This is a genomic window from Brachybacterium alimentarium, assembly GCF_002332425.1.
GTDB lineage: Bacteria > Actinomycetota > Actinomycetes > Actinomycetales > Dermabacteraceae > Brachybacterium > Brachybacterium alimentarium.
The window spans coordinates 172371-280266 of the sequence record NZ_NRGS01000022.1; the positions used below are offsets into that span (position 1 = coordinate 172371).

General features: G+C 70.1%; 96 protein-coding genes, 2 tRNA genes, 1 other RNA gene, 3 pseudogenes and 1 riboswitch (1 of these 103 running past the window's edge). Of the genes and pseudogenes, 69 read left to right on the forward strand and 33 right to left on the reverse strand.

Features of this window, described 5'->3' with window-relative positions; all coding sequences use genetic code 11:
* On the reverse strand, positions 1 to 1511 hold the 5' portion of the coding sequence (aceE, locus tag CIK71_RS13175) for a pyruvate dehydrogenase (acetyl-transferring), homodimeric type (RefSeq protein WP_096166131.1). 1234 nt of this gene lie to the left of the window's left edge; only the first 1511 of its 2745 coding nucleotides appear in the window; its start codon is at positions 1509 to 1511; the stop codon falls past the left edge of the window.
* Between the two features lie 450 nt (positions 1512 to 1961).
* On the opposite strand from aceE, the gene CIK71_RS13180 reads away from it, so the two are divergent.
* Both CIK71_RS13180 and CIK71_RS13185 read left to right on the forward strand, forming a co-directional pair.
* Positions 1962 to 2381 carry a DUF3052 domain-containing protein gene (locus CIK71_RS13180; protein WP_096166132.1) on the forward strand — a complete coding sequence of 140 codons (420 nt, stop codon included), beginning with the start codon at positions 1962 to 1964 and terminating at the stop codon, positions 2379 to 2381.
* Between the two features lie 115 nt (positions 2382 to 2496).
* Positions 2497 to 2570: transfer RNA gene (locus CIK71_RS13185), tRNA-Val, on the forward strand.
* Between the two features lie 161 nt (positions 2571 to 2731).
* Here the strand turns inward: CIK71_RS13185 and CIK71_RS13190 are convergent.
* Positions 2732 to 3076, reverse strand: coding sequence for a hypothetical protein (locus CIK71_RS13190; protein WP_096166133.1), 345 nt, complete (start codon positions 3074 to 3076; stop codon positions 2732 to 2734).
* Positions 3077 to 3147: 71 nt separating this feature from the next.
* On the opposite strand from CIK71_RS13190, the gene CIK71_RS13195 reads away from it, so the two are divergent.
* From CIK71_RS13195 to CIK71_RS13205, 3 genes are read left to right on the forward strand one after another with little or no spacing between them, the layout of a single operon-like run.
* The gene (locus CIK71_RS13195) at positions 3148 to 4425 is read left to right on the forward strand and encodes an aminotransferase class V-fold PLP-dependent enzyme (RefSeq protein WP_096166134.1); all 1278 of its coding nucleotides are present in this window, start codon (positions 3148 to 3150) and stop codon (positions 4423 to 4425) included.
* Entirely contained in the window at positions 4422 to 4883 is a 462-nt protein-coding gene (gene sufU, locus CIK71_RS13200; RefSeq protein WP_096166135.1) for a Fe-S cluster assembly sulfur transfer protein SufU, read from the forward strand. The genes CIK71_RS13195 and sufU overlap by 4 nt, the downstream gene beginning before the upstream one ends.
* A complete protein-coding gene (locus CIK71_RS13205) occupies positions 4880 to 5749 on the forward strand; it encodes a Nif3-like dinuclear metal center hexameric protein (protein ID WP_096166136.1) in 870 nt (289 codons plus the stop codon). Before sufU ends, CIK71_RS13205 begins: the two co-directional genes overlap by 4 nt.
* A gap of 32 nt (positions 5750 to 5781) precedes the next feature.
* Here CIK71_RS13205 and CIK71_RS13210 read toward each other — a convergent pair whose 3' ends face one another.
* The gene (locus CIK71_RS13210; protein WP_096166137.1) at positions 5782 to 6561 is read right to left on the reverse strand and encodes a YaaA family protein; all 780 of its coding nucleotides are present in this window, start codon (positions 6559 to 6561) and stop codon (positions 5782 to 5784) included.
* Positions 6562 to 6701: 140 nt separating this feature from the next.
* Between CIK71_RS13210 and rnpB the strand changes: the two genes are divergently transcribed.
* Positions 6702 to 7065, forward strand: an RNA gene (gene rnpB, locus CIK71_RS13215) — RNase P RNA component class A.
* A gap of 135 nt (positions 7066 to 7200) precedes the next feature.
* Here the strand turns inward: rnpB and ppgK are convergent.
* Both ppgK and map read right to left on the reverse strand, forming a co-directional pair.
* Entirely contained in the window at positions 7201 to 8058 is an 858-nt protein-coding gene (gene ppgK, locus CIK71_RS13220; RefSeq protein WP_096166138.1) for a polyphosphate--glucose phosphotransferase, read from the reverse strand.
* 175 nt (positions 8059 to 8233) lie between these two features.
* Complete coding sequence (gene map, locus CIK71_RS13225; protein ID WP_096166139.1) at positions 8234 to 9121, reverse strand: type I methionyl aminopeptidase; 888 nt, start codon at positions 9119 to 9121, stop codon at positions 8234 to 8236.
* Positions 9122 to 9158: 37 nt separating this feature from the next.
* Between map and CIK71_RS13230 the strand changes: the two genes are divergently transcribed.
* The gene (locus CIK71_RS13230; protein ID WP_096166140.1) at positions 9159 to 9353 is read left to right on the forward strand and encodes a hypothetical protein; all 195 of its coding nucleotides are present in this window, start codon (positions 9159 to 9161) and stop codon (positions 9351 to 9353) included.
* Positions 9354 to 9434: 81 nt separating this feature from the next.
* On the opposite strand, the gene panB is transcribed toward CIK71_RS13230, so the two are convergent.
* On the reverse strand, positions 9435 to 10262 hold the full coding sequence (gene panB, locus CIK71_RS13235; RefSeq protein ID WP_096166141.1) for a 3-methyl-2-oxobutanoate hydroxymethyltransferase: 828 nt from the start codon (positions 10260 to 10262) through the stop codon (positions 9435 to 9437).
* A 268-nt stretch (positions 10263 to 10530) separates the two neighbouring features.
* On the opposite strand from panB, the gene CIK71_RS13240 reads away from it, so the two are divergent.
* The 4 genes from CIK71_RS13240 to CIK71_RS13255 all read left to right on the forward strand — a co-directional run bounded on the left by CIK71_RS13240 (position 10531) and on the right by CIK71_RS13255 (position 16883).
* Positions 10531 to 11139, forward strand: a complete 609-nt coding sequence (locus CIK71_RS13240) for a hypothetical protein (protein ID WP_114306270.1) — start codon at positions 10531 to 10533, stop codon at positions 11137 to 11139.
* Positions 11140 to 11276: 137 nt separating this feature from the next.
* Positions 11277 to 12614 (forward strand): glutamine synthetase family protein, encoded by a 1338-nt coding sequence (locus CIK71_RS13245; protein WP_096166143.1) that lies wholly within the window; start codon positions 11277 to 11279, stop codon positions 12612 to 12614.
* Between the two features lie 95 nt (positions 12615 to 12709).
* On the forward strand, positions 12710 to 15820 hold the full coding sequence (locus tag CIK71_RS13250; protein ID WP_096166144.1) for a bifunctional [glutamine synthetase] adenylyltransferase/[glutamine synthetase]-adenylyl-L-tyrosine phosphorylase: 3111 nt from the start codon (positions 12710 to 12712) through the stop codon (positions 15818 to 15820).
* Between the two features lie 145 nt (positions 15821 to 15965).
* Entirely contained in the window at positions 15966 to 16883 is a 918-nt protein-coding gene (locus CIK71_RS13255) for a PD-(D/E)XK nuclease family protein (RefSeq protein ID WP_096166145.1), read from the forward strand.
* A 16-nt stretch (positions 16884 to 16899) separates the two neighbouring features.
* Here the strand turns inward: CIK71_RS13255 and CIK71_RS13260 are convergent, their stop codons facing one another.
* Together CIK71_RS13260 and CIK71_RS13265 are read right to left on the reverse strand one after the other, a co-directional pair.
* On the reverse strand, positions 16900 to 17523 hold the full coding sequence (locus tag CIK71_RS13260; protein WP_096166146.1) for a response regulator: 624 nt from the start codon (positions 17521 to 17523) through the stop codon (positions 16900 to 16902).
* Complete coding sequence (locus tag CIK71_RS13265) at positions 17520 to 18764, reverse strand: sensor histidine kinase (RefSeq protein WP_158541865.1); 1245 nt, start codon at positions 18762 to 18764, stop codon at positions 17520 to 17522. Before CIK71_RS13265 ends, CIK71_RS13260 begins: the two co-directional genes overlap by 4 nt.
* A 147-nt stretch (positions 18765 to 18911) precedes the next feature.
* Here CIK71_RS13265 and CIK71_RS13270 point away from each other — a divergent pair, with 147 nt between their 5' ends.
* From CIK71_RS13270 to CIK71_RS13280, 3 genes are read left to right on the forward strand one after another with little or no spacing between them, the layout of a single operon-like run.
* Positions 18912 to 19544: a TetR/AcrR family transcriptional regulator gene (locus CIK71_RS13270; protein ID WP_096166148.1), complete on the forward strand. Its 633-nt coding sequence runs from the start codon at positions 18912 to 18914 to the stop codon at positions 19542 to 19544.
* A complete protein-coding gene (locus CIK71_RS13275) occupies positions 19541 to 20482 on the forward strand; it encodes an ABC transporter ATP-binding protein (RefSeq protein ID WP_096166149.1) in 942 nt (313 codons plus the stop codon). The genes CIK71_RS13270 and CIK71_RS13275 overlap by 4 nt, the downstream gene beginning before the upstream one ends.
* A complete protein-coding gene (locus tag CIK71_RS13280; protein WP_096166150.1) occupies positions 20479 to 22134 on the forward strand; it encodes an ABC transporter permease in 1656 nt (551 codons plus the stop codon). Before CIK71_RS13275 ends, CIK71_RS13280 begins: the two co-directional genes overlap by 4 nt.
* 159 nt (positions 22135 to 22293) lie before the next feature.
* On the opposite strand, the gene glnA is transcribed toward CIK71_RS13280, so the two are convergent.
* The gene (gene glnA / locus CIK71_RS13285) at positions 22294 to 23724 is read right to left on the reverse strand and encodes a type I glutamate--ammonia ligase (protein WP_096166151.1); all 1431 of its coding nucleotides are present in this window, start codon (positions 23722 to 23724) and stop codon (positions 22294 to 22296) included.
* 194 nt (positions 23725 to 23918) lie between these two features.
* On the opposite strand from glnA, the gene CIK71_RS13290 reads away from it, so the two are divergent.
* The gene (locus tag CIK71_RS13290) at positions 23919 to 24353 is read left to right on the forward strand and encodes an RDD family protein (protein WP_096166152.1); all 435 of its coding nucleotides are present in this window, start codon (positions 23919 to 23921) and stop codon (positions 24351 to 24353) included.
* A 293-nt stretch (positions 24354 to 24646) separates the two neighbouring features.
* Here the strand turns inward: CIK71_RS13290 and CIK71_RS13295 are convergent, their stop codons facing one another.
* From CIK71_RS13295 to lipB, 3 genes are read right to left on the reverse strand one after another with little or no spacing between them, the layout of a single operon-like run.
* Complete coding sequence (locus CIK71_RS13295) at positions 24647 to 25387, reverse strand: DUF4191 domain-containing protein (RefSeq protein WP_096166153.1); 741 nt, start codon at positions 25385 to 25387, stop codon at positions 24647 to 24649.
* Between the two features lie 32 nt (positions 25388 to 25419).
* Positions 25420 to 26448 (reverse strand): lipoyl synthase, encoded by a 1029-nt coding sequence (gene lipA / locus CIK71_RS13300; RefSeq protein WP_420807332.1) that lies wholly within the window; start codon positions 26446 to 26448, stop codon positions 25420 to 25422.
* A 56-nt stretch (positions 26449 to 26504) separates the two neighbouring features.
* A complete protein-coding gene (gene lipB, locus CIK71_RS13305; protein ID WP_096166155.1) occupies positions 26505 to 27203 on the reverse strand; it encodes a lipoyl(octanoyl) transferase LipB in 699 nt (232 codons plus the stop codon).
* A gap of 258 nt (positions 27204 to 27461) precedes the next feature.
* On the opposite strand from lipB, the gene CIK71_RS13310 reads away from it, so the two are divergent.
* Positions 27462 to 29030: a hypothetical protein gene (locus CIK71_RS13310; protein WP_141393727.1), complete on the forward strand. Its 1569-nt coding sequence runs from the start codon at positions 27462 to 27464 to the stop codon at positions 29028 to 29030.
* Between the two features lie 94 nt (positions 29031 to 29124).
* Here the strand turns inward: CIK71_RS13310 and sucB are convergent, their stop codons facing one another.
* From sucB to CIK71_RS13325, 3 genes are all read right to left on the reverse strand, one after another.
* A complete protein-coding gene (gene sucB / locus CIK71_RS13315) occupies positions 29125 to 30981 on the reverse strand; it encodes a 2-oxoglutarate dehydrogenase, E2 component, dihydrolipoamide succinyltransferase (protein WP_096166157.1) in 1857 nt (618 codons plus the stop codon).
* A 20-nt stretch (positions 30982 to 31001) separates the two neighbouring features.
* Positions 31002 to 32405 carry a dihydrolipoyl dehydrogenase gene (gene lpdA / locus CIK71_RS13320; protein WP_096166158.1) on the reverse strand — a complete coding sequence of 468 codons (1404 nt, stop codon included), beginning with the start codon at positions 32403 to 32405 and terminating at the stop codon, positions 31002 to 31004.
* Between the two features lie 146 nt (positions 32406 to 32551).
* Positions 32552 to 34024 (reverse strand): leucyl aminopeptidase, encoded by a 1473-nt coding sequence (locus CIK71_RS13325; RefSeq protein ID WP_096166159.1) that lies wholly within the window; start codon positions 34022 to 34024, stop codon positions 32552 to 32554.
* Positions 34025 to 34131: 107 nt separating this feature from the next.
* Between CIK71_RS13325 and CIK71_RS13330 the strand changes: the two genes are divergently transcribed.
* From CIK71_RS13330 to CIK71_RS13390, 13 genes are all read left to right on the forward strand, one after another.
* Positions 34132 to 34494, forward strand: coding sequence for a hypothetical protein (locus CIK71_RS13330; RefSeq protein WP_096166160.1), 363 nt, complete (start codon positions 34132 to 34134; stop codon positions 34492 to 34494).
* The gene (locus tag CIK71_RS13335) at positions 34491 to 35003 is read left to right on the forward strand and encodes a hypothetical protein (protein WP_338022881.1); all 513 of its coding nucleotides are present in this window, start codon (positions 34491 to 34493) and stop codon (positions 35001 to 35003) included. Before CIK71_RS13330 ends, CIK71_RS13335 begins: the two co-directional genes overlap by 4 nt.
* 17 nt (positions 35004 to 35020) lie before the next feature.
* A complete protein-coding gene (locus CIK71_RS13340; RefSeq protein ID WP_096166230.1) occupies positions 35021 to 36127 on the forward strand; it encodes a quinone-dependent dihydroorotate dehydrogenase in 1107 nt (368 codons plus the stop codon).
* A gap of 63 nt (positions 36128 to 36190) precedes the next feature.
* The gene (locus CIK71_RS13345) at positions 36191 to 37564 is read left to right on the forward strand and encodes a replication-associated recombination protein A (RefSeq protein ID WP_096166162.1); all 1374 of its coding nucleotides are present in this window, start codon (positions 36191 to 36193) and stop codon (positions 37562 to 37564) included.
* Positions 37565 to 37720: 156 nt separating this feature from the next.
* A complete protein-coding gene (rpsD, locus tag CIK71_RS13350; protein ID WP_096166163.1) occupies positions 37721 to 38347 on the forward strand; it encodes a 30S ribosomal protein S4 in 627 nt (208 codons plus the stop codon).
* A gap of 133 nt (positions 38348 to 38480) precedes the next feature.
* Complete coding sequence (gene alaS / locus CIK71_RS13355; RefSeq protein WP_096166164.1) at positions 38481 to 41189, forward strand: alanine--tRNA ligase; 2709 nt, start codon at positions 38481 to 38483, stop codon at positions 41187 to 41189.
* 5 nt (positions 41190 to 41194) lie between these two features.
* Positions 41195 to 41746 (forward strand): Holliday junction resolvase RuvX, encoded by a 552-nt coding sequence (gene ruvX, locus CIK71_RS13360; protein WP_096166231.1) that lies wholly within the window; start codon positions 41195 to 41197, stop codon positions 41744 to 41746.
* Positions 41743 to 42909 carry an endolytic transglycosylase MltG gene (mltG, locus tag CIK71_RS13365; protein WP_096166165.1) on the forward strand — a complete coding sequence of 389 codons (1167 nt, stop codon included), beginning with the start codon at positions 41743 to 41745 and terminating at the stop codon, positions 42907 to 42909. The genes ruvX and mltG overlap by 4 nt, the downstream gene beginning before the upstream one ends.
* Positions 42879 to 43784, forward strand: coding sequence for a shikimate dehydrogenase (locus CIK71_RS13370; protein WP_241963856.1), 906 nt, complete (start codon positions 42879 to 42881; stop codon positions 43782 to 43784). The genes mltG and CIK71_RS13370 overlap by 31 nt, the downstream gene beginning before the upstream one ends.
* Before the next feature lie 103 nt (positions 43785 to 43887).
* Positions 43888 to 44295 carry a hypothetical protein gene (locus tag CIK71_RS13375; protein WP_096166166.1) on the forward strand — a complete coding sequence of 136 codons (408 nt, stop codon included), beginning with the start codon at positions 43888 to 43890 and terminating at the stop codon, positions 44293 to 44295.
* A 92-nt stretch (positions 44296 to 44387) separates the two neighbouring features.
* Positions 44388 to 44473, forward strand: a tRNA-Leu gene (locus tag CIK71_RS13380).
* Between the two features lie 153 nt (positions 44474 to 44626).
* Entirely contained in the window at positions 44627 to 45094 is a 468-nt protein-coding gene (locus tag CIK71_RS13385; protein WP_096166167.1) for a tRNA (cytidine(34)-2'-O)-methyltransferase, read from the forward strand.
* On the forward strand, positions 45091 to 45951 hold the full coding sequence (locus CIK71_RS13390; protein WP_096166168.1) for a TrmH family RNA methyltransferase: 861 nt from the start codon (positions 45091 to 45093) through the stop codon (positions 45949 to 45951). The genes CIK71_RS13385 and CIK71_RS13390 overlap by 4 nt, the downstream gene beginning before the upstream one ends.
* A 21-nt stretch (positions 45952 to 45972) precedes the next feature.
* Here CIK71_RS13390 and CIK71_RS13395 read toward each other — a convergent pair whose 3' ends face one another.
* Both CIK71_RS13395 and CIK71_RS13400 read right to left on the reverse strand, forming a co-directional pair.
* Positions 45973 to 46482 (reverse strand): hypothetical protein, encoded by a 510-nt coding sequence (locus CIK71_RS13395; protein WP_158541866.1) that lies wholly within the window; start codon positions 46480 to 46482, stop codon positions 45973 to 45975.
* Between the two features lie 113 nt (positions 46483 to 46595).
* Positions 46596 to 46892, reverse strand: a complete 297-nt coding sequence (locus CIK71_RS13400; protein ID WP_096166169.1) for a DUF5703 family protein — start codon at positions 46890 to 46892, stop codon at positions 46596 to 46598.
* Positions 46893 to 46981: 89 nt separating this feature from the next.
* Here CIK71_RS13400 and CIK71_RS13405 point away from each other — a divergent pair, with 89 nt between their 5' ends.
* From CIK71_RS13405 to mshC, 3 genes are all read left to right on the forward strand, one after another.
* Positions 46982 to 47311 (forward strand): DNA primase, encoded by a 330-nt coding sequence (locus CIK71_RS13405; protein WP_096166170.1) that lies wholly within the window; start codon positions 46982 to 46984, stop codon positions 47309 to 47311.
* 139 nt (positions 47312 to 47450) lie between these two features.
* A complete protein-coding gene (locus CIK71_RS13410; protein ID WP_096166171.1) occupies positions 47451 to 48323 on the forward strand; it encodes an undecaprenyl-diphosphate phosphatase in 873 nt (290 codons plus the stop codon).
* 52 nt (positions 48324 to 48375) lie between these two features.
* Positions 48376 to 49653 carry a cysteine--1-D-myo-inosityl 2-amino-2-deoxy-alpha-D-glucopyranoside ligase gene (gene mshC / locus CIK71_RS13415; RefSeq protein ID WP_096166172.1) on the forward strand — a complete coding sequence of 426 codons (1278 nt, stop codon included), beginning with the start codon at positions 48376 to 48378 and terminating at the stop codon, positions 49651 to 49653.
* Between the two features lie 67 nt (positions 49654 to 49720).
* On the opposite strand, the gene CIK71_RS13420 is transcribed toward mshC, so the two are convergent.
* The gene (locus CIK71_RS13420) at positions 49721 to 50530 is read right to left on the reverse strand and encodes a PAC2 family protein (protein WP_096166173.1); all 810 of its coding nucleotides are present in this window, start codon (positions 50528 to 50530) and stop codon (positions 49721 to 49723) included.
* A gap of 104 nt (positions 50531 to 50634) precedes the next feature.
* Here CIK71_RS13420 and CIK71_RS13425 point away from each other — a divergent pair, with 104 nt between their 5' ends.
* From CIK71_RS13425 to CIK71_RS13470, 10 genes are all read left to right on the forward strand, one after another.
* Complete coding sequence (locus tag CIK71_RS13425) at positions 50635 to 51753, forward strand: site-2 protease family protein (RefSeq protein WP_096166174.1); 1119 nt, start codon at positions 50635 to 50637, stop codon at positions 51751 to 51753.
* A 52-nt stretch (positions 51754 to 51805) separates the two neighbouring features.
* Positions 51806 to 52876, forward strand: coding sequence for a tRNA (adenine-N1)-methyltransferase (locus tag CIK71_RS13430; protein WP_096166175.1), 1071 nt, complete (start codon positions 51806 to 51808; stop codon positions 52874 to 52876).
* Between the two features lie 45 nt (positions 52877 to 52921).
* Positions 52922 to 54502, forward strand: a complete 1581-nt coding sequence (gene arc / locus CIK71_RS13435) for a proteasome ATPase (RefSeq protein WP_096166234.1) — start codon at positions 52922 to 52924, stop codon at positions 54500 to 54502.
* A gap of 65 nt (positions 54503 to 54567) precedes the next feature.
* Complete coding sequence (dop, locus tag CIK71_RS13440) at positions 54568 to 56202, forward strand: depupylase/deamidase Dop (protein ID WP_096166235.1); 1635 nt, start codon at positions 54568 to 54570, stop codon at positions 56200 to 56202.
* Positions 56203 to 56211: 9 nt separating this feature from the next.
* Positions 56212 to 56400, forward strand: coding sequence for a ubiquitin-like protein Pup (locus CIK71_RS13445; RefSeq protein ID WP_096166176.1), 189 nt, complete (start codon positions 56212 to 56214; stop codon positions 56398 to 56400).
* A gap of 4 nt (positions 56401 to 56404) precedes the next feature.
* Complete coding sequence (gene pafA / locus CIK71_RS13450; protein WP_096166177.1) at positions 56405 to 57790, forward strand: Pup--protein ligase; 1386 nt, start codon at positions 56405 to 56407, stop codon at positions 57788 to 57790.
* Positions 57791 to 57916: 126 nt separating this feature from the next.
* The gene (locus CIK71_RS13455; RefSeq protein ID WP_096166178.1) at positions 57917 to 58870 is read left to right on the forward strand and encodes an FKBP-type peptidyl-prolyl cis-trans isomerase; all 954 of its coding nucleotides are present in this window, start codon (positions 57917 to 57919) and stop codon (positions 58868 to 58870) included.
* A gap of 34 nt (positions 58871 to 58904) precedes the next feature.
* Positions 58905 to 59285: an FKBP-type peptidyl-prolyl cis-trans isomerase gene (locus tag CIK71_RS13460; protein WP_096166179.1), complete on the forward strand. Its 381-nt coding sequence runs from the start codon at positions 58905 to 58907 to the stop codon at positions 59283 to 59285.
* Between the two features lie 131 nt (positions 59286 to 59416).
* Complete coding sequence (locus CIK71_RS13465; protein WP_176485652.1) at positions 59417 to 61522, forward strand: primosomal protein N' family DNA-binding protein; 2106 nt, start codon at positions 59417 to 59419, stop codon at positions 61520 to 61522.
* An 87-nt stretch (positions 61523 to 61609) separates the two neighbouring features.
* Entirely contained in the window at positions 61610 to 63226 is a 1617-nt protein-coding gene (locus CIK71_RS13470; protein WP_096166180.1) for an SLC13 family permease, read from the forward strand.
* On the opposite strand, the gene CIK71_RS13475 is transcribed toward CIK71_RS13470, so the two are convergent.
* Entirely contained in the window at positions 63220 to 64365 is a 1146-nt protein-coding gene (locus CIK71_RS13475; protein WP_245857565.1) for an MFS transporter, read from the reverse strand. The genes CIK71_RS13470 and CIK71_RS13475 overlap by 7 nt on opposite strands.
* Positions 64366 to 64494: 129 nt before the next feature.
* Between CIK71_RS13475 and fmt the strand changes: the two genes are divergently transcribed.
* The 7 genes from fmt to CIK71_RS13510 all read left to right on the forward strand — a co-directional run bounded on the left by fmt (position 64495) and on the right by CIK71_RS13510 (position 70430).
* Positions 64495 to 65466 carry a methionyl-tRNA formyltransferase gene (fmt, locus tag CIK71_RS13480; RefSeq protein WP_096166182.1) on the forward strand — a complete coding sequence of 324 codons (972 nt, stop codon included), beginning with the start codon at positions 64495 to 64497 and terminating at the stop codon, positions 65464 to 65466.
* On the forward strand, positions 65463 to 67052 hold the full coding sequence (locus CIK71_RS13485) for an RsmB/NOP family class I SAM-dependent RNA methyltransferase (protein ID WP_096166183.1): 1590 nt from the start codon (positions 65463 to 65465) through the stop codon (positions 67050 to 67052). The genes fmt and CIK71_RS13485 overlap by 4 nt, the downstream gene beginning before the upstream one ends.
* Positions 67049 to 67735: a ribulose-phosphate 3-epimerase gene (rpe, locus tag CIK71_RS13490; protein WP_096166184.1), complete on the forward strand. Its 687-nt coding sequence runs from the start codon at positions 67049 to 67051 to the stop codon at positions 67733 to 67735. The genes CIK71_RS13485 and rpe overlap by 4 nt, the downstream gene beginning before the upstream one ends.
* A gap of 45 nt (positions 67736 to 67780) precedes the next feature.
* A riboswitch (FMN riboswitch) is annotated at positions 67781 to 67898 on the forward strand.
* Positions 67899 to 67991: 93 nt separating this feature from the next.
* On the forward strand, positions 67992 to 68714 hold the full coding sequence (pnuC, locus tag CIK71_RS13495) for a nicotinamide riboside transporter PnuC (protein WP_096166185.1): 723 nt from the start codon (positions 67992 to 67994) through the stop codon (positions 68712 to 68714).
* Between the two features lie 61 nt (positions 68715 to 68775).
* Positions 68776 to 69039 (forward strand): phosphoribosyl-ATP diphosphatase, encoded by a 264-nt coding sequence (locus CIK71_RS13500; protein WP_096166186.1) that lies wholly within the window; start codon positions 68776 to 68778, stop codon positions 69037 to 69039.
* Positions 69040 to 69139: 100 nt separating this feature from the next.
* Complete coding sequence (gene hisG / locus CIK71_RS13505) at positions 69140 to 69997, forward strand: ATP phosphoribosyltransferase (protein ID WP_096166187.1); 858 nt, start codon at positions 69140 to 69142, stop codon at positions 69995 to 69997.
* A gap of 7 nt (positions 69998 to 70004) precedes the next feature.
* Positions 70005 to 70430, forward strand: a complete 426-nt coding sequence (locus CIK71_RS13510; protein ID WP_096166188.1) for a PH domain-containing protein — start codon at positions 70005 to 70007, stop codon at positions 70428 to 70430.
* Positions 70431 to 70433: 3 nt separating this feature from the next.
* Here CIK71_RS13510 and CIK71_RS13515 read toward each other — a convergent pair whose 3' ends face one another.
* Positions 70434 to 71543 (reverse strand): DUF3866 family protein, encoded by a 1110-nt coding sequence (locus CIK71_RS13515; protein WP_096166189.1) that lies wholly within the window; start codon positions 71541 to 71543, stop codon positions 70434 to 70436.
* A 57-nt stretch (positions 71544 to 71600) separates the two neighbouring features.
* Between CIK71_RS13515 and CIK71_RS13520 the strand changes: the two genes are divergently transcribed.
* The 9 genes from CIK71_RS13520 to CIK71_RS13560 all read left to right on the forward strand — a co-directional run bounded on the left by CIK71_RS13520 (position 71601) and on the right by CIK71_RS13560 (position 82660).
* Entirely contained in the window at positions 71601 to 73589 is a 1989-nt protein-coding gene (locus tag CIK71_RS13520) for a WYL domain-containing transcriptional regulator (protein ID WP_245857568.1), read from the forward strand.
* 129 nt (positions 73590 to 73718) lie between these two features.
* Positions 73719 to 74036 carry a Sec-independent protein translocase subunit TatA gene (gene tatA, locus CIK71_RS13525; protein WP_096166191.1) on the forward strand — a complete coding sequence of 106 codons (318 nt, stop codon included), beginning with the start codon at positions 73719 to 73721 and terminating at the stop codon, positions 74034 to 74036.
* Positions 74037 to 74114: 78 nt separating this feature from the next.
* A complete protein-coding gene (gene tatC / locus CIK71_RS13530; protein ID WP_241963860.1) occupies positions 74115 to 74987 on the forward strand; it encodes a twin-arginine translocase subunit TatC in 873 nt (290 codons plus the stop codon).
* Positions 74984 to 75925, forward strand: coding sequence for a diacylglycerol/lipid kinase family protein (locus tag CIK71_RS13535; RefSeq protein ID WP_096166193.1), 942 nt, complete (start codon positions 74984 to 74986; stop codon positions 75923 to 75925). Before tatC ends, CIK71_RS13535 begins: the two co-directional genes overlap by 4 nt.
* Positions 75922 to 78834: a DEAD/DEAH box helicase gene (locus CIK71_RS13540; protein ID WP_096166194.1), complete on the forward strand. Its 2913-nt coding sequence runs from the start codon at positions 75922 to 75924 to the stop codon at positions 78832 to 78834. The genes CIK71_RS13535 and CIK71_RS13540 overlap by 4 nt, the downstream gene beginning before the upstream one ends.
* Entirely contained in the window at positions 78831 to 79613 is a 783-nt protein-coding gene (locus CIK71_RS13545) for an amidohydrolase family protein (RefSeq protein ID WP_241963861.1), read from the forward strand. The genes CIK71_RS13540 and CIK71_RS13545 overlap by 4 nt, the downstream gene beginning before the upstream one ends.
* Complete coding sequence (gene lnt / locus CIK71_RS13550) at positions 79610 to 81298, forward strand: apolipoprotein N-acyltransferase (RefSeq protein ID WP_096166195.1); 1689 nt, start codon at positions 79610 to 79612, stop codon at positions 81296 to 81298. The genes CIK71_RS13545 and lnt overlap by 4 nt, the downstream gene beginning before the upstream one ends.
* 2 nt (positions 81299 to 81300) lie before the next feature.
* Complete coding sequence (locus CIK71_RS13555; RefSeq protein WP_096166196.1) at positions 81301 to 82056, forward strand: polyprenol monophosphomannose synthase; 756 nt, start codon at positions 81301 to 81303, stop codon at positions 82054 to 82056.
* Positions 82057 to 82093: 37 nt separating this feature from the next.
* Complete coding sequence (locus CIK71_RS13560) at positions 82094 to 82660, forward strand: FxsA family protein (protein ID WP_096166197.1); 567 nt, start codon at positions 82094 to 82096, stop codon at positions 82658 to 82660.
* Positions 82661 to 82744: 84 nt separating this feature from the next.
* Here CIK71_RS13560 and CIK71_RS13565 read toward each other — a convergent pair whose 3' ends face one another.
* The 5 genes from CIK71_RS13565 to CIK71_RS13585 form a co-directional block, all read right to left on the reverse strand.
* A complete protein-coding gene (locus CIK71_RS13565; RefSeq protein WP_096166198.1) occupies positions 82745 to 83095 on the reverse strand; it encodes an RNA polymerase-binding protein RbpA in 351 nt (116 codons plus the stop codon).
* 116 nt (positions 83096 to 83211) lie between these two features.
* A complete protein-coding gene (locus CIK71_RS13570) occupies positions 83212 to 84048 on the reverse strand; it encodes a glycerophosphodiester phosphodiesterase family protein (protein ID WP_096166199.1) in 837 nt (278 codons plus the stop codon).
* Positions 84020 to 84904 (reverse strand): SURF1 family cytochrome oxidase biogenesis protein, encoded by an 885-nt coding sequence (locus CIK71_RS13575; RefSeq protein WP_096166200.1) that lies wholly within the window; start codon positions 84902 to 84904, stop codon positions 84020 to 84022. Before CIK71_RS13575 ends, CIK71_RS13570 begins: the two co-directional genes overlap by 29 nt.
* Positions 84901 to 85422: a hypothetical protein gene (locus CIK71_RS13580; protein ID WP_245857574.1), complete on the reverse strand. Its 522-nt coding sequence runs from the start codon at positions 85420 to 85422 to the stop codon at positions 84901 to 84903. Before CIK71_RS13580 ends, CIK71_RS13575 begins: the two co-directional genes overlap by 4 nt.
* Entirely contained in the window at positions 85419 to 86660 is a 1242-nt protein-coding gene (locus CIK71_RS13585; RefSeq protein WP_096166201.1) for a hypothetical protein, read from the reverse strand. The genes CIK71_RS13580 and CIK71_RS13585 overlap by 4 nt, the downstream gene beginning before the upstream one ends.
* Before the next feature lie 126 nt (positions 86661 to 86786).
* Between CIK71_RS13585 and fabG the strand changes: the two genes are divergently transcribed.
* On the forward strand, positions 86787 to 87512 hold the full coding sequence (gene fabG, locus CIK71_RS13590; protein ID WP_096166202.1) for a 3-oxoacyl-ACP reductase FabG: 726 nt from the start codon (positions 86787 to 86789) through the stop codon (positions 87510 to 87512).
* Positions 87513 to 87551: 39 nt separating this feature from the next.
* Entirely contained in the window at positions 87552 to 88097 is a 546-nt protein-coding gene (locus tag CIK71_RS13595; protein ID WP_096166203.1) for a SixA phosphatase family protein, read from the forward strand.
* A 9-nt stretch (positions 88098 to 88106) separates the two neighbouring features.
* Here CIK71_RS13595 and serB read toward each other — a convergent pair whose 3' ends face one another.
* Together serB and glgC are read right to left on the reverse strand one after the other, a co-directional pair.
* Entirely contained in the window at positions 88107 to 88778 is a 672-nt protein-coding gene (gene serB, locus CIK71_RS13600; RefSeq protein WP_096166204.1) for a phosphoserine phosphatase SerB, read from the reverse strand.
* Positions 88775 to 90016 (reverse strand): glucose-1-phosphate adenylyltransferase, encoded by a 1242-nt coding sequence (glgC, locus tag CIK71_RS13605; RefSeq protein WP_096166205.1) that lies wholly within the window; start codon positions 90014 to 90016, stop codon positions 88775 to 88777. Before glgC ends, serB begins: the two co-directional genes overlap by 4 nt.
* A 58-nt stretch (positions 90017 to 90074) precedes the next feature.
* Here glgC and glgA point away from each other — a divergent pair.
* Positions 90075 to 91289 (forward strand): annotated as a pseudogene (gene glgA, locus CIK71_RS13610) (glycogen synthase); the annotation flags it as partial.
* Positions 91290 to 91305: 16 nt separating this feature from the next.
* On the opposite strand, the gene CIK71_RS13615 reads toward glgA, so the two are convergent.
* Together CIK71_RS13615 and CIK71_RS13620 are read right to left on the reverse strand one after the other, a co-directional pair.
* Positions 91306 to 92079: a hypothetical protein gene (locus tag CIK71_RS13615; RefSeq protein WP_096166207.1), complete on the reverse strand. Its 774-nt coding sequence runs from the start codon at positions 92077 to 92079 to the stop codon at positions 91306 to 91308.
* Positions 92076 to 93584 (reverse strand): RNB domain-containing ribonuclease, encoded by a 1509-nt coding sequence (locus CIK71_RS13620; protein ID WP_096166208.1) that lies wholly within the window; start codon positions 93582 to 93584, stop codon positions 92076 to 92078. Before CIK71_RS13620 ends, CIK71_RS13615 begins: the two co-directional genes overlap by 4 nt.
* 200 nt (positions 93585 to 93784) lie before the next feature.
* Between CIK71_RS13620 and CIK71_RS13625 the strand changes: the two genes are divergently transcribed.
* From CIK71_RS13625 to CIK71_RS13650, 6 genes are all read left to right on the forward strand, one after another.
* Positions 93785 to 94579, forward strand: a complete 795-nt coding sequence (locus CIK71_RS13625) for an ABC transporter ATP-binding protein (RefSeq protein ID WP_096166209.1) — start codon at positions 93785 to 93787, stop codon at positions 94577 to 94579.
* A gap of 73 nt (positions 94580 to 94652) precedes the next feature.
* The gene (locus tag CIK71_RS13630; RefSeq protein ID WP_096166238.1) at positions 94653 to 95492 is read left to right on the forward strand and encodes a TrmH family RNA methyltransferase; all 840 of its coding nucleotides are present in this window, start codon (positions 94653 to 94655) and stop codon (positions 95490 to 95492) included.
* 95 nt (positions 95493 to 95587) lie between these two features.
* A complete protein-coding gene (locus tag CIK71_RS13635; protein ID WP_096166210.1) occupies positions 95588 to 97159 on the forward strand; it encodes a type I restriction-modification system subunit M in 1572 nt (523 codons plus the stop codon).
* Positions 97156 to 98082: a restriction endonuclease gene (locus CIK71_RS13640; RefSeq protein ID WP_096166211.1), complete on the forward strand. Its 927-nt coding sequence runs from the start codon at positions 97156 to 97158 to the stop codon at positions 98080 to 98082. The genes CIK71_RS13635 and CIK71_RS13640 overlap by 4 nt, the downstream gene beginning before the upstream one ends.
* A complete protein-coding gene (locus CIK71_RS13645) occupies positions 98079 to 99224 on the forward strand; it encodes a restriction endonuclease subunit S (protein ID WP_096166212.1) in 1146 nt (381 codons plus the stop codon). Before CIK71_RS13640 ends, CIK71_RS13645 begins: the two co-directional genes overlap by 4 nt.
* Positions 99221 to 102355, forward strand: a complete 3135-nt coding sequence (locus CIK71_RS13650) for a type I restriction endonuclease subunit R (RefSeq protein ID WP_096166213.1) — start codon at positions 99221 to 99223, stop codon at positions 102353 to 102355. The genes CIK71_RS13645 and CIK71_RS13650 overlap by 4 nt, the downstream gene beginning before the upstream one ends.
* Before the next feature lie 106 nt (positions 102356 to 102461).
* Here CIK71_RS13650 and CIK71_RS13655 read toward each other — a convergent pair whose 3' ends face one another.
* On the reverse strand, positions 102462 to 102767 hold the full coding sequence (locus CIK71_RS13655; RefSeq protein ID WP_009881334.1) for a hypothetical protein: 306 nt from the start codon (positions 102765 to 102767) through the stop codon (positions 102462 to 102464).
* A 318-nt stretch (positions 102768 to 103085) separates the two neighbouring features.
* On the opposite strand from CIK71_RS13655, the pseudogene CIK71_RS13660 reads away from it, so the two are divergent.
* A pseudogene (locus CIK71_RS13660) lies at positions 103086 to 103514 on the forward strand (TrmH family RNA methyltransferase); the annotation flags it as partial.
* Between the two features lie 186 nt (positions 103515 to 103700).
* A complete protein-coding gene (locus CIK71_RS13665) occupies positions 103701 to 105272 on the forward strand; it encodes an ankyrin repeat domain-containing protein (protein ID WP_096166215.1) in 1572 nt (523 codons plus the stop codon).
* A 38-nt stretch (positions 105273 to 105310) separates the two neighbouring features.
* Here the strand turns inward: CIK71_RS13665 and CIK71_RS13670 are convergent, their stop codons facing one another.
* The 3 genes and pseudogenes from CIK71_RS13670 to CIK71_RS17780 all read right to left on the reverse strand — a co-directional run.
* On the reverse strand, positions 105311 to 106087 hold the full coding sequence (locus CIK71_RS13670; RefSeq protein WP_096166216.1) for a class I SAM-dependent methyltransferase: 777 nt from the start codon (positions 106085 to 106087) through the stop codon (positions 105311 to 105313).
* Between the two features lie 180 nt (positions 106088 to 106267).
* Complete coding sequence (locus CIK71_RS13675; protein ID WP_096166217.1) at positions 106268 to 107299, reverse strand: NAD(P)-dependent alcohol dehydrogenase; 1032 nt, start codon at positions 107297 to 107299, stop codon at positions 106268 to 106270.
* Between the two features lie 153 nt (positions 107300 to 107452).
* A pseudogene (locus CIK71_RS17780) lies at positions 107453 to 107896 on the reverse strand (hypothetical protein); the annotation flags it as partial.

The following is a 107896-nucleotide window of genomic DNA, read 5'->3' on the forward strand; positions in this document are numbered from 1 at the left end:
CGGCGTGCGACCTCGTAGGCCTTGTCGCCCGGCAGGTCGAGCGCCTTGTGCTCGGTGCTGCGCGAGGGGACCGGCCCGCCGAGCTCACCACGGCGGGACTTCAGGTACTGCATGACCGGGGCATCGTCCTCGGGCATGTAGAGCGGTGCGTCGTAGACGCTGCCGGACTCCAGCTGCTCGTCGGTGACCGGGATGTGCAGCGTGTCGCGCAGCGCCTTGAGGTCCTCGAGGGTGAACTTCTTCATCTGGTGGGTCGCGTTGCGGCCCGCGAAGTTCTTGCCGAGGCGGTAGCCCTTGATCGTGTGGGCGAGGATCACGGTGGGCTGGCCCTTGTGCTCGACCGCGGCCTGGAAGGCTGCGTAGATCTTCTTCGCGTCGTGGCCGCCGCGGTTGAGCTTCCACCAGATGTCGTCGTCCGAGAGGTCCTCGACGAGGGCCTTCGTGCGGGGATCGCGACCGAAGAAGTTGTCGCGGATGAAGCCGCCGTTCTCCGCGCGGTACGTCTGGTAATCGCCGTCGGGGGTGACGTTCATCAGGTCGATGAGGGCGCCGTCCGTGGAGGCCTCCAGCAGCGGATCCCAGCCCGCGCCCCAGATCAGCTTGATGACGTTCCAGCCCGCACCGCGGAACTGGCTCTCCAGCTCCTGGATGATCTTGCCGTTGCCGCGCACCGGGCCGTCGAGCCGCTGCAGGTTGCAGTTGACGACGAACGTGAGGTTGTCCAGGTGCTCCTTCGCCGCGATGTGCAGCGCGCCACGGGACTCGACCTCGTCCATCTCGCCGTCGCCCAGGAACGCCCAGGTGTGCTGCTCGCTGGTGTCCTTCAGATCACGGTTCTGCAGGTACTTGTCGAACGAGGCCTGCTCGATGGCGGCGACCGGGCCGATGCCCATCGACACGGTCGGGAACTCCCAGAAGTCCTGCATGGCCCGTGGGTGCGGGTAGGACGGCATGCCGTGCTCGCTGGAGAACTCCTGGCGGAAGCCGTCGAGGTCCTCCTGGCCGAGGCGGCCCATGAGGTAGGCGCGGGCGTAGATGCCAGGGGAGGCGTGGCCCTGGAAGAAGACGTGGTCGCCGCCGCCGGGGTGGTTGCGACCGCGGAAGAAGTGGTTGAAGCCGACCTCGTACATGGTGGCGATCGAGGCGTAGCTCGAGAGGTGGCCGCCGACGGAGACGCCCGGGCGCTGGGCACGATGGACCACCATCGCCGCGTTCCAGCGGTTGATGTTGCGCAGCTCCTTCTCGAGCTCCACGTCGCCGGGATACTCGGGCTGCTCGTCCACCGCGATGGTGTTCACGTAGTCCGTGGTCAGGGAGTCCGGCAGGTGCAGGTCCTGGTTGCGGGCATGCTGGATCAGGCTCTGGACGACCTCGGAGGCGCGGTCGGAGCCACGATGCTCGACGAGGCCGTCGAAGGACTCAATCCATTCCTGCGTCTCCTCCGGGTCAGGATCCTGCGCATGGCTGGGCAGGTTGATGCCGATGGGACGAGGAGTCTCGTGCGAAGTCACACTGTCCTTCTCTCTACGGGAGGCGATGGACCGGCCGTGGGAGCAACGGAGCGCCGGTGGGCACGGCTCCTGTGGCCTCGGTTCCGGTCAGCCTACCGTCGCTGAGGGTGTGCAGAGTCTGCACAAGTCCTCCTCACCTGTGAGACGCCGGACACCCTGGGGGCCGCCGAGGTCCTGTCGGTCGTGCGGTGACCCGCTGGTGACCGGTGGCGTCCTGGCGGCCTCCCGGTTCACGCCGGGCCCCGACGACGCCCGCGAGTGTCGTGCGCGGCGGCATGGTCCGCTCGTGCATGAGCGGCGTGACCGGGTAATCTCACCCCGGCCCAGGATCGGAGTGCGTGAGGATCCCGTGTGGCATACCATTGCGCAGGCACAGGATGGCCAGTGGGCCCCAGCGGTCCCGTCCATCCTGCCGCCTGTCTACAGTCCCATCCCGTGAGGAGCCTTTTCTTGTCACCGTCGGCCGACGCCACTTCGCCCAGCTCTCCTGCAGAGACGCTGGCCTTCACCGAGGGCCAGATAGTCCAGGAGTTCGGCTATGACGACGATGTCGATCTCGACCTCCGCGACGCCATCGAGGACATCCTCGGCGAGGATCTCGAGGATGAGGACTGCCAGGAGATCGTCGATGGCGTGATCATGTGGTGGCGCGAGGGCGATGGGGATCTGACCGACGCCATGGTCGACACGCTCACCACCCTCGCCCCCGGTGCGCCGGTGTGGGTGCTGACGCCGAAGGCCGGTCGCGACGGCCATGTCGCGCCCGCCGACATCCAGGAGAGCGCCGGCATCGCCGGTCTGCGTGTCATGAGCACCGTCACCCTGGCGGCGGATTGGACGGGCACCCGCCTGGCCAGCCGCACCAACTGATCGTCTCCACGTTCGCCACCCCGTGCGCGGGGTGAACAGCACCCCGTATGTGGGGTGAACAGGATCGTTCGCGCGCGCCCGCTCGCGCGCGGGGTCACGGGGCACCGCCCCGCCCGGGTCGTTAGCTCAGTTGGTCAGAGCGCCTGGTTTACACCCAGGAGGTCGGGGGTTCGAGCCCCTCACGACCCACCGCAGGCTCCATCGCGCGTGGCCGCGCGCAATGTCGAGCGCAACGCACGCGCCGTCGGCCGCGTCGGCCGTCGCTCGCATCGAGGACCCGCGTCGGTCTGCAGGCGCCCACCGGGCCCCGGTTGCCTCGGCAGGGCCGTCGACTCGGCCCGTTTCAGCAGTCAGCGGGAGACGTAGTAGGCGAGCACGAGCAGGCACGGCACCAGGACGGCGAGTCCGCCCCAGATCGACGCGGCGCGCTTGTCCTTCGCCTTCTGCTCGTCGGTGCGGGGGCGTTCGCCCGAGGGGAAGCCGTCGCTGCGTGCATCCTCGCGTTCGCGCCGCTGGTAGGAGAGCATGCGCAGGACGGCGATGCCGAGGAAGACGATGAGGGTCAGTCCGAACAGCAGCAGGATCAGGGTGTTGATGGTGCATCCTCCGAGCGGTGCGGGGTCAGGTGTGGACAGGATCTCACGGCCCAGGGATCGGCCCGGTCGGCTTCCTATACTGGAGCCACTGTCGCGCACGGCTCCACCTGCACCTCACGGTGTCCGTCGCTGTGCGGCGACCGGCACCGATCGAAGGAGGAGCTGCACAGGTGAACTCACCGAGCAGAGCGTTCGACATCCAGGCGATCAGGGCGGATTTCCCGATCCTCGAGCGCATGCTGGATCCCGAGACCCCGATGATCTACCTCGACGGCGGCGCCACCTCGCAACGTCCCCGGCAGGTGCTCGATGCCGAGGTCGCTTTCCTCACCCGGGACAACGCCGCCGTGAAGCGGGGTGCGCACCGGATGGCCTCCGCCGCGACCGACGCCTATGAGCAGGCGCGGGAGACCGTCGCGGCCTTCGTCGGTGCCCCCTCGCCGGACGAGGTCGTCTTCACGAAGAACGCGACCGAGGCGCTCAACCTGGTCGCGTACTCGCTCGGCAACGGGGACCCGTCGACGCCACCCGCGCTGCGAGTGGGGGAGGGTGACGAGATCCTCGTGACGGAGATGGAGCATCACGCGAACCTCGTGCCGTGGCAGGAGCTCGCGCGCCGCACCGGCGCCACGCTGCGCTGGATCCCGATGGCCGACGACTTCACGCTGGACCTCTCCGACCTGGATGCCCTCATCGGTGCGCGCACGAAGGTCGTGGCGTTCACCCACCAGTCCAACGTCCTGGGGACGATCAATCCCGTCGACCGGCTCGTCGAGGCCGCCCGGGCCGTCGGGGCGCTCACGGTGCTCGACGCCGCGCAGTCCGCCCCGCACATGCCCTTCGACGTCGCCGCACTGGGCGTGGACTTCGCGGTGCTGTCCGGGCACAAGATGCTGGGCCCGACCGGCATCGGCGTGCTCTGGGGGCGGTACGAGCACCTCGCGGCGATGCCCCCGTTCCTCACCGGCGGGTCGATGATCGAGGTGGTCCATCTCGATCACAGCACCTATGCGGAGCCGCCCGCCCGTTTCGAGGCCGGCACGCCCCCGATCAGCCAGGCCGTGGGTCTGGCCGCCGCGTGCGACTACCTCACCGCCCTGGGGATGGAGACCATCGCCGAGCACGAGCGCGCGCTGACCGACCAGGCGGTGCGCGGGCTCTCCGAGATCGACGGGGTGCGGATCATCGGCCCCTCCGTCGGGCCGCACCGCGCCGGCGCCGTGTCCTTCGACCTGGCCGGACGCCATCCGCACGACGTCGGCCAGGTGCTGGACTCCCTCGGGATCGAGGTCCGGGTCGGTCACCACTGCGCCTGGCCTCTGCACCGGCGCTTCGGGCTGCATGGCACCACGCGGGCCAGCTTCTCCGTCCACACCACTGCCGACGAGGTCGAAGCCTTCGTCGCCGGGGTCGCCCGCACCACCGACTTCTTCGGAGGACTGTCATGACCGTGGGTCTGAACTCCCTGTACACCGAGCTCGTCATGGAGCACGACAAGCGCCCGCTGCATGCGGGCCTGCGTGAGCCGTTCACCGCCGAGGTCCATCACGTGAACCCCACCTGCGGCGACGAGATCACCCTGCGCCTGCAGCTGACCGGCAGCGGCGCGACGCAGCAGATCGAGGACGTCTCCTACGACGCGATCGGCTGCGCGATGAGCCGCGCCGCCGCCTCGATCATGGCGGATCTGCTGATCGGCCGGAGCGTCGCCGAGATCGAGCCCGTGCGCGAGCACTTCGAGGCCGCGATGGGCTCCCGCGGTCGTCTCGAGGGCGACGAGGACCTGATCGGGGACGGCGTCGCCCTGCTGGGTGCCGCGAAGTTCCCCGCCCGGGTGAAATGCGTGCTCATGCCGTGGAAGGCCTACCAGGCGGCCCTGGTCGAGTCGCAGGCGCTCCGCTCATGACGAGCACGCACGGCACCCCGGCCCGGACCCTCGGGACCGTCGTCGAGGTCCTCGAGGAGACCTATCCGCTCTCCTGGGCGGAGGACTGGGACCGCGTCGGCCTGGTGCTCGGCGAGCGGTCCGCGCCGGTCTCGACGGTGCTGCTCGCCGTGGATCCGACGGTCGCGGTGGCCGGCGAGGCGATCGAGCGGGGCGCTGAGCTGCTCATCACCCATCATCCGCTGCTGCTGCGCGGGGCGAGCTTCCTCCCGGCGGACGACGGGAAGGGTGCCGTCGTCACGAGCCTCCTGCGGGCCGGGACGGGCCTGTGGTGCGGTCACACGAACGTCGACCGCTCCACCCGAGGCACGGTCGGTGCGTGGATCGACGCGCTCGACCTGCAGGAGCCGCGACCCCTCGTGTCCGGCCGACGCGACACCGACCAGAGCGGTGCGCACGGCTCGCAGCTCTTCGGCCTCGGCGCGGTCGGGGTCCTGCCGGCCGCCACCACCGTCGGGGAGCTCACCGCCGCCGTCGCCGACATCGTGCCGGAGACCGCCCGCGGGATCCTGCACACCGGGGAGGCGGACCGTGCCGTGCGCACGATCGCCGTGTGCCCGGGGGCTGGGGATTCCTTCCTCGACCAGGCCGCTGCCGCGGGGGTCGACGTCTACCTCACCTCGGATCTGCGACACCATCCGGCGCTCGAGCACGTCGAAGCGTCCGCGGACCCGGCGGCGGTGCCGGCCCTGATCGACGTGCCGCATGCCGCGAGCGAGGCGCTGTGGCTCCCTCAGGCCCGGCAGCTCCTGCAGGAGGCGCTCCCCGGTCTCGAGGTGCTGGTCAGCGGGCACACCACGGATCCGTGGAGCGGTCGCGCCGGCTGAAGGACGGCCGCGGGGCGAGGGTCGTGGTGTCGTCAGGCGATCCGGTCGACGATCACCAGCCGGTCGCCGTCGAGCTCGACCTGCAGCGAGGTGCCGAGGGCGGCGCGCACCACGTCGACGACCTCGTCGGCCCCGGCAGGAGTGTGCGCGGACGCGAGCAGCGCGTGGGTGACCATGCCGCGATAGCGCTTGGCATCGTGGGAGATGACCTTGCGTCGCCCGTCGCGCTCCTGCACGGGGGACACCTCGAGCACGCGGACGCCCTCTCTGCTGCGCATCGCCATCATCGAGCGGTACGAGCCGGAGCGGTTGTCCACCACGACCGGGGAATCTCCTGCTGCCAGCTGGGCGTGCAGGGACGCGGCGACCGGGGCCAGGCGGGGACGCCACCAGGTCGCGGTCCTGCCCAGCCGGGAGACCGTCGACCCCGCCGAGAGGCGGTACGCCGGGATCCTGTCCTGCCCGGCGTCGACGAGACCGAACAGCGCGCTCTGCACGAGCACCTGACGGTCCGGTGCGGACGGGATCGCCGCGTCCAGCTGGTCGTACAGCACCCCGGAGTAGACCGTGAGCGGGGCGGCGGCCGGTTCCTCCTCGAGCTGTGCCATCCGCTCGACGAGCTCGGGGGCGGAGGCCGGGACCCCGAGCTGGGCCGCGGCGTTCGTCCCGGCGGCCGTCCGCTGCGCCGCGCGCAGCATCGTGCGGCGATCCTCGGTGAGCTCCGGGAGGGCCAGCTCCGCGAGCTCCAGCGGGACGGCGTCCGCAGCCGTCGGGCGGGTCTTGGTCTCTGAGGGCGGCAGCAGGATCAGCACCCCTCCATTCTCCGCTCCGCACGGCGCCGAGGACGGCCCGGCACGACGCACCGCGGAGAGACGTTCCGCACGTCACGGGGCACGACGCACGATGCGCAGCGGGGCCGTGGCTCCGGCATCGGCGTACACTGCTCGCTGGACCAGTCGGCCGGGCAGCCGCGTCCTCGGGGCTCACGCTCCGGGGCCGAGGAAAGTCCGGGCTCCATCCGGCACGGTGGTGGGTAACGCCCACCCGGAGCGATCCGCGGGACAGTGCCACAGAGAACAGACCGCCGTCCGCGCCCTGCGGGGCCGGACGGTAAGGGTGAAAGGGTGGTGTAAGAGACCACCGCGACCTCGGTGACGAGGTCGGCACGGCAAACCCCACCGGGAGCAAGGCCAGACAGGGAACGTTCGAGGGCGCCGGCCCGAGTTTCCGGGTAGGCCGCTGGAGATCGTCGGCAACGGCGATCCGAGAGGGATGGCTGCCGATCACAGAACCCGGCTTACAGGCCGGCTGGTCCGCCTACGTCCCGCCCCGGGCCTGCGCCTCATCGCGCGGGCCCGGGACGCGCGGCGTCGGCGCTCCGGGCCCCGTGGGCCCCGGCCCGGACGCAGCACTTGTCGCAGCCCTCCCGGGCTCACCCGCCCCGCCTCGGCTCACGCGCCGTGCTTCGTGCCCTTCGTGCTCTTCGTGTCGTGCGCGCGGTGCGTGTCCGGCTCGTCGCCGCTCGCCTCGGCCTTCTTCGCGAGCGCCTTCTGCTCCTTGCGAGCCAGGACCGCCGCGCCGATGATCCCGGCCTCGTTGCGCAGCTTCGCCGGCACGATCTCGGTCTTCAGATCCAACAGCGGGAGGAAGTTCTCGTGCTTCTTGGAGACGCCGCCGCCGACGATGATCCTCGTGGGCGAGAAGAGGAACTCGATGTGGGCGAAGTACTCCTGGAGGCGACCGGCCCAGGTCTCCCAGTCCAGGCCCTCCCTCTCCCGGATCGAGCTGGCCATGTACTTCTCGGCGTCGTCGTCGTGCAGGAGCACATGGCCCAGCTCCGAATTCGGCACCAGCTTCCCGTCCACGAACATCGCGCTGCCCACACCGGTGCCGAGGGTGATCACGATGACCACGCCGGAGGAGTCGCGGCCTGCCCCGAACTCCATCTCGGCGATACCGGCGGCGTCCGCATCGTTGACCACGAACACGTCATGGCCGGTGCGCTCGGTCAGCAGGGAATCCACGTCGGTGCCGATCCACGACGCGTCGACGTTCGCTGCGGTGAGGGCGACGCCGTCCTGGATGACCGCGGGGAAGGTGACGCCCACGGGCATGCCGTCCGCGATGTCGAACGAGCCGATCAGCTCGGCGACGGTCTCGGCGACGGCCTCGGGTCGCGAGGGCTGAGGGGTCGCGAACCGCAGCCTGTCCGCGGTGAGCACGCCCTTCTTGAGATGCACGGGGGCACCCTTGATGCCGCTGCCGCCGATGTCGATCCCGAATGCTGTGCGGTGCTTCGCCTTGGCCATCGCCACTCCTGATCGTGGTGCGCCCGGCGGAGACCCGCAGGGCGGAGGGTCCGACGTCGGACCCCTTCAGTGCCGTCACGATACCGGGCACCGCGATCTCCCGGCACCGGGGTCCGCCGTCGGTTCCCGGCGCCGACGGCCGCTATCGGCCTCGGCGCCGGGCAGGGGCACAGGGTCAGACGACCGTGAGCAGCTCCGGACCGTCGTCGTGGATCACCATGGTGTGCTCGAACTGGGCGGTGTACCCACGGTCCTTGGTGACCACGGTCCAGCCGTCGTCCCACTGCTCCCACTCCTGCGAACCGATCGTCACCATGGGCTCGATCGTGAAGGTCATGTCCTTCTCGATGAGGTCGTCGAACAGGGGGGCGGAGTCGTAGTGGGGGATGACCAGACCGTTGTGGAAGCCCTCGGCGACGCCGTGACCGGTGTAGTCCCGCACAGACTGGTAGCCGTGGCGGGCGAGGAACTTCTCGACCACGCGGCCGATGACGTTCACCTCGCGGCCGGGCCTGGCGACCTTCACCCCGCGCATCATGGACTCGTGGGCGCGGTCGATCAGCTGCTGGGCGCGCGGATCGATGTCGCCCACGGCGAACGTGGCATTGGTGTCGCCGTGCACGCCGTGGAGGAAGGCGGTGACATCGACGTTGAGGATGTCACCGGCCTGCATCACGGTGGAATCCGGGATTCCGTGGCAGATGACCTCGTTCAGGCTCGTGCAGCAGGATTTCTCGAACCCGAGGTAGCCGAGCGTGGACGGGTAGGCCCCGTTCTGCACGAGCACGTCGTGCACCACCTCGTCGATGTGGTCCGTCGTCACTCCGGGTTCGGCGGCCTCACCGGCGGCCTGCAGCGCCAGAGCGGCGACGCGGCTCGCCTCCCGCACCCGCTCGATCACGTCAGGCGTCTGGACACGGGGACCGGAATCCGAGACCGCCTCGTCCTTGCCGACGTACTCGGGGCGCTCGATGCGCGCGGGCACCGCGCGACGGGGGCCGATCGTGCCGGGAACCAAGGGCTCGCGGCCTTCTGGACGGATCCACACCTGCTCTACAGTCATAGCCACCAGTCTCTCATCGACCCGGAAGGAGACCGACGTGACCGAGGGCACGGAGTTCTATTACAACCTCAGCACCGGAGCGGTGGAGGAGGGCCGGCAGTCGCCGGTCACGGACCTGATGGGTCCGTACCCGACGAGGGAGGCGGCGCAGCGGGCGCTGTCGACCGCGAAGGCCCGGAACGAGGAATGGGAGCAGGACGACCAGGCCTGGGAGGGCGGGACCGACTCCTGAGAGCTCCGAACGGTCCCCATCGACACCGACGACACGGCCGCGGCCGTGTCGTCGGCGTGCGGGCCCGCAGGGCGCAGCGCCTCAGTCGAAGGAGTGCTCGGGTCCCGGGTAGGAGCGCTCGGCGACCTCGACCCGGTACTGCTCGGCCGCGTGCGTGAGGTCTCGTCGGAGATCCGCGAAGGCCTTGACGAACTTGCCGTGGAAGTCCGAGAGACCAGCCATGTCCTGCCACACCAGCACCTGGCCGTCACAGGCCGGGCCGGCACCGATGCCGATCGTCGGGATCTGCAGCACCTCGGTGATGCGTGCGGCGACCTGCGCGGGCACCAGCTCGAGCACCACGGCGGAGGCGCCGGCCTCCTGGATCGCCAGCGCATCCTCGGCGAGCTGATCGGCGCCCGCGGCGTCGCGGCCCTGCACCCGGTGGCCCGACAGCGCGTTGACGGACTGCGGGGTGAAGCCGAGGTGCCCCATGACGGGAATGCCGGCGTCGACCAGGGCTTTCACCTGCGGTGCGATCGCCCTCCCGCCCTCGAGCTTCACCATCTCGGCTCCCGCGCGGATCAGCTCGACCCCGTGGCGCAGGGCGTCGGTGGACCCGGTCTCGTAGGTGCCGAAGGCGAGATCCGCGACCAGCAGCGGGCGGTGCACGCTGCGCGCTACCGCCGCGGTGAAGGTGAGCATGTCCTGATGCGTGGTGGCCGTCGTCGAGGAATGGCCGAGGACCGTCGTGCCCACCGAGTCGCCGACCAGCAGCACGTCGATCCCGGCGGCCTCGAACGCCTGCGCCGAGAACTGGTCGTACGCGGTGAGCATCGAGAACGGCCGTCCGCGATCCTTGGCGTCGTGCAGATGACGGATCCGGACCTTGGCGGGGCCGACGGATCCGGTTCCGGAGGGGGTGCTCACGATGTGCTCCTGGACGGGAGGGGAGAAGGGCGGACGCACTGACGCGACCCGCGCCGGCTCGAAGGCCGCTCGGGTGCGCGATGCGTGCGGACACAGCCTATCCGTGCACGCGCCCCACGGTGGAGGTGGCCGGGGGCCGATCCTCAGGGCTGACCCCACGGGGGCGGGGAGTTCTCCCCATGGCGCTGTCGGAGCGCCATGCGTCATTCTTCTTCTCGTCAGCGCTCCGGCTGACCACATCAGGGAGGACAGGATCTTGACTTCGATCATGCGCAGGACGGTTCGGGGAGCGGCGGCAGGCCTGGGGGCCCTCGCGGTGGTCGCGGGAGCCGCGGCATGCGGCGGGCTCACCGGCGGCGACGACGAGAAGGCCGACGGCGACGACACGGCTGTCGGGGAGGAGCAGCCCGCGGAGGGCGAGGACGCTTCGGAGGAGAAGGTCGCCGAGGAGGGCGAAGAGGCCGCGGACGAGGGCCAGGATGCGGTCGAGTCCGAGCAGGACAGCTCCGGGGAGGACGAGGAGGAGGACGGCGCTGCCGCCGGCGGTGAGGTAAGCGATGCGGATCTGGACGCCTCGAAGCAGCAGGTGCTCGCGTTCTTCGAGGCTCTCGGCGAGAAGGATGGGGAGGCCGCCTGCGGGTTCGTCCTCGATCCGACCACCGGTGAACCGGCAGCCGGCGCTGTCCTCACGGCGTGCGCGGACACGATGGACTCCAGCGGCATGATGGACATGTTCACGCCGGAGATGGTGGCCGTGATCACCGAGGACGCCCTGGAGGCCAGTGACAACGGCGACGGGACCATCAAGATCTCCGCGCAGGGTGCGGACTTCGACATGCACAAGGCCGACGACGGCAAGTGGTACATCGCGCAGTGACCCTCCGGCCGATCAGGCTGATCGGCTGCTGCTGGACGGACGGGCGGCCCCACGGCGACGTGGGGCCGCCCGTCCGTCCGTCCGCCCCTTGCGTCGGAGGAGCGGCGGCCACGGGTCCCGTGTTGCACACTGGGCGCATGGAACATCTCCACGACGACGTCATCCGCACGGTCTCCGATAGCGATGTGCGATTCATCCGTCTGTGGTTCTGCGATATCGCGGGCACCCTGAAGTCCATCGCGATCTCCCCCTCGGACCTCGAGACCGCCTTCACCGAGGGCATCGGGATCGACGGCTCCACCATCGAGGGACTCACCCGCAGCTACGAATCGGACATGATCCTGCGCCCTGATCCGGGCACCTTCGAACTGCTGGCCTGGCGCGGCGACACCAATGCGACCGGCCGCATGATGTGCGACGTGCTGACCCCGGACGGCGAACCGGCCGCCTCCGATCCGCGCCGAGTGCTGAGGGACGCCCTCGCCCGCGCGGAGGAGAAGGGCCTGGAGTTCTACGCCCATCCCGAGATCGAGTTCTATCTCTTCGACGCGCCGTACCGGCGCGGGGAGCAGCTGAGCCCGATCGACAGCGCCGGATACTTCGACCACGTCCACCGTGGTCAGGGCCAGGACTTCCGACGGGCCGCGATCGAGCATCTCGAGGCGATGAACATCCAGGTCGAGTTCTCCCACCACGAGAACGGACCCGGCCAGAACGAGATCGACCTGCGCTACGCCGACGCGCTCACCACCGCGGACAACATCATCACCCTGCGCACCGTGGTCAAGGAGGTCGCCCTGTCGATGGGGCAGGTGGCGACCTTCATGCCCAAGCCGATGATCGAGCACCCGGGCTCCGGCATGCACACCCACCTGTCGATGTTCCAGGGCGGCAAGAACGCCTTCCACGAGCCGGGTGCGGAGTACGGGCTCTCGCGCACAGGGAGGCAGTTCATCGCCGGGCTGCTGCGCCACGCTCCCGAATACAGCGCCGTCACCAATCAGTGGGTGAACTCCTACAAGCGCCTGTGGGGCGCGCAGGAGGCGCCGAGCTACATCTGCTGGGGGCACAACAACCGCTCCGCCCTGGTGCGCGTGCCGTTCCACAAGCCCACCAAGGGGACCAGCTCCCGCGTCGAGTTCCGCGGACTGGATTCGGCGGCGAACCCGTACCTCGCCTTCGCGGCGCTGCTGGCCGCCGGCCTGGCCGGGATCGAAGGGGAGTACGAGCTGCCCGAGGGAGCGGAGGACGCGGTGTGGGACCTCTCCGAGCGCGAACGCCGGGCGATGGGCATCGAGCCCCTGCCCACGGACCTCTTCCGCGCGCTGGAGAGCTTCGAGAGCTCCGAGCTGATGGCCCGCACCCTGGGGGAGCAGGTCTTCGAGTTCTTCCTGCGTGACAAGAAGCAGGAGTGGGAGCGCTATCGCGAGCAGGTGACCGATCACGAGCTCGACTCGACCTTCAGCAGGGTCTGAGCCGTGACCGAGCACCAGTGGGAGCAGGATCAGAATCGGGATCAGGAGCCGGAGTCGGAGCGGGACCAGGGTCGCGAGCAGACAGGAGCAGGGTCATGACGACGGAGCCGCCCGCCACCACCGGCGCCCTTGCCCGACTGGGGTTCAGCCGCACCGATCGGGTGCACCGCTTCCTCGCGGAGCCGGTGCTCGCAGCGCTCGGCAAGGGAGCGGCGGCACGCCTGGGGGCGACGGCCGACGGCGATGACGCGGTGCTCGGCCTGCTGCGTCTGGCGGAGGCTGCCGAGGAGGCCGGGGACTCCGCGCTGAGGGACGACTTCCTCGCCTCGGTGGGGACCGCGGGCAGCCACGGCGACCGCCTGATCCGCCTGCTGGGCACGTCAGTGGCGCTCGGGGACTTCCTGGCCCGCCATCCCGATCGGCTCGAGGCCCTGCGCGAGGGCGATGACCAGCTGGAGCTTCCGGCGACGGAGGTGCGCAGCAACCTTCTGCAGGCCGTCGGCGCCGATCCGTCGGCCGACACCCCGGTCGCCTCCGACGGCGCTCGGGAGATGCGCGACGCCCTGCGCGTGGCCTATCACGAGCGGCTCGTGCAGATCGCAGCGGCCGATGTGGTCGCCCCGGATCCCACCGCGCTGCAGCCGCGGGTCTCCGCGGCGATCAGCGACCTCGCCGACGCCGCGCTCGACGCCGCCTCCGCGATCGCCCGTGCGGCCGTGGAGGGGCACGAGAAGGTCAGCTGGTGCGTGCTGGCGATGGGCAAGACCGGTGCTCGGGAGCTGAACTTCATCTCCGACGTGGACGTCATGCACGTCGTCGCGCCGAGCAGCGCGGTCGCAGGGGAGGAGGTCGACGAGGAGGAGCTCGTGGTGATCGGCTCCGCCCTCGCCCGTGAGCTGGCGCGCGCCTGCTCGGACCGCACCTCCGAGGGGTCGCTGTGGCAGGTCGACGCCAACCTGCGGCCCGAGGGCAAGGACGGCCCGCTGGTGCGCACGATGGACTCCTACGAGCGGTATTACACCGAATGGGCGCACTCCTGGGAGTTCCAGGCGCTGCTGAAGACCCGCGCCGCAGCCGGTGACCTCGAGCTCGGCGCCCGGTTCGAGGAGATGGTGGGCCCCTGGGTGTGGCAGGCCTCCACCCGCGACAGCTTCGTCGAGGACACCCGGGCGATGCGCCGACGGGTGGTCGCCCACATCCCGCGAGGCGAGGCCGACCGCAACCTCAAACTCGGGCCCGGCGGGCTGCGTGACGTCGAGTTCACGGTGCAGCTGCTGCAGATGGTGCACGGTCGCGCCAACCACCGCCTCCAGAGCAGGTCCACTCTCGAAGCGCTCGCCCGACTCGGCGAGGACGGCTACATCTCCCGTGACCATGTCATCGAGATGGACGCCGCCTACCGCTTCCTGCGCTGTGTGGAGCATCGGCTGCAGCTGCACCGGCTGCGCCGTACTCAGGTGCTGCCCACGGCCGCCACGGACCTGCGCCGGCTCGCACGCACCATGGGGATGGGCACCGACGAGTTCCACCGCACCTACCAGCGCACCCGACGGCGCGTGCGCCAGCTCCATGAGGAGATCTTCTACCGCCCGCTGCTGGTGACCGCCTCTCAGCTCAGCGACGGCCAGATCGCGCTGAGCCCCGAGGCCGCGACCGCCCGCCTCACCGCGATCGGCTATCGCGACGGCGCCCGCGCCCTGACCCACATCTCCGCGCTCACCGAGGGCATCTCCCGGCGCGCGAAGATCCAGCGTCAGCTGCTCCCGGCGATGCTCGAGTGGTTCGCCGACGGGATCGACCCGGACCTCGGGCTGCTCTCGTTCCGTCGGCTCTCCGACGCCATCGGCTCGGCCCACTGGTACCTGGGCCTGCTGCGCGACTCCGGTCTCGCCGCGAAGCGCCTCACCCGCGTGCTCTCGGCCAGCCGCTTCGTGGGCGAGCAGCTCGAGCAGATCCCCGAGGCCGTGCGTTGGCTGGCTCGCGACGAGCACCTGCGGCCGCTCCCGCGCGACGTGCTGGGCCGGGAGTTCCTCGCCGTGATTTCGCGGGTGGATTCCGTGGACGTGGCCCGGGATGTCCTGCGCCGCACCCGCAGCCGGGAGCTGCTGCGGATCGCCCTCGCGCACCTCACCGGCGTGGCCTCGCCGCGTGAGGTCGCCGGGGCGCTCACCGACCTCGCTGAAGCCGTGCTCGAGGCGGGCCTGCTCGTCGCCTTCCACGTCGTGGCGCTCGAGCGGGATGCGGTCGACGACGACGCCGAGACCCTCGACGAGGTCGACGAGGTGGACGTCGACACCGCCAGACGACTGCGCGAGCGACGCTCCGATCCGGCCCGCGCGCTGGGACTGGAGATGGCGATCCTCGCGATGGGCAGCTTCGGCGCCCGCGAGATGGGGTACTCCTCCGATGCGGACGTGCAGTTCCTCGCGATCGACCGCGGCGCCGGCGCCGCCACCGGGGAGATCGCGATCGCCGTCGCCACGCAGACCCAGCGGATCCTCAACGCGCCCGCAGCGGGCGCCGACATGAAGGTCAGCGCTGATCTGCGGCCCGAGGGCAGGATGGGTCCGCTGGCCCGGAGCCTGGAGGCCTGGATCGACTACTACCGACGAGATGCCCAGACCTGGGAGAAGCAGGCGCTCCTGCGCGCCCGCCCGGTCGTGGCCAGCGAGGCCGTCGCGGATATTCTGCACGAGGAGATGGGCCGCCATCGATACCCCCGCGGCGGGATCGACGAGAACGCGCGCCGCGAGATCACCCGCATGAAGGCCCGGGTCGAGTCCGAACGGCTGCCGCGCAACGCCGATCCCTCGCGGCAGGTGAAGCTGGGCCGCGGCGGCATGACCGACGTGGAGTGGAGCGCGCAGGTCATCGCCCTCGAGCATGCCTTCGAGGTCGAGGGGCTGCGCACGACCCGCACGCTGGCCCAGCTTGAGGCCGCCGCCGAGGCCGAGATCATCACCGCCCGCGAGGCGAGGGAGCTCACCGACGCCTGGACGCTGGCCTGGCAGGTGCGTCGCGGAACCTTCCTGTGGAAGGGCCGCGAGGGTGACGTGCTCCCCTCGGACCGGATCGACCTGCGCGCTCTCGCCTGGCTGATCGACGGCGACGACTCCACGGCCTCCGACCTCGAGGAGCGCTATCTCCGTCGTACCCGCCGTGCCCGGAGCATCGCCGAGCGGATCATCTTCGGGGTCGAGGAATGAACGCTGCCGTCGGCCGGATCCGGTGTGATCCGGCGGGACCCTGCGGCGCGTCCTCCGGGCGCGGCGGCACCGTGCCCGAGCGACGACGTACCGTGTAGCCCGTCCCCGCTCCCTACTCTGCGCCGTCGCGCCCTCCCGAGGAGACATGACCAGTCCGAAGCTCAGCGCCGACACCCCGCGCGGCCGCATGTACCGTCTCGAGCCCGACGGCCCGCTGCTGTACCCCTCCATCACCAACGTCGCCGGGATGCGCGCGAAGGACCACCTGCAGGGCTGGTACGCCACGATGGCCTCGAAGAGGGCGCTGGAGATGTACTCCTGGCTGGACCGCAACCCGGGTCGCGCCGCCGCGGAGATCTCCCGGGTCTCGCGGGACAAGTGGGGCACCCAGAAGCGGATCGCCGCTGCCGCTCCCGAATACACCCGCAGCGCCGCCGACTTCGGCACGCTCGTCCATGCCGCCTGCGAGCTCTGGGGCACCGGCGGCACCCGACCCACCCCGGCGCAGGTCGGCGAGATCGCCGAGGAGATGCGCAGCTCTCAGAGTGCCTTCGCGGCCGAGAAGGACCCGCAGGCGCTGATCGCGCGGGCCGACGTCCGCCTGGACGGCTACGGCCGCTTCCTCGAGGATTACCAGCCTGAGTTTCTCGAGATCGAGCAGACGGTCGTGAACCACACCGTCGGCTATGCGGGCACCACCGATGCCATCGTGCGGATCGGCAACACCGTGCTCAGCGCCGACATCAAGACCTCCAAGAAGGTGCGCGGGGACTACGCCCTCCAGGGCGTCGCGGTCTGCCGCGCCGAGCAGCTGCTGGACGACGACGGCAGCCTGCGGGAGATGCCCGACATCACCGGGGCGTTCATCATCCATCTGCCGGAGGCGGGCGGCTACCAGGCTGTGCCGCTGCGCACCGGCGACGCAGAATTCGAGGTCTTCCGCTCCCTGCGCAGCGCGTGGGGCTTCGTGCCCGAGGAATGCGCGCTCGGCGCATCGTCCGGACCCAAGGACCTGCTGCTGTCGCTGCTGCGGGCCAAGGGCGGGATGGACGCGCTGGGCTGATCCCCGCGCCTCCCGGTCACTCGGGGCGCAGGATGCCCTCGGCCCGGGCACGCGCGACCGCCTCGGTGCGGCGGGTGACCCCGAGCTTGTCGAAGATGTGCACCAGGTGGGTCTTCACCGTGGCCTGGGAGAGGAACAGATCCGTCGCGACCTGAGCGTTCGTGCGGCCCTCGGCCACGGCGGAGAGCACCTCGAGCTCCCGGGCGCTCAGAGCAGTGCGCTCATCACGTCGACGCAGGCGCTGCGAGATCCGGGCGTCGACGGTCTCCGCACCGCCGTGGGCGCGGCGCACCGCCGCCGCCAGCTCCTCGGCGGGGGAGTCCTTCAGCAGGTATCCCGCGGCCCCGGCATCCATCGCCGCGATGACGTCCTGGTCGTTGTCGTACGTGGTCAGCACGAGGACGGAAGGCTGCGATGCCACCGCCCGCAGTGCGGGGACGACGTCCGTCCCCCGCTCCTGGCCGACTCCGAACTGCAGGTCGAGCAGCACCACGTCGGGGGAGGTGGAGCGTGCGAGCAGCACGGCCTCCTGGGGCGTGGCGGCGTCCCCGACCACCTCGAGGTCCGCCTCGGCGTTGAGCACGGCGATGAGTCCGCGGCGGACGATCGCATGGTCGTCGGCCAGCAGCACCTTGATCATGGGGAGTCCTCCTGGGGTAAGGGCAGCGCCACCTGGATCGCGGTGCCGCTGGCGGGTGCGGATTCGATGACGAGGCTGCCGCCCACGGAGGCCGCACGGGCCCGGGCCGAACGCAGGCCGAAGCCGGCCACCTGCTCCGGCCGGAATCCGCGCCCGTCGTCGACGACGTCCAGCAGGGCCTGGGCGCCCTCCACCTCGAGCGTCACCATGGTGCGTGACGCCTCGGCATGCTGGGTGACATTGGCGAGCAGCGATTCGACCAGGCGCACGAGGGCTCTGCTGGTGCTGCGGGGGAGGTCCTCGAGCTCGGCGTCGTCCGCCGTGCAGCGCAGCTCCACGCGGGACCGACCCACCCGTGCGGCATCGTCCACCAGACGCTGCAGCTCGGCGCGCAGTCCGGCCCCCGAGGGCACGTCGGGTTCAGCGGCGTCCACGAAGCGGCGGGTCTGGGCGCCCGTCCGGGCGGCGGCCGCGCGAGCCTCCTGCACCAGGGAACGGGCCTCGGGGAGCTCGTCCCGGTCCAGGGCGGCGTCTGCCGCGTCCAGCAGGAGGTGGATCGACAGGTTCGACTGCGCGACCGTGTCATGGAGCTCGCGGGCGATGCGGTCCCGCTCGGCCGCGGTGGTCGCGGCCCGGGTCTGCTCGGCGATGGTGTCGCGCGCGGCGGCGAGCTCGCGGGCCAGTCGCGTGCGCTTGTCGACCTCCCGCTGCAGGGCGCGCACGGTGACCACGACGGCGAGCGCCACCAGGGCCCCGATGATCGGGCCGGCGATCTCTCCCACGGCAGGGACCTGCGACCAGGCGGTGAATCCGAGCACGGCGATCGCGGTGACCAGTGCGAGCGCCAGCAGCCCGCCGAGCAGGGGCAGCGCGTACAGGACCGCGAAGTCCAGGCCGAAGGCGATCCAGACGGTGTCGGGTCCCACCACGAACGTGAAGGCCCAGATGACGATGCTGGGCAGGAGATAGCTGAGGGTGCGCCAGGAGCCGTCGGCTCCGGCGGGCCGGCGCAGGGCCCGCCGTGCTCCGACCGAGTACACGGCCGTGAACAGCGCCAGCAGCCCGACGGTGACCCAGCCGTGGCCCGAGGCCGGCGGCGCGAGCGCGAGGCCGGCCGTCAGCATGACCAGCAGATAGACCAGCGCGTGGACCGCCCAGCGCAGGGATGCCGCGAACGGGGTGGCCGTGAGGTGGCTGTCGAGCTCCTCGGGGCGTCCCGGCAGGCGGGCCTGATCACTCATGGTCGTGACCCTATCCGGGATCGGCCGCATCAGGCCTCGCCGAGGCCTTGCCAATGACTGAACGCATGTATAGCGTAGTGAACACGCGTTCAGTCACCCCTCGTCCAGCACGACCCGCCCGCCCCCCGACAACACCGGAGGAACGCCATGCGAGAGAATCCACCCGGCGAGGAGAGGATCCTGCGCGCCGCGCTGCAGCGGTTCGCCGTCGACGGGCTCTCCGCGCCCCTGCGGCGCGTCGCGGAGGACGCCGGCGTGAGCGCGGGCCTGATCATCCACCACTTCGGATCCCGCGAGAACCTCCTGCGCCTCTGCGATGAGCGTGCCCTCGAGGTGACCCGCCGCGAGAAGTCCACGCTGCTCACCGGCGGCTCCGGAGAGCTGCTGGTGCAGCTCGCCCAGGCGGAGGAGTACGCGCCGCTGGCCGGGTACGTGCTGCGACGGCTCCAGGACGGGGGGCCGCTGGCCGCCCAGCTGGTCGAGGACTTCGCGAACGCGACCGAGGACTATCTGGCCGAGGGGGAGAGGGCAGGGAGCATCAGTCCCAGCCGAGATCCGCGAGCACGCGCCAGGGTCCTCACCGAGATGGCTCTGGGCGCCCTGCTCCTCCAGCTCCCCGGGCGCGGCGACACGCTCGACCTGGCGGAGCTGCCGACCTGGATGCGGCAGCACACCCAGCGGATGGTCGCGCCGCTGCTCGAGCTCTACAGCATCCCGCTGCTGACCGATCGCTCCATGCTCGACGCCTATCTCGCCTCCGATACCGAGGAGAACACATGACCACCACCGCTGCCGTCGTCGTCGACGGCCTCTCGAAGACCTTTGGCGCCACCCGCGCGCTGGACGATTTCTCGCTCACCGTCCCCGCCGGGCAGGTGACGGGGTTCCTCGGTCCCAACGGTGCCGGCAAGTCCACCGCGATCCGCATCCTGCTCGGACTCCTCCGCCCGACGTCAGGCCATGCCGAGGTGCTCGGGATGGACCCGTGGTCCCGGGCGGTGCAGATCCATCACAGACTCGCCTACGTCCCCGGGGACACGAACCTCTGGCCCACGCTCACCGGGGGAGAGGCCATCGACGTGCTCACCCGCTCCGAGCGCGGGCAGGCCCATCGACGCCGCCGGGCAGAGCTGCTCGAACGCTTCGAGCTGGACCCGACCAAACGCTGCCGCACCTACTCCAAGGGCAACCGTCAGAAGGTCTCCCTGGTCGCGGCCCTCTCCCGTGACGTGGACCTGTACGTGATGGACGAACCCACCTCCGGCCTGGATCCGCTGATGGAGGCGATCTTCACGGAGGAGGTCGCCCGCTTGCGAGCCGACGGACGCACCGTGCTGCTGTCCAGCCACATCCTCGCCGAGGTGGAGAAGCTCTGCGACACGGTCACCATCATCCGGGCCGGCCGAGACGTGGAGAGCGGAACCCTGGCGCAGCTGCGCCACCTCACGCGCTCCACCGTCGCGGCGACGTTCGAGGGCGATCCGTCGCAGCTGGAGGGAACCGTCGGCGTGCACGACCTGGTCCGCGACGGAAGCCGGGTGCGCTTCGATGTCGACGACGCCTCGGTCCATGACGTGCTGCCCGTCCTCACCGCCCTGGAGGCGAGGAGCCTCACCATCACGCCGCCCTCCCTCGAGGACCTCTTCCTGCGCCACTACGGAGATGACCTCGAGGACGACGGTGCGGCCGTGACCGGACAGGTCGGGTCCGCGCCATGACCACCACGACCCGCCACTCCTCCGGGCCGACCCACGCGCTCGAGGTCGCACCCGTCTCCCCGCTGACCGGGCTGGGCGGCCTGCTGCGGCTGTACGGCCGCATCTCGCGGCGCCAGATCATCATCTGGGTCCTCGCCATCGGGCTCTCGGTGGCGGCGTCCGTCGCCGCGATGAAGGGCGTCTACCCGGACCAGCAGGCCCTGGACGCACGCGCCGCGCTGCTGGAGAACCCGTCGGCCGTGATGATGACCGGGCCGGCGTTCGCGCTGGACCACTACACGTTCTGGGCGATGGTCGCCAACGAGCTGCTGCTGTACGTGCTGGTGGCCGTCGCGATCATGAGCATCCTTCTGATGGTGCGTCATACCCGTGCGGAGGAGGAGGCCGGACGGCTGGAGCTCGTCCGCGCCCTGCCGGTGGGACGCTCCGCCCCGCCCACGGCCGCCCTGCTCCTGGTCGCCCTCGCCAACGCGGGGGTCGGCGTCTCGGTGGTGCTGGGTCTGCTCGTCACCGGCGGCCCGCTGGTCGATTCCCTGGCCGTCGGCCTCGCGACAGCCCTCACGGGAATGGTCTTCGGCGGCGTCGCCGCTCTGACCGCGCAGGTCACCGAACATGCCGGCAGCGCTTCGGGGCTCGCCCTCGGGGCGGCCGCAGTCTCCTTCATGGTGCGCGGCATCGGGGACGTGGTCGATGCCCAGGGCTCCTGGCTCTCGTGGTTCTCCCCGTTCGCCTGGGCGCAGCAGACCCGTCTCTTCGTCGACCTGCGCTGGTGGCCGCTCGCGGTGACCCTCGCAGCGATCCTGGTCCTCCTGGGGCTCGCCGCAGTACTCTCGCGGCGGCGCGATGTCGGCGCCGGGCTGCGACCGGCCGCTCACGGCCCTGCCACCGCCACCCGGAGTCTGCCCGATCCTGCGGGCCTCGCGGTCCGGCTGGTCACGCCGATGATGGTGGCCTGGGCCGTCGGGCTGTTCCTGTTCGCGATCGCCTTCGGCTCGCTCGCCAACTCGCTCCAGGACATGGTCTCGGAGATCCCGGCCGTCGGCGACATGGTGCCGCTGGATCTCGACGATCTCACGACGTCGTTCGCGGCCTACGTGCTGCAGATGCTCGCGATCGGCCCTCTCGGCCTGATCGTCGCCGGCATCCTCCGGCTGCGCACCGAGGAGCAGGAGGGCCGTCTCGCCGGGATCCTGATGGCCGGGAGCTCCCGCACGTCCACGGCCGTGCGCTGGGTGCTCGTGGTCGCGCTCAGCACCACCGTGGTCCAGCTCCTCCTCGGGCTCGGTCTGGGCATCGGGCTGCTCCAGGCGACAGGGGAGACGTCCTGGCTGGCCGTGATGCCGCTGGCCGCCCTCGCCGCGCTTCCCGCCATCGCGCTGGCCGGCGCCGTCACGGTGGCGCTGTACGGGCTGCGCCTGCGCCTGGCAGGAGTGGCGTGGCTGCTGGTGATCTGGGCCGCAATCGACACCTTCCTCGGAGATCTGCTGGATCTGCCCGACGTCGTGCGGAGCATCTCCCCGCTGCGCCATGTGCCGCTCGTGCCCGATGCCGATCTGGATGTCTCTGCGCTGGCCGGGATGAGCGTCCTCGCCGTGCTGCTCGTGCTCGTCGGGCTGTGGGGCCTGCGCCGCCGGGACCTCGCCGCGGGCTGAGCGCCCGCAGCGGCGTCACCGCCCTCCCGTCGAGGAGGCCCGATCACCCGGAACGGCCGGCCCGACCCTGCCGCAGGCGGCGAAGGTCGGACCGGCCGTTCACGGTGCTGAGCGCGGCCCGGAGGGCAGTGAGCTCAGGACCGTCGTGCGGTCGAGGGCTCAGATGTCGTAGTAGAGCTCGAACTCGTGGGGGTGGGGTCGGAAGCGGAACGGATCGATCTCCGTGGTGCGCTTCAGCTCGACCCAGGTCGCGATGAGGTCCTCGGGGAACACATCGCCCTCGGTGAGGTAGTCGTGATCGGCCTCGAGGGCATCCAGTGCGGCCCCGAGGGATTCCGGCAGCTGCTTGATCTGCTTGTGCTCCTCGGGAGGAAGCTCGTACAGGTCCTTGTCGATCGGCTCGGGCGGCTCGATGCGGTTGCGGATGCCGTCGATGCCGGCCATCAGCTGCGCGGCGAAGGCGAGGTACGGGTTCGCCGACGGGTCCGGCGCACGGAACTCGACGCGCTTGGCCTTCGGCGAGGCACCGGTGACCGGGATGCGGATCGCGGCCGAGCGGTTACGAGCGGAGTAGACCATGTTCACCGGTGCCTCGAAGCCGGGCACCAGACGCTTGAAGGAATTCACGGTGGGGTTGGTGAACGCGGTCAGCGACGGGGAGTGCTCGATGATGCCGCCGATGTACCAGCGGGCGATGTCCGAGAGGCCACCGTATCCGCGCTCGTCGTAGAACAGCGGCTCGCCGTCCTTCCACAGGGACTGGTGGGTGTGCATGCCCGAGCCGTTGTCGCCGAACAGGGGCTTGGGCATGAAGGTGGCGGTCTTGCCGGCATCCCACACGGTGTTCTTCACGACGTACTTGAACTTCATGACGTCGTCCGCAGCCTGCAGCAGCGTGTTGAAGCGGTAGTTGATCTCCTGCTGTCCCGCGGTCCCGACCTCGTGGTGGGCGCGCTCGACCTGGAGCCCGGTCTCCTCGAGGACGGCGCAGATCTCGTCGCGCAGATCTGCCATCTGATCGTTCGGCGGGACCGGGAAGTAGCCGCCCTTGAGGCGCGTCTTGTATCCCTGGTTGCCGCCGTACTCGGACTCGTCGCGGTCGGTGTTCCACACGGCCTCGTCGGAGTCGATGCTGTAGAAGCCGGAGTTCACGCCCGTCTTGAAGCGCACGTCGTCGAAGATGTAGAACTCGGCCTCCGCCGCGAACAGCGCGGTGTCCGCGATGCCGGTGGAGCGCAGGTACTCCTCGGCCCGCGAGGCGACGGTACGGGGATCGCGGGAGTACGGCTCGTCCGTGAACGGATCCACGATCGAGAAGTTGATGATGAGGGTCTTGCGCTCGCGGAACGGATCCAGGTAGGAGGTCTCCAGATCCGGCACGAGCTTCATGTCGGATTCATGGATCGCCTGGAAGCCCCGGATGGACGAGCCGTCGAACAGCTGCCCGGTCGCGATCGCCTCCTCATCGAAGGTGCTGGCCGGCACGTTGAAGTGCTGCATGATGCCGGGAAGGTCGCAGAAACGGATGTCGATGAACTCGACACCCTCCTCTTCGATGTACTTGACGACCTCGCTGGGATTGTTGAACACATCTCCTCCATCCGCACCGTGAGGTGCGTGTTGTGCTGAGTGTCCCCGTAGGGCGATCACCGATCGGAGCGCCGGCGGCCAGCGATCCGGGGACTGCTGACCCGAGCGGGACTCGTTGGGTCCAGCTTATGCCGTGCCGCACGTCGGCACGGGGCACAGGGCCCCTCCCAGTCGCACGCACTAAGGTGCCCCCCGTGATCGATCGCAAGGACCTCGGCTCGTGGATGGACGGCGCCCCGAGCGCCCCGGACTACGTCAAGGGCTCCTCCCTGGGCCTGCCCGGGACGGGCCCCGGTGCGGTGGCGCCCTTCTGGCGCCGGCCCCTCTCGCTGCTGCTGGACTGGGGGCTGTGCATGGTGATCTCCGCGCTCGCCTTCCAGTCCGATGCGATGGTGAACCTCGTCCTCTTCGTGGCAGTGAACGTCCTGTTCCTGAGCCTTTTCGGGGGCACTCCCGGGCAGTTCGTGCTGCGGGTGCGGGTGCATCCGGTGCGGGGCCGCACCCCGATGATCGTGCGCGCGCTGGTCCGCACGGCGGCGATGCTCCTGATCCTTCCGGCGTGCTTCTGGACCAAGGACGGCCAGCCCCTGCACGACACCGTCGCCGGGACGGCAGTCGTCACCGTCTGACCGGCACGCAGGCCGTGAGCGCACCGCTGGCCGCCCCTGAAGCCGTCTGCTCGTCGTACCGCCGAGCCCGCCGGGCTCCCGGATCTCGCTCCCCAAAAATTCTCTGTGACCTGCATCGATGGTTAATGTCACGATGAGGTAACGTCGGTATCGAAAAGATAACGGCCGCTCTCGGCCCGCCCCGGCCCGGGGAACGGAACGCGGGCAGCGCATGGATCAGGCGGCCCCTCGCAGCACGAAGCCCCCGAACGGTCCGTGGACCGGTCGGGGGCTTCGTGCAGGGTGCTGTCGGTTCAGCGGCCGCGCATCGCCTTGCGGTTGGGGCGTGCCTTCATCGGGTCCACGCCCTTGGGCACGGACTGCCGGATCGAGCGGTGCAGCGCGGTCAGCCGACGGCTCACCTGAGCCGACTCGTCCTTGGTGAGCACGCGCTTCATCCGGGTCATGTGACTGGGCAGCTTGTGCAGCGGCACCTCGCCCTCACCGTCGCCGACGACGATCTGGTGGATCGGCACATTCTCGTGCTGGAGCACACGACGGATGTTGCGACGCTCCTTCTCCAGCAACTTCATCGAGACCGCAGAGGAGTCCTCGGCCACCACGGCGATCCCAGCGCGGCCGGAGGCGCGGAACAGCATCTTCTGGCTGCGCGGATCGACCTGGACGGGCTCCTCGGCCACGTCCCAGCCCCGACGGATGGACTGCATCGCGGCCAGGGGTGCACCCGACTGGCCCTTGATGCGGCTGAAGGCTGCCCGTTCTGCCTTGCGGGCCAGGATCAGCATGGCTGCGAGCAGACCGACGGCGATGCCCAGGAAGATGCCGTACCAGGGGCTGTTGAGCACCAGCCAGCTCAGCAGGACGCCCAGGATGATCGCGATGACCACGGCGCCGATCATCCACGGCAAGGTGGTGCGGTCGACTTCCTGGGTGTACTTGAACACCTCGAGCATCTGCTTGAGGCGGCCGGGCTTCTTCGGGCCGTCGGACTTCTTGTCGCCCTTGGCGGGCTTGCTCTCGCTCTTGCGGGCCATATTCGATGGGTCCTCTCGGGGGCGCGCGGGCGTCAGCTCGCGGCGGCCTGATTGCGGCGGGCGACGACGCTCGCGGCTTCCTGACGTGCTGGCTGGTTCTGGTCGAGGTGGCGGAGATTCTCGGGGATCTCGCGGCCGAGCTTCCTCATGGACTGCGCCCACAGCTTTCCGGCGCGGTACGAGGAGCGCACCATCGGTCCCGCCATGACCGCGAGGAATCCCATCTCCTCGGCGGTGTGGGACAGCTCGAGGAACTCCTCTGGCTTGACCCAGCGATCGATGGGGTGGTGAAGCTTCGAGGGGCGCAGGTATTGGGTGATCGTGAGGATGTCGCAGCCCGCATCGTGCAGGCGCTGCATCGACTCGATGATCTCGTCCGTGGTCTCACCCATGCCCAGGATGAGGTTGGACTTGGTGATCATGCCGGCGTCCTTGCCCATGGTGATCACGTCGAGCGACCGCTCGTAGCGGAAGGCCGGACGGATCTGCTTGAAGATCCGCGGAACGGTCTCGAGATTGTGCGCGAACACCTCCGGCTGGGCATCGAAGACCTGCTCGAGGGCTTCGCCGTTGCCCTTGATGTCGTCGATCAGCAGCTCGACCCCGGTCCCAGGGTTCATCGTGTGGATCTGGCGGCAGGTCTGCGCGAACAGACCCGCGGCGCCGTCGGGGAGGTCATCGCGCGCGACACCGGTGATGGTGGAGTAGCGCAGCCCCATCTCCTTGACGCTCTGGGCGACCTTGAACGGTTCCATGGGATCGATCGCGAGCGGCTTGCCCGTGGCGATGTTGCAGAAGTCGCAGCGCCGTGTGCAGGTGTCACCGCCGATGAGGAAGGTCGCCTCACGATCCTCCCAGCACTCGAAGATGTTCGGACAGCCTGCTTCTTCGCAGACCGTGTGCAGGCCCTGTCCATGCACGCGCTTCTTCATCGCGCTGTACTCGGGGCCCATCACGGCGCGGGTCTTGATCCACTCCGGCTTGCGCTCGATGGGGACCTCGGCGTTGCGCGCCTCGACGCGCAGCATGCGACGGCCGTCGGGAACAACGCTCACCCTCATGCCTCCTACGTTCGGTGTTCTCGGAAGTGTATCGAGCGCAGCGCGCCCGGCGCGCCTCAAACCGCGGGGGCTGAGGTGCGGTGCGCCACGAGGTCGGAAAGGGCCTCGGCGGCGTGGTCGACGACGTCGGCCACAGCGATACGGCGACCGGCCTCCTGGCTGAGGCTCGTCACCCCGGCATCGTCGATCCCGCAGGGGATGACGTTGTGCGCCCAGGAGAGGTCGTTCGCGCAGTTCAGCGCGAAGCCGTGCATCGTGACGCGCTTCGAGACGCGCAGCCCGATCGCACACACCTTGCGAGCGGGGGCGTTCTCGGGCGCCACCCAGACCCCGCTGCGGCCTTCGAGCGGGACGGTTCGAACCCCCACCTCGGTGCAGACGTCGATCAGGGTCCGTTCGAGGTCCCGGACGAATCCGACGACGTCGATCGGTATCGGGAGGCGGACGATCGGATAGCCCACGAGCTGCTGCGGACCGTGCCAGGTGATCTTCCCGCCGCGGTCGATGTCGATCACCTCGGCCCCGTCACGGGGGCGTTCGTGATCCTCGGTGAGCTTTCCGGCCGTGTACACCGGTGCATGCTCCAGCAGCAGGAGGGTATCCGGTCTGTCTCCGGCCACGACCTCCCCGTGGATCCGCCGCTGCAACGCCCATGCCGCGCGATAGTCCACAGGGCCCGCAGGCAGGGAGAACTCCTCATGGCGGTCGCCGCCGGGGAGGGGTTCACTGAAACCGAGTCGGATCACATCGAGCACTGCGCCAGGCTACTCCCGCTGCGACCAGTGCGTTGTGGACGACCACGAGGGGCCTCGGCGCCGGTGGGGTTGACTCTGCCCATGGACGACTTCGACGACGCACGATTCACGCGGGGACCTGCACCGCTCGGCGGTCGCGCGCGGCGTCGCGCTCTTCTCCGAGAACCCCAGGGCAGGCCCGGTCCGGCGAACGATGGGTGCAGGCAGGACGGCTCCGAGTCGCAGGATCCGGGCGAGCGGCTGCGGTGCACGGAGGACGTGCTCGAAGAGCTGGTCGACGGCGGGGACGGCCGCTCCGCGGTGGCCGTGCACGGCCTCACCCCCGCCGGGCGACTCCAGACCCGCGCGGAGATGCAGTTGCTCGCGGCCCTCGAGGAGGTGGCCGGCCTCCGGACCGTCCCCACGATCCTCACCGTCGAGGACGACGGCTACGTCCGCGAGAGCGCTCCTGCTCTCCATCGCCGTGGTGGGCGGCGCTCGGCCGAGGCGGGGCCCCCGGCCACGGCGGAGCGCGAAGCGGTCGCTCACGTGCGCGACGAGCTCGATGCCCTGATCGACGAGGTGCACGAGCGGGGGTGGGTTCTCGGTGCAGCGCCGGGGGAGGGCCTCGGTCGCCGCGCCGACGGGAGCGTGGTGCTGCGGGACCTGCGGGGGCTGCGGCCGAGCGAGCAGCTCGCGGATCGGCACGCGGACCGCGCCTGGGTGGACTCGGTGCTCGACGATCAGGAGCGCACCCTGCGTCGTCGCGTCCACGCCTGCGAGCAGCCCCTCCCCGACACCGACGTCACGCGGGCGCGCACCGGGCCGCGGTCCGGGCCGGACGCTGCGGACCTCGCCGCGGTATCCGTTGATCCCGCGCTGTCCAGCGGGAGGTTCGGGCCGGGCGAACCGGCACGGCACGACGACCGGGATCGGTTCGGCAGAGAATCCGGCGACGGTGGCTGGGGCGGTGATGGGGACTCGGGGCGGTACGAGGAATGGGCGCCGCGCAGGGGAGAGGACGGGGACGGACCGTGGGAGGAGCCGACGACGGGGCGGTCCGGATCGCGCACGGCCATGGCGCGGCTGCGGCCTCTCGGCCCCCTTCCTCCTCATCATCCTGAGCGACGAATTCGGCCGGGGCGTCTCCTGGGCGCCGGTGTGCGGCGGCGACCCGGGGCGGGCGGTCCGCCCGAGGGATCGCGAGCGGCACGTGCTGGTCGGGGGCTGCGACGCAGAGCGGTGCTGAGCGCCGGCGCGGTCGTCCTGGCCGGAGTGGTGATCGGCACCGGATCCTGGCTGGCGCTCGCGCCCGACGGGACCGATGCGGTCACCGACCGGCCGGCTCCGCACGCGCCGCAGCCGCCGTCGGCTTCCGCTCCCGCGCCCCCGCCTGTCATCGAGGACCCCTGGGCACTGGCCGCAGAGCTCGCCGGTTCGCGACACGCTTATGTCACGGGTCTGTCGAGCCGGTCGGTCGCTGTGCCCGGGAGCGCAGCCTCTCGGGAGGACGACGACGTGCGGCGGGCCTACGAGAGCCTCACCATCGACGGCGGAGGTCCGGTGATCCACGAGGCGACGCTGCTCGAGGGCCCCGTGGAGGACGGCACCGCGGAGCTGCTCGTCATCACGTCCACCGAGACGTACTCGGTCCGGGAGGCCGCCAGCGGGAAGGAGGGCGCCGCGGAGACCGTGCCGGCCTCGGCCGAGGTCGAGATCCGTCTGTCGCTGCAGTGGGACGGCACTCGCTGGCTGGTGGCCAGCAGCGTGCCCGTGGGGGAGGCCGCCGGAGGAGCGTCGAGCTCGCTGCACCAGGCCGTCCTCGGGGACGAGGGAGCGGCCCGCTGAGAGGACGGGGTCGCCGTCGACGCGAGAAGGGCCTGCCGCCGGACTTCCGGCAGCAGGCCCTTCGTCGACTGCCTGCGTGCGCAGGCTCAGGGAGTCACAGTCCCAGCTCGGCCTCGAAGGCGCCGTCCTCGAGACGCTTCTTCATGAAGGTGAGGAAACGCGCGGCGTCGCCGCCGTCGACCAGACGGTGGTCGTAGGACAGGAACAGGTACATCATCGAACGGATCGCGATGACGTCGTCGCCCTCGGCGCTCTGCACGACGGCGGGGCGCTTCACGATGGTGCCGCAGCCGAGGATGCCGACCTGCGGGCTCGGCACGATCGGGGTGTCCCAGAGGGCACCGCCCGATCCGGTGTTCGTGATCGTGAAGGTCGCGCCCTGGAGGTCGTCCGGGGTGAGCTTGTTGCCCTTGGCGCGAGCGCCGAGGTCACCGATCTGCCGGGCCAGGCCCGCCAGGTTCAGGTCGCCGGCATTCTTGATCACGGGCACGACCAGGCCGCGCTCGGTGTCCGCCGCCATGCCGATGTTCTCGGAGGCCGCGTACTTGATCAGGTCGTCGTCGATGGACGCATTGACCTTGGGGTAGGTCTTCAGCGCCTCGACGGCGGCCTGCATGATGAACGGCAGGAAGGTGAGCTTCGCGTCCTCGCGCTGGGCGAAGGCGTCCTTGGCCCGGCCGCGCAGCTTCGCGACCCGGGTCATGTCGACCTCGACCGCGGTGGTGAGCTGCGCCTGGCCGTGCAGGGACTCCATCATCCGCTTGGCGGTCACCTTGCGGATGCGGCTCATCTTCTCCTCGGTGCCGCGCAGCGGGGAGACCTCGACCTTGGCCGGGGCCGCAGCCGGAGCGGAGGGCGCCGGGGCGTCCTGGGCCGGGGCCGGGGCCGACGCAGCGGACTTCTGCGCGTCGATCGCCTGCTGCACGTCCTGCTTGCGGATGCGACCGCCCAGGCCGGAACCGGAGACACCGGACAGGTCGATGCCGGCCTCTGCCGCCATCTTCCGCACCAGCGGGGTCACGTAGCCGGACGCCTCGGCGCCGGTCACGGAATCCGCAGCCTTCGGAGCGGCCGCCGGGGCAGAGGGCTCCTGAGACGTCTGCTCGGGAGCGCTGGGGGCCTCGGCCTTGGACGCCTCGGCCTTCGGCGTCTCCTGGGGAGCTTCCTTCTTCGGCTCGTCCTTCTTCGGCTCCTCCTTCGCGGGGGCCTCCTCGGCCTTCGGGGCCGGAGCCGAGGGCTTCTCGGACTTCGCCGACGCAGCGGAGGAGTCGCCGATGACGGCGAGGACGGAGCCGACCTCGGCATCTTCGTCCTCATCGACCTTGATCTCGAGCACGGTGCCCGCGACGGGGGAGGGGATCTCGGTGTCGACCTTGTCGGTCGAGACCTCGAGCAGCGGCTCGTCGACCTCGACGGTGTCGCCGACGGCCTTCAGCCAGCGGGTGACGGTGCCCTCGGTGACGGACTCGCCGAGAGCCGGCATGGTCACGTCCTCGCCGGAGGCGCTCCCGCCCTCGGAGCCCTCGTCGGAGGACTCGTCGGACTCAGGCGACTCCGCGGAGTCGGCCGGGGCGTCGGTGGACGGAGCGGTGGTCTCGTCGGAGGCGAGATCCTCGCCCTCGGACTCTCCCGCGGAGTCCGACTCAGCAGGAGCCTCTTCCTCGGAGGAGTCCTCGGCACCGGAGTCGTCGGACCCGGCATCGTCGGAGCCGGAGCCATCGCCGATGACGACGAGATCGGCGCCGACCTCGGCGTCCTCGTCCTCCTCGACCAGGATCTTCTCGATGGTGCCCGCGACGGGCGAGGGGATCTCGGTGTCGACCTTGTCGGTCGAGACCTCGAGCAGCGGCTCGTCGACCTCGACGGTGTCGCCGACGGCCTTCAGCCAGCGGGTGACGGTGCCCTCGGTGACGGACTCGCCGAGAGCCGGCATCTTCACGGATTCAGACATGGGTGTTCTCCTCTGGGGACTCAGGCGTGTGCGTGCAGCGGCTTACCGGCGAGGGCGAGAGCGGCCTCGCCCATGGCCTCGTGCTGCGAGGGGTGACCGTGGATCAGCGAGGCGACGTCCTCGGGGTAGGCCTCCCAGTTGACCATCAGCAGCGCCTCGCCCATGAGCTCGGAGGTGCGTGCACCGATCATGTGGACACCGACGATGGGGCCGTCCTTCTCGCGCACCAGCTTGATGAAGCCGGTGGTGCCGAGGATCTGGGACTTGCCGTTGCCGCCGAGGTTGTACTCGTAGGACTGGATGCCCTCGTCGCCGAACTGTTCCTTGGCCTGCTTCTCGGAGAGGCCGACCGAGCCGATCTCGGGCTCGCAGTAGGTGATGCGCTCGATGCCGGACTCGACGATCGGCGCGGGGTTCAGGCCGCCGATGCGCTCGGCGGCGAAGATGCCCTGGGCGAAGCCGCGGTGGGCGAGCTGCAGACCGGGGACGATGTCGCCGACGGCGTAGATGCCGGGGACGTTCGTCTCGAGCGTCTCCTTGTTCGCGAGCACGAAGCCGCGATCCATCTCGATGCCCTGCTCCTCGTAGCCGAGCCCCGAGGTGTTCGGCCCGCGGCCGACGGCCACCAGCAGGTAGTCGCCCTCGTGGACCGTGCCGTCGGCGAGGGTGACGGTGACGCCGGTGTCGGTCTGCTCGGCCTTCTCGGTGAACACCCCGAGCGACGAGGTGATGCCGCGCTTCTTGAACGCCCGCTCGAGCGACTTGGAGATCGACTCGTCCTCGTTCGCGACCAGACGGGGGAGGCCCTCGACGATGGTCACGGAGTCCGCACCGAGGGACTTCCACACCGAGGCGAACTCGACGCCGATGACGCCGCCGCCCAGGATGATCGGGTTCTTCGGGATCTCCGGCAGCTGCAGCGCGGTCTCGGAATCCAGGAAACGCCCACCCAGGTCGATGCCCGGGAGGGTCTTCGAGTACGAGCCGGAGGCCAGGATGATGTTCTTGGCGTTGAGCTCGCGCGTGCCGCCCTCGGTCTCCACAGAGACCGTCTTCGGCCCGGTGAGCCGGCCGAAGCCCTCGACGTACTCGACCTTGGAGGACTTCACGAGCCCCTGCAGGCCCTTGTACAGGCGCGAGACGATCTTGTCCTTGAAGCCGATGACCTTCTCGGCGTCGATGGAGTTCAGGGTGAGGTCCAGGCCCACGGACTTCGCCTCCGACGGGGCGTCTGCGAGCTCGCCGACGTGCAGCATCGCCTTGGTCGGGACGCAGCCGCGATGGAGACACGTGCCTCCGAGCTTGTCCTTCTCCACGAGCGCGATCTTCTGGCCGAGCTGGGCACCTCGCAGCGCGGCCGCGTAGCCGCCGCTGCCACCGCCCAGGATCACGACGTCGAACTGGTCAGTGGTTGTATCCGCCACCTGTGTGCTCCTCGGTGTAAACGTTTCTCCGCGGCACGCGCTGACCGGGATGGCCGACGGCGCCGCCTGCGTGACCCATGCTAGGCCACCAGGCGGCGCTGACAGGCCCGCTCGACCAGATGTTCAGCCCGGTTGCGCGGCGTGGATCACTTGCCGGAGCGCGCGGCGCGCTCCTCGAGCACCTGCAGCACGGTGCGGACGCTCATGCCCGTCGCCCCCTTGCTCATGTATCCCAGCGGCGCCGAGGCGAATCCGGGGCCGGCGATATCGAGGTGCGCCCACTCCGCATCGCCCACGAACTCCTGGAGGAAGATGCCGGCGGAGAGCGCGCCGCCGGGGCGGTCTCCGATGTTGCGCAGGTCCGCGACGCGACCGTTGAGGTCCGCGCGCAGCTCCGCGGGGAAGGGCAGGGGCCAGAAGGGCTCGCCCGAGACGTCGGCCGCCTCCAGGACGAGATCCCGCGCCTGCTCGGTGCCCATCACGGCGGCGGTGCGCTTGCCCAGCGCGACCATCGCGGCACCGGTGAGGGTCGCCACGTCCATCACCAGATCGGGACCCTCGGACACGGCATCGACCAGAGCGTCGGCCATGACCATGCGGCCCTCGGCGTCGGTGTTCAGGACCTCGACGGTCTTGCCGTTGCGCATGGTGACCACGTCGCCGGGGCGCTGGGCGCCGCCGCCGGGCATGTTCTCGGCGAGCGCGAGGAACGTGATGACCTTGACGTCCAGGCCGAGCCTGGCCGCGCCGACGGTCGCGGCCAGCACGGTGGCCGCGCCGGTCATGTCGGACGTCATGTCATCCATGCCGGGCGCGGGCTTCAGCGAGATGCCGCCGGTGTCGAAGGTGATCCCCTTGCCGACCAGGGCGACCGAGCTCGAGGCGTTCTCGGGCGAGTACTCGACTCGCACCAGACGCGGCGGACGTGTGGATCCCTGGCCGACGCCGACGATCCCGCCGTAGCCGCCCTCGGCCAGCTGCTCCTCGTCGAGCACCGTGACCGCGAGGGGGAGGTCGGCGGCGGCCTCCTGCGCGCGGCGTGCGAACTCCTCGGGGTAGAGGAGGTTCGGCGGGGTGTTGACCAGGTCGCGGGTGAGGTCGACGATCTCGGACAGCACCGTGGCGCGCTCGGCGGCGCTCGTGGCGGACTCCTCCCCGCTCAGTGCGGTGAGGGAGGCGAGCGCCCCCTTCGCGGAGGGCGTTCCGGCGGCGGTCTTGTGGCCGGTGAACGCATAGGCGCCCAGAGCGGCGCCCTCCAGGGCGGCGGCGAGCTGGTCGGGGGAGCCCTCGGGCAGGGCGACGGCGGCGGACTCGATGCCGGCCAGCGCGCGGGTGGCCGCGCCGAACGCGAGACGGAGGTTCTCGGCGGAGATCTTCGCGAGATCCTCCTCACCGAGACCGACCAGCAGCAGAGAGCCCGCACCGGTCAGGTCGAAGGACGGGATGCGGTGCACGTCGCCGCGCCCGGAAGAGGGGTCCAGACCCTTGATGACCTCGGAGAACTCCGGCGCTCCGGGGACGTAGGAGGGGGCGTCTCCCGCGCCGGCGAGCAGAGGAAGGATCAGGACGTCGGCCTCGACGTCACGCAGGGATACGTCAGCAACTGAAATGGTGGGCATGCCTCTATCGTAGAGGCGGCCCGGACCGGATGTCCGCGCTCCACGGTGCTCCGCCGCGCACGTCGACGGCGCATCCGGACCCTTGCACGAGCAGAACAGGTAGGGCGATGACGGCGCTGAGCATCCTGGTGACCGTGGTGTGCCTCGTGACGGCGGCACTGGGCTTCTACTACGCGGCCCGCGATCTCAGTGCCGATCTGGTGCTGCTGGGCGCTGCCGGTCTCGTCGCCCTGGTCTGGGCGGTGCTCGGCGCGGTGATCGGACTGCGCGACGCCGCCGGCGGGCACCCGGCGGACCGCGTCACGCTGTACGGGTACCTCCTCACCGGCTTCGCGATGGTCATCGGCGGGAGCTGGGTGGGCGTCTGGGAGCGCAGCCGGTGGGGCTCGATGGTGATCGCCGTGGTCGCCCTCGTCGCGGTGGTGCTGCTCATGCGCCTCCATCAGATCTGGCCGGGAGGCTTCGCATGACAGATCCCCGTACACACCGCAGCGATGCTGCGCCGAGCGTGCCGAGCGTGCCGGAGCCGACCGGCGCGTCGGATGCTCCCGTCTCGCCGGGCGCCACGGGCGCCTCCTCTCGGGGGTTCGAGGCCGTGCTGATCGTCGTCTACGGCCTCTTCTCCCTGGCGGCGACGGCCCGCAGCAGCGTCCAGATGCTCCGGGACTTCTCCTTCGCGCCGGTCGCCTACCTGCTCTCGCTCGTCGCGGCACTGACCTACATCGCCGTGACGATCGCCCTGGTGCGCGGCGGCCGCCGTTCCACGACCGCGCTCGTGCTGTGCCTGGTCGAGCTGGTGGGTGTGCTCGCCGTCGGCACGCTGTCGGTGCTCGATCCGGCGCTCTTCCCCGACGCGACGGTGTGGTCCGTCTACGGCCAGGGCTACGGATACGTCCCGCTGCTGCTGCCGGTCGTGGCGCTGTTCTTCCTCGTGCGCGGTCGGCGCAAGGGACCTGAGGCCTCCGTGAGCGCCCGGTGACCGCGTACGGTATCCCCGTGACCACGAACGACACCTCAGAACGCGGCCTCTACACGGCCGTGTTCTCTCATGCCCTCAGCCGTCTGGACGCCGAGCAGGCGCACCGGATGACCATGCGGAGCCTGCATCTGGCGTACTCCCTGCCCGGCGGCCCCTGGCTGCTGCGCGCGCTCTTCGGCACCCCGGACCCGATGCGTGACCCGCGTCCGGCGAAGCGCGTGCTCGGGGCGGATCATCGCAGTCCTCTGGGTCTCGCGGCCGGGTTCGACAAAGACGGCGAGGTGCCGCTCGCGCTGCTCGACCTGGGCTTCGGCCACGTCGAAGTGGGCACCGTGACGGCGAAGGCGCAGCCGGGCAATCCGGCTCCGCGCTCCTTCCGGCTGATCCCCGACCGGGCGCTCATCAATCGCATGGGGTTCAACAACCACGGCGCCCACGCGCTCGCGAAGTCCCTCGCCGCCGCCCGCCGCACCGAGCGCGGTCAGCGGGCCGTGATCGGCGTGAACATCGGCAAGTCGAAGGTCACTGCGCTCGACGACGCCGCCGAGGACTATCGCTTCTCCGCGCGGATCCTCGCGCCCTATGCCAGCTACCTCGCCATCAACGTCTCCAGCCCCAACACCCCGGGGCTGCGCGATCTCCAGACGGTCGAGATGCTGCGCCCGGTCCTCGAGGCGGTGGTCGACGAGGCACGCAGGGCGGAGCGTCGCCTGCGCCGCGAGCTCCCGGTGCTGGTGAAGATCGCGCCGGACCTGCACGACGACGACGTGCGGGCCGTCGCGCACCTGGCGACGGAGGTGGGGCTCGCCGGCGTGATCGCGGCGAACACGACCATCTCCCGCCCGGAGTCGCTGCGCACCACCCGCTCCCGCATCGACTCGATCGGCAGCGGGGGTCTCTCCGGCCCGATGCTGGCCGAGCGCTCGCTGGAGATGCTGACCCTGCTGCGCCGCGAGCTCCCCGAGAGCTCCGTGATCATCAGCTGCGGGGGAGTGACCACCGCGCAGGACGTGCGCACCCGCCTCGAGGCCGGCGCGGACCTCGTCCAGGGCTATACGGCGATGATCTACGAAGGCCCGGCGTGGCCCGGTCGCCTGGCTCGTGAGGTGGGCCCCTTCTCGTGAGGTGGGCCCCTTCCGTCGGGTCGGCGGTCAGGGACCGTCGGCACGGCGGCCTAGGCTGACGGCATGGACGAGGATCTGTTCTCGCTCGGCGGGGACGCGCCGACGCCACGCACGCTGTCCGACCGCAACGTCGACCACCGTGCGCCCCTGGCCGTGCGGATGCGCCCGCGCTCCCTCGAGGAGATCGTCGGCCAGCAGTCCGCGCTCGAGGCGGGCAGTCCGCTGCGCCGGCTGGTCGCGGCCGACGACTCCCGCACCTCGCCCAGCTCGGTCATCCTGTGGGGCCCTCCCGGGACGGGGAAGACGACTCTCGCCTATGTGGTCGCCCAGTCCGGTGATCGTGAGTTCGTCGAGGTCTCTGCGGTGCTGGCCGGTGTCAAGGACATCCGAGCGGTGGTCGACCAGGCGCGCTCGCGACTGCGCACCATCGGCCGGGAGACCGTGCTCTTCATCGACGAGGTGCACCGCTTCTCGAAATCCCAGCAGGACGCACTGCTCCCGAGCGTCGAGAACCGATGGGTGACCCTGGTGGCCGCGACCACCGAGAACCCTTACTTCTCCGTGATCTCTCCGCTGCTCTCCCGCTCGATCGTGCTCACGCTGGAGCCGCTGGAGCGCTCGGACCTCAGCACGCTGGTCGACCGTGCCCTGAGCGACGAGCGAGGTCTCGGCGACTCCGTCACCCTCACCGATGACGCCCGGGAGGCGCTGCTGCGACTGGGGGGAGGTGACGCCCGCAAGATCCTCACCTCGCTCGAGGCCGCAGCGGCCGCGGCCCTCCTGAAGGACTCCCGGGAGATCGACGCTCAGACCCTCGCCCAGGCCGTGAACCGGGCCGCTCTGCGCTACGACAGGGGCGGGGACCAGCACTACGACGTCACCAGCGCATTCATCAAGTCCATGCGGGGCAGCGACGTCGACGCCTCACTGCACTATCTCGCCCAGATGATCGAGTCGGGTGAGGATCCCCGGTTCATCGCCCGACGGGTCGTCATCGCCGCAGGCGAGGAGGTGGGCATGGCGGATCCGAGCGCGCTGCAGGTGGCGGTCGCCGCCATGCAGGCCGTGCAGATGCTCGGGATGCCCGAGGGGCGCATCCCGCTCGCGCAGGCGGTCGTGCACATCGCCACCGCCCCGAAGTCCAACGCCTCCTACCGGGCGCTGGATGCGGCGATCGCGGATGTGCGCGAGGGCAGGGGCAGCGGAGTGCCGTCCCATCTGCGCGACGCGCACTACGCGGGGGCCGAGAAGCTGGGGCACGGCACCGAGTACCGCTACGCGCACGACGCTCCCCACGGCGTCGTGGCCCAGCAGTACCCGCCGGACGACCTCGTCGGCGTGGACTACTACCACCCCAAGGGGCACGGCAACGAGGCGCAGACCAGCAGGCGGGTCGACGCGCTGCGACGGATCCTGCGCTCCGGCGACGGCACCTGACCCAGGCGGCGGTCGCCGTTGTGTGCGACTCCACAGGAACTCGAGGCACTCCTGACGGCCAAGTCGTTGAGCCTGGTCCTCGCCTGCGGTAATCTTGGGCGTTGAATCCGCGGCTGCAAGACTGGATTCACCACACCCGAACAAGAGGTATACCTCGTGACCAACGTCACCCGTGCGCGCCGCCAGGCGCGCCTGTCCCGAGCCCTCGGGCTCCCGCTGACCCCCAAGTCGGTCAAGTACTTCGAGAAGCGTCCGTACCCCCCGGGCGAGCACGGCCGTGCTCGCCGTCGGACCGAGTCCGACTACGCCGTGCGCCTGAAGGAGAAGCAGCGTCTCCGCGCCCAGTACGGCATTCGCGAGAAGCAGATGCACGGCGCCTACCTGGATGCCAAGAAGGAGCCGGGCCTGACCGGTGAGAGCATGGTCGAGCTGCTGGAGATGCGCCTCGACGCCCTCGTGCTGCGCTCCGGCTTCGCCCGCACCACCCTGCAGGCCCGTCAGGCCGTCGTGCACCGCCACGTGATGGTCGACGGCAAGATCGTGGATCGTCCCTCCTTCCGCGTGAAGCCGGGCCAGACCATCCAGATCAAGCCCAAGAGCCAGGCCATGGAGTCGTTCCAGATCGCTGCCGAAGGCGGCAACTCGGACGTCCTGGCCTCCGTCCCCTCGTACCTCTCGGTCGAGCTGGGCGAGCTCAAGGCGAAGCTCGTCGCCCGTCCGAAGCGCGTCGAGGTCCCCGTGACCTGCGACGTCCAGATGGTCGTCGAGTACTACGCGCGCTGACTCTTCTCACTGCGGCACGCAAGGCCCCGGCGGGTGTACTCCGGTACCCTGACCGGGGCCTTCGTGTCCGTATCTCCCTCTCGGCGCCGTCCGGCGCCCGCTTCCGGTGTCCCAGGAAGGACCTCCCCAGACCATGCGCACATCCGAGATCCATCGTCGCTGGCTCGATTTCTTCGAGAAGAAGCAGCACGAGGTCGTTCCCAGCGCCTCGCTCGTGTCGAACGATCCCTCGATCCTCTTCACGATCGCCGGCATGGTCCCGTTCATCCCGTACATCGTGGGCACCGAGAAGGCCCCGTACGACCGCGCCGTGAGCGTCCAGAAGTGCATCCGCACCAATGACATCGAGAACGTCGGGCGCACCACGCGCCACGGCACGTTCTTCCAGATGGCGGGGAACTTCTCCTTCGGGGACTACTTCAAGCAGGGCGCGATCGACTTCTCCTGGGAGCTGCTCACCAGCTCGCAGGACGACGGCGGCTTCGGTCTGGACCCGGCACGGCTGTGGATCACGCTGTGGGAGCAGGACGAGGAGTCCTATCAGCACCTGACCGAGGTCATCGGGCTGGATCCCGCACGGATCGTGCAGCTGCCCTGGGAGGAGAGCTGCTGGGACACCGGTCAGCCCGGCCCCGCGGGCTCGACGGGGGAGTGGCACTACGACCGCGGCCCCGAGTACGGCCCGGACGCCATGGGCGGACGACAGGACGAGTGGCCGGGCAGCGCGGAGGCCGAGGACCGCTACATCGAGATCTGGAACCTGGTGTTCGACCAGTTCCTGCGCGGTGAGGGCAAGGGCAAGGACTATCCGCTGCTCGGGGAGCTCGAGCAGAAGTCCATCGATACCGGCATGGGCGTGGAGCGCCTCGCGTACATCCTGCAGGACAAGCAGAACATGTACGAGATCGACCAGGTCTTCGGGGTCATCGAGAAGGCGCAGGAGCTCTCGGGTCGCGTCTACGGCGCCGACGGCGAGGACGACGTGCGCCTGCGGATCGTCGGTGACCACGTGCGCAGCGCGCTTATGCTCGTCGCCGACGGTGTCCGTCCGGGCAATGAAGGGCGCGGCTACGTGCTGCGCCGGCTGATCCGTCGGGCGGTGCGCTCGATGCGACTGCTCGGCTACGCGGAGCCGTCCATGCCCGCGCTGCTCCCCGTCTCGAAGGAGGCGATGGTGGAGTCCTACCCCGGCCTCGAGGCGGACTTCACCCGCATCAGCGACATCGTCTATGCGGAGGAGGAGGCCTTCCGTCGCACCCTCGTCACCGGCACCGCGATCTTCGACCAGGTCGCCGGGGCGGTCAAGCAGGAGGGCGGTCGCAGTGTCGCCGGCCCCGATGCCTTCCGTCTGCACGACACCTACGGCTTCCCCATCGATCTCACCCTCGAGATGGCGCAGGAGGTGGGCCTGACTGTCGACGAGGAGGGGTTCCGCGCGGCGATGTCCGAGCAGCGCGAACGCGCGCGGGCCGATGCGGCCTCCAAGAAGGGCGGCCACACCGACACCGCGGTGTACAACCGGCTGCTGGGGGAGCGCGGCGAGGCGGTGCCCTTCGTGGGCTACACCGAGTCCACTCTCGCCACGACCGTCGAATCCGTGCTGGTCGACGGCGCCCTGGTGGATTCCGTGCAGGCGCCGGCCGATGTCGAGCTGGTGCTCGCCGCGACCCCGTTCTACGCGGAGATGGGCGGCCAGCTCGCCGACCAGGGCCGCATCACGCTGGCCAGCGGCGGCATCGTCGAGGTCGAGGACGTCCAGGCGCCGGTCAAGGGACTGACGGTGCACCGCGGTCGGCTGGTCGAGGGCGATGTCCACCCCGGGGCGAGCGCGGTCGCGTCGATCGACACCGAGCGGCGCGGCGCGATCGCTCGTGCACACACCGCCACCCACATGGTCCACCAGTCACTGCGCGAGGAGCTCGGCGACGGCGCGACTCAGGCCGGCTCGGAGAACTCTCCCGGCCGCATGCGCTTCGACTTCCGGTACGGGCAGGGAGTGCCGCGCAGCGCCCTGGCGCAGATCGAGGGCCGCGTGAACACGCTGCTCCAGGACGAGCTGGCCGTGACCGATCAGCAGATGCCGATCGACGAGGCGCGTGCGCTCGGTGCGCAGGCCCTGTTCGGCGAGAAGTACGGAGACATCGTCCGCGTGGTCTCCATCGGCGGGGACTGGTCGCGCGAGCTGTGCGGCGGCACCCACGTCGCGAGCACCGGCGCGATCGGTACGGTCCAGCTCATGGGCGAGGCCTCCATCGGCAGCGGCGTGCGTCGCGTCGACGCCCTCGTGGGCCTGTCGGCCTACCGGTTCCAGGCTCAGGAGCATGCTCTCGTCTCCCAGCTCTCGGAGATGCTGAAGGTCGGCTCCGCCGAGGACCTCCCCGAGCGCATCACCTCGATGACCCAGCGCATGAAGGACATGGAGAAGCAGCTCGCCGCCCTGCGCGGTCAGCAGCTGCAGGCAGAGGCCGGCAGGCTCGCCGAGCAGTCGGTCGAGATCGCCGGCGTGCGCACCGTGCTGCACGACGCCGGCGAGGGCATCGCCGCCGGGGATCTGCGCACTCTCGCGCTCGACCTGCGGGCACGCCTCGGGGACGACGCCCCGACGGTCGTCGCGGTCACCGGGCATGCGGACGGCCGGGCCGCGCTCCTCGTCGCGACCAACGGGCCCGCTCGCGATGCCGGCCTCGCTGCCGGGGACCTGCTTCGCAGGGGCGCCGAGGCGATGGGCGGCCGCGGTGGCGGCAAGGCCGACATGGCGCAGGGAGGCGGCGGCGAGCCCGCCCGCATCCCCGAGGCCCTGGCCTCCGTCCGCGCTGCGGTCGAGGCGACCGCGGCCGTATGACGGGCATGGACAGCGACGACGGCACGGCGAGGACCGGCGGCGTGCCGGAGCTCCCTCGGGGCGTCCGTCTGGGCGTCGATGTCGGCGACGTGCGAGTGGGCATCGCCCGCAGCGATCTGGACGGGCTCATCGCGACGCCGGTGGAGACCGCCGACCGAGGTGTCGCGACGCGCCGAGTCGCCGATGAGGCGCTCGAAGCGGAGGCCCGTGTGATCATGGTCGGGCTGCCGCGATCGTTGAACGGCAGCGAGGGCCGCGCGGCGGAGAAGGCCCGCTCGTTCGCCGCCGATCTCGGCGTCCTGCTCGCCGAGAGCGGCCAGGACATCGAGATCCGCCTGCTCGACGAGCGGCTGACCACGGTGAGCGCGCACCAGGCCCTGCACAGCTCGGGCCGCAAGGGGCGCAAGCACCGGCAGGTCGTGGACCAGGTCGCCGCCGTCCTGATCCTCCAGCAGGCGCTGGACATCGAGCGGGCCACCTCGGCACGCGCCGGGGAGCTCGTTCCCGGGCCGACGACCGGCCCCGCCCCGACCACCGACCAGGAGGATGCCGGATGAGCGACGAGGAGAACGTCTCCTTCGACGATCTCGCAGAGCATCAGCACGCGGCGCCTCCGGGACGCCGAGGACGACGACGGTCCGCGCCGCGTCGTGGCGGCTTCTTCCGCGCGGTGCTGCCCATCCTGCTGGTCCTGGCCGTGCTGGGCGGTCTGGGTTTCGGAGGCGTGCAGGGGTATCGCTGGCTGACCTCGAACGTGAGCGTGGAGCAGGAGGCCGCGGACTACCCCGGCCCCGGGAGCGGCGAGGTGATCGTCGAGGTCGCTCAGGGTGATACCGGAACCGACATCGCCGAGACGCTGGTCGAGGCCGATGTCATCAAGTCCCCCGGCCCCTTCGTGAACATCTTCTCCAACACGCGCGAGGCCGCCGCGATCGAGCCCGGCGTGTACCGGCTCCAGCAGCAGATGACCTCGGCCGGTGCGCTCGACGCGCTGCTGGACCCGTCGAACCTCGCCGGGCACCGGGTGATCATCCCCGAGGGGCTCAACCTCACTCAGATCTGGCCGCTGCTGTCGGAGGCGACCGACATCCCTGTCGAGGACTTCGAAGAGGCCGCGGTCGACTACACGGAGTACGGCATCCCGAAGAACTCGGCGGACAGCCTGGAGGGCTACCTCTGGCCGGGACGCTACGACATCCCCGAGGACGCCACCGCCGAGGACGTCATCCAGATGATGTGGGACAGCATGGAGAAGCAGCTCGTCGCCCGGGACATCCCCGAGGACAAGTGGCACGAGAAGCTCACCGTGGCCTCGCTCGCCCAGCTCGAGGTCCGTGAGAGCGACGACTACGGCATGGTGGTCCGCACCATCTACAACCGGCTCGAGGGCGTCGGCGAGGCCGAGGGGACGCCGATGCCCCTGCAGTTCGACTCGACGATCCACTTCCTCACCGGCAAGGCCGCGAGCGTCGGCACCACCTCGGCGGAGCGGAAGACGAAGAGCCCCTACAACACCTATCTGAACACCGGACTGCCGCCGGGGCCGATCGGCGCCCCCGGTGCCGAGACCCTCGACGCCGCGGCGGATCCGCCCGAGGGCGACTGGCTCTACTTCGTCACCGTCAACACCGACACCGGCGAGACCAAGTTCGCGGCGACCTGGGCCGAGCACGAGGAGAACGTCAAGGAATGGCAGGACTGGGCGGCGACGAAGGACTGATCATGGACGATGCGACAGCAGGAGCGGGGCGCCGCTTCGCGGTGCTCGGCTCGCCCGTCGAGCACTCGCTCTCCCCGGTGCTGCACCGCACCGCCTACCGGGAGCTCGGCCTCGCCGGACCGGACGGTCCCGCCTACGAGCGCCACGACGTCCCGGCAGGCTGCCTCGCCGAGTTCCTCACGGAGGGCGGCGGGCGGAGCCTGACGGGAGCGAGCGTCACCATGCCCGGCAAGCCCGAGGCCTTCGCCCTGGCCACCGAGGTCGACGACACATCGCGCATGCTCGGGATCTCCAACACCCTCGTGCGTCGGCCCGACGGGTCCTGGCGCGCCGAGAACCACGACGTGCACGGGATCGTCGCCGCGCTGCGGGACCACGGGGCCACCGCTGCGACCACGGGCGGAGTGCTGGGCTCAGGGGCCACGGCGCTCAGCGCGGTCGCCGCGCTCCTCGACCTCGGAGTCACCGATATCCGGCTGAGCGCCCGCAGCCCGCACAAGCTGGAGCCGCTCCAGGCCCTCGCCGCACGCTCCGGGGCGACGGTGCTGCAGGTGCCGTGGGAGGCCAGCCACGAGCTGCTCGAGGCGCAGATCGTGATCAGTGCCTTGGCCGTCGCCGGCGCCCGGGCGGTCGCCGGGACCTGGGGCGGGCGATCCGAGCTCGCGGTCCCGGAGCAGTTCCTCGATGTGCTCTACGATCCCTGGCCGGCGCCGCTGATGGAAGTGGTCATGGAGCGCGGCGGCGAGGTGGTCGACGGGCTCGAGATGCTCACGCATCAGGCGGACATGCAGATCCGCTCCATGCTGGGAGTTCCTGCCGCCCCCGTCGCCGAGATGCTCGCGGCGGCACGCGGCGAGCTCGCGACGCGCGCCTGAGACGGAAGCGACCACCACTGCCACTTCCGGTAAAGAGGTAGTAAAGTGACGGGAGCTCGACGGTGCGCCGTCGACACCCGGGACCAGCGCGAGGAAGTGACCCATGGACCTGCACCGAGAGGCCGAGATGGCGTACGGCAACGAGCCCGAGCGGCTCGCCGAGGAGCCGCTGGTCGTGTCTCCACCCCGCGACATCGGGCCGCTCATCTCCACGCCGCTGCTGCGGCAGTGCACCGCGCTGGCCACTCGCGCCCGCGTCGACCTGCTCTCCGGGAGCCGTCACGAGGCCGCGGAGCAGCTCGAAGGTGTCCTCGAGACCCTGGCCCTCTGGGATGCTGGATCGCTGCGCGATCCGGACCCGACGATGGTCGTCCTGGCGGCGGCGGCCCTGCAGGACCTCGCCGCGCGACTCGTCCCCTCGAGCACGAACGCCCTCTCGGAGCGCATCGAGGCCGCGCTGCGCCTCCTGCATACGCTGATGGACCCGGCGCACATCGACGCGATGGCGTGATTGTCTTCACGTCGATGCTGGCAGAGGCCGTTTCGGTGCGACATCGGCGCAGGGTGCGTGCTATATTTCTCGAGTCGCAGAGGCGGCCACTCGTCCGGGTGGCGGAATTGGTAGACGCGCTAGCTTGAGGTGCTAGTGCCCGTATAAGGGCGTAGGGGTTCAAGTCCCCTCTCGGACACGGAACAACCCCTTCTGATCGGTGAGAGCCGATCAGGAGGGGTTTCTTCATTCCTCAGGCTGCGCGTCCGATTCCCCAGGCAGCGTGCCCAGGACGGCCCCGCCATCCATCGCTGGCGCGTGATGCATCGCCGGCCCGTGGAAGAATCGCTCCATGGTCCATGTCTTCCTCCACGAGCCCGTGATCGCGGGCAACACCGGCAACGCGATCCGACTGTCCGCCGTGACCGGCGCGCGGCTCCACCTCATCGAACCCCTCGGCTTCGACTTCGAGGACGCGAAGCTGCGCCGGGCCGGGCTCGACTACCACGACCTCGCCGACGTGAGTGTCCACACCGATCTCGACGCCGCCCTCGCCTCCGTGCCCGGTGCCCGGGTCTACGCCTTCACCTCCCAGACCGATGTGGGTTTCGAGAGCGTCGAGTACACACCGGAGGACATCCTCCTGTTCGGCACCGAGCCGACCGGGCTTCCCGCCGAGGCGATGGACCATCCCCGAGTGACCTCACGCGTGCGGATCCCGATGCTCCCGGCGCGCCGTTCCCTCAACCTCGCCAATGCGGTCTCGATCGCCGTGTACGAGGCGTGGCGGCAGCTGGACTATCGCGGAGCAGGGGCATGACGCCCCCGACGCCCGGTGCCCGGCAGGGGCTCCCGGCCCGTCTGGAGCGACGCAATGCGCTCTTCCAGCAGTGGCAGTCCCTGCTCACCAATCGCACCAAGCGCACCCGCAACGGCGAGATGATCATCCAAGGCGTGCGCCCCATCTCCCAGGCCATCGCCCACGGGGTCACGATCCGTGCGCTGCTCTCCGATGGTCGGGAGCGTCCCTCCCACTGGGCGCAGGCGTTGCTCCAGGATCCGCCCGGTCCGGTCGTGGAGCTCACCCCAGAGCTCATGACGGAGCTGGGGGAGCGCGCCGACGGCGCACCCGAGCTGCTGGCGGTGGCTGCACTGCCGTCGGACGACATGACGCGCCTGGTGCCCTCACCGGCGGGCCTCGTGGTGGTGTTCGACCGCCCCTCCGGCCCGGGCAACATCGGCTCGCTGGTGCGCACCGCCGATGCGCTGGGCGCCGACGGGGTCGTGGTCACCGGTCACAGTGCTGACGTCTGGGACCCGGCCGCGATCCGGGCCAGCACCGGCTCGGTCTTCGCCGTGCCGGTGCTGCGCCGGCCCTCGCATCACGAGGTGCTCGCCTGGATCCAGGAGCAGCGCCAGGCCGGCACCCCCTGGAGCGTGGTCGGGCTGGACGAGGCCGGCGGTCTCGAGATCTCCGGGGTCGACCTCACCGGCCCCGTGCTGCTCGTGGTCGGCAACGAGACCGTCGGGATGAGCGCCGGCTGGCGGGAGGCGTGCGACGTGGTCGCCGAGATCCCCATGGGCGGAAGCGCCTCCTCGCTCAACGCCTCGGTCGCCGGATCGATCGCGCTCTACGAGGCGCGACGCCAGCGCGGCGGGGCAGCAGGAGCGGCCTGATCCCGCCGGGCCGGCCCGAACTCAGCTCGTCCCCAGGGCTGCACGCACCAACGGTGCGCCGAGCAGCCCGAGGAACGGGCCCGCCAGCAGGAGGGGGCCGACGGCGAAGCGCACTCCGCTGCGGCGGGTCCAGAGGATCGCGGCGGCTCCGGCGGCACCGCTCAGAAGGGCGATCCCCAGCAGCGAGGCGATGAGCACCTCGCCGCCGAGCGCCGCACTCATGAGCACCACCACGGGGAGGGTCTTCGCATCGCCCATCCCGAGCAGGGGCGGGGCGAGGAGGGCCAGGAGCACGGCGCCCACCCCGAGCACGAGGGCGAGCACCAGCGCGACTCTCAGCGTCTGGCGCTGCGCAGGGAGCACCGCGCCTTCGAGAGTCAGCGCGACGAGCACGCCGAGGGTCAGGACGCCCACCCATCGATTGGGCAGGCGATGCTCCCGGCCGTCCACCCAGGCGAGCACCAGCGCGGGCGGCAGGTACACGACCAGCAGCACGGCGAGCGTGGTGAGCGGGATGGTGGCGGCAGGCACTCCGTCATTGGACCAGAGATCTCCTGCCGCCGCGTCCGGACGGCGTCGAGTGTGGATGACGCGTCGCAGACGCACCGCAGCGGCGGTGCGACCGGCCCTCCCGCGGGCGGTGCTCAGTACATCAGGAAGTCGTCGAGCGTGGATTCGACGCGGATGATGCGCCGACGCAGCCAGACCTTCTTGCCGCCACCGAGGTAGACGCGGGTCCGGGCGTGCTCCCAGCGGCCGTACTCGGCTTGCTCCGTGAGCGTGCGACGCACCTGCCCGACGGAGCTCTCGCGCGGGACCGTGATGATCTGGAACTCGTAGTCGGCGGGACGGCGTCCCCGCTCGACCGGGAGGTCACGCAGCCCGCGCGGGTCACGGATGTGTTCGATGCGGGCCGCCAAGGGCTTGTGAAGTGGGGGCACTGCCGTCCTCCTGGGGTCGTGGGTGCTGAGTCATGGGTGTTCGTCGGTCCCTCTGTCCATTCTGCCTCCGGACGGGGTACCGTCCACTCATGAACTCGGATCCTCGCTCTGCTCTCGCTGCGCTGATCGCTGCCCTCGAACGTCACTACGAGGCGGCCGCCGCCTCCCGGGATGACGACGATCCCGCCCTGGACGCTGCTACCGACCAGCTCACCACGGCCTTCGACAACTACGACGATGCGCTGTTCGACGCCTACGACATCGCCACTCCTCTCATCGTGTTCGACACCGATGAGGACGACGACGAGGACGATGACGACGACTTCGATGATCTGGACGACCTCGACGATCTCGATGACGACGCGATCGACGACGACGACGAGAGCGACGAGGACGACAGCGGCACCGACGTGCGCTGAGCCCCTCACCGACACTGCACGTCATCTTCACCACTGCTCCCTCCGCGGCGCCGGGCACACTGCCCGGCGCCGCGTACTCTGTCCGGGGTCGATGAACGCGTCGGCCTGTTGAAGCGGTCGTCGTCCCCGAGGAGTGTCCATGTCGTTCATCGAGGCGATCGTCCTGGGGCTGGTCCAGGGCCTCACCGAATTCCTCCCCATCTCCTCGAGCGCCCACGTGCGTGTGGCCGGCGAGCTGATGGCACCCGGCCAGGACCCGGGGGCGGCCTTCACCGCGATCATCCAGCTGGGCACCGAGGCCGCGGTCCTGATCTACTTCTGGAAGGACATCACCCGGATCATCGGGAAGTGGTTCAAGGCGCTGGCCGGGAAGGTCCCGCACTCCGATCCGGACGTGCGCATGGGCTGGCTCGTGATCATCGGCTCCATCCCGATCGGTGTGCTGGGCCTGCTGTTCGAGAGTCAGATCGACCACAGCCTGCGGAACCTCTACATCACCGCGACCATGCTGATCCTCTTCGGCATCCTGCTCGGCTTCGCGGACCGCATCGCCCCGCAGCGCAAGGAGCTCACGAACCTCACGGTGCGCGACGGCATCCTCTTCGGCCTCGCCCAGGCCCTGGCGCTGATCCCCGGCGTCTCCCGTTCCGGCGGCACCATCACGGCCGGACTGCTCATGGGCTACACCCGCCAGGCCGCCGCCCGCTACGCCTTCCTGCTCGCGATCCCCGCCGTCTTCGCCTCGGGGCTGTACAAGGCCGCGAAGGAGGTGCCCGTCCTGCTGACCACGGACGGCCACGCCGCGGCGGCCGCGGCCGGTGAGCCGTCGCTGCTGGCGATGGCCCTGTCGACCGCGGTGGCCTTCGCGGTCGGCTATGCGGTGATCGTCTGGTTCATGAAGATCATCGAGAACCGCTCGTACCTGATGTTCGTCGCCTACCGCGTCGTCGCTGGAGTCATCCTGCTGGCGCTGCTGTGGTCCGGCGTGATCGATCCCCTGGCCGGCGCCTGAGACGAGTGCCACGCGTGCTCCTCGTCCTCGTCCCGGACCGTATGATCGAACGGTGCATTCCTGGACCTCCCCCTCGCTCTCGCCCCTTCCCGCTTCCGGCCTGCCGCTGAGGCTGCATGACACCCGGACCGGTCGGGTCGCGCCGCAGATCCCGCTGACTCCCGGCCTTGCCCGGGTGTACGTCTGCGGGCTCACCCCGTACGACGCGACGCACCTGGGCCACGCCGCGACCTATCACGCCGCCGATCTCATGCGTCGAGCCCTGCGGGACACCGGCCACGAGGTCGAGGTGGCCCAGAACATCACCGACGTCGACGACCCGCTGCTCGAACGCGCGACCCGTGACGGGGTGGACTGGCGCGACCTCGCCGCCTCCCAGACGGCACTGTTCGCCGAGGACATGGAAGCGCTGCGGATCATCGCCCCGGAGACCTATCGCTCGGTGAGCGAGTCGATGGACGGCATCATCGAGACCGTGAGCGCGCTGCAGGCCCGCGGCCGCGCCTACCAGGTCCCCACCCCGGACGCCGAGGGAGAGGACTGGTACCTCGATCTCGCGGCCGACGGCGCACTGGGCGGCGTCTCCGGCTGGAGCGAGCAGCAGATGCTCGCGGTGTTCGCCGAGCGCGGTGGAGATCCGGAGCGCCCGGGCAAGCGGGGGATCTTCGATCCGCTGGTGTGGCGCGCCGAGCGGGAGGGGGAGCCCGCGTGGGACTCCGAGGTGCTCGGTCGGGGTCGCCCCGGCTGGCACGTCGAGTGCGTCTGCATCGCCGAGGAGGGGCTCGGGCTGCCCTTCGACATCCAGGCCGGCGGCAGCGACCTGATCTTCCCCCACCATGACCTGAGCGCCGCCCATGCGGTGGCCCTGGGTCGCGGCTTCGCGAGCACCTACACCCACAGCGGCATGGTCGCCCACGACGGCGAGAAGATGAGCAAGTCGCTGGGGAACCTCGTCTTCGTGCATCGGCTCGTGCGTGACGGCATGGACCCGATGACGGTGCGACTGGTGCTCATGGCCCACCACTACCGGGCAGATTGGGCCTGGTCCGAGGACGAGGTCGCGCTCGCCCAGTCGCGCCTGGAAACGTACCGCGCGGCCGCTGCGGCCGGTGGTCACCATCCGCGCACGGTCGAGGCGCTGCGCGCCGCGCTGCGCGAGGACCTGGACACTCCCACAGCGCTCACCGAGCTCGACGCCTGGGCGCAGGCCCTGCGGGCGGTGGACGGGTCCCTCCCGGTCGACACGTCGGCTCCGTCCGGGCCGACGGACGCCCCTGGAGACGTCGCGGCAGCCGCCGACGCCCTGTTCGGGCTGGATCTGCGCGGCTGATCCCGAGCGGGCCGGCTCACTGCGCGGACTGGCTCACTGCGCGGACTGGCTCACTCCGCGGGCCGGCTCACTCCGACTCTCGGCGCCGACGCAGGAACTGCTCGAACTCCTTGGCGATCGCCTCGCCGCTCGCCTCCGGGAGCTCGGCGGCATCCTGTGCGCGCTCCAAGCGGCGCACGTAGTCCGCGACGTCCTCGTCGGTCCGTGCCAGCTCATCGACCCCGCGTTCCCACGCCTCGGCGTCCTCGACCAGCTCGGCGATCGGGATCGGCGCGCTGATCAGTCCCTGCACCTCACGGATCAGCCCGAGCACGGCCTTGGGGGAGGCGTTCTGGGAGACGTAGTGGGGAACCTGCACCCACACGTTCGTGGTCGGCAGGCCCGCGCTCGCAGTGCGGCGGGCAAGGATCGTCGGCACCCCGATCGGACCCGAATACAGCTCGGAGCCGTCGGGCCGCCCGTCCCGACCCTGCTCGGTCGCCGAGGAGACCGGCAGCGGCCGCGTGTGCGGAGAATCCGCCAGGAGCGCTCCCAGCGAGATCACGGAGGTCACGCCGAGCGCCTGCATCTGCTCGAGCACCTCGTCGCAGAAGCTCTTCCAGTGCAGCGACGGCTCGGGTCCGAACACCGTCACCAGCTCGGGGCCGCGAGGAGGCTGCATGATGCGCAGCTCGGTATCGGGCCAGTCGACCACCCGTTCCCCGTCCTCGGTGGTGCGGATCTCGGGGCGATTGACCTGGAAGTCGATGTACTCCTCCGCATCGACTGCCCCGACCAGCCGGGACGGCCACACCTCGAGCAGATGCTCGATCACCCCGCTGGCGGCTTCTCCGGCGTCGTTCCATCCGCTGAAAGCCGTGATGGCGATTCGACTCATCTCTCCATCATAGGGTCCGCCCGAGGCTCCGAGCCGGGGTGCAGGAGCAGCCGATATCCTCGGCCTGCGCCGGGACCCTCAGCCCGGCATCGGAGGAGACCACCATGAAGAGCCCCACGCTGCGCCTCGGCTCGCTGCCGCCGATCCGCGTCAGCCCGGGAACGCTCGTCACCGTGCTGGTGCTCGCCCTGATCCTGTACCCGTCCTTCTCCGGTCCCGGCGACGTGCTCTCCGTGCCTGCCGCGCTGCTCGCGCTGGGCATCGCACTGTTCATGATCGTCTCCGTCCTGGTGCACGAAGGAGCGCACGCGCTCAGCGCTCGCGCCTTCGGGGCGACGGTCGACCACATCGCGCTGACCCTGTGGGGAGGACACACCCAGTACCGCGGCAAGGAGATGTCCGCGCGTGCATCGGTCGCGATCTCGCTGGCCGGACCGGTGAGCAATCTCGCCCTGGCACTGGTCGCTCTCGGCGCGGAGTCCGTGTCGGGCCCCGGCACGGCGGCCGCCGTCTTCTGGTCGTTCTGCGCACGCCTCAACATCGCCCTGGCCGTGTTCAACCTGCTCCCGGGCCTGCCCATGGACGGCGGCCGAGCAGTGGAGGCGCTGCTCGGGGGAGTGCTGCGCAACCCGCTGCTGGGCACCCGCGTGACCGCCTGGACGGGACGCGCCCTCGCCCTCGCCGTGGTGGCGATCCCGCTGTGGTGGATCGTGCGCGCCGAGGGCGCCGGCATGTTCCTGCTGCTCACCCTGGTCTGGGCGATGCTCATCGCCGGGATGCTGTGGCAGGGCGCCTCCAGCGCGCTGCACGCGGCCACCCTGCAGCGGCGCGTCGACACACTCGACGCCCTCGACCTCGTCCGCCCCCTCCGCCTGGTGACCCCACAGCAGACGCTCTCGAGCCTGGGCAGCGAGGCGGAGCTCACGAACGTCCTGGTCCTGGAGCAGCGGGCCATCCGCCCCGGCGTCGTCGGCCGGGCCTACCGGATCCTCCCGGAGGCCGTCGCCGCGGTGCCGTCGGCCCATCGCGAGCGGACGCCGGCCAGCGCGGTGGCGGGTCCGGTCGGCGAGGTCGGTCTCCTGGACGCCTCCCTGCGCGGCAGCGAGCTGGTCTCGGCGATGCTCGCCCTGCCCGTCCCCGTCTACCTCGCGATGGGGGAACCGGGTCAGATCCGGGGCATCATCCTGAGCGACGATGTCAACGACCTCCTGCGCGGTCGGTGACCAACATGACTCTTCGACGCAGACGTCTCACGGTGCGTCATATGCTGGACGCATGACTGATCAGCCGCAGCCGCCCGCCGCCCCTGACGAGGCTCCGGCCGCTGCTCCCCGCCCGTCCGGTCGGGGCCTGGACCGCACCGGTCCCTTCGAGATCGGCGACAAGGTGCAGCTCGCCGACGCCAAGAACCGTCTGCACACGATCACCCTCAAGGAGGGCGGGGAGTTCCACACCCATCGCGGTGTGCTCCGCCATGATCAGCTGATCGGTGCCGAGGACGGCGTCGTGGTCGAGGACCTCCACGGCACCCGCTACCAGGCGCTGCGCCCGCTGTACTCCGACTACATGCTCGCGATGCCGCGGGGCGCCGCGATCATCTACCCCAAGGACTCCGCCCAGATCCTCATGTGGGGCGACATCTTCCCCGGCGCCCGGGTGCTCGAGGCCGGCGTCGGCTCCGGCGGACTGACCACGGCCCTGCTGCGCGCCGTCGGGCCCGAGGGCACCGTGCACTCCATCGAGCGCCGCGAGGACTTCGCCGAGGTGGCGCGCGAGAACGTCGAGACCTACTTCGGTGGCCCGCACCCCGCGTGGGACCTCTCGGTCGGCGACTTCCAGGACCTCGCCCCGACGCTGTCCCCGGGGGAGCCCGCGGTGGACCGGGTGGTGCTGGACATGCTCGCCCCGTGGGAATGCGTGGACGCCGCCGCCGAGGTGCTCGTCTCCGGAGGCGTCTACCTCGCCTACGTCGCCACGGTCACCCAGCTCTCCCGCACGGCCGAGGCCCTGCGGGCCCACGGCGAGTTCACCGAGCCGTACGCCTGGGAGAGCTTCGTGCGGCCCTGGCACCTCGAGGGTCTCGCCGTGCGCCCCGAGCACCGGATGAACGCCCACACCGGGTTCCTGCTCACCGCCCGGCGCACCGCGCACGGCACGCAGGCGCTGACCCGGGTGACCCGACCGGCGCCGGGCTCCCGTCTCGAGGAGGAGCTGAACCACCCCGACAACGAGGGCTTCGGCGGCTCCGATGCCGAGTGGGGACCGCAGGACGTGGGCGAGCGCGGTGTGGCCCCGCGCAAGCTGAAGCGGGCCCTGCGGGACATCCGCCAGGGCCGCGATCGCTGATCGCCCGCTGACCACCGGCTCAGAACAGGAAGGAGAGGCATGACGATGAAGACCTACGCGGAGATGACCGCTGAGCTCGAGAAGCTCGCCGCCCACAACGAGCGGCTCGTCGGCGGGCTGCGCAGCGCCCGTGCCCAGATCGTCGAGCTCAAGAGCGATCTGGAGCGGGTGGGCGATCCGCCGAACTCCTATGCGACCTTCCTACGCCGCGCCGAGGGCACCACGATCGACGTGCTCCACAACGGGCGGCGGCTGCGGGTCGCGACCGCTGCGAGCCTGGACCTCGACGCCCTGCATCCCGGCGCCGAGCTGCGCCTGAACGAGGCCCTGGCCGCCGTCGAGGCCGTGCCGCCGGGAGACGCCGGCAACGTCGTCCCCGTGGTCGAGTCGCTCGCCGACTCCCGCGTGCTGGTCGCCGTCGCGCCCGACGACACCCGGGTGCTGCGCCGGGCCGGTGAGCTCGCCGAGGAGGCCCTCCACCCCGGGGACCACGTGCTCGTCGACCTCAAGGCCCAGCTCGTGATGGAGCGGATCGACCGCGCCGAGATCACCGACCTCGTGCTCGAGCAGGTCCCCGACGTGTCCTTCGAGGAGATCGGCGGGCTCGGCGAGCAGATCGAGGCGATCCGCGACGCCGTGGAGCTGCCCTTCCTCCAACAGGACCTCTATCGCACCTATGGCCTGCGCCCGCCCCAGGGCGTCCTGCTGTACGGGCCGCCCGGATGCGGCAAGACGATGATCGCCAAGGCCGTCGCCCACGAGCTGGTGCTGCGCAGCGCCGAGGTGCGCGGCGTCAGCGTCGCCGAGGCGCTCGAGAACTCCGCGTTCCTCAACGTCAAGGGACCCGAGCTGCTGAACAAGTACGTCGGCGAGACGGAGCGCTCGATCCGGCTGGTGTTCGAGCGCGCACGGGAGAAGGCCGCCGCGGATCATCCCGTGGTGATCTTCTTCGACGAGATGGAGGCGCTGTTCCGCACCCGTGGCACGGGCCTGTCCAGCGACGTCGAGACCACGATCGTGCCGCAGCTGCTCGCCGAGATCGACGGCGTCGAGGGCCTCGACAACGTCATCGTCATCGGTGCCTCGAACCGTGAGGACATGATCGATCCGGCGATCCTGCGGCCCGGACGCCTCGACGTGAAGATCCGCGTGCGCCGCCCCAACCAGCGCGCCGGTCGCGAGATCCTGGGCCTCTACCTCGACGACGCCGTCCCCATGCGGGAGAGTCGCGAGGCGCTGCTGGACGTCGCCGTGCGCGAGATCTACGACGAGGGACCCGACTCCGCGTTCGTACGCCTGGAGTTCTCCGACGGCACCCACGAGACGCTCCACTTCCGGGACTTCGTCTCCGGCGCGACGCTGCGGAACATCACCGACCGCGCCAAGAAGCTCGCGGTCAAGGACCAGCTCTCCACCGGCAGCGTGGGCCTCACCTCCCAGCACCTGATCGACGCGATCACCGCCGAGTTCGTCGAGAACGAGGACATGCCCTCCGCCGCCCATCCCGAGGATTGGGCACGCATCTCCGGGACCCCGGGCGGCTCGCGCCGACGGGTGGAGGCGGTGGTGCCGCTCCAGGGCCGCTCCCGCGCGGCCGACGCGAGCTTCGAGGAGGACCAGCGGTGACCGGCGCCCACGACAGGCAGCACGACGTGCAGGATTCGCAGGAGGCTCTGACCACCGAGCGCGTCATGGGCATCGAGACCGAGTTCGGCGTCCTGCACGCCGACCTCGAGGACCGGTCCCGGGCCGGCGCCGGCAGCTCGATCCTCCTCTCCCACCTGGTGGTCGGGGCCTACGCCCTGCTCGATCCGCAGGAGGGGGAGCGCGGTCGACGTGTGCGCTGGGACTACGGGGACGAGACCCCGCTGCGGGACGCCCGCGGCTTCGAGCTGCAGCGCGCCGCCGCGCATCCCACCCAGCTGACCGACGAGGTCCGGGACGCGCACGTGCCCAGCGTCGATCTCGACGCTCCGCTGGCCGGTCCCGAGCTCCCCCCGGACGGGGACGACGCCGAGGTGCTCACCTGGGCGGCCCAGCGCTCGATCGGTAACGCGGTGCTGACCAACGGCGCCCGCTGGTACGTCGACCACGCCCACCCCGAGTACTCCGCCCCCGAGGTCATGCGTGCTCGCGAGGCCGTCGTCGCCGACCGCGCAGGGGAGGAGATCGCCCGGCGCGCCATGACCATCCTCGCCGCCGCCGACGGCATTCCCGAGGTCGCCCTGTACAAGAACAACACCGACGGCAAGGGCGCCTCGTACGGCACCCACGAGAACTACCTCGTGGACCGCGCGGTGCCGTTCGAACGGGTCACCGCCGCGATGCTGCCGTTCCTGGCCACGCGCCAGGTGCTGGTGGGGGCCGGGCGCGTGGGACTGGGCACCCGCGGGGAGCGCCCCGGGTTCCAGCTCTCCTCGCGCGCCGACTTCATGGAAGCGGAGGTGGGCCTGGAGACCACCCTGAACCGCCCCATCGTGAACACCCGCGACGAACCCCATGCGGATCCGTCGCGCTTCCGCCGTCTGCACGTGATCATCGGCGATGCGAACCTGCTGGAGGAGGCCACCTTCCTCAAGCTCGGCTCCGCGTCGCTGATGCTCGCCGCACTCGAGGCGGAGCACCGCACGGGGCGCCCGATCCTGCCGGATCTGCGCCTGGAGGATCCCGTGGCCGCCGTGCACACGATCAGCCATGACCCGTCGCTGAAGGCCACCGTGACGCTGGCCGACGGCCGTGAGCTCACCGCGCTCCAGATCCAGCGCGAGCATCTCCGCGCCCTCGCCGAGGTGGCCGACACCTCCGATGAGGAGACAGCGCAGGTGATCGCCGCGTGGGGCGAACTCCTGGACCTGCTCGAGCAGGACCCGTTCCTGGCCGCGGACCGCGTCGAATGGGTCGCGAAGCTGCAGCTGCTGAACCGCTATCGCGAGCGCCACGGCCTCGAGTGGGGAGACCCGCGGCTGTTCATGATCGACCTGCAGTACTCGGACCTCCGGCCCGGGCGCGGCCTGTTCGAGAAGCTGCGGGCCGCCGGCGCGGTGCGCACGCTCGTCGGCCAGGAGGAGGTCGACGCCGCGCTCACCACCGCACCGACCTCCACCCGTGCCCATCTGCGCGGTGGGCTCATCGCCGCTCACCGCCGACTCGTGCCGGCGGCCGGGTGGGACACCATCACCCTCGCCGGCGAGGACAGCGGATACCGTCTGCGCCTGGCGGACCCGCGCCTGGGCTCGGCACTGTGGTGCGAGCGCCACGGCATCGACCTGACCACCGATCCCGAGACGATCCTCGACGCCCTGCGCCGAGCCGTCTCACCGTCCTGAGGAGGAATCATGTCCCAGCAGTCCCTGAACGGCCCCGGCACCGGACCCGAGGACGAGCAGTCCGAGGCCGCCACCGGCGGCGGCCAGACCTTCGCCTCGGCGCAGGCCTCGGACGACCTGCTCGACGAGATCGACTCGGTGCTGGAATCCAACGCCGAGACCTTCGTGCGCTCCTTCGTCCAGAAGGGCGGGCAGTGACCCGATGAAGCGTCGCGTCGGAGGGTTAGAGACCGAGTTCGGCCTGGTCTGCGTGCGCGCCGACGGCTCCCGGGCGATGGAGCCCGAGGCCGCCGCCCGCGAACTGTTCCGGCCCGTCGTGGCCATGGGCCGCTCCTCGAACGTGTTCCTGCGCAATGCCGCCCGTCTCTACCTCGACGTCGGCTCCCATCCCGAGTACGCGACGGCGGAGTGCGACGACTGGTGGGAGCTGGTGGCGCAGGATCGCGCCGGAGAGCGGATCTTCGCGGATCTGGCTCACCAGGCCAATGAACGCCTGGCCGCCGACGGGCAGGACGCGCAGATCCACCTGCTGAAGAACAACGTGGACTCCGCCGGCAACGCGTTCGGCTCCCACGAGAACTACCTCGTCGATCGACGCGGCGAGTTCACCCGGCTCCCGAAGTACCTGCTGCCGTTCCTGGTGACACGACAGATCGTCACCGGCGCCGGTGGCGTCGTCGCGGACGAGGACGGCCCCCGCTTCGTGTTCTCGCGCCGCAGCGACCACATGTGGGAGGCGGTCTCCTCGGCCACCACCCGCACCCGGCCGATCATCAACACCCGTGACGAGCCCCACGGCGATCCCACTCTGTACCGCCGTCTGCACGTCATCGTGGGCGACTCGACCATGAGCGAGGTCTCCACGCACCTCCGATTCGCGACCACCGATCTGGTGCTGCGGGTGATCGAGTCGGGCCGCGCGCTGCCCGAGCTCGCGCTCCGAGATGACATCGCCACGATTCGCGCCGTCTCGCGGGACTCCTCCGGTCGCCAGCGGATCCCACTGGCCGACGGCGGGACCACGAATGCCGTCGACGTGCAGCAGCGGTGGCTGGATCTCGCCGCTCGCTTCGCCGAGGACGAGGAGCACGAGGTGCTCGACACCTGGCAGAAGGCGATCGATGCCGTGGCGACGGGTGATCGTTCCTGGGCCGCGACCCACCTGGACTGGGCGATCAAGGAGCGCCTGTTCGAGCAGGTCAGGGAGCGCAGGGCAGTGGCGCTCGACGATCCGTCGATCGAGCGCCTCGATCTCGCGTACCACGACATCGATCCCGGTCAGAGCGTCTTCCAGACGCTGCAGCGACGTGGGCTGGCACCGGCGGAGCTGTCGGAGGAGCACATCGCCTCGGCGCGAGAGGCGGCGCCTCGCACCACCCGTGCGCACCTGCGTGGGCAGGTCGTCGCCGCCGCCCAGGAGCACGGGGTGGACCATGTCGTGGACTGGACCAGCTTCCGCCTGACCAGGCCCGGTGCGATGCCCGTGCAGGTGCTCGATCCGTTCGCGACCTCGATGCCGGAGGTCGACGCCCTGCTCGAGGAGATCCGCTCGCGGGGCGAGGACGCCACCCCGGCGCCTCCCGCGTGAGGGGATGCGAGGGGACGTGGGAGACGGTGAGCACACCGGCCTCCACAGCCTGAGAATCCTCACGCCCCGTCCCACGTACGCTGGTCCTCGTGCCCCGCTCGGGGCCCCCTCTCTGAAAGGCCCTTCGTGATCCGCCGCCGCACCCTGCTGACCACCGCTCTCGCCGTGTCCACCGCCATCGGCCTGGCCGCCTGCACCGACGACGACACAGGCGGCGGCACCACGTCGGACGGCGGCGGCGCCTCCGACGGCGGCGGTGGCGATCCCGCGCTGGACGCGGTGACCATCAGCGAGGACGTCGGCAAGGAGCCGACCGTCGAGTTCGACGCACCGCTCCAGATCAGCGCGGCCGACGCCCGCATCGTGGTGCCCGGCGACGGCGATGCGATCGCCGAGGGCGACATGGTCATCTGGCGCGACATCTACGTCGACGCGAGCTCCGGCGACATGCTGCAGTCCTGGTGGCAGGGCGGCCCTGCGGGCGGTGTGCAGGTGACGGCGGAGGCGATCGGGGAGGAGGCCTTCGCGGTCTTCTCCACGATGACCGTCGGCTCCCGCTTCGCGATGGCGGGCTGGCAGACGGACCAGTCCGGCCAGGCCCGCTCCCTGGTCCAGGTCGGCGACGTGGACCGCGTGGTCTCCACGCTGCGGGCGGAGGGCGACCCGGGCAAGCCGTCCGGGGACTTCCCCGAGGTGACCCTCGACGACGACGGCGCTCCGGCCATCTCCGGCGCCCCGGAGGGCGACGCCCCCACGAAGACCACCCGTGAGGAGCTGATCCTCGGCAAGGGGGACACCACCCGCGAGGGGGACTTCCTCACGATGCACTACACCGGCTGGAAGTGGTCCGACGGCTCGCAGTTCGACTCCTCCTGGGAGCGCGGCGCGCCCTTCTCCTTCGTCCAGGGGCAGGGCAAGGTCATCGCCGGCTGGGACGAGAATCTGCTGGACCTCGCCGTCGGCAGCCAGGTCATGCTGGTGGTCCCGGCCGACGAGGCGTACGGCGATCAGGGCGAACTGGCCGACGAGACCCTGATCTTCGTCATCGACGTCCTCGACGCCGCCCACTTGGCAGACTGACCCACGACCCGACCCATCCACCCGAGGAGAACACATGGATCGCAGCAAGCCCGAGATCGAGCACCCCGAGGGCCCCGCGCCCACCGAGCTGGTCAGCACCGATGAGATCGTCGGCGACGGCGAGGAGGCAGGCCGCGGCGACGTGGTCGACGTCCACTACGTCGGCGTCTCCCATTCGACCGGCGAGCAGTTCGACGCCTCCTGGGACCGTGGCGAGCCGCTGCGCTTCCAGCTCGGCGTCGGGCAGGTCATCACCGGCTGGGACGAGGGCGTGCAGGGCATGAAGGTCGGCGGCCGTCGTCGTCTCGACATCCCCGCGGCGCTCGGCTACGGCGACATGGGCGCCCCGCCCGTCATCGCGCCGGGGGAGTCCCTCATCTTCGTGTGCGACCTGGTGGCGGTGCACAAGCGCTGACCACGCACGCCACCGGGACGGCGGGGGAGCAGGAAGGGGAGCAGGCGAGCCTCTTCGCGGCCCCCGCCGTTCCCGTCCCCGACCCCGCACCCACGGACCCGGGCCGCGAGAACGCGGCCCGGGTCCGTGGGCTGCGCACCACCGCCGGTTTCGAGATCGTCGACGAGCTGCCGGTGGCGAGCGTGCGCCTGATCGGCGTGCTCCCTCACCTGGACCGCCCCTTCGAGTACGCGGTCACCCCCTCCACAGCGGCCGCCGCTGCCGGTATGCGGGTGCGCGTGCGCTTCTCCGGCCGCGACACCGAGGGCATCGTGCTGGGGCGCCACGAGCATCCCTCCACCGACCGCGCCTTGGCGCCCCTGCACCGCCTCGTCTCCGAGGACGTGGTGGTGCCGCCGGCCATGATGCGCGTCTGCGAGGACGTCGCCGCCCGGTACGCCGGGACCGTCGGCGACGTGCTCCGCCTCGCCCTGCCACCGCGCCATGCGCGCGCCGAGAAGGCCGACCGCGCTGCTGCGGCAAAGGCCGAGGAGGCCGCGCGGGCGGAGCCGACCTCGGAGGCGACCGCGCCGCCGGGCGACGCAGAGCAGGCCGTGCAGGTCGACGACGCGGGATCGGCGGAGGACGCCGAGAGCACGTCTTCCGGGACTCCGCAGACCGCTGAGCCCCGCACCGCCGAGCCCCGCACCGCCGATCGCTATCCGGGCCTCGCCGCCCTGCTCTCCCGCGCCGGCAGCCCCGAGGGTCCGGTACCGCGCGCATCGATCACGCTGGACCCGGTCGATGCCTGGACCGTCGTCACTGCGGAGGCGCTCGAGGGCCTCGACCCGGCGCACGGCGCCCTGGTGATCGCGCCCGATCAGCGGGACGTCGCGCGGCTGAGCCGTCTGCTGCAGGAGCGGGGGATCGACCATGAGGTCCTCGCCGGGACCGAGGGACCGGAGAAGCGCTACCGCACCTTCCGTCGCATTCTGCGAGGCGCGACCAGGATCGTGCTCGGCAACCGGTCCGCGGCCTTCGCCCCGGTCCAGGACCTGGCCCTCGTGATCTGCTGGGACGAGGCTGACGACCTGCTCGAGGAGCCCCGCGCCCCGTACCCCCACGTCCGGGCCGTGCTGCAGTGCCGCTCCCGTGAGGAACGCTGCGCACTGCTCTTCCTGTCCTCGAGCGACTCGGTCCCGTTGCACGCGCTCTCCGAGGCCGGATACCTCGCGCGGCTCGAGCCGGTGCCCGCCCCCGTCACACAGGTGCGGCCCCACATCGTGGCCATGGATCAGTACCTGCGTGACCGGGAGGGCCCCTCGGGCAGGTCACGGATCCCGCAGGAGGCGATGCGCGTGATCCGCACGGGCATCACCCGCGGGCCGGTGCTGGTGCAGGTCCCGCGGTCCGGCTACGTCCCCGCGATCGCCTGCACCTTCTGCGGCACCCGGGCCCAGTGCCCGGAGTGCTCGGCCCAACTGTCGATCTCGCACCGCGGAGGGCACCTGCACTGCCGCGTCTGCGGCCGACGCGAGGACGGCTACCGCTGCCCGGAATGCGACCGCACCCAGGTGCGCGCCATGGTCATCGGCTCCACCCGCACCGCGGAGGAGCTCCACCGCGCCTTCCCGAGCTCGCCTCTGAAGGTCTCCGGGGGCGCCCACGGCGCCCTCGAGGACGACGACGTGCCGGACGACGCGATCGTGGTCGCGACACCCGGCTCCGAGCCGGCCCCGCCCGGAGGCTTCGCCGCGGCCCTGCTGCTGGACGCCGATGCGATGCTCGGCCGCGCCGCCTTCGATGCGGACATCGAAGCCATCCGTCGCTGGCGCGGAGCGATCTCCCTGGTCCGCACCGCCGATGAGGGAGGAGAGGTGCTGGTGGTGGGCACGGCGACCCTGCCGGCGATCCGCGACCTCGTCGCCCACCGCTCCCGGGTCTTCCTCGATCGTGTCCTCGCGGACAGGCAGGATCTCGACCTGCCGCCGTTCAGCCGGGTCGCCGAGATCGTGGGGGACAAGACCGCCTGCCGCAGCTTCCTGGACAGCGTCGAGCTGCCCGACGGCACCGCCGTCTTCGGTCCTGTCGACCTGGAGGGCCCCGATGCCGGCGGGCGGGCCCGAGCCGTGGTCCGCCTGGAGCCGCATCGCTCCCGCGAGCTCGCCGATGCGCTCCGCGCCGGCGTCGCCTCCCGCTCGGCCCGCAAGGTCCCGGGCTCCCTGCGGGTCCGGCTGGACCCGCCCGACGTCTTCTGAGCGGGTCGGCTGCCGACCCGGTCCCGGTCGGCTAGTGTGATCGTTCGCACCCGTACTCCACCGCACCGTCGCGATGAAGGGATCCTGATGCACTCCGATGCCTCGACCTCGGCGAACTCGTCGACCGAGGACCGCCCGGACCTCGCCGACGGCGAGAGGGCCCCCGCCGAGCACGGTCGCACGATCGTCGTCCGCCGGCTCGGCCTGGTGCTGGGCCTGGTCCTCGCGATCGTCCTCTACCTGATCATGCCGGACGACGCCTCGCACGGCGCCAAGCTCACCGCGGCGACCGCGGTGCTCATGGCCGTGTGGTGGATGACCGAGGCGCTGCCGATCCCGGCCACCGCCCTGGTGCCGTTGGTGGTGTTCCCGGTCCTGAACACGGACGTCGGCTTCGACGACGTGGGCGGCTCCTACGGCAACAACATCATCTTCCTGTTCATGGGCGGCTTCATGCTGGCCCTGGCGATGCAGCGCTGGAACCTCCACAAGCGCATCGCCCTGGCGATCGTCGGCATGATCGGCACCAGCCCGTCGCTGCTGATCCTCGGCTTCATGGTCGCGACCGGATTCGTCTCGATGTGGGTCTCGAACACCGCGACCGCCGTGATGATGCTCCCGATCGGCGTCTCCGTGCTGCTGCTGGTGAACAAGCTGCGTCTCGAGGACGCCGCCGCGAAGGGGGAGGAGCCCGGCGAGGGCGTCGACCCGAACCCGGATGCGGACCATTCGACCACCACCGCGGTGCGGTCCAACTTCGGGACCGCCCTGATGCTCGGCATCGCCTACGCAGCATCCATCGGATCGCTCGCCACGATCATCGGCACCCCTCCCAATGCCCTGCTCGCGGCGCACATGAGCCAGGACTTCGGGATCACGATCGGCTTCGGTCGCTGGATGATCGTGGGCGCCCCGCTCGCGGTCGTGTACATGGTCATCGCCTGGCTCCTGCTCACCAAGGTGCTGTTCAAGCCGGAGATCACCGAGATCCCCGGCGGCGTCGAGCTGATCCGCACCGAGCGGAGGTCGCTGGGGAGGATCTCCTCCGGTGAGGTGCGCGTGCTCGCGATCTTCGTGCTCGCCGCCGTGAGCTGGGTGTTCGTGCCGCTGCTGTGGGATCTGGTGCTCGGCGCCGAGCCGCCGATCAGCGACGCCGGCATCGCCATGGTCGTCGCGCTGCTGCTGTTCGTGATGCCCGCGGGCGCCGCCCGCGGGGTGCGTCTGCTGGACTGGGAGGCGGCCGTGAAGCTGCCGTGGGGCGTGCTGCTGCTGTTCGGCGGCGGCCTGGCGCTGAGCAAGCAGTTCAGCGATTCGGGCCTCACGGAGTGGATCGGTCAGGTCACCGAGCACATCGGCGGCCTGCCCGTCGTGCTCGTGGTGATGATCGCCGCCGCCGGCGTCCTGTTCCTCACGGAGCTCACGTCCAACACCGCGACCGCCGCGACCTTCCTCCCGGTCGCGACCGCGGTGGCGGTGGGCATCGGCATCGATCCGATGCTGCTGGCCATCCCGGTGGCGATCGCTGCGACCTGCGCCTTCATGCTGCCGGTCGCGACCCCGCCCAACGCGATCGCGTACGGCTCCGGCTACGTGCAGATCCCGCAGATGGCCAAGGGGGGACTGTGGCTGAACCTCATCGGCATCGTGCTGATCACGGCGACCACGATGACCCTCGCGGTGTGGGTGTTCGGCCTGGTCTACTGACGCGGACGCAGCGCGGCGAGCGCGAGCACCGCCGCCACCACGATCCCCGCCGCGACCACGGCAACGGTCGCCGGCCAGCCGGCGCCCTCGTACACGTAGCCCACGCTCCAGCCCAGGGCGCTGGCTCCTGCGTAGTAGGAGAGGTTGTACAGGCCCGTCGCCTGGGACCGGGCGCCGTCGGCCCGCGCACCGGCCCAGCCGCTCGCGATCGAATGCGCACCGAAGAACCCCGCCGTCATCACCACCAGACCCAGCAGGACCAGCAGGAGCGGGCCGGCGAGGGTGACGAGCAGGCCCAGCAGCATCACGCCCATCGACGCCAGCAGGACGGCCAACCGGCCGTGTCGCGCCGCGAGCCTGCCGGCGAGCGGGGAGGAGACGGTGCCACCGAGATAGGCGAGGAACACCAGCCCGATCAGCCCGGCGGGGATCAGGTACGGCGGGGTGCTCAGATGGAAGGCGAGATAGTTGTAGATCGCCACGAACCCGCCCATCAGCAGGAACGCGCAGGCGTACAGGCCCAGCTGGCCGGGATCGCGCAGCGTCCTGAGCAGCCGCGCCGTACGGGTGTCCCCGTGGCGGGGGTCGAGCCGTACGAAGCGCCTCTCCGGCGGCGCGGTGAGCACGAAGGTCGTGGCGGCGATCGCCGCCAGGACGGCGACCGCGGTCATCCCCGCCCGCCAGGACAGGGCGTCGGCGATCGGGGTGGCCACCACCCGCCCCAGCAGGCCGCCCACCGTGGTGCCGGCCACGAACCATCCGGCGGCGATCGTGCGCGCCTGCTCGTCGACCTCCTCGGAGAGATAGGCCATCGCGAGCGCCGGCACCCCGCCCAGCGCGACGCCTTCCAGGAAGCGCAGTCCGAGCACCAGCTCGAAGGTCGGCGCCCAGGCGGAGGCCACTGCGAGCACCGTTGCCGACGTCACGGCGATGACCATCGCGCGCAGCCGCCCGAGCCGGTCCCCGACGAAGGACCACGGGAGCACGGCGAGCGCGAGCCCTCCGGTCGCGGCGGAGACGGTGAGTGCCGCACGCTCCGCGCCGATGCCGAGATCGGCGGAGATGAGCTGGAGGATCCCCTGGGGCGAATAGAGCTGCGCGAACGTGGCGATCCCCGCGCAGACCAGTGCGGCCAGCATCCGCCGGTACGCAGGGGACCCGATCGCGTGGCCCGGTGTGACGTCCCCCGCCATCAGAGCACGAGGGGGCGACGACGGGGCATGGCACCACTCTAGGCATCCGGGCCTCCCCGTAGACTCGTGCCCATCATGCGACTGCTCTTCGCCGGCACCCCAGAGGCTGCCCTCCCGTCCCTGCGCACCCTGCTCGACTCGCACCACGAGATCGTCGGGGTGCTCACCCGCGCCGATGCCCCCTCGGGGCGCGGCCGCAAGCTCACGCCCAGCCCGGTCAAGGCCCTCGCCCTGGACGCCGGCCTTCCCGTCCTGACCCCCGCCACGCTGCGCGACGAGGCCGTCCAGCAGCAGCTCCGCGAGCTCGCTCCGGATGCGGCCCCGGTGGTGGCCTACGGCAACCTCGTGCCCCGGGCGGCGCTGGACATCCCCGCCCACGGCTGGGTGAACCTGCACTTCTCGCTGCTGCCGGCGTGGCGCGGCGCCGCCCCGGCGCAGCGCGCCGTGCTCGCGGGCCAGCGGGAGACCGGCATGAGCGTGTTCCGCCTGGAGAAGGGATTGGACACGGGGGATCTCCTCACGACGGCTCCCACCACGATCGGCGAGTTCGAGACCTCCGGTGAGCTGCTGGACCGCATGGCGGAGGAGGGCGCGTCCGTGCTGCTGCGGGCGCTGGACGCCCTCGAGGCCGGCACCGCCACGTTCACCGCGCAGGACGACACCCGGGCCACCCACGCCGCGAAGCTCTCGACCGCAGAGGCGGAGATCGATTGGGCCCTTCCGGCCGATCAGGTCAGCGCGCACATCCGCGGGATGAGTCCGCACCCCGGTGCCTGGACGCTGCTGGACGGTGCCCGTGCCAAGATCCTCGGCATCGAGGCAGCTCCCGAGCACGTCGGCCTCGCCCCCGGGAGGATCGCGGCCACGAAGCGTCACGTCCTCGTGGGCACCGGCACCGACCCCCTGGCGATCTCGACGATCGCTGCGGCGGGCAAGCGGCCGATGCGCGCCGCGGACTGGGCCCGTGGTGCCGGGCTGGCCGAGGACGCCGCCTTCACCCAGCAGCCGAAGGACCAGAAGGACCAGAAGGACGGAGTACAGGCATGAGTGAGCAGCGACGCGGCGGGGAGCACCGGGACGACCGGCGCGGGAACCGGCCCCAGGGCGGTCGCGACGGCAAGGGCCGGGAGCGCTCCGGCTCCCGCGGCGAGGGCGGGCCGCGACGCGGCTGGTCCTCCTCGAGGCCGTCGGAGCGCGGCCGTCGCTCGACGCCCTCGCGCCAGGTCGCCTTCGAGGGCCTGCGCCTGATCCGCGAGGACGACGCCTACGCGAACCTCGTGCTGCCGCGCCTGCTGCGCTCCCACCGGGTCTCCGGCCGCGACGCCGCCTTCACCACCGAGCTCTTCTACGGCTCGTTGCGGGCCCAGGGCCGCCTGGACGCGATCCTCGCCGCGTGCGTGGACCGTCCCCTCGAGAAGGTCGACCCCGCTCTCGTGGACGTGCTGCGCCTGGGTGCCTACCAGCTTCTGGACATGACGGTCGCGCCCCACGCCGCCACCTCCGAGACCGTGGCCCTGGCTCGCTCCGAGGTCGGCGCCGGTGCGGCGAGCTTCGTCAACGCCGTCCTGCGCCGGGTGGGGGAGAGGACCCTCGAGGAGTGGATCGACGAGGTCGCTCCGGAGCGCGCGAAGGATCCCACCGGCCATCTCGCCGTCGTGCATTCCCATCCCCGCTGGGTGGTGCGCGCCCTCACCGACGCACTGGCGGGCCACGGCCGCTCCCGCGACGAGATCGACGAGCTGCTGGCCGCCCAGAACGCCGCGCCCGCGGTCTCGCTGGTGATGCGCCCCGGGCTCACCGATCTCGACGAGCTGATCGACCACGGCGCGAGCGCAGGCCGGCTCAGCGTCTTCGCGGCGTCCTGGCCCTCCGGCGATCCCGGCGGCATGGACGCGGTCAAGGAGGGCCGGGTCGCCGTGCAGGACGAGGGCAGCCAGCTCGCCGCCCTCGCACTCGCCCTGGGCGCGGACGATCTGGTCCGTGCCGACGACGCCCATTGGCTCGACCTGTGCGCCGGCCCGGGCGGGAAGGCCGCTCTGCTGGGCGGGCTCACCGTCGGCCATGACGCCGACCTGCTCGCGGTCGAGCTGCAGCCCCACCGCACCGAGCTCGTCGAGCGCGCGGTCGCGACGCTCCAGGAGGCCGGCTGCGAGATCAGCACCCGTACGGCCGACGGCACCACCCTCGGTGCCGAGCTGCCCGGTCGCTTCTCGCGCGTGCTCGCCGACGTGCCCTGTTCCGGACTCGGTGCCCTGCGCCGTCGTCCCGAGGCCCGCTGGCGCCGCACCCCGGCGGACGTCGGCCAGCTGAGCACCCTGCAGCGCACCCTGCTGGCCTCCGCTCTGGACGCTGCGGCGCCCGGCGGCGTGGTCGCCTACGTGACCTGCTCGCCGCACCTCGCCGAGACGCGCCTGGTGGTCGCCGACGTGCTCAAGGGACGCGAGGACGTCGAGGAGCTCGACGCTCGTGACGCCGTGCGCGCCGGTGTGCTGCCCGCGCATCGGACCGACATCGAGCTGGGCGAGGGCCCTGCCGTGCAGCTGTGGCCGCACGTGCACGGCACCGACGCCATGTACATCTGCCTGCTGCGCAAGCAGTCAGCCCCCGCCGTGGAAGGAACCCCGACATCATGAATGCCGCCTACTCGACCGATGGCCAGTACATCCATCCCAGCATCCTCAACGCCGACTTCATGAGCATCGGCACGGAGCTGGACAAGATCTCCACCGCCGACAGCGTCCACGTCGACGTGATGGACAACCACTTCGTGCCCAACCTGACGTTCGGCCCGAGCATGGTCGAGCAGATCGTCGAGCGCAGCCCGATCCCGATCGATGCCCATCTGATGATCGAGGACGCCGACCGCGAGGCCCCCCAGTACGCCGAGGCCGGTGCCTCCTCGGTCACGTTCCATCTCGAGGCCGCGAGCGCTCCGATCAAGCTCGCCCGGGATCTGCGCCGCAAGAACACCGAGGTGGGGGTGGCACTGCGGCCCGCCACCCCGATCGAGCCGCTGCTCGACGTCATCGGCGAGTTCGACATGCTGCTGATCATGACCGTCGAGCCCGGCTTCGGCGGGCAGAGCTTCCTGGACACCATGCTCCCCAAGATCCGCCGCGCCCGTCGGGCCATCAGCGAGGCCAACCTCGAGGTGTCGATCCAGGTCGACGGCGGCGTGAGCCGCGAGACCATCGAACGCTGCGCGGAGGCGGGGGCGAACGTGTTCGTGGCCGGTTCCGCGATCTACCGCGCCCAGGACGCCGCCGACGAGATCTCCGCTCTGCGCGAACTGGCCGGGCGCCACACGGCCCACTGACCCGGGCGGGCGGCGACGGCGCTATCCTGGGGCGGTCACATCAGTGACGTGCTCCGGGGTCGGTGAAATTCCGAGCCGGCGGTGACAGTCCGCGACCCGCTTCGGCGGTGGAGCCGGTGGAACTCCGGCACCGACAGTACAGCCTGGATGAGAGGCGCACATCCTGCATGCCCAGGGCGCCCTCGGCGTTTCCCCGAAACCATGCCGGAACCCTTTTCCCCCCGGAGCCACTGCATCCGACGGCGAAAGGACCGACATGGAACTCCTGCAGTGGCTCTTCGACGCGCGCATCGATTTCGCGGGCGGCCAGTTCATCCTCCTGCGCGAGGTGCTCGGAAACGTCTTCGGGCTCCTCAGCGCCCTGGGCGGCATGCGTCGCAAGGTGTGGGCCTGGCCGATCGGCATCGTCGGCAACGTGCTGCTGTTCACGGTGTTCATGGGGACCGTCTTCGGCAATCCCGGCTCCGTGGACCTGCTCGGCCAGGCCGGACGCCAGATCATGTTCATCCTCACCAGCATCTACGGCTGGGTGCGCTGGCGTCAGGCTCAGCACGAGGGCGGCACCGCGGTCGAGCCCCGCTGGGCCTCCGGGGGAACCAGGGTGCTGCTGCTGGTCGCCCTCGTCGGCGGCACCGCAGCGCTCACCCCGCTCTTCCGCGCCCTCGGCTCGTACGAGCCCGTATGGGCCGACGCCTGGATCTTCATGGGCAGCCTCCTGGCCACCTTCGGCATGGCCAAGGGATGGGTCGAGTTCTGGCTGATCTGGGTGGCCGTCGACCTCGTGGGCGTGCCTCTCCTGGTCAGTGCCGGCTACTACGCGAGCGCCTTCATGTACGTCTTCTACGGCGCGTTCACGCTGATCGGCTTCTTCGTGTGGTGGCGCGTGCGCAGCCGTCAGGACCGCAGCGAGCACGGCGAGCAGGGCGAACGGGTCTCCGTGGAGACCGCACACCTGGACCCCACCGTGCGCCGGGAGTGATCCGGCGCCCGGTGGATGGTCCGACGCGCGCTCTGCTCACCGGGACGCGTACCCTGGTGGCGTGAAGGATTTCGAAGCATTGTTCGCTGAGCTGACCGAGAAGGCCCGTACCCGCCCCGAGGGCTCCGGCACCGTCCGAGAGCTCGATGCAGGGGTGCATCAGATCGGCAAGAAGATCGTGGAGGAGGCGGCCGAGGTCTGGATGGCCTGCGAGCACGAGAGCCATGAGGACGCCGCCATGGAGATCAGCCAGCTCCTCTATCACCTGCAGGTGATGATGGTCGCCAAGGGCATCAGCCTCGACGACGTCTACCGCCAGCTCTGAGCAGCCGCTCGTCCCGCATTCCCTGACAGCTTCACCAGACTTTCCATCCGTCGCCCGCCGACGCCGCTTCATGGGCCGCCCCCGCGGCCGAGGAGGAACCGTGCTGCGCATCGCAGTCCCCAACAAGGGCGCCCTGTCCGAGCCCGCCGTCGATCTGCTGCAGGAGGCGGGCTACCGCCGCCGCGGCACGACCAAGGACCTGGTGGTCGTCGACCAGGAGAACGACGTCGAGTTCTTCTACCTGCGCCCCCGCGACATCGCCGTCTACGTCGGCTCCGGCACCGTCGACGTGGGCATCACCGGCCAGGACATGCTGCTGGACTCCCGCACGCCGGCCGAGGAGATCCTCTCCCTGGGGTTCGCCCGCTCGACCTTCCGCTTCGCCGCGCCGATGGGAACCCGCGAGGACATCACGAGCCTCGAGGGCTCCATCATCGCCACCAGCTACGAGAACCTCGTCGAGGACTACCTCACCGAGCGCGGCATCGGCGCGTCCGTGGTCCACCTCGACGGCGCGGTCGAGTCCTCGATCCGCCTCGGCGTGGCCGACGTGATCGCCGATGTCGTCGAGACCGGCACCACCCTGCGCCAGGCCGGCCTCGAGCCCTTCGGCGAGCCGATCATGACCAGCGAGGCCGTGCTCTTCTCGCGCCCCGGCATGGTGCTCGGGGAGGCCGGTGCGCACTCTCTCGAGGTGCTCGAGCGGCGGCTCCGGGGCGTTCTGGTGGCCCGCGAGTACGTGATGCTCGACTACGACATCCCCACTGCTCTGCTGGAGACGGCCGTCCAGGTGACGCCCGGGCTGCAGTCGCCGACGGTCTCGCCGCTGCACGGCGGCGAGTGGTCTGCCGTGCGGGCGATGGTGGATCGTCGCGCCGCACACCGGATGATGGACGATCTCTACGACGCCGGCGCCCGCGCCATCCTGGTCACCGCGATTCAGGCCTGTCGCATCTGAGGCCCTGATGACCACGACGGTGTTCCGCCCGCGAATGGTGCGCGTCTTCGCGTACCTGACCGCCATCGTGGTGCTCGCCGGGATGATCGCCGGGGCCGTCGTGATGCCGGGGTTCCTGCTCATCGGCCGCATCGGGCTGATCACGGTGGGCGTGCTCATCGCCCTGTTCTGCCACCTCGAGGCCTCCGTGCGCCTGGTGGCGCGGGAGTCCGAGCTCGAGGTGAGGAACGTCTTCCGCACCCGTACCGTGGAATGGCCGGAGATCCTGGGCATCAGCTTCCCGATGGGGGACCCCTGGGCGCATCTCGACCTCGCCGACGGATCGACCCTGGCCATCAACGCCATCCAGCGGTACGACGGCAAGCGGGCCATCGCGGACGCGCACCGTCTGCAGGCCCTCGTCCAGGAGCGCGGCGAGGCCGCCGAGCGCTGAGCCTCAGAGGGCCGGGAGCAGGCTCGCCCCGCAGCGCCCGGCGAGCGCCGCATACCGGAAGGCCTCCGGATCCTCGGCGAGGGTGCGACCCATCGTCGACAGCCGCACCGGCACGTCCTCCAGGGCATCGCGCAGACCCTTCGCGTCGACCCCGCAGACCTCGTGCTCGATCCCGCGGGCACGCCCCTCCTCGACGATCGTCGATTCCACCTGTTCCCGCACTGACGCATGAAAAGCGTTGTAGCGAGGGTCGGTGTAGTCGAGGACGGGCAGCCGCACCGCGGTCAGCGTCGCCCGGCCGTACGCGGTCGAGGAGTGGTGTGAGAGCCCGCGATGGCGCTCCCGACGATCCGCGCCGGAGACCCGGAGGGCGGCGATCGGTGCGCCGCCGAGCGCGGCCGCGGCGTGCAGGCACTCCGCGGCCTGCATGCCGGAGAATCCCCACCCCGTCCCGGTGCCGAGGTTCCCGGGACCTTGGATGACGATCGCGATGTCCGCCTCGACGACATGCTTGGCACCGAGCAGGGCCGAGTGGACGGTGACCGCCTCGAGATCGCCGCCGAAGGACTGCCCCGCGCTGATCACGGAGGCGATCAGGCCCGCCTCGCGCAGGCGCGCTGCGGTGCGGGAATAGGCGGCCGGCAGGGCGGCGCCGTCGGTGTGGACATAGGCGATCCGCGCGCTGTGCCGCTCCGCGCGGATCCCGGCGACGATCGCGGGGAGCGAGGAGTGCAGATCCGCGACCACGACGGGCATCCCGTCCACGTCCCGCGCATCGCGGATGGTCTCGTAGTGCTCGCCCTCCGGGTCGTCGATCGCGTCGACCATGGTCTGCATCGGGGTGTAGCGGGCCTTGACCATGTGCCCGGTGGTCGCCTCGGGCTGCGGCGTCACGTCGAGCCGGGCCACCACGAGAGCGTCGCCTCCGGTGCCCAGGTCGCGCCGGAGGGCATTGGTGTTCAGCAGCACCTGCTCGCCCGCGGCCGGCGTCCCGGTGAGCTCGGGGTAGGCGATCGCGGAGAGCGTCTCGCCCTCGATCTCGACCAGAAGGCGATCGACGCCCCTCCAGGAGGACCTCGTGCCGGTGACCGTTCCCCGTTCCCAGTGCAGCATGGCACCAGCCTAGGTGTTCCGGACGCCCCCGGGCGGCACGACGGCTACGCTGGCGGGGTGGCTGCCAAGAGTGTGGAGAGACTGCTCAACGTCATCATGACGATCGGGTCGCGCCGTCGGATCGACCGCGCGAAGCTGTTCGCTGTGATCACGGACTATGCCGATGCTCCGTCCGAGCAGGCCGCCGAGCGGATGTTCGAGCGGGACAAGGCCGCGATCCTCGAGCTGGGGATGCCCCTGGTCACCGAGCGCGACGTGCTGGACGAGAACACGGTGTACTACCGGATCGAGGGCTCCGAGTCCGGAGCGGTGCTGGATCTCACCACCGAGGAGTACACGGTCCTGCTGGCCGCGAGCCGTGCCTGGGACGATGCCGCCGCCGGGGGCGCGGCCCGCCGGGTGCGCTCGAAGCTGCTGAGCCTCGGCCACGACGCCGATCCCGATCTCCTGCGCCGCACTCCGCGCGGTGTCGTCGAGTCGCTGCCCGTCCTCTCCCCGCTGCTCGAGGCCGTGACCTCCTCGCGCACCGTGCGCTTCACGTATCGCGGCACCCGGGGCACGCCGACCCCGCGCTCCGTCGAGCCGTGGGTCGTCGGAGTGCACGACGGCCACTGGTACGTGCACGGCTGGGACCGGGACCGTGAGGCGCCGCGACTGTTCCGTGCCTCGCGCATCGAATCCTTTCCGTCCCTCGGCCCGCCGGCGGTCGAGCCCCGCCCCGACGGGCTCGACCTCGATGCCGTCTGGGAGACGCTGCACTCCAGCGAGGACCAGGCGCGCGCTGTCGTCGACGCCGCACCGTACAAGGCACTCGCCCTGCGCGACCATGCCGGCGCCTCGCTCGAGGCGCCGCGCTTCGAGCTGCCCGAGCTGCCCCGCCCCGCCGTGCGCCGCATGCTGCTGTCGAACATCCGCTGGCTCGAACTGGTCGAGCCTGCTGAGTGGCGCACGGAGATCGCGGACGTGCTGGCATCTGTCGCGGCCGCCCATGAGGGCGAGGCGGATCTCTCTGTCGTCGGGACCGCCGCTGCGCGTCCCGATCCGCGGATCCGCACGACCCCCACCGGCAACGACACGCTCTCGCGCCTCATCTCGGAGGCCTCGTACGTCATGAGCAGGGGAGAGGCGGACCTCGCCGAGCTCTCCTCCGCGCTCGGGATCTCCGAGAAGCAGCTGATCACCGACCTGCAGGTGCTGTTCGTCTGCGGGGACATGGGCACCGGCTGGGAGGACTTCATCGAGGCCGAGTGGGAGCACGGCACCGTCCGGGTGCGCAACGCCGAGCCGCTGCGCCGGGCCCTGCGGCTCAGCGCGGTCGAGATCACCGCGCTGCTCGCCGGCCTCGCCGCCCTCGAGCCGACCGCCGGGGACGCGGAGCCGATCGTCGCCAGCGCCCGGGAGAAGCTCCTCGCCGGGACCGTGCCGGACGCCCCGTCGCCGCTGCCCACCCGCACCGAGCTCGCCGAGGCCGCCGCGGCCGACGAGATGGTCGCGCGCACCGCCGATCGCGCCGAGACGGTCCTCGCCGCGGTGCAGGAGGCCCTGCGCGCCGACGACGACTCCGACCAGTCGCGCCTGACCGTCCGCTATTCCTCCACCGATCGCCCCGGCACGAGCGTGCGGAGGATCCACCCGCTCCGGATCGAGACCGACGGGGCCCGGTCCTATCTGGTCGCCGACTGCGAGCTCGCGGGCGCGCCGCGCCAGTTCCGGCTCGAACGGATCGTGGAGATCCTGCCGGACGGCACCCCGCAGGAGCGGCCGCACCGCGGGGAGGGGCCCGCCCTCGGGGGACGTGTCCAGGAGGAGGTCTGGCTGCGGATGGATCCGCCCGGACGCTGGGTCGCCGAATCCTTCGCCGCCGCCGAGCTGCGCGACGGCGAGGACGGGATCGCCTACGCCCGTCTGGACGGCCCTGTCCGGGCGGCGCTCGTGGACGCCGTGCTGGAGTCCTCGGGAGCGGTCGAGGTGCTCGCGCCCCGTGAGCTGAGAGACACGATCGTGACCGTGGCGCAGATCTCGGGTGCACGTCACACCCAGGCATAGCCGTTACGCTTGACCCACCCGCCGCACGGCGGGCCGAATCGCTCGCCGAGCGGTCCGTCGAGCGCTCCATCCGCTGTGGGATGATGTGCGCGCCCGTGCAACAACGTGGCGCTTTGGAAAGGGAATCTCATGGGAATGTTCCGCAACCCCTGGGCGATCGTCATCGTCGTACTCATCGTCGTGCTGCTCTTCGGAGCCAACAAGCTCCCGGGTCTCGCCCGGAACATGGGCAAGTCCATGCGCATCTTCAAGTCCGAGGTCGAGGAGATGCGCGGCGACGACAAGGGCGATGACGCCGAGGAGGACGAGCCCCGCTCGCGCCCCGCCCGCGACGACCGCGGAGCACGGGACTCCCGTGAGCCCGCGCGCGAGTACGACCCGCGTGACGAGGTCGAGCGCGAGCCCGTGCGGCCCCGCGAGGACGACGACTCCTACCGTCGCGACTGATCTCCGCATCGTCGGATGATGTCGAGAGGTCCGGGCGACCAGCCGCCCGGGCCTTGACCGCTGGGAGGAATCGGATTCGTGGCGAGTGAAACGCAGGGACGCGAGGCGGCCGAGAAGAACCGTCGTCGCAAGGACCCCGAAGGCCGGATGGCCCTCGGGGAGCATCTCGTCGAGCTGCGCAATCGTCTGGTGATCAGTGCGATCACCGTGCTGCTGCTGTCGATCGTCGGCTGGCTCGTCTTCCCGTGGGTCTTCGAGGCGTTGAAGAAGCCGATCCTCGAGGCCTCCGGCGAGGACAGCATCAACGCCCTGATCAACTTCCAGGGAGTCGGCACGGGCCTGAACGTGCGCCTGCAGATGTCCGCGTACGTCGGCCTGATCCTCTCCTCACCGATGATCATGCTGCAGATCTGGCTGTTCGTCATGCCGGGACTGCACAGGAACGAGCGCAAGTACGCGATCGGGTTCTTCGGCGCCGCGATCCCCCTGTTCTTCATCGGCTGCGCCGCCGGATACTGGGCGGTCAACCAGCTGGTTCCGGTGCTCATGAGCTTCACGCCGAACCAGGACGGCGTCAGCCAGATCATCCCGTACGACGACTACCTGAACCTCCTGACCAAGACCATGCTCGCCTTCGGCATCGCGTTCGTGGTGCCGGTGGTCATGGTGCTGGTGAACTTCCTCGGCCTGGTCCGCGGGAAGACGATGCTCAAGGCCTGGCGCTGGATCATCTTCATCAGCGTGCTGTTCACCGCGATCATGGTGCCCACCCCCGAGCCGATCACCCTGCTGGCGATGTCCGCCTCGATGGCGAGCCTGTTCTTCGCGGCCATCGTGATCGCGCTGATCCATGATCGCCGCAAGGGTGTCGGGACGGACGCCGAGCTCGACGACGACGAGGCGAGCACCGTCGAGGGGCCGTCCTCCCTCGACGAGGACGACGACAGGTGAGCAGACTCCGCGTGGGCCTGCTCTCCAATCCCACGGCAGCCTTGGGATCGGCCCATCGGGTCGGCCGCCAGATCGGTGACCTGCTGCGCCTGGCCGGCATCTCGGTGGTCGACCTGTCCGGCCCGTCCGCGCACGTGGCCCGCGCCCGTGCGGTCGAGGTGCGCGACACGCTCACGGCCCTCGTGGTGGTCGGGGGCGACGGCACGGTGGCGCTCGGCGCGGAGATCGTGGCCGGCAGCCCCGTGCGACTGGGCATCGTCCCTGCCGGGACCGGCAACGACATGGCACGCGCGCTGGGCCTGCCGCTGAACGACCCCGAGGAATCCACGCGGATCCTCCTGCACGCCCTCTCGCGACCGGTGGTCGCGATCGACGCGATCGAGATCATCTCGCGCGGCGAGCAGTCCCTCCCGCATCGCTCGATCGCGCTGGGGAACGTGAACCTCGGATTCGACGCGCTGGTGAACGCCCGGGCCAACGGCTCCAAGCGGGGCAGCCGAACCCGCTACGCGGCCGCTGTGGTGCGTGAGCTGGCCTCGTTCGCTCCGCTGCCGTACTGGATCGAGGCGGACGGGGGAGAGCGCATCGACCTCGACGCCTCGCTGCTCACGCTGTGCAACTCCGGTTACTTCGGCGGCGGGATGCGCATCGGCCCCGACTCCCGCCTGGACGACGGCTCCCTCGAGCTGATCAGCGTCGAGGGCCTCGGCCGCGCCGACCTGGTGCGCTTCTTCCCCCGCGTCTATCGGGGCACCCATACGTCGCTGCCCGTCTTTCACAGTCGTCCGGTCCGCGAGGTGACCGTCGGCCTGCGCCATGGGCGCGACCTGCGGGCCTATTCTGATGGGGAGGCGCGGTCGCTGCTCCCGATCACCGCCCGAGTCCTGCCAGGCGCGGTGCGCCTGCTCGCCGATCTTCCGGAGGCCGTCACCGTATGAGTTCCCCGTCCGAGCGCTACGCCAGGTGGGCGGCCGAGAAGAAGCTCGCCGCCTCCGAGCTCGGGGTCTTCAGCGGCCGGTACGACTTCGAGCTCGACGAGTTCCAGCTGGCGGGCTGCCGCGTGCTCGAATCCGGCAGCTCCGTGCTGGTCGCCGCGCCCACAGGTGCCGGCAAGACGGTCGTCGGCGAGTTCGCGGTGCACCTCGCGCTCGCGCAGGGCCGCAAGGTCTTCTACACCGCGCCGATCAAGGCGCTGTCCAATCAGAAGTTCGGCGAGCTGGTGGACTGGCTGGGCCATGAGCGGGTGGGCCTGCTGACCGGGGACACCTCGATCCGGCCCGACGCCGATGTGGTGGTCATGACCACCGAGGTGCTGCGCAACATGCTGTACGCCGGGTCCTCGCTGCTGGAGGGCCTGGGGTTCGTGGTGATGGACGAGGTCCACTACCTCGCCGACCGGCTCCGCGGCCCGGTCTGGGAGGAGGTCATCATCCACCTCGACACTTCGGTGCAGATGGTGGCGCTCTCCGCGACCGTCTCCAATGCCGAGGAGTTCGGCGCCTGGTTGCAGGAGGTCCGCGGAGCGACCGAGATCGTCGTCTCCGAGACGCGTCCGGTGCCGCTGTGGCAGCACGTCGTGATCGGTGAGGAGCTGCTGGACCTGTTCGTCGACGAGGACGGCGAGGCCGTCGTCTCCCATGGTCCAGGAGCGCAGGGCAAGCGCCAGGTGAATCCGGAGATCGAACGGATCACCTCCTTCTCCCTGCCCGTCGACGAACGCTCCGGCGGTGGCCGAGGACGCTCTCCGCGCGGGCGCAAGGGCACCAGCGGCAGGCATCGTCCGCGCGGCTCCGGTCAGCACCGGCCGCCCCATATGCGCCGCGGACGGCACAGCAGCCACGGGGGCGCGCAAGAGGGCGGCACCGGTGGCGGGCGGAGCGGTGGGCCCCGCGGCGGCCACATCCCGCGACCGATGCGCCGGCCCGAGGTGATCGGCCTGCTCGACGACGCCGCGCTGCTGCCGGCCATCATGTTCATCTTCTCCCGTGCAGGCTGCGAGGGCGCGGTGCAGCAGTGCGCCCGCACCGGGCTGCGCCTGACCGACGACGCCGAGCGCCGCGAGATCCGGGCGGTCCTCGACGATCGACTCGACGGCATCGGCGTCGAGGACGAGGAGGTGCTGGGCATCGCCGCGTTCCGCCGCGCCGTGCTCGACGGCTACGCCGCGCACCACGCCGGGATCCTGCCCCTGCTGAAGACCGTGGTCGAGGAGCTCTTCGCCCGCGGCCTGCTCAAGGTCGTGTTCGCCACCGAGACCCTCGCTCTCGGGATCAACATGCCGGCCCGCTCCGTGGTGCTGGAGAAGCTCGTGAAGTTCAACGGCGTCGACCACGCCGACCTCACGCCGGGGGAGTACACGCAGCTCACCGGGCGCGCCGGGCGACGCGGCATCGACACCGAGGGCCATGCCGTCGTCCTCGCCGGGCCCGGCTTCGACGCCGCGGCCGTCGGCTCCCTCGCCTCCCGTCGCACCTACCCGCTGCGCTCGGCCTTCCGGCCCACCCCGAACATGGCGGTCAACCTGCTGGACCGCTTCGATCTCGGGCGGGCCCGGGAGACCCTCGAGACCAGCTTCGCGCAGTTCCAGACGGACCGCTCCGTGGTGGGGCTGGCCCGCAAGGCGCGCGAGCTCGAGGACACCGTGGAGTCCTACCGACAGGCCGTCACCTGCGATCTCGGCGACATGGAGAGCTACGCGCAGATCCAGGAGCAGATCTCCGCCCGGGAGAAGACCCTCTCCCAGACTCGTGCCGCCGCCGATCGGGACCGCACCCGCTCCCGCCTGGGGTCGCTGCGTCGTGGCGACGTGGTCGCCCTGCCCGGGGGCAAGCGCCGGGGCTACGCCGTCGTGCTGGACGTCGACCGCGCCGTGCTGGGCGGCCCCCAGATCGATCTGCTGGACACCGAGGCGCGTCGCCGCAGTCTGCGGCCCGGGGACGTCCCCTCGGCGCCCGCCGTCATCGATTCGCTGCGCCTGCCCCGCCAGGAGGCGATGGGCAGCAGCAAGGTGCGCAAGGACACCGCCGCCGCGCTGCGACAGCGGCTGTCCGGTCACGACGAGGACCCCCGCCGCGAGGTGCGCGCGCGTGCCGAGCGGACCCCGTCGACGGCGGCGACGGATCCGGCCCTGCAGCAGCTGCGCGCCGAGCTCGCCGAGCACCCCTGCGCCCAGTGCCCGGATCTCGCGTCCCATCTGCGCTGGGCGGGCCGCTGGCGGAAGTCCCGCTCAGAGCTCGAGGGCGTCCAGCGCCGGATCCGCGGCCGCACCAGCTCCCTGGCCCGGCAGTTCGACCGCCTCACCGACCTGCTGGTCGAGCTGGGGTACCTCCGACACGACGGCGAGGAGCTGGTCCCCACGGACCGAGGGCTCCGTCTGCGCCGACTGTTCAGCGACCGAGACCTGCTGATCGCCGAGTGTATCGAGCGCGGGGCCTGGACCGGGCTCGATCCCGCCGGGCTCGCCGCCGTGGTCTCCGCCGCGGTCCACGAGTCGCGGCGCGACGACCGGGCCCCTGAGGTCATCCCCGATCCCGCGGTCGACGCCGCGCTGACCGCCTCGGTGCGCCTGGCCGCCGAGCTGCAGTCCGCCCAGACCCGCCACGGGATCGACCCGACGTCGGTGCCGGATCCGGCGGTCGCCGCGATCGTGCACCGGTGGGCACGGGGAGATCATCTCGCCGCCGCGCTGGCCGGGAACGACCTTCCGCCGGGCGACTTCGTCCGACACTGCCGCCAGGTGATCGACCTGCTCGATCAGCTCACGGCCGACGAGCTCCTGGGGTCGACGGCGCGCTCCGCGGTCCGCGCCGTCCGCCGCGGTCTGGTGGCCCAGGAGATCGATCGATGAGCGTTCTCCCAGGCGCGCGGGGGACCCTGGGGCGCGTGAACCAGGACGACCACGCCATCCAGCCCGCCCCGCCCGTGCTCTACACCGGCATCGTGCTCTACAGCAGCCTCGATCCCGAGGCCTCCGCGATGCTGATCGCGGACGGGCTGATCGCCTGGACCGGGCCCGAGGCGACCGCTCGCATCATCCACCCGGATGCCAAGGTCGTCGACGCCGCCGGCTGCCTGGTCACACCGGGTTTCGTCGACGCCGCCGCCGCCGAGGCGACGCCCGATGCGGACGCCGTCTCCCGCGGGATCGTGCGGCGCCTTCCCGGGCCGACGGGAGAGAGGGACGGGGTGCGCGTGATCGCGCCCGCGACCGAGACCGCGCAGTTCCTCGATCTCAGCACCGACGGGGTGCCGATGGCCTTCGGATCGGCGGGCGACCCGGCCGGCGCGGACCCCTGGGACTGGGTGCGCGGAGCGACCCGTCGGCCGCCGGCCGAGCAGCGCATCAGCGACCGCGCGGCCTTCCTCGCCGCGACCCGGGGTGGGCAGCGGTTGGCCGGAGCGCGTCATCCGGGCTCGCTGCAGACCGGGATCGAGGCGACCTTCGTGGTCTGGGAGCCCTGGGACCTCACCGTGCAGTCCCATGCCCTGAAGGTCGACTCCTGGTCCACGGACCCTCGTGCACGGACCCCGCTGCTGCCGGACCTCGATCTCGGCACGCCCCGCGCCCTGCGCACGGTCGTCGACGGACGGGTCGTGCACGATCGGCTCGGACTGGACGGAGCATGAGTGCACGCACCCGCGCCGGTGCCGGCCGGGCGCACGGTGTCGCGATGCCCTCCCGGCGCCGCGACGAGTTCGATCCGACGCCCTGGCCCGTCGCCCTGCTGTGCGGCACCGCCGGAGGGTTCGCTGCCCTGGCATCCTTCCCGCCCTACGGGCAATGGATGCTGCTGCCGGTCTCGCTCGCCCTGCTCACGGCCGCGCTGCTCACCCGCAGCACGTGGGTGGCGCTGCTGGGCTCGCTCGCCTGGGGTGCGGCGTTCTTCATCCCCCTGACGGCCTGGGCGAACATCTACGCCGGCACGATGCCGTGGATCGCCCTCGGGCTCTTCGAGGCGCTGTACATCCTGCTGTTCGGCCTGCTCGCCCGCACCGTCCTGCATCGCCGCGGGCTGTGCCCGTCCACCGCCGTGGTGATCTCCGCTCTCTGGGTGGGTGTCGAGACGCTGCGCAGCCATGCGCCGTGGGGCGGTCTGCCCTGGGGCTCCACCGCCTTCGCCCTGGCAGAATCGCCGCTGCTGAACCTCGGGCCGTGGATCGGGATGGCAGGGCTCGCCTTCGTCGTCGCGTTCCTGGGACAGATGCTGCTGTACGGCGTGCTGTCCCTGCTGGGCCGGCGCCGCCGCGGTCTGACCGGCTTCGCCGGCGTCTGGGCACTCGCCCTCGCGGTCGCCGCGATCCTCGCCACCATGGTGGTCCCGCATCCCGTGAACCGTGCTCCGGCCGACCGCCCCTCGCTCACCGTCGCCGGTATCCAGGGGTCGATGGACCCCATCGATCCGGTCACCATGGCGATGCCGGACGACGTCTTCCCCCACCACCTCGACGTCACCCGCAGCACGATCGAGGACGCGGCGGCCGACGGCCAGGACCTGGACCTCATCGTCTGGCCCGAGGACTCCACCGGCTACGACCCGCGCCAGGACCCGTGGATGGCGCAGCAGATCAGCGACGCGGCCGCTGACGCGAACGCCCCGGTGCTCATCGGCACCCAGAGCGCGGTGGGGGAGACCCAGCGGCTGAACGAATCGGTGCTCTACGCCGCCGACGGCTCGACCCCGTACACCTATGCCAAGCGCCATCCGGTGCCCTTCGGCGAGTTCGTCCCGATGCGGGATGTCTTCCGTGCCGTGACCGACAAGGTCGACCTCATCACCCGCGACATGATCCCGGGTGAGGAGGTCGGCGTGATGGACATGGACGCCATCGGCGAGGGTGACGCCAAGGTCGGAGTCCTGATCTGCTTCGAGATCGCGTACGACAACCTCGTCGACGACGTCGTCGAGGACGGGGCCGAGCTCATCGTGGTGCAGTCCAACAACGCTCTGTTCGGCGACTCGCACGAGGCCATCCAGCAGCTCGCCGAGGCGAAGGTCATGGCGGTCGTCTCCGGGCGCAGCGTCGTCCATGTCTCGACGGTCGGCCACTCCGCGATCTTCACCCCGGAGGGGCGCCAGCTCGCCTACGTGGACCATTGGGACCAGGGCGCGGTGCTCGCCGACGTGCCGCTGCGCACCGGCATCACCCCTGCGGTCGCCGGCGGCCCGTGGATCGCCGTCGGGATCTCCGCCCTCGGGGTCCTCGGTCTCCTCGGCGCGCTGGGAACTCGGCACCGCGCCCTCGCCCCGCCCACCCGTGGACGGGCTCGTCCCCGCCCCCGGAACAGCCCCACGAAGAGCCCCGAGAAATGAGCATGAGACCGTCCACCGCACCCCTGCCGCCCACCCTCGTCGTGATCCCCACCTATGACGAGCGCGAGGCGCTGCCGGGAACCCTGGCACGGCTGCGCGACGCCGTCCCGGAGGCCCACGCCCTGGTGGTCGACGACTCCTCGCCGGACGGCACCGGGGAGTGGGCCGACGAGGTGTCGCACCGCGACGACCACGTGCACGTCCTGCACCGCGCTGGGAAGGAAGGGCTCGGCCCCGCCTACCTGGCCGGCTTCGGCTGGGGGCTCGAGCACGGCTTCGCGCAGCTCGTGGAGATGGACGCCGACGCCTCCCACCGGCCCGAGCAGCTGCCCGGCCTGCTGGAGGCCGTGCGTCGGGGCGCCGACCTCGCGATCGGCTCGCGCTGGGTGCCGGGCGGCCGCGTGCACGACTGGCCGCTGTCGCGCCTGCTGCTCTCCCGTGTCGCGAACCTCTACGTGGGGGCGCTGCTGGGCCTTCGCGTGCGGGATGCGACGGCAGGGTTCAGGGTCTTCCGCGCCGAGCTGCTGCAGCGGCTCGTGGCGCAGGACATCGCCTCCCAGGGATACTGCTTCCAGGTCGACATGACCCGTCGTGCCCGGGCGGAGGGCGCCGTGATCGCCGAGGTGCCGATCGACTTCGACGAGCGCACCGAAGGGGCCAGCAAGATGTCCCCGCGCATCGTGCGCGAAGCGCTCGTGCTGGTCACGTTCTGGGGACTCTCACGCGGCGCCCAGCAGGTCCTGAAGGTGCTGCACTAGTCTGGCGACATCCGAGGACCACAGAAAGGGAACTCGCATGAGCTCAGCACAGGGGACCGGCCCCCGACCCGCCGACAGCTCCACCGGGACCGCGCCGTCGCGCCGATCCTCGCGCTGGGGCTCGCTGCTGCCCGTCGGGATCGTGGTGCTCGGCCTGCTCGAGCTGACGATCCTGGTGATCATCGGGATCAACACCAGCCTGTGGTGGTCGGTGCTGATCATCGCCATCGGCTGGGTGGTGGGCATCGCCCTGCTGGTCGCCGCCGGCCAGCAGTCGTTCGTGCGCCTGCGCTCCCTGGTGCAGGCGGTCCGGGGCCGTGGTGACGTCCAGGACCATCTCTCGCGCCCTGCGTTCACCCTGCTGTCGGCGCTGTTCTTCTTCTTCCCCGGGATCCTCACCGATCTGATCGGGATCGTGCTCCTGATCACCCCCGTGCAGCGGAGGTCGGTCCAAGCGGTGGGCCTCGCGAGTGGTTCCGGCAGCGCCCGCCGGGTGCTCTACCGCCGCAGCGGCCACGGGGTCATCGACGGCGAGATCATCCTCGACGCACAGAAGCCGCGGGACGGCGACGGCCCCACGCCGCCCACCATCGCGCAGGACTGAGCCCCTCCCGAGCCGCCGACCACGACAGCGCCCCCGCCCCGCCGAGAAGGCAGGACGGGGGCGCTGTTCTCGCGCGGAGACCGGTCAGAGGTTCCGACGCTGGTGGAGCTTGCCGGCGCGCAGGAGCGCGAGACGCTGGTCCAGGAGCACCTGGAGGTCCTCCTCGCTGCGACGCTCCAGGAGCATGTCCCAGTGGGTGCGGACCGGCTTGCCCGGCTTCATCTCGGGGCGCTCGTGGTCGCGCAGCAGTGCCGAGGCACCGCACCGGCACTCCCACACAGCGGGGACGTCGGCCTCGACGGAGAACGGGAGGACGATCGTGTGGTTGTTGGGGCAGTCGTAGACCGCCTCCTGACGCGGAGCCGCGAGGACTCCTTCGTCGGTCTCCATGGAGAGGGAACCCAGTCGGGTGCCTCGCAAGCTTCGGCTGCTCATGCGGGTCTCGCTTCCTGGCGGGGGATGAGGGCGGGCGGACGGAACCCCGCCCGGTGAGGTCTATGGGTGGCAACGCACGATGGCCCGGATTTGTTCCGGCTCGCCATGTCTCGTGCTCACGCTCCGTCGAGCAGCTCCGAGAGCAGGTCGACGCGGTTGGTAATGATACCATCCACGCCCTTGACCAGCAGATCGTGCATGGTCACCGGGTCGTCGACGGTCCAGACGTGCACCTCGCAGCCGGCCCGGTGGGCCGCGGCGACGTTCGCCTCGGTGACGACCTGGTATCCCTGGTGCTGCTCCGGGACCTGGAGCGCACCGTACGGCGCGAGGATCCGACGGATCACCCGATCGGGGGCCTCGACGGCGCGAGCGGCGAGGAACGACGCCATCACGCCGCGCGAGGGACTGTGCACCGGGAGCGTCCCCGTCGCCGCCTGCACGGTGCGGATCGTCCTGCGCACGATGGCGCCGTCGAAGCCCGCGATGCACACGCGGTCGGCGCTGCGTGTGCGGGCGATCGCGGAGACCGCCGGCCCGATGGCGGAGGGCGCCTTCACATCGATGTTCACCGGCACGTCGGGGAAGGACCCCAGCACGTCCTCGAGCATCGCGAGCGGCTCGCCCCCGGCCAGACGCACCCCTCCGGCCTGCTCGGCCGTGAGCTCCGCGATCCGTCGCGGATCCCCGGCGGTGCGCAGGAGGTCCTCGTCGTGAACGGCGAGGGCCAGCCCGTCGGCCGTCGCGCGCGTATCCGTCTCGAGCATGTCTGCGCCCGCTGCGAGAGCGTCCTCGAAGGCGCGCAGGGTGTTCTCGGCACCGTCGAGCGCGAGGCCGCGGTGGGCGATCCTGCGCGGCCGCGGGCCGGGCAGGAACCTCGATGCGGGAGCTCGGCGCGAGTCAGCGCGGCGGTCGGTGCGTCGGTCAGCTCCGCTGGTCGTCGATGAGGGCATCCTCTTCCTCCTCGTCCTGGGTGGGTCGACGGGTGCGCGGCACACGTCGGGGTCGGTGGTCGGCGGCAGCGGGGGAGCCGTCCTGGGCGTCGTCCTCGGCCAGCTCCTGCACGGTACGCCGTGTGCGGAGGGTCAGCGCGACCGGGAAGAACAGCGCGAACAGCCACCACTGGACCGAGTAGGACAGATGCGGGCCGAGCGAGGTGTCGGGATCCGGGAGCGCGCGGGGGCGGGCGGAGGGCTCCGGGTCCTCCTGGGCGAGGTCGCCGTACGCCCGGGTGACCAGCTGGGGCTCCTCCTCCGGCAGCTGCTCTGCCACCTGGGGCGGGTTGACCGAGTGGACCTGACCGGCAGGGATCTTCCGATCGAGCGTCGGCTCGGCCGGTCGCAGGCGGGCCGTGATGCTCAGCTCGCCCTCGGGCACGGCCGGCGGGTCCGCGGGGGCGGAGACGTCGCCCTGCGAGCCCACCCAGCCGCGGACCACGAGGAGCGTCTCGCCGTCGTCGCTGTGGAACGGGGCGAGCTGCCAGAAGCCCACGTCGCCGTCGAGCTGACGGTTCCTCACGTACAGGACGCAGTCCGGGTCGGTGCAATAGCTGCCCGTGAGCTCGACCGGCGTCCAGTCGTCCGTGGCGTCCAGCTCCGCTCCCGGGCTCGGGAGCACCTCGTCCAATGGAACGGGAGTGGCCTCGTAGTTGGCCTCGACCACGGCGGCCACATCGCGCTTGCCCTCGAAACGGCCGAACTGCCAGAAGCCGAGGCCCACGCACAGTGCCGAGGCCAGCAGCACCCCCAGGGCGGCCAGCAGGAAGTCACGGCTGAGGAGGGTGCGGCGCAGTGCTGATCGCTGGGTCATCCGGCGACCGGTGCGAGGACGGTTCCGTATGCCCCGGGCAGCGTCGTCAGCAGATGCGTGCCGCTGTCGCTGAGCGCTGCCGGGAGATCGTCGACGGCGAAGCCCACCAGGAGCACGAAGGCGATCGCGGTCAGCGCAGCGAGCACGAAGCCGAGCACGGTCACCGTGATGGTGACTCCCAGCCGCAGGCGAGGGCGGTCCGTGACCGGCTTCGCGGGTGGGAAGCCGTAGTCCTCGTCCTCCAGGTGGTTATGGCTCCACATCCCGGGGTTGACCACGGTGATCGGGTAGGTGCTGACCCGATCGCGGGGACGTGCCCCGCTGGCCGGGACGTCCTCGGAGTCGAGCAGCGGGGCCGCCGCTGCGTCCTGGGAGGCCTGTGCGCCGTGCGACACCCAGAGCCGCCATCCGGCCGGGACCGGCCCCCAGCCGGGCCCGGGGCGGAAGTCCGTCGGCGGGGTCCACCCGTCCCGGGGCGGCTCCGGCCAGTTCGGCGGGGGGTTGAACTGCTCGGTCACGCAGGGACGTCCCAGGAGTACACGTCGACGTAGTTGTTGTACTGCAGCGTGTTGCCGCCCGCCTTCACGAAGTCGAAGAGCACCGTGATCGTGTAGGTCTCGCCCTCGGTGAACTCGTAGGAGGAGTCGTAGTCGAGTCCCGACTCGTCCAGGGCGTACGTCTCCGTCGCCGAGTCGACGCTCCCGCCGTACGGGGTCTTGACGCTGAAGGCGTAGTTCGCGAAGCTCATCGACCCCTCGGTCACGGTGACCTCGGCAGTCATCACCAGGTACTCGCCGTTCTCCGCCGGCTGGACGGTGCCGCCGTAGGCGCTGGGCAGGTCCTCCGCCTTCTTCCACTCCATGCTCACGGCAACCTCGCCGGAGCCGTTCTCGCCGGTGACCTGCTTGGACTCGGCGGAGGGATCGATCGTGGGCAGCGGGGTGGTCGGCTCCGGCGACGCGGGCTCGGAACCCTCCGCCTCGGTCGCCGCCTCCTCCTCGGTGGCGATCTGCTCCTGCGCGGTGGTGGTCTCCTCCTCGGCGTTCCCATCGCCGCCCAGCAGCAGGATCCCGCCGACGACCGCGACGACCAGTGCGGCCACCAGGAACAGCACGATGCATCCGAGCCACCAGAACCGGGCGACGACGCCCTTCCGGGGAGGCTCGCCGGAGGCAGTGGTCGCGGTCCAGTTCTCGCCGGAGTCCGCGCTCGGCAGGCCCTCGGCAGGCGACTGCCCGTAGGCGGGCGAGGACGGGTAGCCAGTGCCGTAGGCGGGCGCCGGCGACGCCTGACCATAATCCTGGTACTGCTGGTCGTAGCCCTGGCCGGGGCCATAGCTCTGGTCCTGGACCGGAGTCTCCGGCGGAACGGGCGGCGCTGACTGAGCTGACTGAGCTGATTCAGCCGACTCATAGGGTGCGGCCTGCGCGAGATCGGCCTCGAGATCAGGCCCGAGGTACTCGTCGGTCTCCGCAGCACGCGGCTGCAGCGCGTCATCGGTCGACGAGTCCTCGAGATGGGAGGTCTCGACGGGCTCCTCCGCATCGTCGTTCCCGCCGTCAGCGGGTTCCGGCGTCACGTCGGGCTCAGTGGAGGCCGTGTCGTCCGCGGTGTCGTCTGCGAGGTCGGACGTCACCCAGAAGTTCCAGCCCTCCGGGGCCGGGCCCCACGACGGATCCGGCTGCCATCCCGGAGGCGGGCTCCAGTTCGCGTCGTCGATCGGCCAGTTCGGCGGCGGATTGAAGCGGTATGCCATCTGAGTAGGACCTTCCCGAGGCTGGAATGCGCGGACGGGCACCCCACGATTCCCGACACTGTCTCGACACGTATCGTAGAGCACGCACGTCCTACGAGTTCGCAGCCCCCATCGCAAGGAGCCCAGATGTCCGACGCCACCATCGAGCCGCGCAGTGTCCTGATCACCGGAGGGAACCGGGGGATCGGCCGCGCCATCGCCGAGGAGTTCGTCCGCCGCGGCGACAGGGTGACCGTGACGAGCCGCTCGGGGCAGGGCGGTCCGGAGGGAGCGCTCACCGTCCCGGCCGAGGTCACCGACGGGGAGAGCCTGGACGCCGCGATCAAGGCGGCCGAGGACGCCCACGGCCCGATCGAGGTGCTCGTCGCGAACGCCGGCGTGACCGATGACCAGCTGCTGCTGCGGATGAGCGACGACTCGTTCGAGACCGTGCTCGACACGAACCTGTCCGGGTCGTTCCGAGTCGTCAAGCGGGTCATCAAGTCGATGATGCGCAAGAAGAAGGGCCGCATCGTGCTGGTCGGCTCCGTGGTGGGCCTGTACGGCTCCCCGGGCCAGGTCAACTACGCCGCCTCGAAGTCCGGCCTCGTCGGCATCGCCCGCGCGATCACGCGCGAGCTGGGCTCGCGCGGCATCACCGCCAACGTGATCGCCCCCGGCTACGTGGACACCGAGATGACTGCTGCTCTGGCCGACGAGGTGCAGGCCGGCTACAAGAAGGCGATCCCGGCGGGCCGCTTCGCCGCGCCCGAGGAGATCGCCCGGGTCGCAGCCTTCATCGCGAGCGACGATGCCGCCTACATCTCCGGTGCCGTCATCCCTGTCGACGGCGGTCTGGGCATGGGACACTGATCCGGAACTTCCACCGAACGAAGGCGTGAACGCACCTCCATGACCACCTCGTCATCTTCGTCATCCTCAGACCCCGACAGTCGTCTGCTGCTGATCATGCGTCACGGCAAGGCGGAGAGCGGCTCCGGCCAGATGGACCACGAGCGCCGGCTCGCCGAGCGAGGAGAGGCCCAGGCGAGACTCGTGGGTGAGTACCTCGAGTCGCAGCACGTGCTCCCGGCGCGCGTCCTGGTCTCCGATGCGGTGCGCACCGTGCAGACCTGGGAGGCCGCCGTCTCGGCGATGCCGGGCTTCGAGGGGACCGTCACCTTCCACGAGGACATCTACGACGGCGGGGTCGGGGATCTGCTCGGTCTGCTGCGCGAGGTCGGCGACGAGCATCGGGTGGTCATGGTGATCGGACATGAGCCGACGATGGCCGCGCTGATCTCGCTCCTGGGGGACGAGGACTCCGATCCGGGGTCCATCGCCCAGGCGCGCATCGGGATGCCCACCGGCGGGATGGGCGTGCTCTCCGGGGCCCTCGACCACTGGTCGGACCTGGGGGAGGACGCACTCACCGTGCACACCGTGGTGCGCCCCTGAGCTGACGGCTCAGCGGACCGCCGCGGTCTGCAGGTGCGGCCACGCGTCCAGCAGGGACGGGCCCTCCAGGCTCACGTCCGCCACCTCGCGCAGGGCAGGCTTGGCCCGGAAGGCGATGCCGGTTCCGGCGGCCTGCAGCATCTCGCGGTCGTTGGCGCCATCACCCATGGCGACGATCCGCTCCGCAGGGACGCCGTACATGCGGGCGTACTCCTGAAGCGCGTGCCGCTTCGCGGTGCCGTCGATGATCGGGCCGGAGACCCGCCCGGTGAGCCGGCCGCCCTCGATCTCGAACCGGTTGGCGAGCACATGGTCGATGCCGGAGGCGGCGGCCAGCTCGTCGATCACCTCGTGGAACCCACCCGAGACGAGAGCGACGATCCATCCGTCGGCCTTCGCCCGGCTGACCAGCTCGAGCACGCCCGGCGTCGGCACCAGCACGGCGCGCACCTCGGCCAGCACGGATTCCTCGAGCCCCTCGAGCAGTGCCACCCGGGCCCGCAGGGACTGGGAGAAGTCGAGCTCACCGCGCATCGCGGCGGTCGTGATCTCCTCGACCCGGTCGCGGACGTCGGCGTGCTCCGCGACCAGTTCGATGACCTCCTGCGTGAGGAAGGTCGAGTCGACATCGGAGACGAGCAGCCCGGCGACGGCCGGGCGCGCTGATGCTGCGGCGGTCACGGCTCGATGACCGTGCCCTTGCCGATCACCGTGATGCCGGACTCCGTGACGACCCAGCCGCGGGCGCGATCCTGCTCGGGATCCAGACCGATCTGGGTGCGCGGAGGGACCACGACGTTCTTGTCGATGATCGCCCGGTGGATCTGGCTGTGGCGGCCGACGGACACCCCGTCCATGATCACCGAGTCGGACACGCTGGACCAGGAGTTCAGCCGCACCCCGGGGGAGACCACGGAGTTCGAGATCTGCGCCCCGGAGATGACCACGCCGGGCGAGATGATCGAGTCCACCGCGGTCCCGACCCGGCCGGGACCGGCGTGCACGAACTTCGCGGGCGGCTCGTTGCGGTGCCCGGTGAAGGTGGGCCAGTCGTAGTTGTACAGGTTGAACACCGGGTGGATCGCGATGAGATCCATATGGGCGTCGTAGAAGGCGTCCAGGGTGCCGACGTCGCGCCAGTAGTCACGATCGCGATCGCCCGAGCCCGGCACGTCGTTGTAGATGAAGTCGTAGACGCCCGCCTCGCCGCGATCCACGAAGTACGGGACGATGTCGCCGCCCATGTCGTGCTTGCTGCTCTCGTCCTGCGCATCGCGGGTGACGGCCTCGACGAGCGCCTCCGTGGTGAAGACGTAGTTGCCCATGGAGGCGAGGATCGAGGCGGGATCGTCGGCGAGGCCCTCCGGGTCCGTCGGCTTCTCGACGAAGGCCGTGATCCGGGTGGGGTCCGACGAGTCGGTCTCGATGACGCCGAACTGGTCGGACTGGTCGATCGGCTGCCGGATCGCGGCGACCGTGCAGGCGTTGCCGGATTCGATGTGCGCGTCGACCATCTGGGAGAAGTCCATGCGGTACACGTGATCGGCGCCGACGACGACCACGTAGTCGGGCTTCTCGTCGTGGAGGAGGTTCAGGGACTGGTAGATCGCGTCGGCCGACCCGAGATACCAGTGCTTGCCCATGCGCTGCTGCGCGGGCACCGGGGCGACGTAGTTGCCCAGCAGGGAGCTCATGCGCCAGGTCTGCGCGATGTGCTTGTCCAGCGAATGCGACTTGTACTGGGTCAGGACGACTACGCGGAGGTATCCGGAGTTCGCGATGTTCGACAGCGCGAAGTCGATGAGGCGATAGATACCGCCGAACGGGACAGCAGGCTTCGCCCGGTCGAGGGTCAGCGGCATCAGCCGCTTTCCCTCACCGCCGGCGAGGACGATGGCGAGGACCTTTTTGGACGACATAGTGCGAGGATAGACCAGACGTGGCACCGGTCACGGCCACCGGGCCACATTCGAACATCTCAGAGGACAGGGGTCGAACATGCGCGTGGATCTGCTCACCAAGGAGTATCCGCCGGAGGTCTACGGGGGTGCGGGGGTGCACGTCGCCGAGCTCACCCGAGTGCTGCGCCCGTCCATCGACGTGCAGGTGCGCGCCTTCGGGGCGCCGCGCGAGGAGGACGGCACGACCTCCTACAGCGCGCCCGCCGAGCTCGCGGGCACGAACGCGGCCCTCAGCACGCTCGGCACCGACCTGCTGATCGCCGCGGACTGCGCCGGCGCGGACCTGGTCCACTCCCACACCTGGTACGCCAACTTCGCAGGTCACATGGCCTCGCTGCTCCACGGCATCCCCCACGTGCTCTCCGCGCATTCGCTCGAACCGCTGCGCCCGTGGAAGGCCGAGCAGCTCGGCGGGGGATACCGCGTCAGCTCGTTCGCCGAACGCACCGCCTACGAGGGCGCGGCGGGGGTCATCGCGGTCTCCGCCGGGATGCGCCAGGACATCCTCCGCGCCTACCCATCGGTCGACCCCGCGAAGGTCCATGTGGTCCACAACGGCATCGACATCGAGGAGTGGTCCCCGAATCCGGAGACCTCGGCGCTGACCTCCCGGGGCATCGACCCGGAGGCGCCGACGATCGTGTTCGTCGGCCGCATCACCCGGCAGAAGGGCCTGCCCTACTTCCTGCGCGCCGTGCGCGATCTGCCCAGCGAGTACCAGGTGGTGCTGTGCGCGGGGGCGCCGGACACCCCCGAGATCGCTGCGGAGGTCGACGCGCTCGTCGGGGAGCTGGCACGAGACCGGGGCAACGTCCACCTGATCACCGAGATGCTGCCGCGCCACGAGCTCACCCAGATCCTCACGCACGCCACGACGTTCGTGTGCCCGAGCGTGTACGAGCCGCTCGGGATCGTGAACCTCGAGGCGATGGCCTGCGGCATCCCCGTGGTCGCCTCCGCCACCGGGGGCATCCCCGAGGTCGTCGACGACGGGACGACCGGCTACCTGGTCGAGCTCGACCAGCTCGACGACGGCACCGGAACCCCGGTGGATCCCGATCGCTATGTCACCGACCTCACCGACGCGCTGGTGCGGATGGTCTCGGATCCGCAGCGGGCACGGCAGATGGGGGAGGCCTCGCGCCGCCGCGCCGCCGAGCACTTCTCATGGACCTCGATCGCCGAGCGCACGCTGGAGGTCTACCGCACGGTTCTCGCCCAGCAGTCCTGACGGCCGGTCTGCGCTCTCAGGCCACGACCCGCTCCACGGCCTCCACCAGGGCCGTGCGGGCGGCGTCGTGCAGCTCGTCGAGCAGTCCGCGACGTGCGAGCGCCTCGGCGAGATGGGTGGTGTGCCCGTGGCCCTCGTCGATCTCGGAGCGGGTGAGCAGCAGGGTGCGCGAGGCGAGCACCAGGAGGTGGGCGGAACGCTCGTCGAGATGACGGGGGAGCGCGGTCGAGATCCAGGTGGGAGGGATCCGTGCCGGCTCGACGGGCTCGTCGGGCACCAGGTCGAGGTCGATGCTTCCCTCGGCGACGCGGCGCAGCGCCAGCAGCAGCTCCTCCCGGGCGTGGCCGGAGGTCGCCGGTGGCGCCACGTGGGTGCCGATCGGTGCCTCCAGACGACTCCACGAGACGCCGTGCACGGCGCCGCTGGGATGCTCGACCGGGGTGATCAGCGGGACCAGCGTGTGGTCGGCGATCCCGGCGGCCGTCACCACCACCGCCTGCTCCGCCTCGATCGCCGCGGGGATCGCCGCAGGTGGCCCCACCAGCCCGGCGATCCTTCCGGGCACCGGCAGCACGAGCCGCATCTGGGCGAGCGGCAGGCGCCGCAGGCCGGTCATCCAGGCGAAGAGGTCCTCGCCGTCACCGGCCGGTCCGCTGCGGCCCACGCCGTGGCTCATCTCCGCGGCATCGTCGGGCCCCATGTCCCCGCGCAGATAGGCGGAGGTCCACAGCATGAGCACCGCGGCCCGGGGCAGGGGGACCAGGTCCCTCCCGGCGGCCGCCTCGCTCATGACCGGACCCCGTCGGCCGCGACGAACTCCGCGTGCCGGGCGGCGGTATCGACGGATTCGAGCCGCACCCGCACCACGGCGCCGAGATCGGCGTCCATCGGGACCCATGCGGTGACCGGCGGGTCGGTGAGCTGGACCTCGACGCGGGTCGGAGCCGCGCCCTCCGCCTGCTTGCCCTCCCGCCGATCGATCACGGTGGCGGCGAAGGTCTCGCCCTGCCAGGTGGCCAGCGCCGCGGCCTCGACCAGGTCGAGCGCCGCCCGCTCGAGCTCGCCCGCCCTCGCGCCGCTGCCGCGCATCGCCTCGGGGATCTCGCCGAGCGCGGCGAGCAGGTCGGGATCCGGCGCCCGGCCCTGCACATGGGCATGGCACACGAGCAGCACGAAGCGGTCCACGAGACGACGCAACGGTGCGGTGGCGTGCGCGTACGGGGCGGCGATCGCGGCCTGCACGGTGTCCTCGGGGATCTCGTCGGCGCTCGTGAACCCCGCATAGGACGCACCCCGGAAGAGCGACGTGGCGTGGTTCAGGAGCGCGAGATGGGCCGGGTCCTGCCAGTCCAGCGAGCGCAGGAACTCGCCATAGGCCTGGCCCGTCGGCCAGGGGATCCTGAGTGCCTCCGCCTGGCGGCGGAACCGGTCCATCGCCTGGGCCTGCGCGGGCGGCATCGTGCGCAGGATCCCCGCGCCGTGCTCGAGCATCAGCTGAGCGGCGGCCATCCCGGTCATCAGGGAGATCTGCGCGTTGGCATCCTCGATCGGGTGGGGCCGACGCCAGCCCAGATGCAGCCGCTCGCCCTCCTCGACGACCTCCTGCTCGGGGACGTTCAGGCTCGCACCGCCGCGGACCGATTCCTGCCGCGCCCGCAGCGCGCCGATCTCCTGCAGCAGGACCATCATCGGATGCCCCTCGCCGCGGTCCAGTTCCGCCTGGACCTCCTCGTAGGCCAGCTTCTGGACCGACCGCACCCGGGAGCGCTCGAGACCGATACCGCGGATCTCCCCGATGCCGTCCAGATCCAGCACCCATACGAACGCGGGGGTGTCCTGGTCCGGCAGCAGGGACGCGACGCCCTCGGACAGCACCTCGGGGTGCAGGGGGATCCGACGATCGGGGAGATAGACGGTCTGTCCGCGTCGGCGTGCCTCACGGTCCAGGGGCCCGCCGAGGGCCACGAACCAGGGCACGTCGGCGATCGCGTAGAGCACCCGGAACCCGCCGCCGTGTCGCTCCAGGTGCATCGCCTGGTCCAGATCGGTCGAGCTCGCGGGGTCCAGCGTCACGAAGGGCACCTCGGTGCGGTCTGTCCGCTCAGCCGCCTCGGCGCCGTCGGCGTCCCGGTGGGCGCGGGCGGCGGCCTGCTCCGCCTCGGCGAGCACCTCGGCCGGGAAATCGAGGGGGATCTCCTCGGCGAAGGTCCCGAGGAGCGCATCGATGCCCTCGCCGATCACGTCGGCCGCCACCGATCCTCGCGGAGCGGTCAGGGAGACGGGGCGTTGCGGCACTGCGACCTCCTGGAAGGGCGGTTCGGGCGCGGTCAGCTTACGGGGAGCAGGGGTGCCGGCGGGGCCGGTCCGGCGAGACGCGAGAGCGCAGCGGCTCCGGGAGACGTTGCCCGTGGGCGTGGGCGACTGCACGGTTCCTGGGCGAGGTGGGGTCGCGGACGAGGGGACCCGGCAGCGATTCTGACGATAGGCTCGGAGGCATGTCCGTCGCAGCTGCTTCCCTGACCGATGTCGTCGTCCGCCGCAGCGGGCGCAACATCCTCGATTCCGTGTCCCTCGAGATCGCCGAGGGCGAGCGCTGGGCCGTCCTGGGCCCCAACGGCGCCGGCAAGTCGACGCTGGTGGGTCTGCTCTCCGCCCGCATGCATCCCACCGCGGGCACCGTCGAGATCATCGGCGAGCAGCTCGGCAAGGTCGACATCTTCGAGCTGCGCCCCATGATCGGTCTGGCCAGCCAGGAGCTCGCCGACACCATCCCCGTCGAGGAGACCGCGGAGAACGTCGTCGTCACCGCCGGATACGGTGTGGTGGGACGCTGGCGCGAGCAGTACGACGAGCTCGATCTCGAGCGGGCCCGCACGCTGCTCGCGGCGTTCGGCGTCGGTGATCTCTCCACCCGTATGTTCGGCACCCTGTCCACGGGTGAGCGCAAGCGCGTGCTCGCAGCCCGTGCCCTGATGACGGACCCCGAGCTGCTGCTGCTGGACGAGCCGGCCGCGGGCCTGGACCTGGGCGGCCGCGAATCCCTGGTGCGCACTCTGGGCCGCCTGGCCAAGGACCCCGCGACGCCGGTGACCGTGCTGGTCACGCATCACGTCGAGGAGATCCCTCCGGGCTACACGCACGTCGTGCTGCTGCGCGAGGGAGGCGTGGTCGCGGCCGGACCGATCGAGGACACGCTCACCTCGCAGAACCTGACCCGCACCTTCGGGCTGCCGCTGGTCGTCGAGCAGCGCGGGGACCGCTACACCGCGCGCTCCCTCTCGCTGGACTGACCCGGCGGTGGAGTCCACACAGCTGCATCGGATCACGGACCTCTCGGATCCGGCCCTGGACGACTACCTGCGCATGACCGATGTGCGCCTGCGGTCCCGCGTCGAGGTCGAGCGGGGCCTGTTCATGGCCGAGAGCTACGAGGTCATCTCCCGCGCGATCGACGCCGGCATGGCACCGCGCTCCTTCCTCATGGGCGAGAAGTGGCTCGAGAAGTTCGCGCCGCTGTACACGCCCTTCCCCGAGGTCCCGGTGTATGTCGGGGCAGAGCCGCTGATCGAGCAGCTCACCGGCTTCCATCTGCACCGCGGCGCGCTGGCCGCCATGCAGCGTCCGCAGCTGCCCGAGGTGGCCGAGGTGCTGCGCACCGCCCGCACCGTCGCCGTCATCGAGGACATCGTCGACCACACCAACGTGTGTGGTCCCAAACTAGCCCATCCGGAACCCGCCGCCGAGCCTCGCAGACGCAGTCGGATCGCGGTGCTGGAGGGGCTCGTTGACCATACCAACGTCGGCAGCGCCTTCCGCAATGCCGCAGCCCTGGGCCTCGATGCGGTGCTGGTGTCTCCGACCTGCGCTGACCCACTCTACCGACGCGCGGTGCGGGTCTCGATGGGCACGGTCTTCCAAGTGCCGTGGACGCGGATCCCCGAGTGGGAGAAGGGCATTGCGGGGCTCAAGGCGGCTGGCTACGTCCTGGCCGGCATGACGCTGGGGGAGGGCGCGATCACCCTCGACGAGCTCGTGGCCGAGGACCACGAGAACCTCGCTCTCGTGTTCGGCACCGAAGGCCACGGCATCACCCCGGAGACGGACGCGCTGCTCGATCGCCGGGTCACGATTCCGATGATGGGCGGAGTCGACTCGTTGAACGTGACGGCAGCAGCAGCCGTGGCGTTCTACGCGACGAGGTGATGATGGCTGGAATCCCGAGTGTCAGTCGTGCCCGATATCGTGAGAGCAAACCACCCAACACCGTGATTGCGCAGTGGCGCGGAGGAGACAGACCTATGGCACCGACGACCAAAGAGGCGCAGCGAGCAGAGTTGCACAAGACGATCTGGCGCATCGCGAACGACCTGCGCGGCAGCGTCGATGGGTGGGACTTCAAGTCCTACGTGCTGGGAATGCTCTTCTACCGGTTCATTTCTGAGAACCTCACGGCGTACCTCAACAAGAACGAGCACGACGCGGGCGAGGTGTCGTTTGACTACCGGCTGGCGGCGGATTCTGACGCGGAGTTCGCTCGCGACGAGGTTGTCGCGGAGAAGGGGTTCTATATCCTGCCGTCCGACCTGTTCGCCAATGTGCGCGATCGTGCCGCGGGCGACGAGAATCTCAACGAGACGCTCGAGCGGGTCTTCAAGAACATCGAGGCGTCGGCGATGGGTACGGACAGCGAGGACGACATCAAGGGTCTGTTCGATGATCTGGATGTCAACAGCAACAAGTTGGGCTCGACGGTCGCCAAGCGGAATCAGAAGCTGGTGAAGCTGCTCGACGCGATCGGTGACCTGCCGCTGGGGCGGTGGGAGGACAACTCGATCGACCTGTTCGGTGACGCCTACGAGTACCTGATGCAGATGTACGCCGCCAACGCCGGCAAGTCTGGTGGGGAGTACTACACGCCGCAGGAGGTCTCCGAGCTGCTGGCGCGCATCACGGTGGTCGGCAAGAAGCAGGTCAACAAGGTCTACGACCCGGCGGTGGGCTCCGGGTCGCTGCTGCTGAAGTTCGACAAGGTGCTCGGCAAGAACAACGTCCGACAGGGGTTCTACGGTCAGGAGATCAACCTGACCACGTACAACCTCGCGCGGATCAACATGTTCCTGCACGACGTCAACTACGCCGATTTCAACCTCGCCCACGGCGACACCCTGACCGATCCACAGCACTGGGATGACGAGCCGTTCGAGGCGATCGTCTCCAACCCGCCTTACTCGATCAAGTGGGACGGCGACGCTAACCCACTGCTCATCAATGATGAACGGTTCGCACCGGCAGGAGTCCTCGCGCCGAAGTCGAAGGCCGACCTCGCGTTCACGATGCACATGCTCAGCTGGTTGGCGGTGAACGGCACGGCAGCGATCGTCGAGTTCCCTGGAGTGCTGTATCGCGGGGGAGCGGAGAGGAAGATTCGGCAGTACCTCGTTGACAACAACTACATCGATACCGTGATCCAGTTGCCGCCCGACCTGTTCTTCGGCACGACGATCGCGACCTGCATCCTCGTGCTGAAGAAGTCGAAGAAGACCGGCGACGTGCTGTTCATCGATGCTTCGGCGGAGTTCAAGCGGGTCGGCAACAAGAACAAGCTGCTCGAGGAGCACCAGGCGAGGATCCTCGAGGCGTTCACGACGCGCGAGCCCGAGGACTACTTCACCACCGTCGTGAGCAACGAGGACATTGCCGCCAACGACTACAACATCGCGGTGTCGTCGTATGTAGAGGCCGAGGACACTCGCGAGGAAGTCGACATCGCGGAGTTGAACGCCGAGATCGCGCGCATCGTCGCGCGCCAGGCCGAGCTCCGCACCGCAATCGACGAGATCGTGGCGGATCTGGAAGGTGCGCGGTCATGACGGACATGCCCAATTGGGAAGGCTTCATGATCCCGACGCTCAAGGTAATGAGCGATGGCATCATCCGCCACTGGCGCGAGTTTCAGCCTCTCGTAGCTGATCAGGCGCAGCTCACCGATGAGCAGAAGAAGGAGATGCTTCCGTCCGGGGGCGCGCTCAAGTATGAGAACCGCATCGGCTGGGGCGTCTCGTTCCTGACGAACGTCGGCGCGCTCAGACGTCCGAAGCGCGGTCACTACCAGATCACTGATGCCGGCAAGCAGCTCATCGAGCTGTTTCCGAACGGTGCCAAGGAACGTGACATCAAGGCGCTCGGTGCGGATCCCAGCTCGCCGATCCGCGAGTACGTGGCGACTACGACCCGCAAGACGAGCGCGCCTGCAATGACCGCTCCGACCGAAGAGTCGTCGATGACTCCTACCGAGCAGGTGCAGAGCGGCATCGAGCGCATCCACGACGAGATCGCGGTCGAGCTGCTCACTAGGCTGCAGGACAAAGACCCAGGCTTCTTCGAGCAGGCGGTTGTCGATCTCCTGCTGTCAATGGGCTACGGCGGCACCACCGGGGCCGGCAGCGTCACCCAGCTCAGGAACGACGGAGGCATAGACGGTGTCATCGACCAGGACATCCTCGGCCTCAACCGCGTCTACATCCAGGCCAAGCGTTATCACGACGGCAAAGCTGTCGGACGCCCCGACCTCCAGGCTTTCGTTGGAGCACTCAGCGGTAAAGCCGACAGTGGCGTCTTCATCACGACCGGCCGCTTCTCCGACGGCGCACGCACCTACGCCGAGAACGTGCCGACCCGCATCATCCTGATCGACGGCAAGCGCCTCACCAGCCTCATGATCCGGTACGGCGTCGGCGTGCAAGTGAAAGAGACCTACAAGGTCGTCGAGATCGACGAGGACTTCTTCGCATGAGCCGCATCGATGACCTGATTCAGGAGCTTACTCCTACGGGCGTGCAGTACTCGCGCGTTGACGAGGTCGCCGTACTGAAACGAGGCACGGCGATCACCAAGAAAAGCGTGGTCGACGGGCCAGTTCCTGTAATTGCTGGCGGGCGGACTCCTGCATACTTCCACAATGAGAGCAACCGTGCTGGCGAAACTGTGGCGATTGCGGGCTCGGGTGCATACGCCGGATTCGTGAGCTACTGGAGCAAACCGATCTACGTGTCCGACGCTTTCACGGTGGTTCCGAAGGACGATCGAGTCAATGCGCGGTATCTCTATTTCTGGCTCCAATCCCAGCAGGAGCTCCTGCACTCTTTCAAGAGTGGCGGCGGTGTTCCGCATGTCTACCCTCGGAGCGTCTCGGGTATGCGCATCCCGGTGCCGCATCTCGAGGTGCAGCTCGAGATCGTGCGAGTACTGGATAAGTTCACCCAGCTAGAAGCGGAGCTGGAAGCGGAGCTGGAAGCCCGGAGAACCCAGTACGAGCACTATCGTGCCGAGTTCCTGACATTCAAGGAAGAAGTTCCCCGCCGCCGTCTGGACGAAGTCGCCGTTTATGCCAACGGTAAGGCCCACGAGAAGCTTGTGGTTGATGGCGCGGAGATTCCACTTGTGACGGCGCGTTTCATCTCCCGGAATGGTGAAGCCAATCGATACGTACCACTTGCGGACGTGCTCACGCCGGGGCGAACTGGCGATGTTGCTCTGGTGCTTAGTGACCTGCCGAATGGGCGGGCCCTGGCGCGGACGTTCTTTGTTGATCGCGACGACAGCTACGCAATCAACCAGCGGGTGGCGCGGATTACCGTGAAGGAGACTGCAGAGATGAATCCGAAGTTTCTTCACTTTCTGCTCGACCGCAACCGTGGACTACTTAAGCACGACAACGGAGTTGACCAGACCCACCTGAGTAAGGGGCAGGTAACCGGACTTACGATTCCGGTTCCGAGCATCGAGGAGCAGAACCGAATCGTTGATCGCCTCGAAAGGTTTGACGGCCTCGTCAACGACATCAGCATCGGCCTCCCGGCTGAGCTCGCTGCTCGTCGCAAGCAGTACGAGCACTATCGCGACCGCCTCCTGACGTTCAAGGAGCTGACTGTATGAGCGATGCGCCCGCGCGTACTTTCGATCCGATCGCGGTCTCGTCGGAGAGCACGGTTGTCGCCGAGTATGTTCACGATCCATCGCAGGCTGATGCGTATCAGTCGGAGTCTGCACTCGAGAACGAGGTGATCCGGCTCCTCGAGGGGCAGGCGTACGACTACCTGCCGATCACATCGGAGACAGATCTGGTCGCGAACCTCCGCATGCAGCTCGAGAGGGTCAACAAAATGACCTTCTCGGATGCCGAGTGGGAGCAGTTCTTCACGACGAAGATCGCAAGTGCCAACGACGGCATCGTCGAGAAGTCAGTCCGCGTCCAGGAGGATCACGTCCAGATCCTCAGGCGCGACGACGGGACGACGAAGAACATCGCGCTGATCGACAAGACGAACATCCACAACAATCAGTTGCAGGTCATCAACCAGTACGAGATCGGACACGGCGAGGATGACGCCGGCGAGGGTCGTGCGAACTACGCCAACCGTTACGACGTGACCGTGCTCGTCAACGGGCTGCCGATGGTGCACATCGAACTGAAGCGTCGTGGCGTGGACATCCGGGAGGCCTTCAACCAGATCAATCGCTATCAGCGAGACAGCTTCTGGGCGGGCTCGGGCTTGTTCGAATACGTGCAGCTGTTCGTGATCAGCAACGGCACGCTCACAAAGTACTACTCCAACAGCACCCGCAACAGGCACCTTGCCGAGCATATGCAGTCCCGCGCCGGGGCCAGGGGAAAGAAGACAAGCAACTCGTTCGAGTTCACCAGCTGGTGGGCTGATGCGAACAACAGTCCGATCACCGAACTGACAGCGTTCGTGAAGACGTTCTTCGCGAAGCATGCGCTGTTGAACATCCTGACGAAGTACTGCGTGCTCACCGCAGATCGGGACCTGCTGGTGATGCGCCCGTACCAGATCGTCGCGACCGAGCGGATCCTGCAGAAGATCCAAATCTCGACGAACTACAAGACGCTCGGCACACTCGATGCCGGAGGATACGTCTGGCACACCACCGGCTCAGGCAAGACGCTCACCTCGTTCAAGGCAGCGCAGCTCGCATCGAAGATGCCGAGTGTCGACAAGGTGCTGTTCGTCGTGGATCGCAAGGACCTCGACTACCAGACGATGCGCGAGTACGACCGGTTCGAGAAGGGTGCGGCGAACTCGAACACGTCCACGGCGATCCTGAAGAAGCAGCTCGAGGATCCCGGTGCGCGGATCATCATCACGACGATCCAGAAGCTGTCGACGTTCATCAAGGCGAACAAGGGCCACGAGGTGTTCTCCGGCCACGCGGTGATCATCTTCGATGAGTGCCACAGATCGCAGTTCGGCGACATGCACACCGACATCACGCGCGCGTTCAAACGGTACAACCTGTTCGGGTTCACCGGCACGCCAATCTTCGCCGCGAACGCCGGCAGCGGTGGAAATCCTCAGCTGCGCACGACCGAGCAGGCGTTCGGCGACAAGCTGCACACGTACACGATCGTCGACGCCATCACGGACAAGAACGTGCTGCCGTTCCGGATCGACTACATCAACACCATCAAGGTCGGGAACCCCAATGACTCACAGGTCTCTGCGATCGACCGCGAGCGAGCTCTCCTGGACGTGCGTCGGATCCGGGACGTCGTGGCGTACACGCTGGAGCACTTCGATCAGAAGACGAAGCGCTCATCCAGCTACGAGCACGGAGTTGTGACGAACGTCGCCGACTCGGTGCGGGGTCGGCGTCAGGCGGAGGTACTCAAGGAGCGGAAGCGAGTTCGCGGATTCAACGCGCTGTTCGCGACCGCGTCGATCGATGCCGCGCGCCGTTACTACAACCAGTTCCAGATGCAGATGGCGGAGCTTCCACCGGACAAGCGCCTGAAGGTCGGGCTGATCTTCAGCTACGGTGCGAACGAGGCCGAAGCCGACGGCATCCTCGATGATGAAGCGTTCGACACCGATGCGCTCGACCTTGACGCGCGCTCGTTCCTGGAAGACGCGATCCAGGACTACAACGACATGTTCGGGACCAGCTACGACACGAGCGCGGACCGGTTTCAGAACTACTACAAGGACCTGTCGCAGCGGATGAAGAACCGCGAAATCGACCTGGTCATCGTGGTGAACATGTTCCTCACCGGTTTCGACGCGACGACGCTGAACACGCTGTTCGTCGACAAGAACCTGCGCGCGCACGGCCTGATCCAGGCGTACTCGCGCACGAACCGCATCCTCAACTCGGTGAAGACCTACGGCAACATCGTCGCCTTCCGCGATCTCGAGGAGGAGACCAACGCCGCGTTGGAGCTGTTCGGCAACAAGGATGCCCGCGGCGTCGTCCTGCTGAAACCGTACGGCGACTACTACGGCGAGTACGTCGACAAGGTCACCGAACTGCTCACGCACTTCCCGATCGGGCAGCAGATCGTGGGGGAGCAGGCGCAGAAGGACTTCATCCAGCTGTTCGGCGCGATCCTGCGGCTGCAGAACATCCTCACGTCCTTCGACGACTTCGACGGCAACGATCCGCTCACCGAGCGACAGCGGCAGGACTACACCAGCGTCTACCTGCGGCTACGCGATGAGTTCACGCGCGATCGTGACGGCGACAGAGAAGTCATCAACGACGACGTCGTGTTCGAGATCGAGCTCGTCAAGCAGGTCGAGATCAACGTCGACTACATCCTCATGCTCGTCGAGAAGCTCCGCGCCGAGAAGGGCGACGGAGACGACAAGGAAGTCCGCGCCGAGATCACCCGCGCCGTCGACGCGAGCCCGACCCTCCGCAGCAAGCGCGACCTCGTCGAGGACTTCGTCGAGTCGGTGTCGCTGCAGGGCGCGGTCGATGAGCAGTGGCAGGCGTACATCGCCGCGAAGCGAGAGGCCGAGCTTCAAGAGCTCATCGAAACGCACAAGCTCAAGCTGGAGCAGACGCGGTCGTTCGTGGATGCCGCGTTCCGGGACGGCCAGCTGCGCACAGCGGGCACCGAGATCACCCGCATCCTGCCACCCGTGTCGCGGTTCAACCGCGAGTCCAACCATGGCGACAAGAAGAAGCGGGTCATCGAAGCGCTCTCCAGGTTCTTCGAGCGGTTCCGGGGACTTGCCACTGGGGGTGGGGAGCCTGGGGACTGAGGTCAGCACGAAGGGCGCTGGCGGCACAGCCGCTCACGCGCCACAATCTGCGCATTCAGCCAGGCACGCAAGGGTGCGGCATGTTCGAGCATCTCGGCCTGGCCGTTCAACCGCGCACCGCTTCGGCCACGGCCGTCTTGATCCGCGCGGCCAGGTCGTCGACGAGTTGCTGGCACAGCGCGATCCCGGCCGCACCGTCCTGCTCTTGCCGGCACTCGGACAAGCGTGCCTCGTCGATCGGGATCCGCTTGGCGAATCCACGAGTGGTGCTGACCTCGATGTACGCGCCGGTCTCACCGGGCCCGTCGGCTCCCAGCCGCATCTTCACAGGAGTGTCCCACGGGACGTCGGCCGTCTGCATCGCCGCGTTGCCGAAGTTGGACGCGCTCGTGTTGAACGGGCTGCTGATCATCAATGCCCCTCCTTCCTCGAATGCTCGGCGATCTCGCAGTGTGGCACCGTTCGGCGAAACCACCACCTCGCTCGGTGTGTCCGACGTTCCAATCTACATTGCAGGACCGCCCGCATCCCCGTCAGCACGCCACCTGGACAAGTGCCGGAGCCGTCTCGATCTCATCGCAGTTCGGCGCTTCGGCATCCTCACTCACTGCGATACAAAAGCCAGAGTCGTCGCTATCGGTATGATCTATCCAATTGCTCATGCGATAAGCGCTTATGCCGTTGTGCCTGGTCAGGCGCGGTTTCCTTGCAGCCGATCGTAGCCGGACACCACATCAACGTGGGCGCGATGTTCCGCTCCGCCGCGGCGCTCGGGGTCGACGCCGTGCTGGTGACCCCGCACTGCGCGGACCCGCTCTACCGACGCTCCATCCGGGTCTCGATGGGGACCGTCTTCCAGGTGCCGTGGACGCGGCTCGAGCAGTGGCCGCGGGCCGGGGTGGACCTGCTGCACGAGGCGGGATTCGACGTGCTCGCGCTCGCCCTCTCCGACGACGCCGTCGCCCTCGACCAGGTCGACCTGGGGCCGGAGCGCAAGGTCGCTCTCGTGCTCGGTGCGGAGGGGCATGGTCTGAAGCCGGCCACCCTGCGTGCGGTCGACGAGCACGTCGTGATCCCGATGGCCGGGGGAGTGGACTCCCTGAACGTGGCGGCGGCCAGTGCGGTCGTGTTCTGGCAGCGCCGCGCGATGCTCGGCTAGCTGCTGCCCCTCTTGATCGCCCGCTTGATCGCTCGTGCCCTCGACGCTACGGTCAGGAGCGCTGGTCAGGAAGCATCCGGTCCGCGGGAAGGGCTCAGCCCACCTGGCGCTGGATCATGGAGCGTGCTGGCACTGCCTCCTTTCGCCCGTCGATGCGGACATCGGGCTTCTCGAGAGGAGGTCGGCATGCCGACCCATCATCTGCCCGATCACCCGCACCCCGATCATCTGCGGCACCAGGCCAGACGCTTGCAACGAGAGGTGCGCGCGGGACGTCCCGACGCCGTTGCACGGGTCGAGGAACGTCTCCCTGGAGGGGCCCCGACGGATCCCGGGGAGTTCCGGCTCCACCAGGCGCAGCTCGTCATCGCTCGTGACCATGGTTTCCCCAGCTGGCCCCGGCTCGTGCGCTATCTGCGCACCGTCGCCGCTCACCGCTGGGATTCCGCGACGCCGACGCACGGCCCCGTGGAGGAGTTCTGCCGGCTCGCCTGCCTCACGTACTCGGGCGCCGACGGTCCCGAGCGCTGGGCCCGCGCCCGGGAGATGCGCGCCGCGGACCCCGATCTGACGTCGGGCAGCATCAGTGCCGCCGCGGCCGCCGCCGATCATGCCGAGGTGACCCGGCTGCTGCGGGATGATCCGTCGCTCGCCGCCCGCCGGGGCACGTCGCAGGCCTGGGGTCCGCTGTTCACCCTCGCCTACTCGCGGCTTGATCCCGAGGTCCCCGAGGAGCGCGTGCTGGGCATCGCCGAGGCGCTGCTGGAGGCGGGCGCCGATCCTCACGAGGGTTACCTCTGGGACGGTGGACCGTCCGTGTTCACCGTGCTCACCGGGGTTTTCGGGGAAGGGGAGCAGGGTCCGCGACGTCAGCCCCGGCACCCGCACTCGATCGCTCTGGCACGCATGCTGCTGGAGGCGGGGGCGGATCCCGTCGATCACCAGACGCTCTACAACCGTCAGTTCCTCGCAGACGACGACCACCTCGAGCTGCTGCTCGCCTACGGCCTCGGCTCCGGGGACCGTCCGGGCCCCTGGCGGGAGCGCATGAACGATGTGCACCACGACCGTGAGACCGCACTGCGCATCCAGCTGCGCTGGGCGATCGAGCACAGGTTCCCGGGCCGGGTCCGGCTGCTCGGCGCCCACGGGGTCGACGTGCTCTCGCCGTTCGAGGACGGCCGGACACCCCTGGCCATCGCCGAGATGTACGGCGGCCCGGAGGTGATCTCCGCCCTCCACGGAGCCGGTGCGGAGCATCCTGACAGGACCGGCGCGACACCCGGCCCGTCGGCCGATGCCCTGATCGCCGCGGCCTTCCGTGCGGACCGCACCGCCGTCGGCGATCTTGCCCGGAACGACCCTGGACTCGTCCAGGTGCTCCGGGAAAGCGGCGCGAACCTGCTTCCCTGGGCGGCCTCGGCCGAGGGTCGCAGCGAGACGGTGCGTCTGCTGGTCGGGCTCGGCCTCGACGTCGATGCGCGCGGCCGCTCCGACGTGCCGGTCGACGGCGGCTGGAGGGAGATCGGCTGGGGTCGGACCGACGGGAAGCACCGAGGGCATACCGCCCTGCACGTCGCTGCTCATCGCGGAGATCTCGAGCTGGTGCAGGCTCTGCTCGAGCTGGGCGCCGACCCGAACGTGCTCGACACCGATCACCACGCCACCGCGCTGGGATGGGCGGAGCATGCTGCGGCCGACGGACAGGGCCGGAGCGCGGTGATCGACGTGCTCGGCCCGCTCACGGGTGTCGGCTGATCACCGCGAGCCGCCGCAGCACCGCTGGTCGGCTCAGATCAGGTGCGGGGCGCGTCGGCCCGACGGGCAAGGAGACTGATCGCATTGGGCAGCCGGCCGTCCCAGGCCGCGGCCGGAACCTGGTCCTCTGGCTTCCAGAACGGGTCCGGGTGCTCGGCCAGGTGCAGCAGCTCGAATCCGGCACCGAGCACCGTCATCACGACCTGCGCGAGGGTGCGCTGATGCTCGGTCGCTCCGCGCGCCGGGAAGGTGTCGTTGACGTGGCTCGCGGCGAAGTAGCTGCGATCGCTGCGCACCCATGTCTCCTCGGCGTCCCAGGACCACAGCGGGACCAGGGGATGGGCCTCGTAGACGAAGAGGTGCCCGCCGGGTCGTAGGAGTCGGTGCATCTCGGCCGCCCAGGCGTCGAGGTCCTCCATCCAGGTCAGTGCGCCCTTGCCGGTGTAGACGACGTCGGCGACCGACGGGTCCAGTCCGGTGTGCGGCAGCTCGGCGACCTGGTACAGGCAGCGCACGCCGAGATCATCGGCCCGCCGCTGAGCAGCGGAGACTGCGGTCGGGCTGTAGTCGAGCCCCAGCACGCTGCGGGCACCCAGCCGGATCAGGGCGTGGTCGTCGAGGCCGTGCCCGCTCTGCGGATGCAGCACCTCCGCTCCCTCGAGCAGGGGCCGCAGCAGCTCCTCCTCGAGGGGCAGCAGTCGCACGGTGCGTGCTTGCGCGAGGTGATCGCCGTACTCACGCACGTGCTTGTGCGAGGCGTCGTCCCAGGCCCGACGGGTCTCCTCATAGGTGCCATCGGTGTCAAAGGTGCTCATCGCTCGAGGCTACGGGGCAGGGTCGGGGTGAGCGACAGAATTACCGTGAACCCTCGAACCCGTGAACCCGCTAATCCGCGAACCCTCGAATCCTCGAACCTTTCGAGAACCGGCCGGCCACGAGGCGAGAGAGGGCAACGCGCTCCCTGGCACGCTGCCCTCGATCCGTCGTGCGTTTCCTCAGAGCGTGATCTGCAGCTTCACATCCGTCGGGCGTCCCTCGAGGAAGCGCTCGAAGGCACCGACGGCGTTGTCGAAGGTGAAGGTCTCCGAGACGAAGCGGCTGAGATCCACGGCATCGGTCGCCGCGAGATCAATGGCCTTCTGGTAGACGTTCGCGTAGCGGAACACGGTCTCCAGGGAGATGCCGCGGCTCTGGGCGGTGGCGATGTCGAAGGGCACCGGATCCACGGGCATGCCGACCAGCACGATGCGTCCGCCCGGCGCGGGCAGCGACCAGAGGCTCTTGTAGGCGGGCGCGGCACCGGTGGCTTCGAAGACGACCTGCGGGCCCCAGCCTCCGGTCTCGGCTCGCACCCGCTCGCCCAAGTCCTCCTTGGTGGCGTCGACCGGGATGATGCCCTCGAGCCCGTCGAGCAGGGCCAGCTTCTCCGGCAGGACATCGCTGATGAAGACCTGGCTGGCACCACCGGCGCGGGCGGCGATCGCGGTCATGATGCCGATCGTGCCGGAGCCGACCACGGCCGCGACGTCACCGGGCTTGATGCCGGCCTTGGTGGCGGCGAACATGCCCACGGAGAACGGCTCGATGAGGGCGCCCTCGGCGAAGCTGAGGCTGTCGGGGAGCTTGAACGTGTACGACGCAGGGTGGATGACTTCGTCGGTGAGGCATCCGTCGACGGGAGGCGTGGCCCAGAACTGCACGTCGGGGTCGACGTTGTAGTTGCCCTCGCGCACCGCGCGGGAGGAGGGGTTCGGGACGCCGGGCTCCATGGCGACGCGGTCGCCGGGGGAGAGGTCGGTGACACCTTCGCCGACCTCGACGACGGTGCCGGAGCCCTCGTGTCCGAGGACCATCGGCTCTTCGACGACGAACGGGCCGATCTTTCCGTCGGTCCAGTAGTGCACGTCGGAGGCGCAGATCCCGACGGTATGCATCGCGATGCGGACCTCTCCGGGACCGGGCGAGCCGACGGGCTCGACCTCCTCGATGGACATCCGGTTCTTCTCCTGCAGCACCAGCGCACGCATGGGACTCCTTTTCGAGGCGATGTGTTGGAGCCCTCATGATCGCAGAGGAACGGACGGTCATCACAGGCCGTTCATGGCACGGCAGGTCAGCGGCCCTGGTCCCAGGGCCTGCACTGCGAGTCGGGGCACCTCTCGGTCCGCACCCGCCTGTGCTCAGAATGGGGGTGGGTTGTTGTAGTGGTCGGGGGTGGGGTCGGGGTATTTCGGGTGTCGGCGGGTGCGGGGTCGGCGGGTGTGGATCTGTTGGCGTTGTTCGATGATCCGGTCGTGGCGGGGACGTGCGGCTTCGGTGGTGGCGGTGCGGAGGGCGTCGTCGTGGGCGCGGAGGTGGGTGGTCCAGGCGTGGTCCAGTGCGCGGGCGAGGAAGGGGGTGAGCAGGTCGGTGTCCTCGCGGGTGCGGGCACGGATCTCCGCGTCGATCACCCATTGGGTCTCCAGTGGTGGGAACACGGTGGGGTGGTGTTCGGGGATCAGGCCGAGTGGCGGGGGAGTGGTCTCCGGGTCATCGCTGGTGGTGGTGGGGCGTTCGGGGTCGATGTGGCCGTCGGTTTTGATCTGGTGGTGCAGCCAGCACAGGCGGTGGAGGTTGAACCGACC

Coding starts and splice junctions, on each gene's coding strand:
- sufU (WP_096166135.1), top strand. CDS start 4,422: ATGACCGTGGGTCTGAACTCCCTGTACACCGAGCTCGTCATGGAGCAC.
- CIK71_RS13205 (WP_096166136.1), top strand. CDS start 4,880: ATGACGAGCACGCACGGCACCCCGGCCCGGACCCTCGGGACCGTCGTC.
- ppgK (WP_096166138.1), bottom strand. CDS start 8,058: ATGGCCAAGGCGAAGCACCGCACAGCATTCGGGATCGACATCGGCGGC.
- map (WP_096166139.1), bottom strand. CDS start 9,121: ATGACTGTAGAGCAGGTGTGGATCCGTCCAGAAGGCCGCGAGCCCTTG.
- CIK71_RS13240 (WP_114306270.1), top strand. CDS start 10,531: ATGCGCAGGACGGTTCGGGGAGCGGCGGCAGGCCTGGGGGCCCTCGCG.
- CIK71_RS13245 (WP_096166143.1), top strand. CDS start 11,277: ATGGAACATCTCCACGACGACGTCATCCGCACGGTCTCCGATAGCGAT.
- CIK71_RS13250 (WP_096166144.1), top strand. CDS start 12,710: ATGACGACGGAGCCGCCCGCCACCACCGGCGCCCTTGCCCGACTGGGG.
- CIK71_RS13255 (WP_096166145.1), top strand. CDS start 15,966: ATGACCAGTCCGAAGCTCAGCGCCGACACCCCGCGCGGCCGCATGTAC.
- CIK71_RS13260 (WP_096166146.1), bottom strand. CDS start 17,523: ATGATCAAGGTGCTGCTGGCCGACGACCATGCGATCGTCCGCCGCGGA.
- CIK71_RS13265 (WP_158541865.1), bottom strand. CDS start 18,764: ATGAGTGATCAGGCCCGCCTGCCGGGACGCCCCGAGGAGCTCGACAGC.
- CIK71_RS13270 (WP_096166148.1), top strand. CDS start 18,912: ATGCGAGAGAATCCACCCGGCGAGGAGAGGATCCTGCGCGCCGCGCTG.
- CIK71_RS13275 (WP_096166149.1), top strand. CDS start 19,541: ATGACCACCACCGCTGCCGTCGTCGTCGACGGCCTCTCGAAGACCTTT.
- CIK71_RS13280 (WP_096166150.1), top strand. CDS start 20,479: ATGACCACCACGACCCGCCACTCCTCCGGGCCGACCCACGCGCTCGAG.
- CIK71_RS13295 (WP_096166153.1), bottom strand. CDS start 25,387: ATGGCCCGCAAGAGCGAGAGCAAGCCCGCCAAGGGCGACAAGAAGTCC.
- lipA (WP_420807332.1), bottom strand. CDS start 26,448: ATGAGGGTGAGCGTTGTTCCCGACGGCCGTCGCATGCTGCGCGTCGAG.
- sucB (WP_096166157.1), bottom strand. CDS start 30,981: ATGTCTGAATCCGTGAAGATGCCGGCTCTCGGCGAGTCCGTCACCGAG.
- CIK71_RS13325 (WP_096166159.1), bottom strand. CDS start 34,024: ATGCCCACCATTTCAGTTGCTGACGTATCCCTGCGTGACGTCGAGGCC.
- CIK71_RS13330 (WP_096166160.1), top strand. CDS start 34,132: ATGACGGCGCTGAGCATCCTGGTGACCGTGGTGTGCCTCGTGACGGCG.
- CIK71_RS13335 (WP_338022881.1), top strand. CDS start 34,491: ATGACAGATCCCCGTACACACCGCAGCGATGCTGCGCCGAGCGTGCCG.
- CIK71_RS13345 (WP_096166162.1), top strand. CDS start 36,191: ATGGACGAGGATCTGTTCTCGCTCGGCGGGGACGCGCCGACGCCACGC.
- alaS (WP_096166164.1), top strand. CDS start 38,481: ATGCGCACATCCGAGATCCATCGTCGCTGGCTCGATTTCTTCGAGAAG.
- ruvX (WP_096166231.1), top strand. CDS start 41,195: ATGGACAGCGACGACGGCACGGCGAGGACCGGCGGCGTGCCGGAGCTC.
- mltG (WP_096166165.1), top strand. CDS start 41,743: ATGAGCGACGAGGAGAACGTCTCCTTCGACGATCTCGCAGAGCATCAG.
- CIK71_RS13370 (WP_241963856.1), top strand. CDS start 42,879: ATGGCAGGACTGGGCGGCGACGAAGGACTGATCATGGACGATGCGACA.
- CIK71_RS13375 (WP_096166166.1), top strand. CDS start 43,888: ATGGACCTGCACCGAGAGGCCGAGATGGCGTACGGCAACGAGCCCGAG.
- CIK71_RS13385 (WP_096166167.1), top strand. CDS start 44,627: ATGGTCCATGTCTTCCTCCACGAGCCCGTGATCGCGGGCAACACCGGC.
- CIK71_RS13390 (WP_096166168.1), top strand. CDS start 45,091: ATGACGCCCCCGACGCCCGGTGCCCGGCAGGGGCTCCCGGCCCGTCTG.
- CIK71_RS13405 (WP_096166170.1), top strand. CDS start 46,982: ATGAACTCGGATCCTCGCTCTGCTCTCGCTGCGCTGATCGCTGCCCTC.
- CIK71_RS13410 (WP_096166171.1), top strand. CDS start 47,451: ATGTCGTTCATCGAGGCGATCGTCCTGGGGCTGGTCCAGGGCCTCACC.
- CIK71_RS13420 (WP_096166173.1), bottom strand. CDS start 50,530: ATGAGTCGAATCGCCATCACGGCTTTCAGCGGATGGAACGACGCCGGA.
- CIK71_RS13425 (WP_096166174.1), top strand. CDS start 50,635: ATGAAGAGCCCCACGCTGCGCCTCGGCTCGCTGCCGCCGATCCGCGTC.
- CIK71_RS13430 (WP_096166175.1), top strand. CDS start 51,806: ATGACTGATCAGCCGCAGCCGCCCGCCGCCCCTGACGAGGCTCCGGCC.
- arc (WP_096166234.1), top strand. CDS start 52,922: ATGAAGACCTACGCGGAGATGACCGCTGAGCTCGAGAAGCTCGCCGCC.
- dop (WP_096166235.1), top strand. CDS start 54,568: ATGGGCATCGAGACCGAGTTCGGCGTCCTGCACGCCGACCTCGAGGAC.
- CIK71_RS13445 (WP_096166176.1), top strand. CDS start 56,212: ATGTCCCAGCAGTCCCTGAACGGCCCCGGCACCGGACCCGAGGACGAG.
- pafA (WP_096166177.1), top strand. CDS start 56,405: ATGAAGCGTCGCGTCGGAGGGTTAGAGACCGAGTTCGGCCTGGTCTGC.
- CIK71_RS13460 (WP_096166179.1), top strand. CDS start 58,905: ATGGATCGCAGCAAGCCCGAGATCGAGCACCCCGAGGGCCCCGCGCCC.
- CIK71_RS13470 (WP_096166180.1), top strand. CDS start 61,610: ATGCACTCCGATGCCTCGACCTCGGCGAACTCGTCGACCGAGGACCGC.
- CIK71_RS13475 (WP_245857565.1), bottom strand. CDS start 64,365: ATGCTGGCCGCACTGGTCTGCGCGGGGATCGCCACGTTCGCGCAGCTC.
- fmt (WP_096166182.1), top strand. CDS start 64,495: ATGCGACTGCTCTTCGCCGGCACCCCAGAGGCTGCCCTCCCGTCCCTG.
- CIK71_RS13485 (WP_096166183.1), top strand. CDS start 65,463: ATGAGTGAGCAGCGACGCGGCGGGGAGCACCGGGACGACCGGCGCGGG.
- rpe (WP_096166184.1), top strand. CDS start 67,049: ATGAATGCCGCCTACTCGACCGATGGCCAGTACATCCATCCCAGCATC.
- pnuC (WP_096166185.1), top strand. CDS start 67,992: ATGGAACTCCTGCAGTGGCTCTTCGACGCGCGCATCGATTTCGCGGGC.
- CIK71_RS13510 (WP_096166188.1), top strand. CDS start 70,005: ATGACCACGACGGTGTTCCGCCCGCGAATGGTGCGCGTCTTCGCGTAC.
- CIK71_RS13515 (WP_096166189.1), bottom strand. CDS start 71,543: ATGCTGCACTGGGAACGGGGAACGGTCACCGGCACGAGGTCCTCCTGG.
- tatA (WP_096166191.1), top strand. CDS start 73,719: ATGGGAATGTTCCGCAACCCCTGGGCGATCGTCATCGTCGTACTCATC.
- CIK71_RS13540 (WP_096166194.1), top strand. CDS start 75,922: ATGAGTTCCCCGTCCGAGCGCTACGCCAGGTGGGCGGCCGAGAAGAAG.
- CIK71_RS13545 (WP_241963861.1), top strand. CDS start 78,831: ATGAGCGTTCTCCCAGGCGCGCGGGGGACCCTGGGGCGCGTGAACCAG.
- lnt (WP_096166195.1), top strand. CDS start 79,610: ATGAGTGCACGCACCCGCGCCGGTGCCGGCCGGGCGCACGGTGTCGCG.
- CIK71_RS13555 (WP_096166196.1), top strand. CDS start 81,301: ATGAGACCGTCCACCGCACCCCTGCCGCCCACCCTCGTCGTGATCCCC.
- CIK71_RS13560 (WP_096166197.1), top strand. CDS start 82,094: ATGAGCTCAGCACAGGGGACCGGCCCCCGACCCGCCGACAGCTCCACC.
- CIK71_RS13565 (WP_096166198.1), bottom strand. CDS start 83,095: ATGAGCAGCCGAAGCTTGCGAGGCACCCGACTGGGTTCCCTCTCCATG.
- CIK71_RS13570 (WP_096166199.1), bottom strand. CDS start 84,048: ATGCCCTCATCGACGACCAGCGGAGCTGACCGACGCACCGACCGCCGC.
- CIK71_RS13575 (WP_096166200.1), bottom strand. CDS start 84,904: ATGACCCAGCGATCAGCACTGCGCCGCACCCTCCTCAGCCGTGACTTC.
- CIK71_RS13585 (WP_096166201.1), bottom strand. CDS start 86,660: ATGGCATACCGCTTCAATCCGCCGCCGAACTGGCCGATCGACGACGCG.
- fabG (WP_096166202.1), top strand. CDS start 86,787: ATGTCCGACGCCACCATCGAGCCGCGCAGTGTCCTGATCACCGGAGGG.
- CIK71_RS13595 (WP_096166203.1), top strand. CDS start 87,552: ATGACCACCTCGTCATCTTCGTCATCCTCAGACCCCGACAGTCGTCTG.
- glgC (WP_096166205.1), bottom strand. CDS start 90,016: ATGTCGTCCAAAAAGGTCCTCGCCATCGTCCTCGCCGGCGGTGAGGGA.
- CIK71_RS13615 (WP_096166207.1), bottom strand. CDS start 92,079: ATGAGCGAGGCGGCCGCCGGGAGGGACCTGGTCCCCCTGCCCCGGGCC.
- CIK71_RS13625 (WP_096166209.1), top strand. CDS start 93,785: ATGTCCGTCGCAGCTGCTTCCCTGACCGATGTCGTCGTCCGCCGCAGC.
- CIK71_RS13630 (WP_096166238.1), top strand. CDS start 94,653: ATGACCGATGTGCGCCTGCGGTCCCGCGTCGAGGTCGAGCGGGGCCTG.
- CIK71_RS13635 (WP_096166210.1), top strand. CDS start 95,588: ATGGCACCGACGACCAAAGAGGCGCAGCGAGCAGAGTTGCACAAGACG.
- CIK71_RS13640 (WP_096166211.1), top strand. CDS start 97,156: ATGACGGACATGCCCAATTGGGAAGGCTTCATGATCCCGACGCTCAAG.
- CIK71_RS13645 (WP_096166212.1), top strand. CDS start 98,079: ATGAGCCGCATCGATGACCTGATTCAGGAGCTTACTCCTACGGGCGTG.
- CIK71_RS13650 (WP_096166213.1), top strand. CDS start 99,221: ATGAGCGATGCGCCCGCGCGTACTTTCGATCCGATCGCGGTCTCGTCG.
- CIK71_RS13655 (WP_009881334.1), bottom strand. CDS start 102,767: ATGATCAGCAGCCCGTTCAACACGAGCGCGTCCAACTTCGGCAACGCG.
- CIK71_RS13665 (WP_096166215.1), top strand. CDS start 103,701: ATGCCGACCCATCATCTGCCCGATCACCCGCACCCCGATCATCTGCGG.
- CIK71_RS13670 (WP_096166216.1), bottom strand. CDS start 106,087: ATGAGCACCTTTGACACCGATGGCACCTATGAGGAGACCCGTCGGGCC.
- CIK71_RS13675 (WP_096166217.1), bottom strand. CDS start 107,299: ATGCGTGCGCTGGTGCTGCAGGAGAAGAACCGGATGTCCATCGAGGAG.